Source organism: Tessaracoccus flavescens, from assembly GCF_001998865.1.
Lineage (GTDB): Bacteria > Actinomycetota > Actinomycetes > Propionibacteriales > Propionibacteriaceae > Arachnia > Arachnia flavescens.
Map to the genome: position 1 here is coordinate 2,221,397 of NZ_CP019607.1, position 114,183 is coordinate 2,335,579.

At 67.8% G+C, this 114,183-nt stretch carries 105 protein-coding genes, 1 tRNA gene and 3 pseudogenes (2 of these 109 only partly in view); 64 read left to right on the forward strand and 45 right to left on the reverse strand.

Annotated elements, in window-relative coordinates; all coding sequences use genetic code 11:
• Together BW733_RS10620 and BW733_RS10625 are read right to left on the reverse strand one after the other, a co-directional pair.
• Positions 1 to 1,178, reverse strand: partial view of a helix-turn-helix transcriptional regulator gene (locus tag BW733_RS10620; protein WP_152024662.1) — the 5' portion only. It extends 511 nt beyond the left edge of the window; only the first 1,178 of its 1,689 coding nucleotides appear in the window; it begins with the start codon at positions 1,176 to 1,178; the stop codon falls past the left edge of the window.
• Positions 1,073 to 2,215 (reverse strand): ATP-binding protein, encoded by a 1,143-nt coding sequence (locus tag BW733_RS10625; protein ID WP_077350350.1) that lies wholly within the window; start codon positions 2,213 to 2,215, stop codon positions 1,073 to 1,075. Before BW733_RS10625 ends, BW733_RS10620 begins: the two co-directional genes overlap by 106 nt.
• 245 nt (positions 2,216 to 2,460) lie before the next feature.
• Between BW733_RS10625 and BW733_RS10630 the strand changes: the two genes are divergently transcribed.
• From BW733_RS10630 to BW733_RS10660, 7 genes are all read left to right on the forward strand, one after another.
• A complete protein-coding gene (locus tag BW733_RS10630; RefSeq protein ID WP_077350352.1) occupies positions 2,461 to 3,978 on the forward strand; it encodes a sugar ABC transporter ATP-binding protein in 1,518 nt (505 codons plus the stop codon).
• Positions 3,975 to 5,030, forward strand: coding sequence for an ABC transporter permease (locus BW733_RS10635; RefSeq protein WP_237268162.1), 1,056 nt, complete (start codon positions 3,975 to 3,977; stop codon positions 5,028 to 5,030). The genes BW733_RS10630 and BW733_RS10635 overlap by 4 nt, the downstream gene beginning before the upstream one ends.
• Positions 5,031 to 5,116: 86 nt before the next feature.
• Positions 5,117 to 6,184, forward strand: coding sequence for an ABC transporter substrate-binding protein (locus BW733_RS10640; RefSeq protein WP_077350354.1), 1,068 nt, complete (start codon positions 5,117 to 5,119; stop codon positions 6,182 to 6,184).
• 157 nt (positions 6,185 to 6,341) lie between these two features.
• On the forward strand, positions 6,342 to 8,105 hold the full coding sequence (locus BW733_RS10645) for an L-fucose isomerase (protein WP_077350356.1): 1,764 nt from the start codon (positions 6,342 to 6,344) through the stop codon (positions 8,103 to 8,105).
• Positions 8,106 to 8,152: 47 nt separating this feature from the next.
• Positions 8,153 to 9,565, forward strand: a complete 1,413-nt coding sequence (locus tag BW733_RS10650; RefSeq protein ID WP_237268163.1) for a rhamnulokinase — start codon at positions 8,153 to 8,155, stop codon at positions 9,563 to 9,565.
• Positions 9,562 to 10,551 carry a LacI family DNA-binding transcriptional regulator gene (locus tag BW733_RS10655; RefSeq protein WP_077350358.1) on the forward strand — a complete coding sequence of 330 codons (990 nt, stop codon included), beginning with the start codon at positions 9,562 to 9,564 and terminating at the stop codon, positions 10,549 to 10,551. The genes BW733_RS10650 and BW733_RS10655 overlap by 4 nt, the downstream gene beginning before the upstream one ends.
• Before the next feature lie 11 nt (positions 10,552 to 10,562).
• A complete protein-coding gene (locus BW733_RS10660) occupies positions 10,563 to 11,000 on the forward strand; it encodes an RbsD/FucU family protein (RefSeq protein ID WP_077350360.1) in 438 nt (145 codons plus the stop codon).
• 64 nt (positions 11,001 to 11,064) lie between these two features.
• On the opposite strand, the gene BW733_RS10665 is transcribed toward BW733_RS10660, so the two are convergent.
• The 3 genes from BW733_RS10665 to BW733_RS10675 form a co-directional block, all read right to left on the reverse strand.
• Positions 11,065 to 12,186, reverse strand: coding sequence for a substrate-binding domain-containing protein (locus tag BW733_RS10665; RefSeq protein WP_077350362.1), 1,122 nt, complete (start codon positions 12,184 to 12,186; stop codon positions 11,065 to 11,067).
• Between the two features lie 71 nt (positions 12,187 to 12,257).
• Positions 12,258 to 13,496: a sugar ABC transporter permease gene (locus tag BW733_RS10670; protein WP_077350364.1), complete on the reverse strand. Its 1,239-nt coding sequence runs from the start codon at positions 13,494 to 13,496 to the stop codon at positions 12,258 to 12,260.
• 37 nt (positions 13,497 to 13,533) lie between these two features.
• Positions 13,534 to 15,054 (reverse strand): ATP-binding cassette domain-containing protein, encoded by a 1,521-nt coding sequence (locus tag BW733_RS10675; protein WP_237268164.1) that lies wholly within the window; start codon positions 15,052 to 15,054, stop codon positions 13,534 to 13,536.
• 304 nt (positions 15,055 to 15,358) lie between these two features.
• Here BW733_RS10675 and BW733_RS10680 point away from each other — a divergent pair, with 304 nt between their 5' ends.
• From BW733_RS10680 to BW733_RS18280, 6 genes are all read left to right on the forward strand, one after another.
• Complete coding sequence (locus BW733_RS10680) at positions 15,359 to 16,516, forward strand: ROK family transcriptional regulator (protein WP_077350368.1); 1,158 nt, start codon at positions 15,359 to 15,361, stop codon at positions 16,514 to 16,516.
• 106 nt (positions 16,517 to 16,622) lie between these two features.
• The gene (locus BW733_RS10685) at positions 16,623 to 17,255 is read left to right on the forward strand and encodes an ATP-binding cassette domain-containing protein (RefSeq protein WP_237268165.1); all 633 of its coding nucleotides are present in this window, start codon (positions 16,623 to 16,625) and stop codon (positions 17,253 to 17,255) included.
• A gap of 74 nt (positions 17,256 to 17,329) precedes the next feature.
• Positions 17,330 to 17,710, forward strand: coding sequence for a type 1 periplasmic-binding domain-containing protein (locus BW733_RS19010; RefSeq protein WP_202970177.1), 381 nt, complete (start codon positions 17,330 to 17,332; stop codon positions 17,708 to 17,710).
• Between the two features lie 244 nt (positions 17,711 to 17,954).
• Positions 17,955 to 18,470 (forward strand): SigE family RNA polymerase sigma factor, encoded by a 516-nt coding sequence (locus tag BW733_RS10695; protein WP_077350372.1) that lies wholly within the window; start codon positions 17,955 to 17,957, stop codon positions 18,468 to 18,470.
• Positions 18,467 to 19,507: a hypothetical protein gene (locus BW733_RS10700; RefSeq protein WP_077350374.1), complete on the forward strand. Its 1,041-nt coding sequence runs from the start codon at positions 18,467 to 18,469 to the stop codon at positions 19,505 to 19,507. The genes BW733_RS10695 and BW733_RS10700 overlap by 4 nt, the downstream gene beginning before the upstream one ends.
• Positions 19,508 to 19,569: 62 nt before the next feature.
• Entirely contained in the window at positions 19,570 to 19,740 is a 171-nt protein-coding gene (locus BW733_RS18280; protein WP_161490208.1) for a hypothetical protein, read from the forward strand.
• A gap of 62 nt (positions 19,741 to 19,802) precedes the next feature.
• Here BW733_RS18280 and lplAB read toward each other — a convergent pair whose 3' ends face one another.
• Positions 19,803 to 20,852, reverse strand: coding sequence for a lipoate-protein ligase LplAB (gene lplAB / locus BW733_RS10705; RefSeq protein ID WP_077350376.1), 1,050 nt, complete (start codon positions 20,850 to 20,852; stop codon positions 19,803 to 19,805).
• 156 nt (positions 20,853 to 21,008) lie between these two features.
• On the opposite strand from lplAB, the gene BW733_RS10710 reads away from it, so the two are divergent.
• From BW733_RS10710 to BW733_RS10725, 4 genes are all read left to right on the forward strand, one after another.
• Positions 21,009 to 21,404: a SigE family RNA polymerase sigma factor gene (locus BW733_RS10710; protein ID WP_077350378.1), complete on the forward strand. Its 396-nt coding sequence runs from the start codon at positions 21,009 to 21,011 to the stop codon at positions 21,402 to 21,404.
• Positions 21,405 to 21,465: 61 nt separating this feature from the next.
• Positions 21,466 to 21,942: a SigE family RNA polymerase sigma factor gene (locus BW733_RS10715; RefSeq protein ID WP_077350380.1), complete on the forward strand. Its 477-nt coding sequence runs from the start codon at positions 21,466 to 21,468 to the stop codon at positions 21,940 to 21,942.
• 3 nt (positions 21,943 to 21,945) lie between these two features.
• Positions 21,946 to 23,334 carry a serpin family protein gene (locus BW733_RS10720; RefSeq protein ID WP_077350382.1) on the forward strand — a complete coding sequence of 463 codons (1,389 nt, stop codon included), beginning with the start codon at positions 21,946 to 21,948 and terminating at the stop codon, positions 23,332 to 23,334.
• 7 nt (positions 23,335 to 23,341) lie between these two features.
• The gene (locus tag BW733_RS10725; protein ID WP_077350384.1) at positions 23,342 to 24,547 is read left to right on the forward strand and encodes a serpin family protein; all 1,206 of its coding nucleotides are present in this window, start codon (positions 23,342 to 23,344) and stop codon (positions 24,545 to 24,547) included.
• Between the two features lie 10 nt (positions 24,548 to 24,557).
• Here the strand turns inward: BW733_RS10725 and BW733_RS10730 are convergent, their stop codons facing one another.
• The 4 genes from BW733_RS10730 to BW733_RS10745 form a co-directional block, all read right to left on the reverse strand.
• Complete coding sequence (locus BW733_RS10730) at positions 24,558 to 25,235, reverse strand: fructose-6-phosphate aldolase (RefSeq protein ID WP_077352904.1); 678 nt, start codon at positions 25,233 to 25,235, stop codon at positions 24,558 to 24,560.
• 261 nt (positions 25,236 to 25,496) lie between these two features.
• Complete coding sequence (locus BW733_RS18615; protein WP_202970178.1) at positions 25,497 to 26,384, reverse strand: Ig domain-containing protein; 888 nt, start codon at positions 26,382 to 26,384, stop codon at positions 25,497 to 25,499.
• Positions 26,385 to 26,604: 220 nt separating this feature from the next.
• Positions 26,605 to 27,333, reverse strand: a complete 729-nt coding sequence (locus BW733_RS10740; RefSeq protein ID WP_202970179.1) for a vWA domain-containing protein — start codon at positions 27,331 to 27,333, stop codon at positions 26,605 to 26,607.
• A 38-nt stretch (positions 27,334 to 27,371) separates the two neighbouring features.
• Positions 27,372 to 27,752 (reverse strand): RNA polymerase sigma factor, encoded by a 381-nt coding sequence (locus tag BW733_RS10745; protein ID WP_077350389.1) that lies wholly within the window; start codon positions 27,750 to 27,752, stop codon positions 27,372 to 27,374.
• Between the two features lie 242 nt (positions 27,753 to 27,994).
• Between BW733_RS10745 and BW733_RS10750 the strand changes: the two genes are divergently transcribed.
• From BW733_RS10750 to BW733_RS10785, 8 genes are all read left to right on the forward strand, one after another.
• Entirely contained in the window at positions 27,995 to 28,738 is a 744-nt protein-coding gene (locus BW733_RS10750; RefSeq protein ID WP_077350391.1) for a DeoR/GlpR family DNA-binding transcription regulator, read from the forward strand.
• A 19-nt stretch (positions 28,739 to 28,757) separates the two neighbouring features.
• Positions 28,758 to 30,128: a dihydrolipoamide acetyltransferase family protein gene (locus BW733_RS10755; RefSeq protein ID WP_077350393.1), complete on the forward strand. Its 1,371-nt coding sequence runs from the start codon at positions 28,758 to 28,760 to the stop codon at positions 30,126 to 30,128.
• Positions 30,129 to 30,142: 14 nt separating this feature from the next.
• Complete coding sequence (gene lpdA, locus BW733_RS10760; RefSeq protein ID WP_077350395.1) at positions 30,143 to 31,510, forward strand: dihydrolipoyl dehydrogenase; 1,368 nt, start codon at positions 30,143 to 30,145, stop codon at positions 31,508 to 31,510.
• A gap of 28 nt (positions 31,511 to 31,538) precedes the next feature.
• A complete protein-coding gene (locus BW733_RS10765; protein ID WP_077350396.1) occupies positions 31,539 to 33,998 on the forward strand; it encodes an alpha-ketoacid dehydrogenase subunit alpha/beta in 2,460 nt (819 codons plus the stop codon).
• A 13-nt stretch (positions 33,999 to 34,011) separates the two neighbouring features.
• Positions 34,012 to 35,364 carry a histidinol-phosphatase gene (locus tag BW733_RS10770; RefSeq protein ID WP_077350398.1) on the forward strand — a complete coding sequence of 451 codons (1,353 nt, stop codon included), beginning with the start codon at positions 34,012 to 34,014 and terminating at the stop codon, positions 35,362 to 35,364.
• Positions 35,361 to 36,461 carry an SDR family NAD(P)-dependent oxidoreductase gene (locus tag BW733_RS10775; RefSeq protein ID WP_152024665.1) on the forward strand — a complete coding sequence of 367 codons (1,101 nt, stop codon included), beginning with the start codon at positions 35,361 to 35,363 and terminating at the stop codon, positions 36,459 to 36,461. Before BW733_RS10770 ends, BW733_RS10775 begins: the two co-directional genes overlap by 4 nt.
• Before the next feature lie 173 nt (positions 36,462 to 36,634).
• Positions 36,635 to 37,117, forward strand: coding sequence for a PTS sugar transporter subunit IIA (locus BW733_RS10780; protein ID WP_077350400.1), 483 nt, complete (start codon positions 36,635 to 36,637; stop codon positions 37,115 to 37,117).
• An 83-nt stretch (positions 37,118 to 37,200) separates the two neighbouring features.
• Entirely contained in the window at positions 37,201 to 37,851 is a 651-nt protein-coding gene (locus BW733_RS10785; protein WP_077350402.1) for a hypothetical protein, read from the forward strand.
• 2 nt (positions 37,852 to 37,853) lie between these two features.
• Here the strand turns inward: BW733_RS10785 and BW733_RS10790 are convergent, their stop codons facing one another.
• The gene (locus BW733_RS10790) at positions 37,854 to 38,309 is read right to left on the reverse strand and encodes an NUDIX hydrolase (protein WP_077350404.1); all 456 of its coding nucleotides are present in this window, start codon (positions 38,307 to 38,309) and stop codon (positions 37,854 to 37,856) included.
• A 9-nt stretch (positions 38,310 to 38,318) separates the two neighbouring features.
• Complete coding sequence (locus BW733_RS10795) at positions 38,319 to 39,179, reverse strand: helix-turn-helix transcriptional regulator (protein ID WP_077350406.1); 861 nt, start codon at positions 39,177 to 39,179, stop codon at positions 38,319 to 38,321.
• Between the two features lie 68 nt (positions 39,180 to 39,247).
• Between BW733_RS10795 and BW733_RS10800 the strand changes: the two genes are divergently transcribed.
• The gene (locus BW733_RS10800) at positions 39,248 to 39,823 is read left to right on the forward strand and encodes a TIGR03086 family metal-binding protein (protein ID WP_077350408.1); all 576 of its coding nucleotides are present in this window, start codon (positions 39,248 to 39,250) and stop codon (positions 39,821 to 39,823) included.
• 637 nt (positions 39,824 to 40,460) lie between these two features.
• Here BW733_RS10800 and BW733_RS10805 read toward each other — a convergent pair.
• Positions 40,461 to 41,012 (reverse strand): maleylpyruvate isomerase N-terminal domain-containing protein, encoded by a 552-nt coding sequence (locus BW733_RS10805; RefSeq protein WP_077350410.1) that lies wholly within the window; start codon positions 41,010 to 41,012, stop codon positions 40,461 to 40,463.
• A gap of 138 nt (positions 41,013 to 41,150) precedes the next feature.
• Between BW733_RS10805 and BW733_RS10810 the strand changes: the two genes are divergently transcribed.
• Together BW733_RS10810 and BW733_RS10815 are read left to right on the forward strand one after the other, a co-directional pair.
• Complete coding sequence (locus BW733_RS10810; RefSeq protein WP_077350412.1) at positions 41,151 to 42,497, forward strand: hypothetical protein; 1,347 nt, start codon at positions 41,151 to 41,153, stop codon at positions 42,495 to 42,497.
• A 111-nt stretch (positions 42,498 to 42,608) separates the two neighbouring features.
• Positions 42,609 to 42,836 carry a CsbD family protein gene (locus BW733_RS10815; protein WP_077350414.1) on the forward strand — a complete coding sequence of 76 codons (228 nt, stop codon included), beginning with the start codon at positions 42,609 to 42,611 and terminating at the stop codon, positions 42,834 to 42,836.
• A 114-nt stretch (positions 42,837 to 42,950) separates the two neighbouring features.
• Here BW733_RS10815 and BW733_RS10820 read toward each other — a convergent pair whose 3' ends face one another.
• Positions 42,951 to 43,145: a hypothetical protein gene (locus tag BW733_RS10820; RefSeq protein ID WP_077350416.1), complete on the reverse strand. Its 195-nt coding sequence runs from the start codon at positions 43,143 to 43,145 to the stop codon at positions 42,951 to 42,953.
• Between the two features lie 365 nt (positions 43,146 to 43,510).
• Between BW733_RS10820 and BW733_RS10825 the strand changes: the two genes are divergently transcribed.
• From BW733_RS10825 to BW733_RS10835, 3 genes are all read left to right on the forward strand, one after another.
• A complete protein-coding gene (locus BW733_RS10825; protein ID WP_077350418.1) occupies positions 43,511 to 44,524 on the forward strand; it encodes a tyrosine-type recombinase/integrase in 1,014 nt (337 codons plus the stop codon).
• A 198-nt stretch (positions 44,525 to 44,722) separates the two neighbouring features.
• Positions 44,723 to 46,021 carry an IS256 family transposase gene (locus BW733_RS10830; protein WP_077348779.1) on the forward strand — a complete coding sequence of 433 codons (1,299 nt, stop codon included), beginning with the start codon at positions 44,723 to 44,725 and terminating at the stop codon, positions 46,019 to 46,021.
• Positions 46,022 to 46,158: 137 nt separating this feature from the next.
• The gene (locus BW733_RS10835; protein WP_202970180.1) at positions 46,159 to 47,433 is read left to right on the forward strand and encodes an integrase catalytic domain-containing protein; all 1,275 of its coding nucleotides are present in this window, start codon (positions 46,159 to 46,161) and stop codon (positions 47,431 to 47,433) included.
• Between the two features lie 67 nt (positions 47,434 to 47,500).
• Here the strand turns inward: BW733_RS10835 and BW733_RS10840 are convergent.
• The 6 genes and pseudogenes from BW733_RS10840 to BW733_RS10865 form a co-directional block, all read right to left on the reverse strand.
• Positions 47,501 to 47,992: pseudogene (locus BW733_RS10840) on the reverse strand (transposase); the annotation flags it as partial.
• Between the two features lie 107 nt (positions 47,993 to 48,099).
• A complete protein-coding gene (locus tag BW733_RS10845) occupies positions 48,100 to 49,086 on the reverse strand; it encodes a tyrosine-type recombinase/integrase (protein WP_077350422.1) in 987 nt (328 codons plus the stop codon).
• Positions 49,083 to 50,024 (reverse strand): tyrosine-type recombinase/integrase, encoded by a 942-nt coding sequence (locus BW733_RS10850; protein ID WP_077350424.1) that lies wholly within the window; start codon positions 50,022 to 50,024, stop codon positions 49,083 to 49,085. Before BW733_RS10850 ends, BW733_RS10845 begins: the two co-directional genes overlap by 4 nt.
• On the reverse strand, positions 50,021 to 51,250 hold the full coding sequence (locus tag BW733_RS10855; RefSeq protein ID WP_152024667.1) for a site-specific integrase: 1,230 nt from the start codon (positions 51,248 to 51,250) through the stop codon (positions 50,021 to 50,023). Before BW733_RS10855 ends, BW733_RS10850 begins: the two co-directional genes overlap by 4 nt.
• A gap of 107 nt (positions 51,251 to 51,357) precedes the next feature.
• Positions 51,358 to 52,149: pseudogene (locus BW733_RS10860) on the reverse strand (ISL3 family transposase); the annotation flags it as partial.
• A gap of 58 nt (positions 52,150 to 52,207) precedes the next feature.
• Positions 52,208 to 52,474: a hypothetical protein gene (locus BW733_RS10865; RefSeq protein WP_152024668.1), complete on the reverse strand. Its 267-nt coding sequence runs from the start codon at positions 52,472 to 52,474 to the stop codon at positions 52,208 to 52,210.
• Positions 52,475 to 52,788: 314 nt separating this feature from the next.
• Here BW733_RS10865 and BW733_RS10870 point away from each other — a divergent pair, with 314 nt between their 5' ends.
• A complete protein-coding gene (locus tag BW733_RS10870) occupies positions 52,789 to 53,190 on the forward strand; it encodes a hypothetical protein (protein WP_077350432.1) in 402 nt (133 codons plus the stop codon).
• A 14-nt stretch (positions 53,191 to 53,204) separates the two neighbouring features.
• Here the strand turns inward: BW733_RS10870 and BW733_RS10875 are convergent, their stop codons facing one another.
• Complete coding sequence (locus BW733_RS10875; protein ID WP_152024669.1) at positions 53,205 to 53,486, reverse strand: hypothetical protein; 282 nt, start codon at positions 53,484 to 53,486, stop codon at positions 53,205 to 53,207.
• 271 nt (positions 53,487 to 53,757) lie between these two features.
• Between BW733_RS10875 and BW733_RS10880 the strand changes: the two genes are divergently transcribed.
• The 4 genes from BW733_RS10880 (at position 53,758) to BW733_RS10895 (ending at position 58,050) form a co-directional block, all read left to right on the forward strand.
• Complete coding sequence (locus BW733_RS10880) at positions 53,758 to 55,056, forward strand: ISL3 family transposase (protein WP_077350436.1); 1,299 nt, start codon at positions 53,758 to 53,760, stop codon at positions 55,054 to 55,056.
• A gap of 138 nt (positions 55,057 to 55,194) precedes the next feature.
• Positions 55,195 to 56,133, forward strand: coding sequence for a tyrosine-type recombinase/integrase (locus tag BW733_RS10885; protein WP_077347052.1), 939 nt, complete (start codon positions 55,195 to 55,197; stop codon positions 56,131 to 56,133).
• A complete protein-coding gene (locus tag BW733_RS10890; protein WP_152024508.1) occupies positions 56,130 to 57,065 on the forward strand; it encodes a tyrosine-type recombinase/integrase in 936 nt (311 codons plus the stop codon). The genes BW733_RS10885 and BW733_RS10890 overlap by 4 nt, the downstream gene beginning before the upstream one ends.
• Positions 57,058 to 58,050, forward strand: coding sequence for a tyrosine-type recombinase/integrase (locus BW733_RS10895; RefSeq protein WP_077348568.1), 993 nt, complete (start codon positions 57,058 to 57,060; stop codon positions 58,048 to 58,050). The genes BW733_RS10890 and BW733_RS10895 overlap by 8 nt, the downstream gene beginning before the upstream one ends.
• A gap of 237 nt (positions 58,051 to 58,287) precedes the next feature.
• Here the strand turns inward: BW733_RS10895 and BW733_RS10900 are convergent, their stop codons facing one another.
• Both BW733_RS10900 and BW733_RS10905 read right to left on the reverse strand, forming a co-directional pair.
• The gene (locus BW733_RS10900) at positions 58,288 to 58,479 is read right to left on the reverse strand and encodes a hypothetical protein (protein ID WP_077349454.1); all 192 of its coding nucleotides are present in this window, start codon (positions 58,477 to 58,479) and stop codon (positions 58,288 to 58,290) included.
• A complete protein-coding gene (locus BW733_RS10905; RefSeq protein ID WP_077350438.1) occupies positions 58,476 to 59,723 on the reverse strand; it encodes an IS256 family transposase in 1,248 nt (415 codons plus the stop codon). Before BW733_RS10905 ends, BW733_RS10900 begins: the two co-directional genes overlap by 4 nt.
• A gap of 25 nt (positions 59,724 to 59,748) precedes the next feature.
• Here BW733_RS10905 and BW733_RS10910 point away from each other — a divergent pair, with 25 nt between their 5' ends.
• The 7 genes from BW733_RS10910 to BW733_RS17900 all read left to right on the forward strand — a co-directional run bounded on the left by BW733_RS10910 (position 59,749) and on the right by BW733_RS17900 (position 66,608).
• Entirely contained in the window at positions 59,749 to 60,552 is an 804-nt protein-coding gene (locus BW733_RS10910) for a collagen-binding domain-containing protein (RefSeq protein WP_077350440.1), read from the forward strand.
• A gap of 186 nt (positions 60,553 to 60,738) precedes the next feature.
• On the forward strand, positions 60,739 to 62,232 hold the full coding sequence (locus BW733_RS10915) for a methylmalonyl-CoA carboxytransferase subunit 5S (protein WP_077350442.1): 1,494 nt from the start codon (positions 60,739 to 60,741) through the stop codon (positions 62,230 to 62,232).
• A 13-nt stretch (positions 62,233 to 62,245) separates the two neighbouring features.
• Positions 62,246 to 63,802 (forward strand): acyl-CoA carboxylase subunit beta, encoded by a 1,557-nt coding sequence (locus BW733_RS10920; RefSeq protein ID WP_077350444.1) that lies wholly within the window; start codon positions 62,246 to 62,248, stop codon positions 63,800 to 63,802.
• Between the two features lie 11 nt (positions 63,803 to 63,813).
• A complete protein-coding gene (locus BW733_RS10925; protein WP_152024670.1) occupies positions 63,814 to 64,074 on the forward strand; it encodes a hypothetical protein in 261 nt (86 codons plus the stop codon).
• A 9-nt stretch (positions 64,075 to 64,083) separates the two neighbouring features.
• On the forward strand, positions 64,084 to 64,443 hold the full coding sequence (locus tag BW733_RS10930) for a biotin/lipoyl-containing protein (RefSeq protein ID WP_077350446.1): 360 nt from the start codon (positions 64,084 to 64,086) through the stop codon (positions 64,441 to 64,443).
• Between the two features lie 151 nt (positions 64,444 to 64,594).
• A complete protein-coding gene (locus BW733_RS10935) occupies positions 64,595 to 65,995 on the forward strand; it encodes an AI-2E family transporter (protein WP_161490209.1) in 1,401 nt (466 codons plus the stop codon).
• Positions 65,996 to 66,383: 388 nt separating this feature from the next.
• Positions 66,384 to 66,608 (forward strand): hypothetical protein, encoded by a 225-nt coding sequence (locus BW733_RS17900; protein WP_152024672.1) that lies wholly within the window; start codon positions 66,384 to 66,386, stop codon positions 66,606 to 66,608.
• Positions 66,609 to 66,677: 69 nt separating this feature from the next.
• On the opposite strand, the gene BW733_RS10940 is transcribed toward BW733_RS17900, so the two are convergent.
• The 4 genes from BW733_RS10940 to phoU all read right to left on the reverse strand — a co-directional run bounded on the left by BW733_RS10940 (position 66,678) and on the right by phoU (position 70,119).
• Positions 66,678 to 67,409 (reverse strand): SDR family oxidoreductase, encoded by a 732-nt coding sequence (locus tag BW733_RS10940; RefSeq protein ID WP_077350450.1) that lies wholly within the window; start codon positions 67,407 to 67,409, stop codon positions 66,678 to 66,680.
• 98 nt (positions 67,410 to 67,507) lie between these two features.
• Entirely contained in the window at positions 67,508 to 68,257 is a 750-nt protein-coding gene (locus tag BW733_RS10945; RefSeq protein ID WP_077350452.1) for a phosphoglyceromutase, read from the reverse strand.
• Between the two features lie 68 nt (positions 68,258 to 68,325).
• Positions 68,326 to 69,330 carry a polysaccharide deacetylase family protein gene (locus tag BW733_RS10950; protein ID WP_077350454.1) on the reverse strand — a complete coding sequence of 335 codons (1,005 nt, stop codon included), beginning with the start codon at positions 69,328 to 69,330 and terminating at the stop codon, positions 68,326 to 68,328.
• Positions 69,331 to 69,453: 123 nt separating this feature from the next.
• Positions 69,454 to 70,119, reverse strand: a complete 666-nt coding sequence (gene phoU / locus BW733_RS10955; RefSeq protein WP_077350456.1) for a phosphate signaling complex protein PhoU — start codon at positions 70,117 to 70,119, stop codon at positions 69,454 to 69,456.
• A gap of 195 nt (positions 70,120 to 70,314) precedes the next feature.
• On the opposite strand from phoU, the gene BW733_RS10960 reads away from it, so the two are divergent.
• A complete protein-coding gene (locus tag BW733_RS10960) occupies positions 70,315 to 71,478 on the forward strand; it encodes a sensor histidine kinase (protein WP_077350458.1) in 1,164 nt (387 codons plus the stop codon).
• A gap of 2 nt (positions 71,479 to 71,480) precedes the next feature.
• The gene (locus BW733_RS10965; RefSeq protein WP_077352910.1) at positions 71,481 to 72,161 is read left to right on the forward strand and encodes a response regulator transcription factor; all 681 of its coding nucleotides are present in this window, start codon (positions 71,481 to 71,483) and stop codon (positions 72,159 to 72,161) included.
• A gap of 55 nt (positions 72,162 to 72,216) precedes the next feature.
• Here BW733_RS10965 and BW733_RS10970 read toward each other — a convergent pair whose 3' ends face one another.
• Positions 72,217 to 72,708 (reverse strand): hypothetical protein, encoded by a 492-nt coding sequence (locus BW733_RS10970; RefSeq protein WP_077350460.1) that lies wholly within the window; start codon positions 72,706 to 72,708, stop codon positions 72,217 to 72,219.
• 155 nt (positions 72,709 to 72,863) lie between these two features.
• Here BW733_RS10970 and BW733_RS10975 point away from each other — a divergent pair, with 155 nt between their 5' ends.
• Genes BW733_RS10975 through BW733_RS10990 form a run of 4 tightly spaced genes read left to right on the forward strand, consistent with a single transcriptional unit; the run spans position 72,864 to position 76,189 of the window.
• Entirely contained in the window at positions 72,864 to 73,349 is a 486-nt protein-coding gene (locus tag BW733_RS10975; protein WP_077350462.1) for a CarD family transcriptional regulator, read from the forward strand.
• The gene (ispD, locus tag BW733_RS10980) at positions 73,339 to 74,043 is read left to right on the forward strand and encodes a 2-C-methyl-D-erythritol 4-phosphate cytidylyltransferase (protein ID WP_202970181.1); all 705 of its coding nucleotides are present in this window, start codon (positions 73,339 to 73,341) and stop codon (positions 74,041 to 74,043) included. Before BW733_RS10975 ends, ispD begins: the two co-directional genes overlap by 11 nt.
• On the forward strand, positions 74,043 to 74,516 hold the full coding sequence (ispF, locus tag BW733_RS10985; RefSeq protein WP_077350464.1) for a 2-C-methyl-D-erythritol 2,4-cyclodiphosphate synthase: 474 nt from the start codon (positions 74,043 to 74,045) through the stop codon (positions 74,514 to 74,516). Before ispD ends, ispF begins: the two co-directional genes overlap by 1 nt.
• Positions 74,517 to 74,521: 5 nt before the next feature.
• Complete coding sequence (locus tag BW733_RS10990; protein WP_161490210.1) at positions 74,522 to 76,189, forward strand: DUF2207 family protein; 1,668 nt, start codon at positions 74,522 to 74,524, stop codon at positions 76,187 to 76,189.
• 74 nt (positions 76,190 to 76,263) lie between these two features.
• Here the strand turns inward: BW733_RS10990 and BW733_RS10995 are convergent, their stop codons facing one another.
• Entirely contained in the window at positions 76,264 to 77,652 is a 1,389-nt protein-coding gene (locus tag BW733_RS10995) for a glycine hydroxymethyltransferase (protein ID WP_237268399.1), read from the reverse strand.
• Between the two features lie 152 nt (positions 77,653 to 77,804).
• On the opposite strand from BW733_RS10995, the gene BW733_RS11000 reads away from it, so the two are divergent.
• Positions 77,805 to 78,968 (forward strand): hypothetical protein, encoded by a 1,164-nt coding sequence (locus tag BW733_RS11000; protein WP_152024673.1) that lies wholly within the window; start codon positions 77,805 to 77,807, stop codon positions 78,966 to 78,968.
• A 13-nt stretch (positions 78,969 to 78,981) separates the two neighbouring features.
• Here the strand turns inward: BW733_RS11000 and rlmB are convergent, their stop codons facing one another.
• The 3 genes from rlmB to BW733_RS11015 all read right to left on the reverse strand — a co-directional run bounded on the left by rlmB (position 78,982) and on the right by BW733_RS11015 (position 82,943).
• On the reverse strand, positions 78,982 to 79,935 hold the full coding sequence (gene rlmB / locus BW733_RS11005; RefSeq protein ID WP_077350472.1) for a 23S rRNA (guanosine(2251)-2'-O)-methyltransferase RlmB: 954 nt from the start codon (positions 79,933 to 79,935) through the stop codon (positions 78,982 to 78,984).
• Entirely contained in the window at positions 79,935 to 81,371 is a 1,437-nt protein-coding gene (gene cysS, locus BW733_RS11010) for a cysteine--tRNA ligase (protein ID WP_077350474.1), read from the reverse strand. The genes rlmB and cysS overlap by 1 nt, the downstream gene beginning before the upstream one ends.
• Positions 81,372 to 81,440: 69 nt before the next feature.
• Positions 81,441 to 82,943, reverse strand: coding sequence for a class I SAM-dependent methyltransferase (locus BW733_RS11015; RefSeq protein WP_077350476.1), 1,503 nt, complete (start codon positions 82,941 to 82,943; stop codon positions 81,441 to 81,443).
• Between the two features lie 57 nt (positions 82,944 to 83,000).
• Between BW733_RS11015 and BW733_RS11020 the strand changes: the two genes are divergently transcribed.
• The gene (locus BW733_RS11020; RefSeq protein WP_202970182.1) at positions 83,001 to 83,717 is read left to right on the forward strand and encodes a DsbA family oxidoreductase; all 717 of its coding nucleotides are present in this window, start codon (positions 83,001 to 83,003) and stop codon (positions 83,715 to 83,717) included.
• 12 nt (positions 83,718 to 83,729) lie between these two features.
• Here the strand turns inward: BW733_RS11020 and BW733_RS11025 are convergent.
• From BW733_RS11025 to BW733_RS11055, 7 genes and pseudogenes are all read right to left on the reverse strand, one after another.
• Positions 83,730 to 84,347, reverse strand: a pseudogene (locus BW733_RS11025) (histidine phosphatase family protein); the annotation flags it as partial.
• A gap of 113 nt (positions 84,348 to 84,460) precedes the next feature.
• The gene (locus tag BW733_RS11030; RefSeq protein ID WP_077350480.1) at positions 84,461 to 85,288 is read right to left on the reverse strand and encodes a MerR family transcriptional regulator; all 828 of its coding nucleotides are present in this window, start codon (positions 85,286 to 85,288) and stop codon (positions 84,461 to 84,463) included.
• A 139-nt stretch (positions 85,289 to 85,427) separates the two neighbouring features.
• Positions 85,428 to 86,678: an ISL3 family transposase gene (locus BW733_RS11035; RefSeq protein WP_077350482.1), complete on the reverse strand. Its 1,251-nt coding sequence runs from the start codon at positions 86,676 to 86,678 to the stop codon at positions 85,428 to 85,430.
• 193 nt (positions 86,679 to 86,871) lie between these two features.
• The gene (locus BW733_RS11040) at positions 86,872 to 88,251 is read right to left on the reverse strand and encodes a DUF4032 domain-containing protein (protein ID WP_077350484.1); all 1,380 of its coding nucleotides are present in this window, start codon (positions 88,249 to 88,251) and stop codon (positions 86,872 to 86,874) included.
• Positions 88,252 to 88,260: 9 nt separating this feature from the next.
• A complete protein-coding gene (locus tag BW733_RS11045; RefSeq protein WP_077350486.1) occupies positions 88,261 to 88,671 on the reverse strand; it encodes a hypothetical protein in 411 nt (136 codons plus the stop codon).
• Positions 88,672 to 88,681: 10 nt separating this feature from the next.
• Positions 88,682 to 89,845 carry a cystathionine gamma-synthase gene (metB, locus tag BW733_RS11050; protein WP_077350488.1) on the reverse strand — a complete coding sequence of 388 codons (1,164 nt, stop codon included), beginning with the start codon at positions 89,843 to 89,845 and terminating at the stop codon, positions 88,682 to 88,684.
• Between the two features lie 163 nt (positions 89,846 to 90,008).
• Entirely contained in the window at positions 90,009 to 91,097 is a 1,089-nt protein-coding gene (locus tag BW733_RS11055; RefSeq protein ID WP_077350490.1) for an ABC transporter ATP-binding protein, read from the reverse strand.
• 224 nt (positions 91,098 to 91,321) lie between these two features.
• On the opposite strand from BW733_RS11055, the gene BW733_RS11060 reads away from it, so the two are divergent.
• Together BW733_RS11060 and BW733_RS11065 are read left to right on the forward strand one after the other, a co-directional pair.
• The gene (locus tag BW733_RS11060) at positions 91,322 to 92,143 is read left to right on the forward strand and encodes a DedA family protein (RefSeq protein WP_237268166.1); all 822 of its coding nucleotides are present in this window, start codon (positions 91,322 to 91,324) and stop codon (positions 92,141 to 92,143) included.
• A gap of 70 nt (positions 92,144 to 92,213) precedes the next feature.
• Positions 92,214 to 92,456, forward strand: a complete 243-nt coding sequence (locus BW733_RS11065; protein ID WP_077350492.1) for a VOC family protein — start codon at positions 92,214 to 92,216, stop codon at positions 92,454 to 92,456.
• 51 nt (positions 92,457 to 92,507) lie between these two features.
• Here BW733_RS11065 and BW733_RS11070 read toward each other — a convergent pair whose 3' ends face one another.
• The 3 genes from BW733_RS11070 to manA form a co-directional block, all read right to left on the reverse strand.
• Positions 92,508 to 93,107, reverse strand: coding sequence for a class I SAM-dependent methyltransferase (locus BW733_RS11070; protein ID WP_077350494.1), 600 nt, complete (start codon positions 93,105 to 93,107; stop codon positions 92,508 to 92,510).
• Positions 93,108 to 93,256: 149 nt separating this feature from the next.
• Positions 93,257 to 93,332: transfer RNA gene (locus BW733_RS11075), tRNA-Thr, on the reverse strand.
• A gap of 40 nt (positions 93,333 to 93,372) precedes the next feature.
• Positions 93,373 to 94,551: a mannose-6-phosphate isomerase, class I gene (gene manA, locus BW733_RS11080; RefSeq protein ID WP_077350496.1), complete on the reverse strand. Its 1,179-nt coding sequence runs from the start codon at positions 94,549 to 94,551 to the stop codon at positions 93,373 to 93,375.
• A 135-nt stretch (positions 94,552 to 94,686) separates the two neighbouring features.
• Between manA and BW733_RS11085 the strand changes: the two genes are divergently transcribed.
• Positions 94,687 to 94,962, forward strand: coding sequence for a DUF3263 domain-containing protein (locus BW733_RS11085; RefSeq protein ID WP_077350498.1), 276 nt, complete (start codon positions 94,687 to 94,689; stop codon positions 94,960 to 94,962).
• Positions 94,963 to 94,966: 4 nt separating this feature from the next.
• On the opposite strand, the gene BW733_RS11090 is transcribed toward BW733_RS11085, so the two are convergent.
• Positions 94,967 to 95,305, reverse strand: coding sequence for a hypothetical protein (locus tag BW733_RS11090; RefSeq protein WP_202970183.1), 339 nt, complete (start codon positions 95,303 to 95,305; stop codon positions 94,967 to 94,969).
• 196 nt (positions 95,306 to 95,501) lie between these two features.
• On the opposite strand from BW733_RS11090, the gene BW733_RS11095 reads away from it, so the two are divergent.
• The 8 genes from BW733_RS11095 (at position 95,502) to BW733_RS11140 (ending at position 107,380) form a co-directional block, all read left to right on the forward strand.
• Positions 95,502 to 96,173 carry a hypothetical protein gene (locus BW733_RS11095; protein ID WP_077350500.1) on the forward strand — a complete coding sequence of 224 codons (672 nt, stop codon included), beginning with the start codon at positions 95,502 to 95,504 and terminating at the stop codon, positions 96,171 to 96,173.
• A 10-nt stretch (positions 96,174 to 96,183) separates the two neighbouring features.
• The gene (locus tag BW733_RS18285) at positions 96,184 to 97,911 is read left to right on the forward strand and encodes a hypothetical protein (protein WP_161490211.1); all 1,728 of its coding nucleotides are present in this window, start codon (positions 96,184 to 96,186) and stop codon (positions 97,909 to 97,911) included.
• A 13-nt stretch (positions 97,912 to 97,924) separates the two neighbouring features.
• Entirely contained in the window at positions 97,925 to 98,734 is an 810-nt protein-coding gene (locus BW733_RS11115) for a hypothetical protein (RefSeq protein WP_077350506.1), read from the forward strand.
• Positions 98,735 to 98,973: 239 nt separating this feature from the next.
• A complete protein-coding gene (gene groL, locus BW733_RS11120) occupies positions 98,974 to 100,605 on the forward strand; it encodes a chaperonin GroEL (RefSeq protein WP_077350508.1) in 1,632 nt (543 codons plus the stop codon).
• Between the two features lie 301 nt (positions 100,606 to 100,906).
• Positions 100,907 to 102,313, forward strand: a complete 1,407-nt coding sequence (locus tag BW733_RS11125) for a DUF3375 domain-containing protein (RefSeq protein ID WP_161490212.1) — start codon at positions 100,907 to 100,909, stop codon at positions 102,311 to 102,313.
• A 2-nt stretch (positions 102,314 to 102,315) separates the two neighbouring features.
• Positions 102,316 to 102,942 carry a DUF4194 domain-containing protein gene (locus BW733_RS11130; protein WP_077350512.1) on the forward strand — a complete coding sequence of 209 codons (627 nt, stop codon included), beginning with the start codon at positions 102,316 to 102,318 and terminating at the stop codon, positions 102,940 to 102,942.
• Positions 102,939 to 106,268 (forward strand): ATP-binding protein, encoded by a 3,330-nt coding sequence (locus BW733_RS11135; protein ID WP_077350514.1) that lies wholly within the window; start codon positions 102,939 to 102,941, stop codon positions 106,266 to 106,268. Before BW733_RS11130 ends, BW733_RS11135 begins: the two co-directional genes overlap by 4 nt.
• Before the next feature lie 29 nt (positions 106,269 to 106,297).
• Positions 106,298 to 107,380 carry a DUF3322 domain-containing protein gene (locus BW733_RS11140; RefSeq protein ID WP_237268400.1) on the forward strand — a complete coding sequence of 361 codons (1,083 nt, stop codon included), beginning with the start codon at positions 106,298 to 106,300 and terminating at the stop codon, positions 107,378 to 107,380.
• A 6-nt stretch (positions 107,381 to 107,386) separates the two neighbouring features.
• Here the strand turns inward: BW733_RS11140 and BW733_RS11145 are convergent, their stop codons facing one another.
• Positions 107,387 to 107,974, reverse strand: a complete 588-nt coding sequence (locus BW733_RS11145; RefSeq protein WP_077350517.1) for a hypothetical protein — start codon at positions 107,972 to 107,974, stop codon at positions 107,387 to 107,389.
• A 10-nt stretch (positions 107,975 to 107,984) separates the two neighbouring features.
• Positions 107,985 to 108,305 carry a hypothetical protein gene (locus BW733_RS11150; protein WP_077350519.1) on the reverse strand — a complete coding sequence of 107 codons (321 nt, stop codon included), beginning with the start codon at positions 108,303 to 108,305 and terminating at the stop codon, positions 107,985 to 107,987.
• Between the two features lie 287 nt (positions 108,306 to 108,592).
• Here BW733_RS11150 and BW733_RS11155 point away from each other — a divergent pair, with 287 nt between their 5' ends.
• Complete coding sequence (locus BW733_RS11155; RefSeq protein ID WP_152024677.1) at positions 108,593 to 109,090, forward strand: hypothetical protein; 498 nt, start codon at positions 108,593 to 108,595, stop codon at positions 109,088 to 109,090.
• 119 nt (positions 109,091 to 109,209) lie between these two features.
• A protein-coding gene (gene pulA, locus BW733_RS11160; protein ID WP_077350523.1) for a pullulanase-type alpha-1,6-glucosidase crosses the window boundary here: on the forward strand, positions 109,210 to 114,183 show its 5' portion. Its footprint extends 1,389 nt past the window's final position; only the first 4,974 of its 6,363 coding nucleotides appear in the window; the start codon lies at positions 109,210 to 109,212; its stop codon lies beyond the right edge, outside the window.

Here is a 114,183-nt window from a genome sequence, read left to right on the forward strand (position 1 = left end):
GCGCGCACGTAACGCTTCGCGGTCTCCTCGTACGGCTCGTCGTCGATGGCCGCGAAGGCGGCCTGTGCCGAGCCGAGGTTGCCCGCCGCGAGATGCGCCCGGATCCGCAGCACGGCCGTCAGGAACGATCCGGTGTAGGAGACGTTGCCGGAGTTCCAGACGAGGTCGAGCGAGTTGGCCACGTCGGCCTCGTTGGTGCCGGCCGCGACATCAGTCCACACGCGGGTCAGTTTCTGCGTCGCGTCGGCCACCGACGAGACCCCGACCGTCTCCTGCCAGCTGAGGTACTCGCGCACGATGAGCCGCTCGCCGCGCACAGCGGGGACGAGGGCCGCGATCGCGAAGGCCGGCTGCCACATCGTCGACTGGAGTGAGTCGAGCGTCGAGGCGAGCTGGACATCTGCGACCTGGTGCGCCCTGTCCCAGTCGCAGTCGAGGAAGGCGATCTGGGAGAGCGAGAGTTCCGCCTGGATCCGGACGACCGGCAGGTCGACCACGGAGATGGCGTCCAGCTCCTGCCTGGCCTGGCTGAGCTCGCCGAGCACGAAGTACAGCAGCCCGAGGACGGAGCGGACCATCGGCATCAGCAGCGAGGTGCGCGGGTCGTCAGCGATCCTCTTCTTGATCCCGAGCAGCGAGGCGATTCGCTCCCGCGCGGGGATCTCGTCGTTGAGGCCCGTCACGAGCATCACCTCGAGCAGGAAGGCGTTGGTGGCCAGCTCCGCGGAGAGATCGGGGGAAGCGGTGGCGAGTTCCTCGGACCTGCGGGTCAGGAGCGGGATCAGCCGGGTGAAGCGCGCGCCCAACTCCGGGGTGACGGCGAGCAGGCCCTGGATCGCGACGTGAGCACAGGCCTGGGTCAGGACGATCAGCTCGCGGGGGTCGACGACCGTCTCGGGGTCGATCCGGTTGAGCTGCTCCGCCGCGGCCTCAGGCGTCTTGCCCTCCGAACCCAGCAGGGCCAGTGAGCAGGTGCGGGTGACCGACGGGGCCATGTTGGTGATCTCGTCCGCGACGTCGAGCAGCCGGTTCGGTCTGCCTGCGCGCAGCGCCGCGAGAACCACCTCAACCATCATCGTCGGGTCGAGCCGTGCTGCCTGGGTGGCCCAGCGGAAGGCGAGGGCCAGATCATGGACCCGGTAGGCGTCGACGAGTCTCGCGACGACCTCCTGGAACACGGTCGCGCAGTCGACGGGTCGGCCGCCGCGACCTGATGGGTCAGCGCCTCGAGGCCGGTCAGGGAGTCGGCGAGGGCGGCGTGACTGCTGCGGGTCTCGTCCCAGGCCGCATGCTCGAGGATCTCCCGTGAGGAGAGCCGGTGCCGCAGATGGACGGCGTCGCCCCCTGCGCGCTCGACCAGGCCGGTCGAGAGGAGCGACTCGGTGCCGATCTCGGGAAGGTCCCGGGCGCGTAGTACGTCGGAGAGCTGGTCGGCCCGAAGTTCACCCGCCTGGGCGAGCGCGATCAGCGCCCCACGAAGGGACGGCGTCGCGTCGGCGAGCACGGAGGTGACGTGCTGGCGCAGCAGCCCGCTGCCGCGGGTGCGCTGGATGAGGGTGCCGAGCACACCGCGGATGCCGGTGCTCGGCCCGACGAGGCGCAGTTGGTCGATCAGTGAGACGAGCAGGGCGGGGTTTCCTCCGGTGACCTCCTGGACCCGGGCGAGGGTGTCGCCCTCCACGGGGATCCCCAACTCCTCCTTCAGGAAGGCGGCCAGTTCGGCGTCGCTGAAGGGGCCGACGTTGAACACGCGGCCACGCTCGGGCGAACGCAGCAGCAGGGAGAGCCCGTCGAGGAAGGTCCCGGTCGTCTCGGTGCTGGTCACGATGAGGAAGACGGGCAGCCGACGGAACCGACGCACGATCTGCCAGATGGCGAGCTGGGACGCCTCGTCCATCCACTGCGCATCCTCGATGATCAACGTCGTCGGCGCGGCTGCCTCGATGGCGGACAGCAGGTCCTTCGCCGGGTCATCGCCGAGCTCGACGCCGAGCGTCGCGGCCAGTTCCTCGGCGGCGGCGAGGGGCGTGCGGTGGTCCTCGGGATACACGTCGAGCCGGTGGACGGGGGCCTGGCTCTTCTCTGACGCGACCCGCGCGAGGGTCGACTTTCCGACCCCTTCAGGGCCGACCAGCCAGGCGACTTTCGCGCCATTGCTGACATCGGCGCCCATGGCGACGAGATCTGCCAGCTGGCGCTGCCTACCGATGAGCAATCCGGGCTCTCCTTCCCCTTCCCCCCATCCGGCGTAAACATACACGGCTGAGCGAGCCCGTCGCGGCCTGTGTTCACCCGTGGAACAGTGCGAAGTCACGCCCGGCTCCGCGGTGGGAAGGGGGCGAGCGAGCGTCACGATTCGGTAACGGGGATTTGCTGTTCGGCGCTTCAGTGCTAGCGTTAACATCGTCGTCGTTCATGGACACGGAAGCCCATGGACGGACAAGGTACGAAGGAGTACGAGTGACAAAACTGCTTGAGCTGAGGAACGTGAGCAAGACGTTCCCAGGCGTGAAGGCGCTCCAGGGGGTGAACCTGGACCTCAACGCCGGAGAGGTGCTCGGCCTCTGCGGCGAGAACGGCGCGGGCAAGTCGACGTTGATGAAGGTCCTCACCGGCATCTACACCCCCGACCCCGGGGCGGAGATCTGGTTGCAGGGTCAGCAGGTGGAGGTGCGCGACGTCAACCACGCCCGCGACCTCGGCCTCAGCATCATCCACCAGGAACTCAACATGGTTCCCGACCTGACGGTCGCGCAGAACCTCTACCTTGGCCGCAAGGGCAGCCACCGCGCAGGCCTCGTCAACGACAAGTTCCTGAACAAGGAGGCCGGCGACCTGTTCGACCGCCTCGGCATGCACCTCAATCCGCGGTCCTACATCCGTGACCTCTCGGTCGCCCGCCAGCAGATGGTCGAGATCGCCCGGGCCCTCTCCTACGAATCGCGGATCCTCGTCATGGACGAACCGACCGCGGCACTGACCCTCGCCGAGACCGATGCCCTCTTCGGCATGATCCGCGACTTCATCACCCCCGAGACCGGCCTGATCTACATCTCGCACCGCATGCCGGAGATCGAGGAGATCACAGACCGGGTCTCCGTCCTGCGCGACGGGCGCTACATCGGCACCGTCGTCACCGAGGAGACCGAGATGCGCGAGATCATCTCGATGATGGTCGGCCGCGAGGTCTCGGGCGACGCGCGTCCCCGCACGGTCGTCGAGAGCGACGAGGTGGCGCTGAAGGTGGAGAACCTCAGCACCAAGAAGCTGCTCACCGACATCAACTTCGAGGTCCGCAAGGGGGAGGTGCTCGGCTTCGCAGGCCTGATGGGCGCCGGCCGCACCGAGGTTGCGCGCTGCGTCTTCGGCGCCGACCCGCGCCAGTCGGGCGACATCCACGTGCACGGCCGCAAGATCAACGTGCGCGGTGCGGCAGACGCCGTTCGCGCGGGCATCGGCTACCTCTCCGAGGACCGCAAGCAGTACGGCATCCTGCTCGACCAGGACATCAAGGCAAACACCGTGATGGCCGCGATGCGCGACTTCAACATCGGCGGGTTCATCCTCGACGGCAAGATCAGGACAGTCGGCGCGGAGTTCTCCGAGAAGCTGCGGGTCAAGACGCCGAGCGTCAACCAGTTGCTCGGCAAGCTCTCCGGAGGCAACCAGCAGAAGGTCGTGATCGCCAAATGGCTGGTGCGCAACTGCGACATCCTCATCTTCGACGAACCCACTCGAGGCATCGACGTGGGCGCCAAGGAGGAGATCTACGAGCTGATCGAGGCCCTCTCCCAGCAGGGAAAGGCGATCATCGTCATCTCGTCCGAGCTGCCCGAGGTGCTGCGCGTCTCGCACCGCATCGCCGTCATGGCGCACGGCCACATCACCGGCTTCCTCGACAACGAGGACGCCACCCAGGAAAACATCATGGAGCTCGCCACCGTCGGCAAGGCCCAGTTGAAAGGAACCGCAGCGTGAGCACCAGCACCGCACCCAAGCCTGACCTGCCTGCCTCGCCGGAGACCCCGGCCGCGACGCCCGCCCCCAAGGGCCCGGGCGGTGGCTTCAACTTCGGCAACCTCCTGCGCTCCTCGCTGCAGCAGGTCTTCGTCTTCGCGGCCCTGATCGCGATCTACATCTTCTTCATGATCGCCGCGCCGAACTTCGCCCAGCCGAGCATCGCGCTCGACATCGTGCAGCAGTCGGCCTACATCGGCGTGATGGCGCTCGGCGCCACGTTCGTGATCGCCACCGGCGGCATCGACCTGTCCTCCGGCACCGGCATGACGCTGGTCGCCGTGATGGCGGGCGTGTTCCTCGCGGGCGACTGGATGAACCTGCCGACGGCCATCGGCCTGCCGCTCGTGATCGCCTTCGGCGCCCTGATGGGCCTGGTCAACGGCCTCAACATCTCGGTGCTCGGCCTCCCGCCGTTCATCGCGACCCTCGCCATGATGATGGTCGCCCGCGGCCTCGCCCTGATCATCTCCGGGGCCTCGTCGATCACCATCGCCAACCCCGACTACAAGTTCATCGCCTCCGGCCAGATCATCCCCGGCGTCGCCAACGCCATCCTGATCTTCGCCCTCCTCGCGGTCGTCGCCTGGGTGCTGCTGAACAAGACGCTGCTCGGCCGCTACGCGCTCGCCATCGGCTCCAACGAGGAGGCCACCCGCCTCTCGGGCGTCAACGTGAAGCTCTGGAAGACGCTCGTCTACGTGACGGCAGGCATCTTCGTCGCCTTCGGCGCCATCCTCTACTCCGGCCGCTTCGGCTTCGTCCAGCCCGCTGAGGGCGTCGGCTTCGAGCTCAACGTCATCGCCGCCGTCGTCATCGGCGGCACCTCCCTCGCGGGCGGCCGGGCCAACATCGTCGGCACCGTCGTCGGCGCCCTGATCATGGAGACCCTCAAGAAGGGCCTCCAGATGATGGGCATCGCCCAGGAATGGCAGCTGGTCGTCACCGGCATCGTCGTCCTGATCGCGGTGTTCGTGGACATCGTGCGCCGCAAGCGCGCCACCGCCGTCTAGCCGCAACGGCCAGGCGACAACTGAATAGACCAACACCGTTGTGAGGGGACAAAAGGACGTCCCCTGCGACCGAAAGGAAACCGCCCATGCGCATCCTGCGCTCAACCATCGCAGCGTCCGCCGTGCTCATGCTCGGCCTCACCGCCTGCTCCACCTCCACCTCCGGCACGTCCCCCGCCCCGACGACCGACGCCGCGACGTCGGCCGCGGCCAGCACCCCCGCCGAGTCCCCGGCCGCCTCCGAGTCTGCTCCCGCCGAGGGCTCGGGCGAGGTCCCCAAGGGTGACGGCACCCAGACGATCTACCTCGTCTCCAAGGGCTTCCAGCACCGCTTCTGGCAGGCGGTCAAGGAAGGCGCCGAGCAGGCAGGCAAGGAGTACAACTACAAGATCCAGTTCGTCGGCCCCGACGACGAGACAAAGGTCACCCAGCAGCTCGACCAGCTGAAGACCGCGCTCGACTCCAAGCCCGCCGCGATCGGGTTCGCCGCCCTCGACACCGGCGCGGCCGCCGACGTTCTCTCGCAGATCGAGGCAGCCAACATCCCGATGATCGCCTTCGACTCGGGCGTCGACTCCGACCTGCCGCTCACCACGGTCCAGACCGACAACTACGCGGCAGCCGAGGAGGCGGCCAAGCACATGGCCGAGCTCGTCGGCAACAAGGGCACCGTTGGCCTCGTCTGCCACGACCAGACGTCGCAGACCGGCAAGCAGCGCTGCGAGGGCTTCCAGGACTGGATGAAGGACAACGCACCCGACGTCAAGGTCCTCGACCCGCAGTACGCCGGAGAGGTCGGCCTCGCAGCCAACACCGCCAAGGCCATGATCCAGGCCAACCCCGACATCGTCGGCGTCTACGGCTCCAACGAGGCCGCAGCCACCGGCGCCGTCCAGGGCGCCATCGAGTCCGGCAAGGAAGGCATCACGGTCGTCGGTTTCGACTCCGGCAAGACCCAGCTCGACGCGATCCGCAACGCTCAGATGGCCGGCGCCATCACCCAGGCTCCCGTGAAGATGGGCTACGAGACCGTCGTGTCGGCCATCAAGGCCATCGACGGCCAGGAGCTGCCGAAGGTCACCGACTCCGGCTTCGCCTGGTACGACAAGAACAACATCGACGATCCCGAGATCGCCGCGAACCTGTACGAATGATGCGAGTGGGTGGGCCTTCGGGCCCACCCCTCCTCTTCCATCCCTACGCTCGACAACAGGGACATCCGACGCGGCGGCTGCCCGGCCCGCCGCGCCCGAGACCACTGGCCGGACACCGCAAAACCAACCACGCAAACCCGCAGAGAAGGTGCGATTCGTGACCAACTATCCCAAGATCGGCGTCCGTCCCATCATCGACGGTCGACGTCGGGGTGTTCGTGAGAGCCTCGAAGACCAGACGATGAACATGGCCAAGCGCGTCGCGGCCCTGTACGAGGCTGAGCTTCGCTACCCGGACGGCAGCCCCGTCCAGGTGGTCATCGCCGACACCACCATCGGTGGCGTCGCGGAGGCCCAGGCGACGGCGACGAAGTTCCGCGCCGAGAACGTCGGTCTCACGCTGTCGGTCACCCCCTGCTGGTGCTACGGCACCGAGACCATCGACATGGACCGCAACATGCCGCACGCGATCTGGGGCTTCAACGGCTCCGAGCGTCCTGGCGCCGTCTACCTCGCAGCCGCGCTCGCGGGCCACGCCCAGCTCGGCATCCCCGCGTTCGGCATCTACGGCGAGGACGTCCAGGACGCCGACGACGAGACCATCCCCGACGCCGTCCGGGCCCGACTGCTCGACTACGCCAGCGCCGGCCTCGCCGTCGCCCAGATGCGCGGCCGCTCCTACCTGGCCATGGGCGGCGTGTCCATGGGTATCGCCGGCTCGGTCGTCAAGGACGAGTTCTGGAGCAAGTACCTCGGCATGCGCAACGAGTACATCGACATGTCGGAGTTCGACCGTCGCGTGCGCGAGAACATCTTCGACCCGGAGGAGTACGACAAGGCCTACGCCTGGATCCGGGAGAACTTCAAGCAGGGCGAGGACTTCAACGACGCCGACCAGCAGATGCCCGACCAGTACGAGGGCTGGTGGGAGTACTGCACCAAGATGACGCTGATCGCCCGCGACCTGATGGTGGGCAACCCCCGCCTCGACGAGCTCGGCTTCGGCGAGGAGGCACTCGGTCACGGAGCGATCGCGGCCGGCTTCCAGGGCCAGCGTCAGTGGACCGACGGCATGCCCAACGGCGACGTGATGGAGACCATCCTGAACACGCAGTTCGACTGGAACGGCACGCGTGCGCCCTACATCATGGCGACCGAGAACGACGCGCTCAACGGCGCCTCGATGCTCTTCAACCACCTGCTGACCAACCAGGCCCAGCTCTTCTCCGATGTGCGCACCTACTGGAGCCCCGACGCGGTCGAGCGGGTCACCGGCCACAAGCTGGAGGGCAGGGCCGCCGGAGGCGTCATCGACCTGCGCAACTCGGGCTCGACCACCCTTGACGGCACCTTCGCGGCCGTCAAGGACGGCGAGAACGTGATCAAACACTGGTGGGAGCTGACCGACGAGGACGTCTCGGCGATGCTCGAGGCGACCGAGTTCCACCCCGCGAACGTCGGCTACTTCCGTGGCGGCGGCTTCTCGACCCACTTCCGCTCCGCTGGAGAGGTGCCCGTGACGATGTCGCGGATCAACCTGGTCGACGGACTCGGCCCGGTGCTCCAGATCGCCGAGGGCTACACCGTCGAGCTGCCAGACGAGGTGGCCACGGCGATCGAGGTCCGCACCGACCGCGCATGGCCCACCACCTGGTTCGTGCCGAACCTCACGGGCGAGGGCGCCTTCACCAGCGTCTACGAGGTGATGAACCAGTGGGGCGCCAACCACGGAGCGATCGCCTACGGCCACATCGGCGCCAAGCTGATCACGCTCGCCTCGATGCTGCGCATCCCGGTCAACATGCACAACGTCCCCGCTGAGCAGATCTTCCGCCCGAAGGTCTGGTCGGCGTTCGGCACGCAGGATCTCGAGGGTGCGGACTTCCGCGCCTGCGCGACCTACGGCCCGCTGTACAGCTGACCCGCAACCGGCACCCTCCCGACCAGGAACCATCCCAGGAGCATCCCGTGAACCACGTGACCGCGTTGGCCGTCGACCTCGGCTCGTCCTCCGGACGGATCGTCGCAGGAACGCTGATCGACGGCCGGATCGACGAGGTGGAGGTGCGGCGTTTCCCGCACCAGGCCAGGTTCGTCGACGGCTACCTCACCTGGGACCTGGACTTCATCTGGAGCGAGGTCGTGGCAGGCCTGCGTGAGGCCTTCTCCCGCTTCCCGCACGCGGTGAGCGTCTCGGTCGACACGTGGGGCGTTGACTCCGTCTGCCTCGACGACGACTTCAAGCCGGTCGTGCCCGGACGCGCCTACCGCGACGAGCGCACCATCCGCACCCACACCGCCTTCCGCTCGCGCCTCAGCGACGAGGCCGCCTGGGCCGCCACAGGCATCGCGCCCGCCACGATCAACACCGCGAACCAGCTGTTCGCCTACCTGCATGAGGAGCCGGGCGCCGCGGCCGACACCGCGCACGTGCTCCTGCTTCCTGACTACTTCACCTACCTGCTCTCCGGCCAGGTCGGCTGGTCCCGTTCGCACGCCTCCTCATCCGGGCTGTGTGCGCCCGGGGCCAACGAGTTCAACGACGAGGTCTTCGAGGCGCTCGGCATCCCACGCGACTGGTTCGGTGACGTCTCGCCCGAGCACAGCGTCGTCGGGCCGTGCACCGTCGAGGGCCTCGAACACCTGACGGTGGTGCGTGCAGGCGCCCACGACACGGCCTGCGCCGTCCACGCCCTCCAGCGTGACGTGACCCAGGAGTCGTACTTCCTCAGCTGCGGCTCCTGGTCGGTGCTCGGGGTGCTGCGCGACGAGCCGCTGCTCAGCCGCGCGGCCTATGAGCTGGGGCTGACCAACGAGGCTCGGGGCGATTCGGGTCTGCGGCCCCTGTTCAACATCACCGGCCTGTGGATCCTGCAGGAGTGCCAGCGCCAGTGGCGCGAGGCAGGCCAGAGCCACGACATCGTCGAACTGATCCGCATGGCCGAAGCGGCGCCGTCGCTCGGCGTCACCTTCAACCCCGACGAGCCGCAGTTCGCGCTGCCGGAGGGCATGGTCGACCGGGTCAGGGATGCCGTCGCGGCCGAGGGCGTCGATGCGGCAGCGCTCTCGCAGGGCGATATCGTCCGTCTCGTGCTCGAATCCCTCGCCGCCCGCTACAAGCGCGGCATCGAAGACCTCACGGCGCTCACGGGCGCGCCAGCCACGCAGCTGAACCTCATGGGAGGCGGGTCGCGCAACGCCCTGCTGTGCCAACTCACCGCCGATGCGCTCGGCATCCCGGTGATCGCCGGCCCCAACGAGGCGTCCGCGCTCGGCTCGGTGCTCGCCCAGCTCGAGATCACGGGCCACCTCGACCCGGCAGAGCGCAACGACGTGATCGGCGCCACGGCGCACACCGTCGAGTACAGGCCCGCGTCGTGAAGCCGAACCTGCGCCGCGCGAACCTGCGCGACATCGCGGAGGCCTCCGGGGTCAGCATCCAGACCGTCTCGCGCGTCGTGCGCGGGGTCGACGTCGTCGCCGAGACGACGAAACAACGCGTGATGGAGGCCATCCAGCGGCTGAACTACCAGCCGAACCTCGCGGCACGCTCGCTCTCGGCGCACCGCACCGGCGCCGTCCACGTGATCGACGCGGTCCCGCTCTTCCACGGCCACGCGGCCACCTTCGTCGCGATCTGCCAGCAGTTGGCAGCGCTCGACCTGCACATCTCCACCACGGTCGTGCCCTTCGGCCTGACCGACACCCCCGATCCGCGGCACCTCGTGCCGCTCAGCGCCGACGGCATCATCATCCTCGGCGGCCGTGCCGAGCCACCTTCCTGGGTCGACGAGATCGCTTCGACGGTGCCGACGGTCATCGTCGGGCGCGTGCACGAGCTGCCCGGCACCTCCGTGGGCGTCGCGATGGACCACAAGGAGGGTGCGCGACAGGCCGTGCGCCACCTCATCGAACGCGGGTCCCGCGACATCGTGCACATCGCGGGACCGCTCGACTGGATGGACGCCTACCTGCGTCTCGAGGGATACCGCGAGGTGTGCGCGGAGGCCGGGCTCACCGAGCGCGTGCTCCACGCCAGGTCCTGGGATGCCTCCGCCGCGACCGAACTGATGAGCGCGCTGCCGGACGGCGACTTCGACGGCGTGTTCGCCGCCAACGACCAGCTGGCACTCGGCTGCCTGGGCGCGCTGCAGCGCCGTGGGGTGTCCATCCCTGGCCAGGTCCGCGTCGTCGGCTTCGACGACATGGCCGGAGCCGATGCCCTGTTCCCGGCGCTGACCACCGTCCGACAGGACTTCACCCGGGTCGGCGAGCTCGCCGTCGACGCCTTGAAGCTGATGCTCGCGGGGGAGAAGGCAACGACCGCCGTCGTCGCCCCGAGCCTCATCGTCAGAGAATCCACCTGAAAGGAACAACCGTGCTCTACGGCCCCATGCTCCACCCACAACTGCTCGGCGCCCTCGGCAGGGCTGGTCACGGGGGTAGGGTCCTCATCGGCGACGGGAACTACCCGTCCATGAACGGGGTCAACCCGTCTGCCGAGCGGATCTACCTCAACCTCGCCCCCGGCCTGCTCACGGTGAGCCAAATCCTCGACGTGGTGAAGGAGACGATCCCAGTCGAGGAGGTCTGCATCATGGTCCCGGCCGACGACGCCGTCGGCGTGGAGCGCCCTGAGACCATTCCCGCTCACGACGAGTACCGCGAGACCATGAATGGCGTGCCGTTCACAGAGATCAAGCGGTGGGAGTTCTATGAGGTGGCAAAGCGCCCTGACGTGACCGTGTTCATCCAGTCGGCCGACCAGCGCCTGTACGCCAACGTCATGCTGACGCTCGGCGTGCGCACCACCTGATTCCCATCACGACGCACACAACGGGAGGGGCGCCTCGCTTGGCGCCCCTCCCGTTGTTCGGAGATCAGCTGTTCTCTTCGATCAGCTTCATCCGCTCCGGATCGTTGGCGAAGACCTCCTTGAGGTTCGCCTTGGTCACGACGACGGGATCGAGCTGGTAGATCGGGACATCGACCTTGCCGTTGTTCTCGGTGGCGTCGCCCTCGGGCAGGGCCTCACCCTTCTGGGCTGCCTTGATCAGTTCCACGGTCTTACCGACCAGATCCTCCGTGGGCTTTGCGACGGTGGAGTACTGCTTGCCGGAGGCGATCCAGGCGATTGTCTCGTTCTCGGCGTCCAGGCCTGAGGTCACGGGGATCTCCTGGCCGGCCTGCTCGGCAGAGGTGATGATCGCGCGGGCGATGCCGTCGTTGGGGGCAAGCACGCCGTCGATCTTCTTGTCGGAGTAGAAGCCCGACAGGAGGGAGTCCATGCGGGCCTGGGCCTTGGAGTTGTCCCAATCCTGCGTCGCGGCCTGGGTGAAGTCCAGCTGGCCAGAGACGACCACGAGCGTGCCGTCGTCGATCTTCGGCTGAAGGACCTTCATTGCGCCCTCGAAGAACTTCGGGGCGTTCGGGTCTGCGGGGCTGCCCGCGAACAGCTCGATGTTGTAGGGGCCGGAGCCCTTCTCGGCTGCGAGGCCGTCCAGCAGAGCCTGTCCCTGCAGCTCACCGGTGCGGATGTTGCCGAACTGGATGACGCCGTCGACGGCGTCGGTGTTCTCGATGAGTCGGTCGTAGCCGAGCACGAGCACACCAGAGGACTTGGCCGTCTCGAGGACGGACCCGAGCTGGGTGCCGTCGACGGGGCCGACGACGATCGCCTCGGCACCCTGCTCGATCATGGCCTCGATCTGCTGTTGCTGCTGAGGCACCTTGTTGTCAGCCGCCTGGATGAGGGGCGTGAAGCCGGCCTCCGTGAGCTGGCTGTCGAACAGCGTCTGGGCTTCCTTCCAGTTCTGGGTGCCGAGCCAGGGGAGGGCCACGCCGATGGTCGCATCGGCGGCGAATCCTCCGGCCGCGGTTGAGGAGCTGCCTGAGGAGCTCGGGTCGGTTGACGTGGTGCCCTCACGACCGCCGCCGCAGGCGGTCAGGCTGAGAGCGGCCACGATCATCGATGCCACGAGTGGTGCTGCCTTGAACTTCATCGTGTTTCCTTTCATGCCTACGAGGGGATCGGAGGCTGTTTCCAGATGGGGTCTGGGGTGTGACTGAGGGGTCAGTCGGTCTTGAGGGGGAGCGGTTCGGCCTTGTCCTTGCTGAACCGACGCGTCATGGTGCCGATGATGGAGGGCTTGCCTGCGACCTTGTTGCGTACATCGAAGGCGACGGCGGCCAGCAGGACGAGTCCCTTGATGACCTGGGTCTGGTCGGCGCCGACACCCATCAGCATCAGGCCGCTGTTCAGGACGGCCATCACGAGGCCGCCGATCATGGACCCGGTGACGGTACCGATGCCGCCTGAGACGGCCGCGCCACCGATGAACACGGCCGCGATGGCGTCGAGTTCCCAGGCGGTGCCGTCGGTCGGGCCGGCCGCGGTGGATCGGCCGATGAACAGGATGCCCGCGACCGCGGCAAGGAAGGACATGTTCATCATCACGAAGAAGTAGACCTTTGGGACGCTGACCCCGGAGAGTGCAGCGGCGGCCTTGTTCCCGCCGACGGCGTAGATGTGGCGTCCAAAGCGGGTGCGCTGCGTGAGGATGTGGTAGATGATCACGAGACCGACGAGGATGAGCCCGGGAATCGGGAACGACGTGCCAGGACGGCCGCTGCCGAACAGGTAGGTGGCGTAGCCGATGATGACGGACACGAGGACGATGCGGGCAATGGAGGCCCACAGCGGTGCCTCGTGCTTGCGGGCGAGCAGGGCGCGCCGACGCCGCAGCTCATGTACAACGAACCAAGCGATGGCCACGAGGCCCAGCAGCAGGGTCGAGTTGTTCAGCCCCGTGTCTGGGCCCCACTCGGGCAGGTAGCCGGCGCCGAAGACGGTGAACTCGGAGGGGACCGGGACGGAGATGGACTTCGAGATCCAGATCACGAGGCCACGGAAGATCATCATCCCGGCCAGCGTCGTGATGAACCCTGGGATGCCCATCTTGGAGAGCCAGAATCCGTGCCACGCGCCGACGACGATGCCGACGACGAGGCCGAGCAGTAGGCCCAGCCACCAGGGGAAGCCGAGGTCGCGGATGCTGAGCGCGACGCACATTCCGACGAAGGCCGACACGGAGCCGACCGACAGATCGATGTGGCCCACGACGATCACCATCACCATGCCGATCGCCAGGACGAGCACGTAGGCATTGCCGGAGATCAGGTTCTGGAAGTTGGAGGGGGTGAGCATCCGCCCGCCGGAAATGACGTTGAACACGACGATGAGCGCGATCAGCGCTAGCGCCATGGTGTACTGCTGGAGATTGCCTCCGAACACCTGCTTGAGGTATTTCATGGTTGTTATCCCTTGTGTTTCAGGCTCAGGACAGTGCCTAGTCCGCTGGCACGGTCGAGGTGGTGGTCATGCGGCGCATCAGGGTTTCCTGGTCGGCGTCACGCGAGGCGAGCTCGCCGGTGATCTTCCCTTCGCGGATTGTGTAGATGCGGTCGGTGATGCCGAGCAGTTCGGGCAACTCGGACGAGATCACGATGACAGCCTTGCCCTGGTCGGCGATAGCGTGGATCAGCTTGTAGATCTCGTACTTCGCGCCGACGTCGATGCCACGGGTGGGCTCATCGAGGATCAGCACCTGCGGTTCGGTGTACATCCACTTCGCCAAGACGACCTTCTGCTGGTTGCCCCCCGAGAGTGTGGCCACGCCCACATCGACGCTGGACGTCTTGATCCTCAAGTCGGTGCGATAGCGCTCGGCGACGTGCGCCTCCTTGTCGAGCTGCAGCAGCCCGTGCGAGACGATGTCTTTGAGGTTGGCTGAGACGATGGTCGACTTGATGGAGTCCAGGAGGTTCAGCCCGAGCGTCTTGCGGTCTTCGGTCACGTAGGCAAGGCCGTCGCCGATGGCTTCGGCGACGGAGGTTGGGTTGATCTCTCTGCCGTCGAGCCACATCCGGCCGGAGAGGTAGGTGCCATACGAACGCCCGAAGAGGGAACGCATCAGTTCGGTGCGGCCGGCCCCCATCAGCCCGGCGAAGCCGACCACCTCGCCGCGGCGCACCGTGAAGGAGGCGTCGCAGCTGGCCAGCTTGCCTGGGATGTTCGGGTGTTCGACGTTCCAACCAGAGACCTCGAAGAGCGTCTCACCGATGTGCGGCTCATGCTCTGGGTAACGGTTCTCGATGGAGCGCCCGACCATGGCCTTGATGATGCGGTCCTCGTCGACCTGGCCGGCGGTGACGTCGTAGGTGTCGACCGTCTTGCCGTCACGGATCACCGTCACCGCGTCGGAGACGGCGGCGATCTCGTTGAGCTTGTGGGAGATCATGATGCACGTGATGCCCTTGGCCTTCAGCCCGCGCATGAGCTCGAGCAGGTTCTCCGAGTCGTCCTCGTTGAGGGCCGAGGTCGGCTCGTCGAGGATGAGGAGGCGCACGTTCTTGGACAGAGCCTTTGCGATCTCGACGAGTTGCTGCTGCCCGACGCCGAGGTTCTTCACGGGCGTGTCGGGGTCGATCTCCAGGCCGACTCGGGCGAGCAGTTCCATGGCCTGGATTCGTGCCGTGTTCCAGTCGATGAGCAGGCCCCGCACTACCTCGGAGCCGAGGTAGATGTTCTCCGTCACGGACAGCTCGGGGATCAGCGCCAACTCCTGGTGGATGATGACGATTCCCTGCTCCTCGGAGTCCCGGATGGAGGAGAATTTCATCTCCCTACCCTCGAAGAGGATGTGGCCGTCGTAGGTACCGTGCTGGTAGACCCCCGAGAGCACCTTCATGAGGGTGCTCTTGCCTGCGCCGTTTTCCCCGCAGATCGCGTGGATGTCTCCGCGCCGCACCTGCATGGTGACGTCGTCCAGCGCTCGCACGCCTGGGAACTCCTTGGTGATGCTCACCATTTCGAGTAACACATGACCGTTCGTCATTGCGCTCCAGTCCTCTGTGACCTGCCTGGGATCGACCTCGGCCCCATGGCTTCAACTAGTAAAGGCAAAGTTAGTATCCCACTTTGCTTGGCGTCAACTAGTAAAGCCAAGTGTTATCGAACTGTGACGTTTCTCGAGGTGGCGTTCGGTCTGAACTTTGGCCGTGGAGGTCGTAGCTGCGGCTCAGGGGTGCTCTTGTGTTTCTTTGGTGAAGGGAGTGGTCCCTGGCGCAGGCGCATTCACCCGCTGTATCACGCGCGTGGGGTAGCTTTGGGGCGTGATCGAGGTGCCAGGCGCTAGGGGTTCGCAGTCGTCGCTGCGTGAAGCCAATAGTGCTAGCCTCGTCGAGGCTGTCCGGCACTACGGCCAGGTCACCCAGGTCGAATTGGCTGCGCTGACGGGGCTGTCCCAGGCCACCGTTTCGAATCTCGTCAAGAATCTCCAAGCGGCGGGCATCGTGCAGACGAGCGCGACGGTGCGTTCGGGTCGGCGGGCTCAGGCAGTGTCGCTCGTGCGGTCCTCGGACTTGTCTGTCGGCGTCCACATCGGGCGTCGCCGCATGGAGGTCCTGATCGCGGACGCGTCATGGAGCGTGACGGCTCAGCAACGCTTCCCGCTGCCGGTCGAACACCGCTACGACACCACGCTCGATCGCGTCGCCATGTTGCTCGCTGAGCTCACCGATCAGGTGGGGGCTTCGCTCAATGAGGTTGGAACGGTCGGCCTCGCCATTCCCGGGGGCCCAGGCGGGCTCGACGCCTTGACCGGCTGGGATCAGATTGATCCGGCGGAGGTGCTGGGCAAGCGGCTCGGGCGGGAGGTGGTCCTGGTCCGGGAGGCCGAGGCGGTCGCGGTGGCTGAGGCCAGGTTCGGCGCGTTGCGAGGTGTCGGGTCGGCACTCGTGGTGCGTGCATCCTCGGTGACCGAGGCGGCCCTGGTGATCGATGGCAGACTCGCGCAGAGCGTAGGCGGTTGGGCTGGTGCGATGGGTCACATGGTGGCCGATCCCAATGGCCGAATCTGTCGCTGCGGTGCCCGCGGGTGCCTCAACACCGTTGTGTCTCAGGAGGCGTTGGCCGACCTCGTGCGGGTCTCGCACGGCCCATTGTCGCTTTCGGCGATCGTCCAGCGGGCCAACGACGGCGACCTTGGCTGTCGTCAGGTAGTTGCCCATGCGGCGACCGAGGTGGGCGCGAGGATCGCGGACGCGGCGACGCTGTTGGCGCCTCAACGGGTGTGCCTGTCTGGCCCGTTGACGGCGGGTGGGTTGTTCTTGGAGACGGTAGAGCAGGTGCTGAGAACCCGACCGTTGGTGCCCGTAGATTGTCTGATTCATGGCGAGGTGGCGGACGCAGAGGTCCGCGGCGCACTCGCCGTCGCCGGTGACCAGTCTGGTCCGTGGGTGAGCAGAAGGGATGAGCAGGATGGTCAGTGATCGAGTTCCCCTGCTGCGGGTCCGCGGAATCGGGAAGTACTTTGGAGGGGTTCGGGCTGTCGATGACGTCGACCTGAGCGTCGGTCGGGGTGAGGTCGTCGCGCTTGTGGGCGACAACGCCGCAGGTAAGAGCACCCTCGCCCGCCTCATCGCAGGGGTGCTGCAGCCCGATGTGGGTGCCATCGAGTTTGATGGCGCAGCCGTGTCGATTCCGACGGCTCAGGCCGCTATCGGGTTGGGGGTCGCGACCGTGTTCCAGGAGTTTGCCCTCATCGAGAAGCTCGACGTGACCACCAATATCTTCCTTGGCCGCGAGCTGATCAAGGGAGGGCTTCTCGATCGCGGCCGGATGGACGACCTGGCCAGGCAATACCTCGGGCGCCTCAACACGCGCATCGCCGATCTCTACCAGCCGCTCGGGGAACTGTCGGCAGGGCAACGCCAGTGCGTCGCCATTGCCCGCACCCTCGTGGCGCAGCCGAGGCTCGTGGTGCTGGACGAACCGACCGCCTCGCTGTCGGTGAGCCAGACCGCCGAGGTGCTTGGTTACATCGAAGATCTGAAGGATCGTGGGCTCGGTGTGATCCTGATCAGCCACAACCTGACCGATGTGCGTGCGGTCGCCGACCGGGTCGAGGTACTGAGGCACGGTCGCAATAACGGTTCCTTCCCCGCCGCCACCGCCACCTATGAGGAGATCCTGGCCGCCATCACGGGCGCGACTCACTCGCGCCCGTGACGTGAGCCGGCCTACAAAGAAGGCCGCTTGTTACCTGGGTAAGGGTGAAACGCGGGTACCTTCGGCGCCGATGAGTGCATCCGAACGGCGCGCAGGCCGACTCCCACGACGATGACCCCAACAAGCAGTCGGAGCGGATCGACTCGGCGATCGCCAACGGCGCCGTGGCGATCGTCCTCGACAACGCTGGGGCCGACGTCACTGTCGGGGCCGCGAAGAAGGCCGTCGACGTGGGTATCCCCGTGTTCCTGATTGACCGTGAGATGAACGAGACCGGCATCGCCAGGTCGCAGATCGTCGCGAACAACTCTCGCCTCGAACGCGGACAAGTACACGGTCTTCGCGATCGAAGGCTGACCGCGGGGGAGGGACGGTGCCGTGGACCACGCGGCGCCGTCCCTCCTTTTTGTGGGTGGGCACAGGTGGGATCGTTTCGGTCGTGTCACGTCTTGTAAGTTCTGCTTCATCGAATGAGGAGGTCCCCGTGCGTCCCACCTCCAGCCGCGTGAACACAGGCGCATCCTTCGGCGGCGCATCCTTCGGGAACTCCGGCGACCAACTCCGCCGGCGGCTGGATCAACGTCCTTGTCACCGACCTCGAGGAGGCGGAGGCCCTGCTGGAGCGGTGAGCCCAGGTTTCAGGACGTGCGCGTCAACGCGTGGCGGGGCCAGGGCATTTGGACAGGGTGAGGAGGCGACATGACCCAGAGCCCGACGACCGAGGCCGCACCGGTGCAGACCGGTTTCGACAGCTTCGTGACGAGCCGCGGAGGCCGACTGTGGCGCGCCGCGTGGTATCTCACCGGCGACCGGCACAAGGCGGAGGACCTGGTCCAGACCGCTCTGACCAAGGCGTACGGACGCTACGAGGCGCTCGGTGACGACGAGCAGTTCGAGGCCTACGTGCGCACCACCATGTACCGCACCTACGTGAAGTGGTGGCGGCGCAGGTGGAACGGTGAGCTGCCGAGCCACGACGTGCCGGAGGTCGCCGTCGACCCGACGCTGACCCCGGCCAGGATCGATCTGGCGCGCGCCCTGTCGGAGCTGCCGAAGATGCAGCGCGCCGTGCTGGTGCTTCGCTTCTACGAGGACCGCGCGGTGGCCGAGGTGGCCGGACTGCTCGGCATCTCGGAGGGCTCGGTCAAGACGCACTCCTCCCGTGGCTGCGCGAACCTGCGCCGCTCAACGCATCTGACCGAGGAGGCATCATGAGCGACATCCATGACCTGTTCCACGACAACGACACCGCCGACCCCACCACGAATGGCTGGGCGGAGGAGGTCCGCTCGAGGCATCGCCGCAACCGCGTGCTGACCGGCGTCGCCGCCGGCGTACTCGCGGTCGGCCTCGCGGTCCCGGTGGGCGTGACCCTTGTGAACCGTTCCGGCGGCACGCCCGTCGCCTCGCCGGCCACTCAGCCACCGAGCGTCGCGCCCAGTGACCTCGAAGAGAGCGCCGGCCCCGATCCGTCGGATCCGGTCGACCCGCCGATGGGTGCATCCATCTGCCAGTCGGGGGCCGACGAGATGGCCAAGCGGCTCGCCGAGGCGTCGCCGCAGCCGGTAAGGGAGGGCGCGACCACGGCGTGGCTCTGCGGAGACGGCGTCTACCAGGGCCCTCTCGACCCGCTGACCGAGGGGGTCGACGACGCGGTGAGGGCCTTCCTCAGCCAGCCGGAGGCTCCGCAGGACAGGGCGTGCACCATGGAGTACACGATGACCTACACGGTCGTGTTCGAGTACCCCGACTCCACCATCATCCCGGTCACAGGTGAACTGCACGGCTGCCGCACCACCAGCGACGGGGCGACGCAGCGCGAGGGCGGACAGGAGTTCCTCGACACGGTCAAGGGGCTCTGGACGAAACAGCGCGCGTCGAGCGACTTCATCAACGACACGATGACCGCCTGCGCCGAGGCGAGGCAGCCGATCATTCCGGTCGATCTCACCCAGCTGGTCGCGGCCCAGGTCTGCACCCGCAACGGGGAGGCGTGGGACACCGCCGGTCTCGGCGCCGACGAGGAGTTGGCTCGGCAGATCGTCGACTCCGTCGAGCAGGATGTCACCGAGGTCGGCGACACGTGGGAGTTCCGCACGCCGGAGCGCCGGATCGAGCTGGTCGACCGCTTCGGGGGGATCTTCACCCTCACCGAACTCACCGACGGCCGCTACACGTTCAAAGACGGCAAGGGCAACGACACGGCGTGGGAGCCCAGCCCCGAGCTGGCGAAGGCGATCGGGCTGGACTGATCTCGAGGTCGATGCAACCAGATCGGTGACTCAGAGCGTCGAGAGGGTAGGAGGTTGTGCCGATGACGACCCAGAAGCACCGCGCCACGCGTCGCGTCCTGCGGATCGTGCTCGTCGGCGTGCTCCTGATCGTCGGGCTCTGGGCGCTCACCTGGTGGGGCCTTGGGGGACCGACCAGCACGCGCGACCATTGCGCCGCCGCCTCCGCGAGCCAGGGGATCCCCTTTCCCTGACCCCGCGCGCCCGCGAAAACGACCGTGGCCCCGTCGAGAGACGGGGCCACGGTCGTGTCTGCTCACGGGATGCGCTTCGTCCAGGCCTCCGAGGAGAACTTCGTCTCGACCAGCTTCTCCGCCGCTTCCAGTTCCTGCGGGGTGTAGTCGCGCCGGGCGGTCTCGTACATCGAGGTGAAATGCTCCAGGAACGTGGCGATGATCTCGTCCCGGGGGAGCTGCGTCTGGGAGCGGAGCGGGTCGACGCGCTTGTTGGCCGACTTGGTTCCCTTGTCGGAGAGCTTCTCGCGCCCGATCCGCAGCACCTCGAGCATCTTGTCTGCGTCGATGTCGTAGGCCATGGTCACGTGGTGGACGACTACGCCTCCCGTGACACGGCGCTGAGCCGCGCCCGCGATCTTGCCCTTGTCGGAGGCGATGTCGTTGAGGGGGACGTAGCGGGCGTTGATGCCCACCTTCGCCAGCGCGCCCATCACCCACTGGTCCAGGAACTCGTAGCTGCGCTCGAAGCTGAGGCCCTCCACGAGTGATACGGGGACCACGAGCGAATACGTGATGCAGTTGCCGGGCTCCATGAACATGGCACCGCCGCCGGTGATCCTGCGCACGACGTTGATGCCGTGCTTCTCACGGCCCTCGTCGTCGATCTCGTTGCGGTACGACTGGAACGAGCCGATCACGACGAGCGGTTGGTCCCAGTCCCAGATCCGCAGGCTGGGGTTGACCTCGCCGCGCGCGAGCTCACCCGCGATCACCTCGTCGAGCGCGACGTGCATACGCGGGTCCATCGTCACCGGGCCGATCACATCGAAGGTGTGATCCGACCAGTCGGTGGTATGCCCCAACGCCCGCCGCACCGCGATGCCGACCGACTCCGGGGTGAAGCCGATCATCCGCACCTCGGGGGAGAGGCGGGCGTGGATCGCCTCGGCCAGGTCCGCGACCGACGCCGTCGACGGCTGGCCGACGAGCGCCGCGTTGATCACCTCGAGCGCCTCATCGGGCTCCAGGAAGAAGTCACCCGAGACGAACGCCTCGATGATCGTGCCGTCCCGGGTCTCGACATCGACCGCGACCAGCTTGCCGCCTGGAACCTTGAACTCTCCTCGCATGCCTCAGAGCGTAGCGGCCTCTTGGAAGTGGCCGCCCCACCGCGTGGACCATGCCGGGCGCCCCGGGCTTGATAGGGGAGGAAGGAGGATCATGGAAGCGGCGCTGACGGTGCGCGGCACCTGCCTGAGCGGCCCGTCGCCTGGCAGGATGCCAGCGTGAGCACGGACGCGTTCGAGGCCTACGTCCGCACCACGATCTACCGGACGTTCGTGTCCTGGTGGCGTCGCCGCAGTTGGCGAAACGAGCGGCCGGACGAGTGTGTCGGGGAGAGCGCGCAGATGGAGCTCCCGGGGGGCTTCTGCGACGGCTCGCAGCGGGTCGAGCTGCGCGACGCGCTGGCCACCCAGATCGGTGACGCCGCGCTCCTGCATGCCGATAAGGGCAGCGTGCAGGCCGTCGGGCCGGAGTGGATCGTGCTGGAGACCTCGTCCGGGGCGCGCCTCGTGCTCGGCTCCGTCGAGGACGGCTATGCCTTCAGGCAAGGGGATTCGCTGCTGTTCTGGCAGCCGTCGGCCGACTTCGCGGCAGAGCTGGACGCGCTGCTGAGGTGAAATGTAGCCTCCGTGACAACCTGACCTGCAGGTCGGTGCGTCGTGTGGTCGGAGGTGAGGCATGGCAGACATCGAATCGTTCATCGCGGACCGCGGACGCGACCTGTTGCGCGCCGCGTGGATGCTGACGGGCGATGCCCATCATGCCGAGGACCTTCTCCAGACGGCGCTCGCGAAATCTCTCGGCGCCTATCCCAGGCTCGCCAACGACCACAAGTTCGAGGCGTACCTGCGCACCACGATGTACCGCACCTACATCTCGTGGTGGCGCCGCCGCAGCTGGCGCTCCGAAACCCCGTCCGCATATCTGCCAGAGGTGAAAGAGGCGGAGCAGACGGTGGAGCTCCGGCTCGATGTGATGAAGGCGCTCGCCACCCTTCCGCGCATGCAACGCGCGGTGATGACCATGCGTTACGTCGAGGACCGTCCCGTCGCGGAGGTCGCCGAGGCACTCGGCATCAGCGAGGGCACCGTCAAGAAGTACGCACACCGTGGCTGCGCCGCTCTCCGCGAGTCGGCGCTCCTGCAGGAGGTTTGAGCCATGATCCACGAAGACGACCGGGACGTCGCAGAGGCGCTGCGCGCCGTTGCCCCCGACCCCGCCGTACCCGACGGCCTGCTCGCGGGGGCACGGCGCAAGCGGGCCCGCACCCGCGCCCTCGCGGGAACCGTCGGCGGCCTCGGCGTGGCCGCGCTGGCCGTCGGGATCGCCCTTCCTGCCATCCTGAGGCCCACCATGGTGGCCGACAACGCCGCCCAGGAGCCGGCACCCGCCGCGACGACGGCGTCAGAACTCCAGGACACGTCGTCCCTCGCCGCCCCCGCGACCGACCCGAGCGCCGCGACGAACCCGTCCGCTGAGGCCGCGGCGCTCGCCGCGCAGCGACTCGGGTGGGACGTCGTCCTGCGGGGTGAGGACGCCAACCGGGTGGTCTCGCCCAGCTCGCTGTCGCTCTCGCTCGCCATGCTGGCCGAAGGCGCGCGCGGAGACTCCCTCGCAAGCATCGACGAGACCCTCGGCCTCGCCGGCGAGGAGCGGGCGGCAGCGTTCTCGGCGCTGCGCGGTTCGCTTTCCGGCTACGCCACCGCGCCAGGAGACATCGATCTCGAGGAGCCGCCGGCCCAGCCCGCGATCCATCTCGCGAACCGGCTCGTCACCATCGACACCGATGCCCTTCCAGAGTTCGTCTCCCGGCTGGAGAGCGTCTACGACGTGCCGCTCGTCGCCGCCGACCGCGGCTCCGCGCAGGGCGTGCTGGACGCGTGGGTGAACGAGCACACTGCGGGCCTGATCGAGAAGTCGGGCATCGAGGTGACACCGGATACGAAGGTCGTCATCCAGGACTCGCTGCTGTTCGCGGCCGCCTGGCAGACACCCTTCGAGTTCGACGACCTGCCGCTCGACTTCGACGACGCAGGCACCGTCGAGGCGGTCCAGGGCATCGTCACGGCCCGCTACGCCGAGTCGGAGCGGTGGACCGCCGTCAGGCTGCCCTACGACGCTCGACTCTCCGCCGACGTGATCCTGCCCGCCGAAGGCATGGCGCCGACCGAACTCAGCGCCGACGACCTCGTCGCCGCGGATCGGGCGCTCGACGCGGCCCCCGAGGAGGAGATCGACGTCACTATGCCGGAGCTGGACCTGGCAGCGAAGAGCGACCTGATCGAGGCGCTTCCCACGGTCGACCTCACCGACCTCAGCGGCATCATCCCCGACGGGACGATCGAGCAGTGGGTGCAGCAGTCCGTGCTGCAGGTCTCGGCGAAGGGCACCGTCGGCGCGGCGGTGACCGAGGCCGCGGTGGAACAAGCACTTGCGCAGAGCGACCGCCGCGTCGTCGTCGACCGCGGCTACGTGTTCCGGGTCGCCGACACCGAGACCGACTGGCCGCTGTTCCTCGCCTCCGTCACCGACCCGGCAGCGAACTGAGGCCACGATGATCTCCTTCAGGATCCTCGCCGCACCGCTCCTCGCGGCCACGCTGCTCGTCGGCTGTTCCGCCTCGGCAGGGGAGGAGGTGCGGGGCCGGGAGGCCGTGCTCGCCCTCGCCTACGACTCAACGCCGAAGGTGGAAGCGGCGGCTCAGGCGAGCCAGCGCCTCGCCTGGAAGGCGATCGAGGCGACGGACGGGCCGAACCGGCTGACCTCGCCCAGCTCGTTGGCGATGAGCCTCGCCATGGTCGCCGAGGGCGCACGCGGCGACTCGACCTCGAGCATCGAGGCGGAACTCGGCCTCGCAGGCGAGGAGAGGGGGAGTGCCTTCGGCGCGCTGCGCCAGTCCCTCGCAGGCTATGAGAGCCTCCCGGAGAAGGTCTCAGTCGATGACCCGCCCGAGACGCCCATCGTGCACCTCGCCGGCCAGGTGCTGTCGATCGGGGCGACGCCCGAGGCGGACTTCCTGGACGCCCTCGCCCGCTACTACGACACGCCCGCGACCGTCGCCGACCGCGGACGGGCACAGAAGGCGCTGGACGGCTGGGTACGCAGGAACACTGCGGGCCTGATCGAGCGCTCCGGGATCAGGGTGACCGAGGCCACCTCGGTCGTCGTGCAGGACGCAGTGCTGTTCGCGGCCGCCTGGGGCAACGGGGAGATGGACGAGACCAGCCTCGAGTTCGCCACCCCGGCTGGCACACAGCGGGTCGACGCGATCTCCGCAACCGTCCGGGTCAGCTACGCGGAGGACCCCGAGGGTCGGTGGCGGGCCGTCCGGCTGCCGTACGACGATGCGCTCGCTGCCGACGTCATCATCGCCGATTCGCCGACGATCGCCGACCTGGAGGCCGTGTCGGACAGCCTCGACACCGCGGAGCAGGTGGACGTGGTGGTCACGATGCCGAGCTTCGATCTCAGCGGCAGCACCGACCTGCTCGCCGCGCTCCCGGGGTTGGACCTGAGCGATCTGTCCGGCATCACACCCGGGGGGACGGCGGAGCAGTGGACCCAGCAGGTGCGGCTCCAGGTCGGGGCGCGCGGCACCGTCGGTGCAGCCGTCACGGAGTTCGCGGAGGCGGGGTCGGCCCCCGTCGAGCAGGCGCCGATCGAGTTCACGGTCGATCACCCCTACGTCTTCCGGGTCTCCGACACCAGGACGCACTGGCCCCTGTTCCTCGCCGCGATCGCTGATCCGACCGCCGAGTGAACGGCGGGGATCAGTCCTCGGGAAGGGTCCTCGTGCCGTAGACCGACTCCCAGTCCTCGATGAAGACGTCGACGGCGTGCGTGATGTCGGGCACGGACAGCGCCTGGCGCAGCAGCTTCGGTGACAGCGTGACGGCGTCGGCTCCGGCCTCGAGGGCGTGTGAGACCTGCACGATGTTCTTGAAGCTCGCGGCCATGATCTTGCTCGGCGCGTCGAAGCGCTTGATGAACCCGGCCAGCGCGGTGAGCGTGCCCTTCGTGTCGATGTCGAGGGCCTGCATGCGGTTGTAGTACGGCGCGAGGTAGTCGACGCCGGTGGCGATGGCGAGGAAGCCCTGGGTCTTGGAGTAGATCGCCGTCGCCGTGACGTTGACGCCCTCCTCCTTCAGGTGGCGCATGGCTGCGATGCCAGCCTCGGTGGTGGGGATCTTCGGGTAGACCTGATCGTCGATCTTGTCCAGGAGGCGGTGGGCGTCGTCGATCATCCCCTGCGCGTCCTTCGCGAGGACCTGCACGTGCAGCGTCCGCTCCTTGCCGATGATCTCTCGGAGCCGGCGGAAGTGCGGATAGAAGTCGACCTTTCCCTCCTTCTTCAGGATCGACGGGTTGGTCGTGACGCCGGTCACCGGGTAGATGGGGGTCAACCGCTCGATGTCGTCGAGGTTGGCCGTGTCGAACAGGATGTCCACGGGGGTGAGCCTTTCATTGAGCCACACCATTGCACCACCTGGCGGCCCGTTTGTGTGCACGTCGGGCAGGGGTGAGCGGCGGGGAGGGTGGTAGCCGGGGCCTCGCGTCGTGGCCTCGCCGTCATGGATCACGACGTGTGCAGCCGGCTTCGCTGACCCGCCGAAGAGGTCGGCCCCCGGTGAGCTGATGGAGCAGCTCACCGGGGGCCGAGTTCATGCCCGGCCGGGCGTTGGGGGGACACCCGGCCGAGGGCCAGGGAGTCACTGCCGGAACAGGACCAGGTTGTTGAACACCCACTGGGTGGACTGGGTGAAGGTGTATCCGCCGCCCTGCTTCGGGATGGCGCTGAACACGGTCGCCCGCGTGCAGCTGCGGCAGGCGCCACGACCGGTGGCAGCGGTGTCGCACACCGTCTGCCAGTCGCGTCCGTCGGCCGCCTTCCACGTGCCCGCCTGGCCGAGCGGGTTTCCCTTCCACTGGGCGCGGGTCATGTGCGGGAGATAGGTCAGGTTGTTGAAGGCCCATCCCTGGCGGAGGCTGAACCCGCCGGAGGCATCGCGGGTGACGGTGGTCGCCCAGATGTCCGTGCGGCAGCGCGTCGTCTGCGAGTACTTCTCGCAGGTGGTGTTCCACTGGCGGCCGTTGAACACGGGGTGGCCCGGCACCGTGTAGGGCACCGACGGCGCCCACGTCGGCGTCGTGGGCTGGACCGTCGGCTTCACGGTCGGGGTGGGCTTAGCGGTGGGGGAGGCCGAAGGGGTCGGGGAGGGGGTCGGAGCCGGGGCGGCCTCCACCTTGATGATGAAGGTCTGCTCGGCCGTCCGCTCACCCGGGTCGGTCACCGTGACCAGCACCTCGAAGGTGCCTGCAGCGGTGGGCGCACCGGTGATCTCGCCGGTCTCCTCATCGATCACGAGACCGGCGGGCAGGCCCTCGGCCGCGAACCGGAGCGGTCCGGTGCCCGTCGCCTGCGGGGTGACCTCGAGGCTCAAGCCCACCTTCGCGTCGACCGCGGAGATGGCGGCAAGGGTCGGGGCGGGGTCGTCCGCCTGCGCTGCACGCACCGACAGTTCTGCGATCGAGACGAACTTGTCGACGGTGTCGCCGTAGGTGCTGAGCACCCGGAGCCGGACGAACTTCGCGGTCACGTCGAGCCGAGGGCCGCGTGCTGCCGCAGCAGCTCCGGCTGCTGGGAGGCCAACGCCGATCGCGGCCTGGTCGCCCGTTTCGACTGACGGGATGCGATGAGCACTTTTCCGGGTTCGTTGATCCCGAAAAGGTTTGCGGGGCGCCTTAGCTTAGGCGCATCGAGTCCGGAAAGTGCTCATCGCCACACCCGCGCCGAGCGTCGCCCGGTGAGTGGTCGCCTCAGGCGTCGTGGGTCGTCCCTCTGCCCCTGCGGTTGCCGATCCGGGGGCGACGCTGAGCCGGGCCCTGCTGTTCGCCTGGGCCGACGTCGCGGCGCTGTTCCTCGGTGTAGGCGGCCGCCTGCCGGGCGTCGTCCATCGAGGCGCCCGCCGCGCGGGCCGAACGCATCCGCGAGACGCTCGCCGTGTAGGCGCTCATCGCGGGCGCGGCGCGGGCGACGTCGTAGGTCATCGAGTGCTCGCGACGGATGCCGATGGAGGCGCCCACCTCGATGGCGTCCTGGTTGGCGCCGAGGTAGGAGAAGCTCCAGTCGTAGACGTTCTCCTGCTGCTCGATGAGGGCCTTGATCGCGGCATGGGTCCACTCCCTCGACGAGTTCTCCATACCGTCGGTCATGATGCCGACGATGACGGTGCCGGGCCGTTCGTGCTCGGGGAGGGCCGCGAGCCGGGCGCCAGTGTCGGTGATCAGCCGGGCGATCGAGTCGAGCAGCGCGGTCATCCCGCGCGGCTGCAGGTCGAGCTTCGGCACGTCGGCGATCGGCAGGTTCTCGTAGGTGACCTCGTAGTCGGTGTCGAACTGGGCGAGGGTGACGGTGCACTCGCCGGGCTGTTCGCGCTGCTCCGCGATGAACGCGTCGAAGCCGCCCTCGGTGTCGGTCTTGATGGACTGCATCGAGCCTGAGCGGTCGAGCAGGAAGGCGAGATGCGTGCGGTTCGGGTCGGTCATGGTCGTGCTCCTCTGTCGGTTCGTGCGGATGCTGGGGGTCAGTCGCGAGGGGCGCCCCTTCCCCGCCTGCGTGGGACGAAGCGCATGGGTGCCGCGGCTGGATCCTTCTGGTGCAGTTCGTGCTGCGCGATGGTCACGTCCTGCGCGCCCACCCGGCCCTCATCCGAGGCGTACGGGGCGAGCAGCGCGCTCCTCGCCAGCCGGGGGCTCACGCTGTTGGGTGCGACCCCGGCCGCCTGGGCCACCTCCCGGAACGAGTAGCCGGACACGACCGCCTCCGCGAGGGCCTCGTTGTAGGCCTCGTCGAGTCGCTCACGGGCCGCGGCCAGCGCCGTCACCCGTGCCATGGGTTCGTGTTCGTGCTGGGCTGCCGCGAGCGCCTCGCTCGCGGCGACGGTCAGTTCCTCGGACTTGGACATGTCTCCAGTATTGCTCGGAAACTGCGCATGCGCAATAGTTGCACACAGGCAGTGTCTGCACGTATGTCTCGTGTGCTCGTGACGGTGTTCCGACGCGCTGCATCGGGAGCAGGCGTGCCATCTGGGCATCTGCCCAGGTTTCGGATCAAACCCCACCCCGCTCTGGCGAAGGGGTTTCGAAGGCTGTAATCTTTTCAAACGAAAGCACTTCGCAAAGCAATCGAAAGCAGCTCAGCCCGACAATGTCAGTCGCACGCGAAAACGAGATCATGTCGCGCCTCAGCGATGACGGCGCGCTCACGGTCTCCACGCTCGCCACGGAACTCGGCGTCTCCGAGGTCACGATCCGCGGCGACCTGCGCTCCCTCGAGCAGCAGGGGATGCTGGTGCGCACGCGTGGCGGCGCCCGGCCGACCACGTGGAAGCACATCCTGCAGCGCGAGAAGATCAACGTCGAGGTCAAGCAGCGGATCGCCCAGCAGGCGGCGACCATGGTGCGCGACGAGGACACCGTGATGATGGAGGCCGGCACCACGACGGCCCTGATCGCCCGCTACCTGACCGCGCGCCGCGGCGTGCAGATCGTCACCAACTCGGCGCTCGTGTTCAACACCGCGCGCGCCAACCCCGCCCTCAACGTCATCCTCACCGGTGGCGTCTTCCGCCGCGAGTCCGAGTCGTTCGTCGGCCCGACGGCGGAGCGTTCGATCGCCGACTTCAACACCCGCATCGCCTTCCTCGGCACCGACGGCTTCTCCCCGGAGCGCGGGCTCACCACCCGCTTCGTCGAGGGCGCCCAGGTCGCCTCGCTGATGAGCGAGCGAGCCGAGGAGACCTGGCTCGTGGCCGACTCTTCGAAGTTCGGCCAGGCGGGGTTCGTCAGTTTTCTGCCCATCGACAAGATCACCGGCATCATCACCGACTCCGGCCTGTCGAAAGAGGCAGTCGAGGCACTGCAAGAGCACACCCGCGTGTGCATCGTCTAACCAAGGAAGGTCCACAACGATGGCAACCGTCGTAGTCATGCCGCAGCTCGGCAACTCGGTCGAGTCCTGCCTGATCGTGTCCTGGCAGGTCGCCGTCGGCGACGAGATCGCGGAGAACGCGATCGTGTGCGAGGTCGAGACAGACAAGGCATCCATGGAGGTCCCCTCGAGCGCCGCGGGCACCGTGCTCGCGATCCTCTGGGACGAGGGCGACGACGTCCCCGTCAAGGAGCCGCTGCTCGTGGTCGGCGCAGCGGGTGAGGACCCGCAGCCGGCGCTCGACGCCGCAGGCTGGAAGGGCAAGGACGGCGAGGAAGTCACGCAGACGGAGGCCACGCCCACCCGCGCGGCCGAGGAGCCCACCGTCGAGGCGGCGACGCAGCCGGAGCGCACCGAGGCAACCGGAGCCTCCAGCCCCCGCGCCCGCAACCTCGCCGCCGCCAACTCACTCGACATCTCCGAGGTCGCGCAGGGCTCCGGCCCGGGTGGCCGCGTCATCGAGCGCGACGTGAAGGCCACGCTCGCTGACGCCACCCGCGGCGCCGCGCGGGCAGGTGCCCACGGCGCGGGAGTCGAGGGGACCGGCCTCGGCGGTCGGGTCACCACTGGCGACCTCTCCGCTCCCACCGAGGGTGGGGCCCCGCAGGCCGCGACCCCGGCCTTCGTCACCTCGGGCGAGCGCGAGTTCCCCGGAGCAAGCATCGAGACGCCACTCAAGGGCGTGCGCAAGGTGATCGCCGAGCGAATGATGCACTCGCTCGCAAGCTCCGCCCAGCTCACCTACACCTCGACGGCGAACGCCGCCGGCCTGCTCGCGCTGCGCAAGAAGCTCAAGGGCTCGCCCGAGGAACTCGGCCTGAGCGGCGTCACCATCGGCGACCTCGTAGGGTTCGCGGCCGTCAAGACCGCGGCCAAGCACACCAACCACAACGCGCACCTGAGCGACGGAGTGCTCACCACCTTCGAGCAGGTGCACATGGGCTTCGCCTGCGACACCCCGCGCGGACTGCTCGTCCCGACCGTGCGCAACGCCTCCCAGATGAGCCTGCGCGAGTTCTCGGCCGTCAGCAAGGACCTCGCCCAGCAGGCCATCGCGGGCAACATCAGCCCCGATCTGCTCTCGGGGGCGACGTTCACCGTCTCGAACCTTGGCGGCTTCGGGATCGAGTCGTTCACCCCGCTGCTCAACGTTCCCCAGGTGGCGATCCTCGGTGTCGACGCGATCTTCCCGCGCGCGATGGTCAACGCGGACGGCTCCTTCGGGGTCGAGCAGCGGATCGGCTTCTCGCTCACGGCCGACCACCGGGTGATCGACGGCGCCGACGCGGCCCGCTTCCTGCAGGACCTCGTCAGGTACGTCGAGAACATCGACGTCACCGTCCTGGGCTGAGAGAGGAACTGGACATGAGCCACTACGACGTCATCGTGCTCGGCGGCGGTCCGGGCGGCTACATCGCCGCCGAGCGCCTTGGCCACGCGAAGAAGAACGTGCTGCTGATCGAAGCCGGCTCGCTCGGCGGCACCTGCCTCAACGTCGGGTGCATCCCGACGAAGGCCCTGCTCAACGCGGCCAAGACCTACGAACACGCCATCCACGGCAAACAGCTCGGCGTCAACGCCGTCGACGTGTCCGTCGACTGGGCGCAGATGCAGAAGTGGAAGGCCCAGACGGTCTCCACCCTCGTGGGAGGTGTCGGCGCGGCCGAGAAGAAGGCGGGCGTGACCGTCATCAACGGCTACGGCACCTTCGATGGACCGGGCAAGGTCACTGTCGACGCTACGAGCTACACCGCCGATCACGTGATCCTCGCCACCGGCTCCGTGCCGGTCATGCCGCCCATCCCGGGCACCGCGAACAACCCAGCCGTCGTCGACTCGACGGGCATGCTGTCGGTCGCCGAGATCCCCGGCAAGCTCACCGTCATCGGGGGCGGCGTGATCGGCCTGGAGTTCGCAAGCCTCTTCGCGATGCTCGGCTCCGAGGTCACCGTCATCGAGATGCTGCCCGAGATCGCCCCGTTCATGGACGCCGACATCGCGGCCCAGCTCCGCAAGGCGCTCGACGGCGTTACGTTCCAGCTGAACTCCAAGGTCACCGCGATCGACGGTGGCACCGTCAACTTCACGGCAGCCGACGGATCGGAGCAGTCGGTCGACTCCGACGTCGTGCTGATGGCCGTCGGACGTCGTCCCGCCGTCCAGGGCTGGGGCGCCGAGTCGAGCGGCCTCGAGTTCTCGGGCAAGGGCATCGTCGTCGACGACCGGATGCGCACCAACCTGCCAAACGTCTGGGCTGTCGGTGACGTCACCGGCCGTTCGCTGCTCGCGCACGCCGCCTACCGCATGGGGGAGATCGCGGTGGCCAACATCCTCGACGACCAGGCCTTCCGGCGGGGCGAGCTCATGCGCTGGAACGCCATCCCGTGGGCCGTCTACGCCAACCCGGAGTCGGCAGGCATCGGCCACACCGAGGCGAGCGCAAAGGCCGCCGGCCTCAATGCCAAGTCGGTCACCGTCCCGGGCTACATGTCCGGCCGCTTCGTCGCCGAGAACGGCGTCAAGGCGCCGGGGGCCGCGAAGCTCGTCTACGACGCGGACAGCCTGCAGGTGCTCGGCCTGACCGTCCTCGGCAGCTACGCCTCCGAGATGATCTGGGGCGCCTGCGTCGTCCTCGAGACCGAACTCAGCGTCAACGATCTGCGCCAGATCGTCTTGCCTCACCCCACCGTCAGCGAACTCATCCGAGAGGCCGCCTGGGCCGTCAACGCCTGAGCAGCCAAGCACTAGGAGAATCACAGAAATGCCACGCAATCTCATCGTCGACCCGAGCAACGTCCGCTCCCGTTCGGTCATCACGGCACCCGAGATTCCTGTCAACGCCTACGAGCCGAACTTCGAGCGCGAGCTCGAGACCTACGGCAAGGAGGGGCTCATCGACATCCTGCACGACATGATCGCCGTGCGGCAGTTCGAGACGATGCTCAACTCCATCAAGACCACGGGCGCCTGGAACGGGGTCGAGTACAACCACCGCGGCCCCGCCCACCTGTCGATCGGGCAGGAGTCGGCCGTCGTCGGCCAGGCCTCGCAGTTGGCCCCCGACGACTTCCTGTTCGGCTCGCACCGCAGTCACGGCGAGATCCTCGCCAAGTGCTACTCGGCCTCGCGCAAGCTCGACAACGCGCAGCTCGAGGAGATCATGAAGACCTTCCTCGACGGCGAGACCCTCGGGTTCGCCGAGCAGGTCGGCTACGACAACCTCACCGAGCTCGCCGAGAACTTCATCCTTTACGGCACCGTCGCCGAGACCTTCGCCCGCAAGGCAGGCTTCAACCGCGGCCTCGGCGGCTCGATGCACGCCTTCTTTGCGCCGTTCGGCTCCATGCCCAACAACGCCATCGTCGGCGGCTCCGCTGACATCGCGCTCGGCTCCGCCCTGTTCAAGCGGATCAACCGCCAGGACGGCATCGTCATCGCCAACATCGGCGATGCCTCCATGGGCTGTGGCCCCGTCTGGGAGGCCATGGGCTTTGCCGCGATGGACCAGTTCCGCACCCTCTGGAAGGACGGCGTGCAGGGCAACCCGCCGATCTGGTTCAACTTCTTCAACAACTTCTACGGCATGGGCGGCCAGACCGCAGGCGAGACCATGGGCTACGACATCCTCGCCCGCGTCGGCCTCGGCGTGAACCCTGAGGGCATGCACGCGGAGCGCGTCGACGGACTGAACCCGCTCGCCGTCGCCGACGCCGTCAACCGCAAGCGTGAGATCCTCGCCGCGGGCAAGGGCCCCGTCCTCACCGACACCATCACCTACCGCTTCTCCGGCCACTCGCCCTCCGACGCGTCGTCCTACCGCACCCGCGACGAGGTCGAGCTGTGGGAGCAGCACGACGGCCTGAAGAACTACGCCAGGTACCTGGTCGACAACGGCGTCCTCTCGCAGGGCGAGGTCGACGACATCCAGGCCAAGTTCGACGACCGCCTCACCAAGGTGATCGCGCTGGCGACCAAGGACGAGGAGTCCAGCCCCCGCGTCGGGATCGACTTCATCGAGTCGGTCATCTACTCCAACGGCAACGAGGAGAAGCTCTCCGACGCCGGGGTCGAACTGCTCGAGCCGCTCGAGGAGAACGCCCGCGTCAAGTCGCTCAAGTCGAAGATCCGCACCGCGAAGGACGAGAACGGCAAGCCGGTCTCGAAGGTCAAGGCCTATTCCTACCGGGACGCCCTCTTCGAGGCGATCGCCCACCGCTTCGCCACCGATCCGACGATGGCCGCATGGGGCGAGGAGAACCGCGACTGGGGCGGCGCCTTCGCCGTCTACCGCGGCCTGACCGAGATGCTGCCGTACCACCGCCTGTTCAACTCGCCCATCTCCGAGGCGGCCATCATCGGCGCTGGCGTCGGCTATGCCCTGTCCGGCGGTCGCGCGCTGGTCGAGCTCATGTACTGCGACTTCCTTGGCCGGGCCGGAGACGAGATCTTCAACCAGGCGGCCAAGTGGCAGGCCATGTCCGCCGGCCTGCTGAAGATGCCGCTCGTGATGCGCGTGTCCGTCGGCTCGAAGTACGGCGCCCAGCACTCGCAGGACTGGGCCGCGCTCGTGGCGCACATGCCCGGGCTGAAGGTCTACTACCCGGCCACCCCGTACGACGCGAAGGGCATGATGAACCTCGCCCTGCGCGGCACCGATCCGGTGGTCTTCTTCGAGTCCCAGCTGCTGTACGACGTGGCTGAGCAGTTCGAAGAGGGCGGCGTCCCGGAGGGCTACTACGAGGTGCCGGAAGGCGAGCCCGTGGTGCGCCGCGAGGGCACCGACCTGACGATCGCCGTGATCGGCCCCACGCTCTACCGCGTGATGGAGGCGGCCGACCTGCTCGAGGAGAAGTACGGCGTCTCCACGGAGGTGATCGACCTGCGCTTCGTCGCTCCGCTCAACCTGGATCCGATCGTCGAGTCGGTGAAGAAGACCGGCCGGCTGGTGCTGACCTCCGACGCTGTCGACCGCGGCTCGTTCCTGCACACAGTCGCCTCCCAGGTGCAGACCCTCGCGTTCGACCACCTCGACGCGCCGGTCACGGTGGTGGGGTCGCGCAACGTGATCACCCCCGCCGCCGAGCTCGAGAAGATCTTCTTCCCGCAGCCTGAGTGGCTGATCGACGCGATCCACGAGCGGGTGCTCCCGCTCACGGGCCACGTCCCCTCGTCGAACCAGACCGACGCCGAACTCGCCCGCCGGTCCCGCGAAGGCCTCTGAGAGGAATCCGACCATGCGTGACGCGATCAACGACCCGTCGATCTCGCCCGCGGAACGTCTGGCGGCCCTGCAGGACTACCTGCAGGGCTCGCCCGCCTTTCCGCCGTTCGTGACCGAGTCAAACAACCACGTCCACACCATCTACAGCTTCAGCCCCTACACCCCGGCAGCCGCGGCGCTCAGGGCGCGGGAGGCCGGCCTGATGGTCGTCGGCTCCGTCGACCACGACTCCGCAGCGGGGGCGGGGGAGATGGCCGAGGCGGCCCGGCTGCTCGGCATGGGTGCGGTCACCGGCTTCGAGTGCCGGGTGTACGTGCACACCGCAGACGAGGTCGCCTCCGGCGCCGCGCCCCTGCACGACCGTAAGCTCAACAACCCGGACACCGAGGGCATCGCCTACATGACGGTGCAGGGCATCCCGGCCCACAAGCGCGACCTCGTCGCGGCCTATCTGCTGCCGATCCGGGAGGCGCGGCTGCGCCGAACCGGCGAGATGGTCGAGCGCGCCAACGTGATCCTCACCGGGCTCGGTGCCGAACCGATCGACCTGGAACGCGACATCGTCGAGCGCTCGCAGTTCGCCTTCGGGGGCACCGTCACCGAACGGCACCTGCTCGCCGCCATGGCCGAGAAGCTGATCGGCCGCTTCGGCCGCGGCCAGGGTCTCGTGGACGGGCTCGCCGAGCTCGGGCTGAACCTGTCGGAGAAGGTCAGGGCTCAGTTGGCCGACGTCGAGAACCCGCACCTGGTCTTCGACCTGCTCGGCGTGATGAAGGCCGAGTTCCTCGGCGAGATCTACGTCGTGCCGTCGCGCACCGAGGACGGCGGCGAGTGCCCGTCCATGGCGGAGGTGATCGACTTCGCCAAGGGCATCGGGGCGATCCCGTGCTACGCCTACCTCGGCGACGTCACCGCCTCGCCGACGGGGGACAAGAAGGCCGAGAAGTTCGAGGACGACTTCCTCGAGGAACTCTTCGGCGAGCTGCGTCGCCTCGGCATGCCGGCGATCACCTACATGCCGCCTCGCAACACCGCGGAGCAGATGGCCAGGATCGCGGCGCTCGCCGCCGAGTACGGCCTGCTGGAGGTCTCCGGCGTGGACATCAACACGCCGCGCCAGGTGTTCAACTGTGAGGAGTTGCAGCGCCCCGAACTGTCGCACCTGAACGTCGCGACGTGGGCGATGGTCGCGCACGAACAGCTGGCCGATGTCGATCCGTCGCTCGGGCTGTTCGCCGTCGACGGTCCCCTGATCAGCCTGCCTCTCGTCGACCGGGTGGCCCGCTACGGGGCGCTCGGGCAGGCCCTCGTCGACGGTGAACTGACCCTCGACCAGGCCGTCGTCGCATTGAAGGAGGACACATGAGCATCCTGGAGATCGCGCCGCTCGTTCGCGGTGCCTACCTGGCACGGCACTCGATCCCCGTGTTCGTGACGGCGGCAGAGGGTGGCACCGCCACCGCAAGCGTCGCCGTCGAGGCCCTCGACGAGCTGCCCGCGGCGCTCGCCTCCGCCGATCTGGCGCTGCCAGGGACGCTGGCCGTCACGGTGGGCGAGGAGACGCTCGCCTTCACCGCGGGCACCGTCGGAGACCCCGCCCCGCTTCCGCACGGCAAGGAGGCCGACGCCTCCGCAGCGGCGGCACGGGCACGTGTGGTGGAGGGCAAGGTCGCGGTCGTCACCGGCGGCGCCCAGGGCTTCGGCGCCGAGATCGTCCGGGGACTCGTGTCGTCCGGCGCGTTCGTCTACATCGCCGACCTGAACGGCGAGGGCGCGGCGTCGCTCGCGGCAGAGCTCGGCCCGACGACGGCCGCGATCACCGTCAACGTGGCGGACGAGGACTCCGTCGCGGCGATGGCCGCGACGATCGCGGCCACGACAGGTGGCCTCGACCTCGTCGTGTCCAACGCGGGCATCGTCCGCGCGGGCAGCGTGCTCGAGCAGGAGGCCGCCGACTTCCGGCTGACCACCGAGATCAACTACACGGCGTTCTTCCTGATCACCAAGCACCTCGGTCGGCTCCTCGCGGCGCAGCGTCGCACGGCCCCGGTCTGGGCCACCGACATCATCCAGATCAACTCGAAGTCTGGGCTTGTCGGGTCGAACAAGAACGGCGCCTACGCAGGCTCCAAGTTCGGCGGCATCGGTCTGGTGCAGAGCTTCGCGCTGGAACTGGTCGAGCACGGGATCAAGGTCAACGCCATCTGCCCGGGCAACTTCTACGACGGCCCGCTGTGGTCCGATCCTGATCGGGGCCTGTTCGTGCAGTACCTCCGGTCGGGCAAGGTGCCGGGAGCGACCACCGTCGACGAGGTGCGCGAGTTCTACGAGGCGAAGGTGCCGCTGCGTCGCGGCACCTACGGCTCCGACGTGATGCGCGCGATCTACTACCTCGTCGAGCAGGAATACGAGACCGGCCAGGCGGTCCCCGTGACCGGCGGCCAGGTGATGCTCAGCAGCTAGGTGCCTGCCAGGCATGGCGACGTGGCACGCCGGAACACCGGCGCGCCACCCCTGTCTCGGGGCACCCAGCCCGCCGACGGTTCCTGCTGGTGAGGACAGGCCCCGCGTCCGCCCGCCGGTATCGACTCGACCAACGACCCCACGGGGCGTCGAAGTCTGGTTGGATCGCCAGCATGTGGAATCCCTTCAAGAAGCACAACGCCCCCTCTGCAGTGTTCGCCCCGGTCGAGGGGGAGATCATCGAGCTTTCCTCCGTGCCCGACCCGGTCTTCTCCGGCGGGATGATGGGTCAGGGTTTCGCCGTCCAGCCGACCTCGGGTGAGTTCCGCTCGCCCGTTGAAGGGGAGATCATCATGGTCGCGCGGACGCTGCACGCGTTCGGCGTGCGCACCGACGAGGGCGCCGAGGTGCTCGTCCACATCGGCATCGACACGGTCAACCTGAAGGGCGAGGGCTTCACCGCGCACCGCCGCAAGGGGGATCGGGTCAGGCCCGGAGACGTCGTCGTGTCGCTCGACCTGGCATCGGTCAGCGGGAGGGTGCCCTCGATGGCCACCCCGGTGATCGTCACGAACGGGGACAGGTTCGACGTCTCGGCCCCTGATCTCGGAGGGTCCACGACGGTGAAGGTGGCAGAGCTCTCCCCGAAGGGGTGAGTCGCCGGGCAGAGGGTACCGGGTCGGCCCGGCCACCTGTGTCGGGGACGGTGGAGCGGGTCGCCGCTGGATAGAGTCGTCCCATGACCAGCGTTGTGATCCTGCCGAGCCCGCTCCTTCCGGCGATGGCCTACCGGCCACTCGCCGACGCGCTGCGGTCCGCGGGACACACGGCGGAGGTAGCCGACGTGGGCAAGGCGACCGACGCGCCGACGATCATCGACGGCTGGCGCGCGAAGGCCGCCGGCGCCGACGTCGTCGTGGCGCACAGCAACGCGGGGTTGATGGCGCCGCTCGTCGCCGGAGACCGGGCGCTCGTGTTCGTCGACGCTGCCCTCCCGCCCACGCAGGGATCCTTCCCCCTCGCCAACGCGAGGCATCGGGCGATGCTCGACGAACTCGTCGACAAGAAGGGGCGCCTGCCGCAGTGGACACGGTGGTGGCCGAGGTCGGCCTTCGAGGAGATCGTGCCGGACAAGCTGTTCGGGAAGCTCGACCGCGCCTGCCCCCAGCTGCCGCTCAGCTACTTCGACCAGAGCCTCACCGTCCCGGACGGCTGGGTGGAGGGACGCGACGCCTATCTGGCGTTCGGCGTCGCCTACATCGACGAGTTCCAGGCGGCGGGCGAGTGGGGCTGGCCGCGCAAGGCGATGCAGGGCGCGCACCTGCACCTGATGGTGCGCCCCGGTGACGTCGCCCGCGAGATCATCGCCCTCGCGGACGCGCTCGGCTGAGATCAGCCGCGCCCACGCCTGGCCTCGAGGGCCCGCAGGGCGACGTCGACCAGCCGCACACACGGCCCCGAAGCGTCCACCTCGTCGATGGGAATCCACGCGGCCCGCTCCGTAGAGCCGTCGATCTCGACCGTGCCGAGCGTGCCGCCGATGATCGTGGCCGTGTAGACCACCCGCACGCCCATGTAGGGCCGCTGACCCGGTTCCGGCTGCGGCGCGAAGGTGTCCGACGCCAGGTAGCCGGTCAATGCGACGTGGTAGCCCGTCTCCTCGTACACCTCCCGGACGGCCGCCTCCTCGAGGTCCTCGCCGTACTCGACCCCTCCGCCGGGCAGGGTCCACGCGGCAAGGTCGGGACGGTCCGAGGTTCCCCTCCACCACGACAAGAGAATGCGCCCCGCGTCGTCGATGATCAGGGCATAGGAGGCGACCCGTGTGTGGAAGTCGGAGAGGTCCATCCGACGAGACTAGCCCCGGCGCTGCCCGTCGACCTGGGCTCGGGCGTAGGCGGCGGGCGGGACGCCAAGCGCGGCGGTGAAGTCCCGGGTCAGGTGGGCCTGGTCGCTGTAGCCGAGCTCGGCCGCGACGTCGGCCCAGGCGACGGGCTGTCCGGCCTTGACCAGTTCGGCTGCGTCGATCAGCCGGAACCGTCGGATCACCGCGGTGGGGGAGATCCCGACGAACGAGGAGTACATGCGCTGAAGGGTCCTGACCGTCACCCCCGCCAGAGCGGCAAGGTCGCCCGCCGTGCGTACGGAGCGGTCCCTTTCGGCGGCGCGGGCACTCGACGCGACGGCGCGGGCATCGGCGACCCGCCTCGCGGGGCGTCGCTCCACCGCACGCACGAGCGCCTCGGCGAGCCGCGCGACGGCGTCCCGGTCGGTGAGCGCAGCGACGCGGACGGCCAGGTCATCGTCTATCCCCGCGATCACGTCGGCGGCGGGGACGGCGAGGTCGGTCAGTCCTGCGACGTCGTCGACCCAGGCTCCGAAGCCGCCTATGGTCGTCTTCGCCGCCAGGTTCCATCCGGCACCGGTGAGCACCCTTGTGGACCTGCCGGTCGGCACCCCGTTCACGACGGCGCGCGTCGCGTACGGCGAAGGAGGAGGGTTCTCGCCCGGAGGGGGAGGGTTGCCGAGGCTGACGTTGACGCAGGGATGGGAGAGCACGTGCTGCGAGTGGGACTGCCCTTCCCCAAGGCGCCATCGCGCGCACCAGAACCAGTCCACGAGGCCGGCGAGGGCCGGCGGTGCGGGGAAGCGGTCGAAGTGGACGGTGCGCAGCATCGCCGAAGGGTCGATGATGCCCCTCGTGTCGCGCACAGCCATGGCGCGAGGCTACAGGTTGTCGCAGATCTTCAAGTCCTGACGCGGACGACGGGACTAGCGTCGAGACCATGACCACGACTCAGAACCAGCTCAACTCAGTCCTCACCGACCTTGCCGATCTGCTCGAGCAGATCCCGTCCGGCGCCGCCGGGCCCACCCCGTGCACCGACTACGACCAGGCGACGCTGCGCCAGCACGTGATCGGCTGGTTGACCGCGTTCACAGAGGGGTTCGAGGACCCCGAAGGCAACTGCGGCGACCCCGAGAGCGTCGTGGTCGACGGCAATGGTGCGACGCAGGTCCGCGGCCTCCGCGACCGGCTCGACGCCGCGCTCTCCGACGGCGCTGGCGAGCGTCCGCTGTCGATCGGCGGCGCGGCCATGCCGGGTGCGATGGCGCTCGAGATGATCCTCTGGGAGTACCAGATGCATGGATGGGACCTCGCCCGTTCGGCCGGGCTCGACTGGTCGCCGGAGGTGAACGGTCTCGAGGCCTCCCTCGCGTTCGCCCCAGCCATGCTCACCCCGGACTTCCAGGGCGTTGGCAAGTCGTTCGCCCCGCAGGTGGCCGTACCGGCGGACGCCCCTGCCTTGGACAGGCTGGCCGGGCTCTCGGGCCGCGATCCCCGCTGGAGCCACGCCTGAGCGGAACCCGCAACACACACAGGGGAGGGCCCGAGCAAGTATGAGTTGCTCGGGCCCCCGCAAGGTTGACCGGCGGCGGCAGCGCGCCAATCTGGATGAACGTCCCGGTATTCCTCGCCCTCCCTGCCGGGAGGACTCCATGGGCCGCAGCCCACGGGATGAGGAAGAAGGACCCTTCCATCCGTGACCTCCGAGGGACGACCCCGCAGGTCTGGTGGGAGATTCGGCTCCACCGTCTCGTCTCGACGGTCCCGCGGATCTCTCCGCCGGGGAGGGAGCTTCCTCGTTCCCATCATCGGTGATGAGGAGCAGCGACTCCTACATCGAGGACTGTTCCATCCGTAACGTCCGCTCGCCGCCTGCGAGCCCCTTGCGGGTGAAGGACTTCGGTGTGGTTGTCCTCCGCTCTCCGTTGAAGCGGAGTGCGTATGCATTTTCTACTCCTGGTCGCCGACGGCCGCAAGGAGTTTGTGGAAAGTTCTGCAAAATGCCTTGTCGCAGTGGCGTGTCGGGTTTGACAGGAAGAAAGCTGTCTCTGCGGGCGTGTCGCGAGCGTCGCGCGTGGCGCGTAGCGATACATATCGGGTGTACGTCCGGGCCGAGTATGAGTCGGCCCGGACGCATTGCGTTGTGTGGCTCAGCCGGCGGTCCAGGCGGGGTCACGCCCGATCAGCGCGGCCAGCCGCTCCTCTGGGCTGTGGGACTCGTCGAGGACGACCGGCGTGCCGAACTGGCCGGACTCGGCGAGCATGTCGCGCATGGGCGTCATGCCCTCCACGATGCTGGTCGCGACCTCGGGATTCCAACCGACCGACTGGCCGGACGCCTTCGCCAGATCCCACTGGTGCATGAAGATGTCGGCGAGGTAGAAGTTGTCGAGCACCTGCGCGATCGTCTGATCGCCCGCTGAAGTCTGCACGACCCGGTTCGTGACGGCGTCGTCCTCGAGCAGGGCCTGCACATTGGCGCTGTGCTCCCGCCACACCTGAACGGGGTCGTCCCCGGTGACCTTCGGCAGGTCGATGCCGTACCCGGCCGCCATCTCCGGCAGCCAGGTGGTCAGGTGACCGACGATGTCGCGGGCCTTCCACTCGGCGACGGGTGTCGGCGCGTCCCAATCCTGCACCGCCTCGGCGAGGGCCTGGAAGCGGGAGGCAAGCGCGGCGTGTTTCGTGGCGAGTTCGTTCATGGTCGCGACTCTACGTGTGGCGGGGCGAGCCGGCCACCGGAACCCGGCTGAAAATGCCGTCTCCCAACCCGGCCGAAGTGGCCCTGACGAGGTGTTGAATTCAGGTGCATTCAGCTGCTTCCTACTGAGGGGACCTCCATGAAACTCAAGAGACTGGGAGGCGCGCTGTTCGCCGCCGCCCTGCTGGCCACCGCGGGTGTCGTCACCTCCGCGCCTCTGGCCTCCGCCGACGGGCTCGCCGAAGTGCCCGTCGCGCCCGTCGAGGACGTCGCAAGCGACCTCGCCGCCACCGTCGCCCCGCTCGAGACGACCGCCGGCTGGTCGGGACAGAGCGCAACGCTCTGCAGCAACACCTCCAAGTGCGGCATCTCGATCGGCGCACAGACCCTGCTCAACGGGATGCGTGAGAACACGCCGTTCAACGTCATCGTCGACGGACAGCCGGACAAGAGCGTCCAGATCCGCGTCTTCACGGTCCAGTACGCCAAGGACGGCAAGGCCTGGAACTTCGTGCCCATCTCGAAGGCCGTGTCCGTGACGCCCAGGAAGGGGAGCGCCGGGTCGACCTACGGCACCGCGACCGTGTCCATGACGGTCCCCACCCCTCCGGAGGGCGTGGATGCCGGGCAGATCTACATCCAGACCGCCGACTTCACCAAGGGTGCCTCGATGATCGGCACGCGGGTCGACTCCAGCGGCAGCACACCGCAGAAGAACTGGCAGGTCTACACGTCGCGGGCTCGAGACAAGGGATTCAACCCCACCACGATCAACAGCGACGGCGTGATGTACCGCGCCTTCGACGCCGCGGTCCCTGGCCACAAGTACGCCGTCCAGATGCTGCGCGGCAGCAAGTGGGTCAACATCACCTACCAGGGCAACGCGACCGCAGGAAAGATGGGAACCGGGGTCGTCTCCGGCAGGATCCCTTCCGACGTCACCTCGGGCAAGTACCGCACCCGCCTGTTCAACGTGACGAAGAACATCCCGGTCAGCCCGGACGTGCCGTGGACCTACTTCACCTGGTCGAAGACCCCCGGGCCGAATGATCCCGGGTTCAACGTCTACACCACGCCCGGAACCTGGAACTACAACGGGCGGCTCTGGAAGACGTCCTGCGAGCCCTACTCGGCCACCACGCGCTGCCGCACGGAGATCTGGGCCACGCAGATCACCTACAAGGCAGGCCAGTACTACCGCACCGACGGCTTCGTGTTCAACAACCTGACCTACAAGCCGTCGCCGCGCTCCATCTGGCGCAACAACCCCCTCGGCGGCAACGGCCAGGTCGGCTTCAACAAGCAGTGGACGGGCCAGGACGGCCGCAAGTGGCGCACCGAGTGCGACACCGCCGTCTCCGGGCGCAACGGCTGCCGCTCCTACATCTGGGCCACCGTGGCCGAGGCATACAAGACCCGTTCGGGCGCCACGTCCTACCGCGTGACGAACAAGTGGCTGTTCAACAACATCGTCCAGTTCTCCTGACGGAGCTGACCCACGGCGGGCGGAGGCGGGTTTCACCCGTTTCCGCCCGCCCCTTGAAACGGGGAGTTAGAGTGGGAAACGACCTGACCAACCAACATCGGGAGGCAACATATGGGCTTGGGTGACAAGATTCAGGAAACCGTAGGCAAGGCCAAGGAGGGCCTCGGCGACGCTCTCGACAACGAGAAGCTTCGCCGCGACGGTCAGAAGGACCGCCTCGAAGCCAACGCCAAGGAAGCCGGCGAGCACGTCAACGAGAAGGTTGGCGATGCGACCGGAAGCCTGGCCGACAAGGTTGAGGACGCCACCGACCGCTTCACCCGCGACGACAACAAGTAACGTCCCGGGCCTCCGCGGCCACTAGACAGGCGAGGCCGTCACCCAACAGGGTGGCGGCCTCGTTTCTGCTCGCAGTCCGGCCGAACGACACCGTCGTCGTCGGCCCGCCCCAGATCAGCCGATCCTGCGGGCGTTGACCACCTCTGGCGGGATGCTCCCGTCCCAGTTGCGGGGCGTCCACGCCTTCGCCGACGTCCATTCCGACCCGCAGCCGGTGCAGCGGAACAGTCGGCGGTCATAGACCTCCTCGTCCGTCGCCTCCCAGGCGCACCTGCCCTGACACTCACGGGCTATGAGTTCACGCTCCATCGCAGCTCCTCCATTGGCTGGACACACCTTAACCAGCCCCCTTCGGGCTCGTGCAGTGGGGTCGGCTACGCGCCCAGTCGGCCGCGGCAAGGCGAAATGAGACGAAGCGGACCCCGAATTTCCAAGGGTTTGAAGGCTCTTCACAGAAGTGAGTGGATCAGGGGTCTGAACCCGCCAGCGTCGAGTAGGCATCTGGCGACGGTATGTCGACCTCGGGGTTATGTTGACCGACGTCGTGGGGTGCCTGTTCCAGTGCGGGTTGGGGCCTGATCCGGTCAACATAACGATGAATGCTCGGGTCGGGGTTCGCTTGATCTGACCGGGCGATCGTTGGGATCGCCTGGCTTCGGGTCAGGAGGACCAAGATGGTGATTCATCGTGATCAGTGCCGCGCTGACGCGCGGGACGTGCTGGACGAGTTCGAAGCGTGGCTGCTGCGGGAACGGTCCACGCAAGAGGGCACCGCTGCTGCCTACGCCGACACGTTCCGGCTCCTGCTGACCTACGCCCAGCAGGCCACCGGGATCGCCCCGTCGGCGTTGACCCTGGCCGATCTGGACGCGGACCTGATCGGCGGATTCCTCCAGCATCTGGAAACCGAGCGCGGCAACTCCGCCGCGACCCGCAACGCCCGCCGGGCCGCGCTGCGGTCGTTCTTCAGCTACGCCAGCTACCGGGCACCCGACGCGATCGCAACGATCAGCCAAGTCCTCGCGATCCCCGCGAAACGCACCAAGACCACCCTCGTGTCGTTCCTGACCGCTGCCGAAGCCGAAGCCCTCATCGCAGCCCCGGACACCGGCACCTGGCTCGGGCGCCGTGACCGGCTCCTGCTGCACCTGGGCATCCAAACCGGACTCCGCGTCAGCGAGCTGACCAGCCTGCGCGTCGACAGCATCCAGATCGGCCCGCACAGCCAGCTCGAATGCATCGGCAAGGGCCGCAAGCAACGCGTGATCCCACTCCAGAAGAACACCGTCCAACTCCTCAACGCCTGGTTCGGCGAGCTTCCACCCGTACCGGACGGGCCACTGTTCCCGACCCACGCCGGGACGCCACTGACCAGGGCTGCGGTCGGCAAGCTCATCGCCCGTCATACCGCTGCCGCGGTCGGACGGTGTTCTTCCTTGGCCGAGAAGAACGTCACGCCCCACACGCTGCGGCACACTTGCGCAATGAGCCTGCTGCACGCCGGGATCGACACCGCGAGCATCGCGCTCTGGCTCGGGCACTCGAACATCCAGACCACGCAGATCTACCTCCACGCCGACCTCGAACTCAAACGCCGAACCCTGGAACGCGTCCCCGCCGTCGATGAGCGGCCACCGGCCCGCTACCAAGCCTCGGACGCTCTCATCGCGTTCCTCAAGAACCGCTGAACCCCGCACGGTTATGTTGATCGGCTCAGGCCCCAACCCGCACTGGAACAGGCACCCCACGAGAGGAATGATCAAATCCTGTGGATGGTCCCCGGGGGCTGGGGTGCGAGGGACGCACCTTCTCGGGGATGATCTTTCAGTAACAGAGATTCTGATCATGGGCCGACGTTGGAAGCGTTGGTCCGGGAAGGTGCGTCCATGTCCAATGTAGTTCCCGAGGGCTGGGAGGCCAACCAGGGGCAGCCGACCGAGGCTCGAGAGGGAGACGGGCCGGTGCTTGATGAGATCGTGCGTGATGGTGCCCGGCGGATGCTGGCTGCGGCGTTGCAGGCCGAGGTCGACGCTTACATCGAGCAGTTCCAGGCGGAGGTGGACGAGCAGGGCCGCCGGCTGGTGGTGCGCAACGGCTACCACGCCCAGCGGCTGGTGACCACCGCCGCTGGCGCGGTCGAGGTCCGCCAGCCCAGGGTCAACGATAAGCGCGTCGATGAGGCCACCGGTAAGCGGGCAAGGTTCGCTTCGGCGATCCTGCCCAGGTGGGCGCGCAAATCGGCCCAGGTCGCCGAGGTGCTGCCGCTGTTGTATCTGCACGGCCTGTCGAGCAATGACTTCGCCCCCGCGTTGGAGCAGTTCCTGGGCACCGGCAAGGGCCTCTCGCCGGCGGTGATCACCCGGTTGACCAGGCAGTGGCAAGACGAGGCCCGGGCCTTCAACGAACGGTCCCTGGCGGGGTCGGACTACGTCTACATGTGGGTCGATGGGATCCACCTGAAGGTCCGTCTGGACCAGGACAAGGTCTGCCTGCTCGTCATGATCGGCGTCCGCTCTGATGGCCGCAAGGAGCTGATCGCCCTGGCCGACGGGTTCCGGGAATCCTCGGAGTCGTGGGCGGACCTGCTGCGGGACTGCAAACGCCGCGGCATGACCGCCCCCACCCTGGCCATCGGTGACGGGGCGCTCGGGTTCTGGAAGGCCGTCAGGGACGTGTTCCCGGCCACGAAGGAGCAACGGTGCTGGTGGCACAAGACCGGCAACGTGCTGGCCGCGCTGCCGAAGTCTGCCCAGCCGGGTGCGTTGGCCGCGATCCGGGAGATATGGCAGGCCGAAGACAAGCCCCACGCCAAGGCCGCTGTGAAGGCGTTCGCCGCCGCTTACGGCACCAAGTGGCCCAAGGCGGCTGCCAAGATCGTCGACGACACCGACGTGCTGCTGGCGTTCTTCGACTACCCCGCCGAGCACTGGGTCCATCTACGTACCACGAACCCGATCGAGTCGACATTCGCGACCGTCAGGCTCCGTCAGCGGGTCACGAAAGGCCCAGGCAGCCGGGCCGCTGGGATCGCGATGGCGTTCAAGCTGATGCAATCCGCGCAGAACAGGTGGCGAGCGATCCGGGCACCCCACCTCGTAGCCAAAGTCCGAGCAGGCGCCACCTTCAAAGACGGCAAACTCGTCGAACCAGACCCCTCCGACCAAGCCATCCAGCAGGCTGCCTGAGAAGGCTCATCCACAGGATTTGACAATACCTCACCCCACGACGTCGGTCAACATAACGAGTTGACTCACGCTAGATGCCCGCGTAGGTCGATTCGTTGACTCATCTCAACATGCCCGCGTAGCGGCACGCTACGAGGATGGAGTTGACGATGGCCCAGCGCAAAGCGATCACCACGGCCCAGGCGAAGGCATGGACGAAGGCGACCAAGGCGGAGAAGGCCGCGATTCTGGACGCGGTGGTCCAGGTCACCGGCTGGCATCGCGATCATGCCCGCAAGATGCTGCGCCGCGCCGCGACCGGTCAGATGCCCGGGCCCCGCAAACCCCGAGAGGCGATCAGGCGCTACGACACACACGTCACCGAAGCATTGGTGCGGTGCTGGGCCATGCTCGACGGGATCGCCTCGAAACGTCTCGCAGCCGCCTTGCCACGGTTGCTGGCCGCGCTGGAACGCCTCGACCGACTCGACATGAGCGTCGAGGTCCGTGACCAGCTCCTGGCCATGTCACCGGCCACCATGGACCGGCACCTGCAGCCCTACCGCACCGGACTGATCGCTGCCAAAGGCATCGCCCACACCAAACCCGGCTCGTTGTTGAAGTCCTCGATTCCGCTCAAGACCTGGGCCGAGTGGAACGACACCGAACCCGGGTTCATCGAGATCGACCTGGTCGGCCACGAAGGCGGCGACAACAACGGCACCTTCCACTACAGCCTCAACGCCACCGACATCGCCACCGGCTGGACCGAAACCTGCACCGTGCGCTCCAAAGGCGAACGCATCGTCGCCGCTGGCCTCGACCAACTCATCGGCCGGTTCCCGTTCCTGATCCTGGGAATCCACTCCGACAACGGATCCGAGTTCATCAACCACCACCTCTCCCGCTACTGCAACCTGCGCCAGATCACCTTCACCCGCGGCCGGCCCTCCCACTCCAACGACCAAGCCCACATCGAGCAAAAGAACTGGTCGATCGTGCGCCGCGCCGTCGGCTACTGGCGCTACGACACCGCCCGCGAACTTGACCTCCTCAACCACCTCTGGCCCGCCTGGAACACCCGAAACAACCTGCTGATGCCCAGCCAGAAACTGATCTCGAAAACCCGCACCGGCGCGAAAGTCACCAAACGCCACGACACCGCCACCACACCAGCCGACCGGCTCCTTCGCGACCACCCCGACACGCTCACCCCAGCCGAGCACGCTGCCCTCCACGACCGCCTCGACACCGTCGACCCCATCGAACTCGGCGACCAGATCGCTGTGATCCAAGGCAACCTGCTCGACCTCGCCAAACGCCGCGGAGCCGTCCAGCGACGCGCGAAACGCAACCACGTCTACCTCTCCCGCACCAAAATCACGCGGGCATCTTCAGATGAGGCAACGACTCAAACCAAGCGGGCATCTTGACATGAGGCAACGGGCATAACCCCGAGGTCGACATACCGTCGCTTATGCGGAATTCCGCATAAAGCCGGTAGTTGACGAGGTTGCGGAAGCCGAGCGCGATGCCGCGGAGGTGTTCGAGCCGGCCGTTGATGGCTTCGGTGGGTCCGTTGCTGGAGCCGGGGTGGTCGAACCACGCCAGGATGTCGTCTCGTCGCTTTTCGAGTGTCCTGCCGAGTTGGGCGAGCTCTTCCAGCCCGGCCGGGACAGCGGTCTTGATCCGGTCGATCACCGAGGTGAGCAGCTTCTTCCCGACGTCGGCGTCGGGGTGTCGGTAGGCGTCGATGATGTCTTGGTAGGTCAGCCAGGTGACCTCGAGGGGGACTGCTTCATCGATGGCCCACAGTGCTGACAGGCGGGCCTTCTGCTTGTCGGTGAGTAGCGCCCGGCCGGTGCGCAGGGTACGTCGGGCCTTGTAGAGCGGATCATCGGCTCGGCCGCGGCCCCCGGTGAGTTCACGTTGGATGCGTTGCCGGGTGGCGTTCAGCTTGTCGCCGGCCAACGCGACCACGTGGAAGGGGTTATGCCGAGGTCGGCATAACGCGTTTTATGCCGAGGTCCTGGTTATGACGATGTGAGGGGGACGAGGCGGTTGTGGGGTGGGCTGAGGTGGCGTGGATGTCGGCATAATCAGAGGCCGTCGAGGAAGGCCAGGAGGGTGTCGTCGGTGACGGTGTAGCGTCCGGGGCTGGCGCCGGTGGGTCGAGTTCGTGCGAGGGCATCTTCTTTGGTCTTGATGTTGGCGTGGAGGTAGACCTGGGTGGTCTCGATGCTCTCGTGGCCGAGCCAGAGCGCGATGACGGTGCTGTCGATGCCCGCGGTGAGTAGCCTCATCGCTGCGGTGTGGCGCAGGACGTGCGCGGTGACTGTCTTCCCGGTGAGGGTGGGGCAGGCTGCGGTCGCGGTCGCCGTGTGGAGCGCGAGGCGTGCGGTGACAGCGTCGTGACTCATCCTTGTTCCATCGCGGGTCGGGAACACGAACGCGTCAGGCGCGGTGTGGGAGATCAGGTCGCGCAGGACGCGGACGGTTTGACGGTCCAGTGGTGTGATGCGCTCCTTGCGTCCTTTGCCGTGACAGACGACATGGGCGCCGGTCCCGAGGTGGGTGTCGGCGACGCGGAGTGCGGTGAACTCCGCGACCCGCATGCCGGTGGTGACCGCGACCTGGATCATGGCGTGGTCGCGGCGTCCTGTGCTGGTTGAGGGGTCGGGTGCGTTGAGCAGTGCTGTGACCTCTGGTGGGGTGAGGTAGGTGATTTCGGTGCGCGGGGCTCGTTTGGCGGGGATCGCGAGGACCCGGCCGATGAGGTCGGCGTGCTCGGGGTGCTGGTAGGCGGCGTAGGTGAACAGGGAGTGGACAGCGGCCAGTCTGGCGTTGCGGGTGCTGATCGTGTTCCCGCGATCGGTTTCGAGGTAGGTGAGGAATCCGCTGATCAGGTCGCTGTTGACCTGCGTCAGGTCGAGGGCTGCAGGCGCGGTCCCGGTTGTTGTAGCGGCGTAGCGCAGTAGCAGCCGCCAGGTGTCGCGGTAAGCGGCGATGGTGTGGACGCTGGCGCCGTATTGCCCGGTCAGTCGGGTGGTGAAGAATGCTTGCAGGAGAGGGGCGAGTCCGGTCATGTCAGGGCTCGTTCCTCGTCGGTGGTGTCGAGCCGTGTGGCGGCGGCTTCGAGGAGTTCCGCTGTGCCGGTGAGATACCAGTAGGTGTCGCGGGGTTCCGTGTGACCGAGCCAGGTCGACAGGACCGGCAGTACCACGGCGGGGTCGTCCCCGCGTCGGTATGCGTCAAGCATCGTGGAGACTGCAAACGTGTGACGCAGGTCATGCAACCGGTGCCTGCAAGCCGATGACGCGGTTCCCAACCCGGCTTCGGCGGTGAGCGGCCGGAACGTGGCGTGGACAGTGGAGAGGTGCAGCCGTGTGCCCCGGGTGGAGACAAGCAGTGCATGGTCGCTGTGGGCGCCAGGGAGGTGGCGTCGCTGTTTGAGGTAGCCGGTCAGCGCGTCGGCGACGGTGCTGTGCAGGGGAAGCATCCGGCGCTTGCCGTACTTGCCGGTGACGGTGAGGATCCCGGCATGTGGGTCGAAGCTGCTGGTGTCCAGCCCGATCGCCTCGCCGGTGCGGATCCCTGTGGCGGCCATCAGCCCGATCAGAGTCTGGTAGGTCGCGGCTCGTTCCGGTGGCTGCAGCCTCCCGGTGGCCTCCAGCAGCGCATCGAGCTGCTCGGCGGTGTAGATGTAGGGGGCGACCCTGGAGGGGCGTGCGGGGAGAAGCCTCGCTGGTGGGACTTCGATGCTGGGGTCTTGGCAGTGTGCCCAGCGGGTGAAGCAGCGGACCGCTGACAGCCGCAGCGCCTGGGTGCGAGCGGTCCGAGCAGGGGGCGCGGTCGCGAACCCGACAGCATCGGCGACGCTCACGCGGTCGGCGTCGCGAACCTCCAGGTAGGCGACGAACCGGTTGAGGATGTCCTCGGCGTTGTTGAGCTTGTATCCCAACGCGCGCCTGACCCGCAGATACTGGCCGACCAGATCAGACATAGCGTCCAGCGACGTGTTCATGACAGACTCCCCGAGGCCGGCCAGGGCCGGCTGATCGTCGCCAGCCGGGTCAGATCGGTCTTGGCGTAGATCGCCGTGGTGGCTGGGCTCGCATGTCGCAGCAGATGGGAGACCTCCTCAAGGCTGGCCCCGGCGTTGAGGACCCGACTGGCTGTGGTGTGACGCAATCGGTGCGCGTGGACCGTGCCCAGCCCAGCGCGTTCCGCCGTCCGCGCGACGATGCAACTCAGACTCGCGTAGGCCAGCGGCGTGAAGGGGGCCACGGCTCTGACGAAAACGGTCCGGGCAGGGGTGTCCGGCCGGCCGTCCCGCAGGTAGGAGATGATCGCCTCACCGACGTCGACCGGTATCGGCAGGCGGTCGACGCGGCCGCCCTTCCCGTGGATCGTCACAACCCCAGCGCGCCAGTCCAGATCCGCCAGCAGCAACCCGGACACCTCGCCGCAGCGTAACCCGAGCCGATACAGCAGCGTGATCACCGCGAAGTCCCGTCGCCCAACCCGAGTTGTCCGATCGCAGACACTGAGCAGCGCGGTCACCTGCTCCTGACCCAATGGCTCCGGCAACCCAGACAGTCGACGGTGCGCGACCGGGGGAATCGCGTCCGCGAGCATCACCGCGGTGAGTCTCTCGGCTTGCGCGAACCGGAAGAAGGACCGCAGCGAGCACGCGGTCATCTGCGCCGTCTTCCGCGTCATCGACGGCAACCGGGAAGCGAGGAACCCGGCGACATCGGCCCCTGTCACCGCAGCAACCCTGGCCGAGGGATCCGTGCCGCCCAGGACCTCGGTGACGAAGGGTGTCACCCAACGCGAGTACGCGACCGCGACCGGACCACTCAACCCACGGTCAATGACCAGGTAACGACGGTACCGAGCCAGCAACACCTCAGACCCGGAGGCAGGCACCGGCCCCGCCTCGGGCGGCACCAGGCCCTCACGGCGCAGATACGCCAGCACCGGCCGCAGAGCCCGCCGTGAATAGTGACTGGTGTACTCGACGCGGCGGACAGCCAAGAAACGATCGATCACCGCGTCAGTCACCGCGCTCAACTCAATCTCTTCAGAGGCGAGCCAGCGCGACAGATGCGCCGCGAACCGCACCACAATCACCGCCGACGTCACCGAGTAGCCCAGCCGTGAGAACTCGTGAGCAAGCTCCGCCGCATACGGTGCCAGCGGACCCACGAACCGAACACGGAACGGATTACAAGCAGTAGAACCCATCACTCGTCCTTCCAATCAGGGAAGAACCAGCATCCAGCCAGCCACCGAATTATGCCGAGGTCACCAGCGCCTAGACCCCCTCACATCGTCATAACCAGGACCTCGGCATAAAAGGGGTCCATCACGGCGGTGGCGTCGGGGACGGCTTCGGCGGCGGCGGTCTTGAAGCCGGTGAAGCCGTCCATGGCCACGATGGCGACCCGGGCCCGGAACTGGTCGGTCTGAGCCTCCAGCCAGGTCTTGAACGCCTTCTTCGAGCGACCCTCGACCAGGTCCAGCAGCCGGGCGGGGCCGGTGTCGTCCCGGATCGGGGTGAGGTCGATGATCACGGTCACGTACTTGTCGCCCTTGCGGGTGTGTCGCCAAGCGTGCTCGTCGACGCCGACGACCTCGACGCCGTCGAGCCGTCCCGGGTGGTCGATGAGGAGCTGGGTCCCGACGTCGGTCACGGCCGTGTGGGCGGTGTCCCAGCTGACGTCCAGCACGGCGGCGACACCGCTGATCGGGGTGTGGTCGAGCACGACTTGGCACAGGGCCCACCAGTCCGCGGCCCTGGTCAGCTTCGACCGCGGTCGGGCCACCGTCTTCAGCGAATGCCGCCACACCCGCCCACACCCATCGCAGCGGAACCGGGGCACCCGGACCGACAGCCACGTCGGCCGTCGGCCCACGGGCAGGTGGGTGAACCGGCGTAGCACCTGGTCGTGCACCCGGCCCCCAGCGCCGCAGCGGGGACATCGGTCATCGACGGTGAGGAGCGAGCAGAACAGGATTGCCTTGTCCGGCCAGATCTGCTGGGCGTCGACCCGCAGCCCGAGGGCGTCAACCCGAGCGAAGGTGGTCAGATCCGGGCTGGTGACCGGCGGGCAGGCGGGCGTCGTTGAGGTAGCGTCAGACATGGGCCTTGTTGTTGCTGGATGGGATTCGACACCCACATCCTCGCGGCGACAAGGCTCCTCAACGCTCAGCCCGCGCCGTCACCCACCCACCCTCGATTGGGAAGAGCCACTTACACGCCTTGGTCTTGCGCCGATCGATCACCGCGACCGTCGCGGTGGCCCGTCCCGGGGCCTGTTTCAACCGGGCCACCAACTGCTGGCGGGCATGGTCACGGTTCCAGCCGGTGATCTCGACCACGTGGTCGAGGATCTGTGACTTGCCCTTCTTCGGGGCCGCGGCATAGGCCTTGGCGTACTTCTTCGTGATCTCGACTCGGGCTGCCATCGACAGCTTCTCTCCAACCTCCACACCCCATCGTGGCCGGTCACTGTTTCCCGGGGAAAAGTATGTGAGGTACGGCCCCTTCGTTCGCGGGGACTATGTATGAGTGTCGTCGACAACTTGACAAGCTCCAGTGCGGCGCTAGCATCTTGCCATGAACACAGATGCCCGTCGCATCGGACCCCTCCTATCCCTGCTTCTCGCCCTCGCCATCCTCGTGCCAGCAGCCACACAGCCTGCCGCGGCCGCGCCCCCCCAATAAACTGGGAATCCGGCCAGTCTGGGGGGCTTGCGGCGCCTTCTCCGAGGAGACCAAATTGGTCTTCGACTACGGTTTCCTCAAGCTTCGCTGTGGCTCTGTCACAACAAGGGCAGACGGCTACAATCACATCAAGGACAGGCACAAGACTCAGTTCGCAATGCTGGCCGCGCCAGCAGGACGCACATGGGAGGACTTGGTCCACTTTGCCCTCCTATGGAATCAATATGACCCAGACAAGTTCCTGGTCAACAAGGCCAGAAACAAGGCGTGCAGAAGCCGCCTGCTGTATCTCCGCAACCAACACGGGCGGACCGTCTCAAGCAAGGTGTACAAGGTTATCTACGTTTACACGACAGGCAAGGTCATCACCGTCTTCCCTGACAGCACTCAGTGCACAAACGCCAACGTAGGACTGACCGGCCCCCAACCCCTGAGCCAACCCGGCGAAACCTCATGAATGCTGTGAAACCTTCACTGAGGAGCCTCGCCGAACAGTTCAACGCTCTGGGCCTCCCCACCACAGAAACCCCAACCGGACTTCTCGTTCAACACGGAAAAGAACTGGTTCCCATCCACCTCTCCAAACGCGACCTCAATGTCCTGCATGGGCAGTTCATCGAAGACGGCCATCCCAATGATGAGTTCGCCATTGACGCACTGATTGCCGAGCTCATCGAACTGGTCGCTACGTGTCCCCCCTCGGGCCACATCGCCGTTCAACGGCGTCGAGGTAGATGGGAATTCCAGCGGCATGGCGATTGGAGAACCCCAGAGCACTGGCCAAGCGAAGGTGCCAGCTGGTCGGCGCAAGGAGAGGAAGACCAGTAGCCCGGACGCCTTCATGAACTCATGAACGCACACACGGCGTCCCGCCAAAGCGGCTCTTCACAGAAGGCAGTGGAGCCAAGGGCGGCATCTGAGCGACCCGGCTCGGTGGCGCTCCGGAGGGTCGGGCTGGTAGTGGGGGCCCTCGGGTTGGCAGGATGAAGGTGTCTAAGCCACATCTGAAAACCCAAGGGCCCTTGTGCGAAACGCTACCCCACCCTGCCTCGATACGTTCTGCCGGCTGGACCGTCTCGGGCTGTCCGTGACCGCCCAGCGCGTCGAACCCGACCACACAGTGCTGCGCTGCCGCCCCACCACACCGCCATCGCCGTGTCCGGGCTGCGCCGGGCCGGGCGTCCGGCACGATGCGGTGCTGCGCAGGTTGGCGCATGTGCCGTTCGGGTGGAAGCCCACGATCCTGGAGGTGGTCGTCCCTCGCTACCGGTGCGTACCGTGTCGACGGATCTGGCGTCACAGCATCACGGCGGCGGCGCCGTCGAAGGGGAAGCTGTCGCGTGACGCGATCATGTTGGCGGTCAAGTCGATCGTGGTCGACCGGATGTCGATCGCCCGGGTCGCGGCCAACCTCGGCGTCGCCTGGAACACCGCCTCGGACGCGATCCTGGCCGCCGGCACCGAACTGCTCATCGACACCCCAGACCGGCTTGATGGGGTCACCATTGTCGGCGTCGATGAGCACGCGTGGCGACACACACGACACGGCGACAAGTACGTCACCGTCATCATCGACCTGACCCCGACAAGGACCAGAACCGGTCCCTCACGCCTGCTGGCCGTGGTCGAGGGCCGCTCGAAGCAGGCGTTCAAGACCTGGCTCGAAGCCCAGACCGACTCGTTTCGGAACCGAGTGGAGATCGTCGCGATGGACGGATTCACCGGCTACAAGAGCGCCGCCGTCGAAGCCATCGACACCGTCACCACCGTAATGGATCCGTATCATGTCGTGGCCCTGGTCGGTGACAAGCTCGACCGCTGCAGGCAACGCATCCAGCAAGAGACACTGGGGCATCGGGGCCGCTCCGGTGACCCGCTCTACGGCATCCGACGCGTCGCCCGCACCCGCGCTTCGCTGCTCACAGAGAAGCAGCAGCACCGGCTCGCGAAGGTCCTCGCCGACGAGCGGCATGTCGCGTTCGAGGTCACCTGGAGCATCTACCAGGACGTGATCGACGCCTACCAGGCCCCCGACCCAGCCGAGGGGAAGAAGATCATGACTCGGGTGATCGACGCCATCAAGGCCGGGGTTCCCGCCGGCCTCGACGAGCTCCGCTTGCTCGGGCAGACGATGAAACGGCGCCGCGATGACATCCTCGCGTTCTTCGACCACCCCGGCACCTCGAACGGCCCCACCGAAGCGATCAACGGATTGCTCGAACACCTCCGCGGCACAGCCCGAGGCTTCCGCAGCATCGTCAACTACGTCGCTTATGCGGAATTCCGCATAAGCTATGGTATGTCGACCTCGGGGTTATGTTGACCGACGTCGTGGGGTGCCTGTTCCAGTGCGGGTTGGGGCCTGATCCGGTCAACATAACGATGAATGCTCGGGTCGGGGTTCGCTTGATCTGACCGGGCGATCGTTGGGATCGCCTGGCTTCGGGTCAGGAGGACCAAGATGGTGATTCATCGTGATCAGTGCCGCGCTGACGCGCGGGACGTGCTGGACGAGTTCGAAGCGTGGCTGCTGCGGGAACGGTCCACGCAAGAGGGCACCGCTGCTGCCTACACCGCCCGCGTCGCGGGGTTCGTGGAGTGGCTTCCCGCGCCGGTCGATCAGTCGCTGAAGACGCTGACTGCGGCGATGCTGACGCAGTGGGTGAACCTGGAAGCGGCACGCGGGCTGAAGGCATCGACCCTGAGCAAGCAGCTGGTGATGCTGCGCTCGTTCCTGCAGTTCTGCCACCGGTCAGGGCGGACCGGGCAGGACTTCTCCGGGGTCGTGCCTCACGCGGCGGCATGGCGGCTCTCGTCGATCCCTGACCCGGTCCCGTCCGGGACGATCGAGGCGTTGTTCGGCACTCTCGATCTGCGGTCGGCGAAGGGGATGCGCGACCGGGCGATCCTGATGTTGTTGACCGGTCTGGGCCTGCGGGCCTGCGAGATCGCCGGCCTGCGGCTGGGCGACATCGGTTGGCGCACCGGAACCCTGCGCATCCGTGGGAAGGGCGACAGGGTTGACGAGTTGCCGCTGCCCGAGGATGTCGGGCAGGCGTTGGAGGACTACGTGCTCCACGGCCGCGGAGGCCGGACTGCTGGCGAGGAAGTGTTCTGGACTGTGATCGACCCGGTCCAGCCGCTGACCGCGAACGGTGTCTGCGGGACAGTCCGGCAGATCTGCGTCAAGGCCGGGGTGGAGAAGTTCGGCCCGCACCGGCTGCGGCACACGTTCGCGACCGGGATGCTCGCCTCCGGGGCGACCCTGCAAGAGGTTCAAGGGCTGCTACGCCACGCTCACCTGCGCACGACCGCGATCTACACCAAGGTCGACAAGAACCGGCTGAGCGCACTGGTCACCGAGTGGCCGGCAACGGCATCGGGCAGGTGGTCACGATGAACGGCCTACGCGACCTCCTGGACGACTACCTGGCGACCCGGCGGGCACTCGGGTTCAAGCTGACCGCGCCGGGCAAGGCGCTGGACGGGTTCGTGGGCTGGATGGAAGAGGCTGGCGAGCCCACGATCCGTCGCGACCTGGTGATCGCCTGGGCGGCGCAGTTCTCTCGCGGCACGGTGCTGGAGCGGTTGAACTACGTCCGCCAGTTCGCCGAGCACGTCGCCTGGTTCGACCCCGCGACCGAGGTCCCGATCCTCGACGGGCGCCCCTATGGCGCTCATCGCCCTCGCCCGCTGATCTTCACCAGCGACCAGATCGACACGCTGCTCGCCGCGGCGGGGAGGCTGACCCCGCAGGTCCGGGCCGCGTCCTGGCAAACACTGCTCGGGCTGCTGACGGTGACCGGGATGCGGATCAGCGAGGCCCGGAACCTCAACGACGACGACATCACCACCGACGAGGACGCCGGTGATGGCAGCGGCTGGGCCAAGGTGACCGACACGAAGTTCGGCAAGTCCAGGCTCGTCCCGCTACACAAGTCCACGATGGACGCGATCCGCCGATACCAGCGGCTCCGGGATCGGACGTTCCCTACCCGGGCCACGACAGCGGTGTTCGTCGCCAGGCGGGGCACCCGGATCGCCCGCTCGACCGCGGGGAACACGTTCCGTGAGATCCGCGAGGCAGCCGGGCTGGCCGGCGGTCCGACCGGACCGGCGGCGAGGTTGCACGACTTCCGGCACACGTTCGCCACGACCACTCTGATCGAGCACATCCGTGTTGGTGGTGATGTCGATCAGATGATGCCGGTCCTGTCGGCGTTCCTCGGACACGTCGGCCCGGAAGCGACCTACTGGTATCTGTCGAACACCCCGGAACTGGCAGCGGCCCTCGTCGAGCGCATCCAAGCGAACGGGGCCGGCGATGAGTGACCTCGCGCCGCTGCTGCAACGGTTCTTCACCGACAAGCTCGACCGGCACCTGAACGCCAGCCCGCACACGAAAGCCGCCTACGCCGACACGTTCCGGCTCCTGCTGACCTACGCCCAGCAGGCCACCGGGATCGCCCCGTCGGCGTTGACCCTGGCCGATCTGGACGCGGACCTGATCGGCGGATTCCTCCAGCATCTGGAAACCGAGCGCGGGAACTCCGCCGCGACCCGCAACGCCCGCCGGGCCGCGCTGCGGTCGTTCTTCAGCTACGCCAGCTACCGGGCACCCGACGCGATCGCGACGATCAGCCAAGTCCTCGCGATCCCCGCGAAACGCACCAAGACCACCCTCGTGTCGTTCCTGACCGCTGCCGAGGCCGAAGCCCTCATCGCAGCCCCGGACACCGGCACCTGGTTGGGGCGCCGTGACCGGCTCCTGCTGCACCTGGGCATCCAAACCGGACTCCGCGTCAGCGAGCTGACCAGCCTGCGCGTCGACAGCATCCAGATCGGCCCGCACAGCCAGCTCGAATGCATCGGCAAGGGCCGCAAGCAACGCGTGATCCCACTCCAGAAGAACACCGTCCAACTCCTCAACGCCTGGTTCGGCGAGCTTCCACCCGTACCGGACGGGCCACTGTTCCCGACCCACGCCGGGACACCCCTGACCAGGGCCGCCGTTGGGAAGCTCGTTACCCGCCACGCCGCGACCGCGGCCGAGAGGTGTCCTTCGTTGACAGACAAGAACGTCACGCCGCACACGCTGCGGCACACTTGCGCAATGAGCCTGCTGCACGCCGGGATCGACACCGCGAGCATCGCGCTCTGGCTCGGGCACGCGAACATCCAGACCACGCAGATCTACCTCCACGCCGACCTCGAACTCAAACGACGAACCCTCGAACGCGTCCCCGCGCTCGACGAGCGGCCACCAGCCCGATACAAGGCATCCGACGCTCTCATCGCGTTCCTCAAGAACCGCTGACACTGCGATGGTTATGTTGACCGGCTCAGCCGTTCACGCCCGCCTGGCCACGGCGCTCACCGAGCCGGTCAACATAACCCACAGGCCGACATACCATAGCCAGAAGCCTACTCGACGCTGGCGGGTTCAGACCCCTGATCCACTCACTTCTGTGAAGAGCCGGTAAACCGAACGTTGTCTACTACTCGGGTCAAGTCCCTGGAGGTGGTGTAACGGCTGATCCTTCGTTTGGGGCGGTCAGAAGGGTGGTTGGCCGGGTTCGAGGGTGACGGGCAGGCCGGTGCCTGGGCGCCAGCCGTTGTTGGGATCGAGGAGGTCCTCGGGCCAGGGGGCGGGGACGCCGTGTTCGTCCCACCAGCCGGTTTCGTGGCCGGCGGCGAGGGCGGCCTGGGAGTGGCCGGGTCCGTAGATGTCGGTGAGTCGGGTCATGCTGCGGGCTCCAGTTCGGGCAGGGCCGTGGCGGCGGCCTGCGGGTCGGCGGGGGTCTTGGTGCGGGCTCGGGTGAGGACGTCGAGGGCGAGGTAGCGGCGGCCTTCGGCCCATTCGTCGTGTTGTTCGGCGAGGACGGCGCCGACGAGGCGGAGGATGGCGTCGCGGTCGGGGAAGATGCCGACGACGTCGGTGCGGCGGCGGATCTCCCGGTTGAGGCGTTCGTTGGGGTTGTTGGACCAGATCTGGCGCCAGACCTCCTTGGGGAAGCTGGTGAACGCGAGGACGTCGGTGCGGGCGGCGTCGAGGTGGGCGACGACGGCGGGGAGCTTGCCGGTGAGGGTGTCGAGCATCTTGTCGTACTGGGCGTGGACGGCCTTGGCGTCGGGTTGGTCGTACACGCTGTGCAGCAGGGCCTTGACGGCCCCCCAGGCGCTCTTGGGGCACACGTCCATCAAGTTGGCGGCGTAGTGCGTTCTGCAGCGTTGCCAGGTGGCGCCGGGCAGGTTCGCTGCGATGGCGTCGACCAGGCCGGCGTGGGCGTCCGAGGTGACGAGCATCACCCCTTGTAGACCACGGGCGACCAGGTCAGCGAAGAACGTGTTCCACGCCTGCCGGGTCTCGCTGGTGGCGACCTTGATCCCGAGGACCTCCCGGTGGCCGTCGGCGTTCACGCCGGTGGCGACCAGCACGGCGGCGTTCACCACGCGGCCGTCCTCGCGGACCTTCATCGTCAACGCGTCCGCGGCCACGAACGTGAACGGCCCCGAATCCGCGAGTGGCCGGGTGCGGAACGCGGTCACCTGGGTGTCGAGGTCGGCGGCCATCAGCGACACCTGCGACTTCGACAACGAGGTGATCCCCAACGTCTGGACCAGCTTGTCCATCCGGCGGGTCGACACCCCCAACAGGTAACAGGTCGCGACCACACTGATCAGCGCCGACTCGGCCCGCTTACGGCGCTCGAGCAGCCACTCGGGGAAGTAGGACCCCGAGCGCAGCTTCGGGATCGCGACGTCGACGGTGCCGACCCGGGTGTCCAGCTCGCGGTGCCGGTACCCGTTGCGTTGGGTCACCCGGTCCGCCGACTGCTGGCCCCACTCGGCGCCGCACACGGCGTCGGCCTCCGCGGACAACAAGGCGTTGATCACCGTAGCGAGCAGGTGACGCATCAGATCGGGCGACGCGTCGCCCAACGCTTGGCCCAACAGGCGCGCGGGATCGACAATATGAGGAGCGGTCATCGTGATGGTTCCTTTCGAGAGTGCTGTGACAGGTTCACCCGAAGGATCACGCGGTGGCCGCGCTCACGTCCCCACGACATGCCGGGGGACGATCACACGAACCGCGTTACACCACTATCAGGGACGCAACTACTACTCGGACCTGATCGGAGTCTCGCTGGACGTCGGCGATTATCAGCCGACCGCGGACGCGCCGCTGATCGTCAAGGTGCCCGAGGGAACACAGAAGCTCGGGAGCCTGGACGTCCGCGGATGGGACCCCTCGGGCGGCGCGCAGCAGGCGTTCGCCCGCTACATCCTGCTCGACCTGTCCGAGGCCACCAACGAGGTCCTCATCGACGGGCTCACCATGGGGGCCGTGTGGTCGCCGTCGGCCGACCTCGTCTACAACAGCAACATCACCACCAACGGTCAGTGGCTCTCGCGCGACTTCACGGCCGGGCCGGGCGCGGGAGAGCTTCACCACCACGCGTTCTCCGCTTCGATCCCGTGCCCCATGACCGAGGTCGATCCCGAGCCGTCGACCACTCCTGATCCTTCGGTGACTCCTGATCCGTCGACGACTCCTGATCCGTCGGTGACGCCTGATCCGTCGACGACCCCGACCCCCGCGCCGTCGACGACGCCGGGCGATGGCGCCAGTGCCACGCCCACCGCGTCTGGAGAGCCGACGGCGACGACAACGCCGAGCAGGCCGTCGGTGACGCAGCCAGGGCTGCCCGCGACGGGTGGTGAGGGCGTGGAGTCGACGATCGGTCTGGTCATCGCGGTCGGCGGCATCGCCGTGCTCGCGGTCCTGGCGGTGAGCGTGCTGCGCGGCGACGCATAGACTTCAGCTCTCCCTCTGAGGAAAAGGGCGGGTGGAACGATGATCCGGTTCCACCCGCCCACATTTTCGTCTTCGGAGCAGCCAGGACGCCGTTGGCCGATCTCGACCCATGCTACCGAAACAGGTCAGACCCATTGACTCGGGGGTCCCTCCTCGCGGGGCGAGGCGGCATGATTGGATAGTCCCATGACTGCGCGAAAGATCGGCGTGACGGAGCTCGTCCTCCGCGACGCACATCAGAGTTTGATGGCGACCCGCATGGCCATGGAGGACATGGTCGATGCGTGTGAAGATATCGACAAGGCCGGCTTCTGGTCCGTCGAGTGCTGGGGCGGTGCGACGTTTGACGCCTGCATCCGGTTCCTCAACGAAGACCCCTGGAAGCGACTGCGGACCTTCCGTGAGCTGATGCCCAACTCCCGGCTGCAGATGCTGCTGCGCGGGCAGAACCTGCTCGGATACCGCCACTACGAGGACATGGTCGTCGACAAGTTCGTGGAGAAGTCCGCCGAGAACGGCATGGACGTCTACCGGGTCTTCGACGCCCTCAACGACCCCCGCAACATGGCCCGCGCCATGGCGGCCGTCAAGTCCGTGGGCAAGCACGCCCAGGGCACGATCTGCTACACCGTCTCGCCGGTGCACACCGTCGATGGCTACATCAAGCTCGCCGGCCAGCTGATCGACATGGGCGCCGAGTCGATCGCCCTGAAGGACATGGCCGCGCTGCTCCAGCCGCAGCCCGCCTACGACATCGTCAAGGGCATCAAGGACACCTACGGCGACATCCAGATCAACGTCCACTGCCACTCGACCACCGGCGTCACCCTCGTGTCGCTGATGAAGGCCATCGAGGCCGGGGCCGACGTCGTCGACACCGCGATCTCTTCGATGTCGCTCGGCCCGGGCCACAACCCGACCGAGTCGCTCGTCGCGATGCTCGAGGGGACCGAGTACACCACCGATCTCGACATGGAGCGTCTGCTGCGCATCCGTGACCACTTCGCAGGCGTCCGCCCGAAGTACAAGGAGTTCGAGTCGGCCACCCTCGTCGACACCGACATCTTCTCCTCCCAGATCCCCGGCGGGATGCTCTCCAACATGGAGTCCCAGCTCAAGGCCCAGGGCGCGGGCGACCGCATCCGCGAGGTCATGGAGGAGGTGCCGCGGGTCAAGGCCGACGCCGGATATCCGCCGCTTGTCACCCCCTCCTCGCAGATCGTCGGCACCCAGGCCGTCTTCAACGTCCTGATGGGCCGCTACAAGGTCATGACCGGCGAGTTTGCCGACCTCATGCTCGGCTACTACGGCGAATGCCTCGCTCCCCGTAACGAGGAGGTCGTCGAGCTGGCGAAGGCCCAGACGAAGAAGGAAGCCATCACGGTGCGCCCCGCCGACCTGCTCACCCCGGAGTGGGACGAGCTCGTCACGACGGCATCCAAGCTCGAAGGCTTCGACGGCTCCGAGGAGGATGTGCTGACCAACGCCATGTTCCCGGGTGTCGCGCCCAAGTTCTTCCAGCAGCGGGCCGAGGGCCCCAAGTCCGTGGCCAAGACGCCGGAGCAGGTCGCAGCCGAGAATGCCCAGGCCGCCGGCCCCGCGAAGGGCATCACCGGCCCAGTCAAGTACAACGTCACCATCGCCGGTCGCTCGCACAGCGTCGCGGTCGAACCGGCTTAAGGAGATCTGATCCATGGCTAAGCAGCACACGATGCAGGAGCGTCTCGCACAGCTCGACGAGCGTCGCGCCACCGTCGAGGCCGGCGGCGGCGAGAAGCGCATCGAGAAGCAGCACGCCCAGGGCAAGCTGTCCGCGCGTGAGCGTCTCGCGGCACTTCTCGACGACGGCTCCTTCCAGGAGGACGGCGCCTTCCGTCGCAACCGCACCACCACCTTCGGGATGGACAAGGCCGACATGCCCGCAGACGGTGTCGTCACCGGCTCCGGCTCGGTCCTCGGCCGGCCCGTCCACGTCGCCTCGCAGGACTTCACCGTCATGGGTGGTTCCGCGGGCGAGGCCCACTCGATCAAGGTCACCGAGGCGCTGAAGGCTTCCCTGAAGACCGGTACGCCGTTCGTGTTCATCAACGACTCGGGCGGCGCCCGGGTCCAGGAGGGCATCGACTCGCTCTCCGGCTACGGCAAGGTCTTCTACGCCAACGTGCTCCTCTCCGGTGCCGTGCCGCAGATCTCGATCATCGCCGGCCCCTGCGCCGGCGGTGCGGCCTACTCCCCGGCCCTGACCGACTTCATCATCCAGACCCGCAAGGCCCACATGTTCATCACGGGCCCGAGCGTGATCAAGCAGGTCACCGGTGAAGAGGTGTCCCAGGACGAACTCGGCGGCGCGGACGCGCACATGGGTCGTTCCGGTGTCGTCCACTTCGTGGCCGACGATGATGAGCAGGCCATCCTGATCGCCAAGAAGCTGCTCAGCTTCCTGCCGCAGAACAACAGCGAGGACGCACCGATCGTCGATCCCGACTACGTCGTGGAGCCGAATGAGAAGCTGCGCGAGATCCTCCCGGTCGAGGGCAACAAGGGCTACGACATCCGCGACGTGATCCGCGAGATCGTCGATCACGCCGACTTCCTCGAGGTCCAGGCGGGCTGGGCGCAGAACATCGTCGTCGGCTTCGGCCGCATCGTCGGGCGCACCGTCGGCATCATCGCGAACCAGCCGAGCGTCATGTCGGGCGTGCTCGACATCGACTCCTCCGACAAGGCGAGCAAGTTCGTCCGCTTCTGCAACGCGTTCAACATCCCAGTGGTGAACCTCGTCGACGTGCCTGGCTTCCTGCCGGGTGTGGCGCAGGAGCACAACGGCATCATCCGCCACGGCGCGAAGATGCTCTACGCCTACTCCGCGGCGACGGTTCCGAAGATCACCGTCGTCCTGCGCAAGGCCTACGGTGGCGCCTACCTGGCCATGTGCTCGAAGGACCTGGGGGCAGACAAGGTGTTCGCCTGGCCGACCGCCGAGATTGCCGTCATGGGTGCCGAGGGCGCGGCCAATGTGGTGTTCCGCAAGGAGATCGACGCGGCCGAGGACAAGGACGCCAAGCGCGCCGAGCTGGTCGAGGAGTACCGCGAGACCTTCTCGACGCCGTACATGGCCGCCAGCCGGGGACTCGTCGACGACATCATCGATCCGGCCGACACCCGTCGTCAGATCGCGATGGCGCTCGAGTTGCTCTCCGCGAAGCGCGAGCTGCGTCCCGCCAAGAAGCACGGGCTCGGCCCGGCCTGATCGGACAGACGATGGAAGACAACACGCTGCAGGAGCTCCGCGACGCTGTCGCGGCGCTCACCGAGCAGGTCGCAGACCTGCAGGAGAAGGTCGCCAAGCTGGAAGCCCAGCAGGAGATCCCCGAAGCGGACCTCATCGCCATCGGCGCTGCGGTCGCCGCGTTCTTCGGCCACAAGGCCAAGATCCGGGCGATCCGCTACGGCACGCAGAACCGCTGGGCGGCGGCATCGCGCGCCCGTGTCCATGACCGCTCCGTCCCGCACGTTCGCTAAGGAGAAAAGATGAAGCTGAAGGTGACCGTCAACCAGACGGAGTACGAGATCGACGTCGAGGTCGAAGAGGAACAGCCCCAGGGCCTCGGACCGATCGTGATCGGCGTCAACGGTGGATCGAACCCGATCCCGACCAAGGCATCGATGACCGCCGCCTCCTCCAACGCCGTGCTCGCCCCGCTCGCCGGGTCGGTCGCGCGGATCCTCGTCCAGGAGGGCGACGAGATCCAGGCCGACCAGGTGCTGCTGATCCTCGAGGCCATGAAGATGGAGACCGAGATCAAGGCCCCGGCCGCAGGCACCGTCTCCGCCATTCTCGTCGCCCCCGGCGACGCGGTGCAGGGAGGCCAGGCTCTGATCGAGCTCTGATCCCACGCAGACCAACGGCCCCGGGCAGGTTCCCCGGGGCCGTTCGTCGTTCCCGGTGACACTCCGAGGCGCGATCAGCGACGCACCCGTCCACATCGACCAGCCAATCCAGAGCATCAGTAGCATGGGCGGGTCACCAAGGAGGGTCACATTGAACGACGATCATGAATTCACGACCAAGCCAGACGAGCCGGAGGAGACGCAGGAGGCGCGCCTCACCGACGAGGAACTGGGCGCGCTCCCGACGGCCGATCCGGCAAACCCGGTGGACCGTGCAGACGTCATCGGTGAGGCCGGAAGGTGGTTGGCAGCCTGGTCTGGCCGCCTGCTGCTGATCATCGCAGGGCTCGTCGTGCTCGGGATCGGCCTGAAGTACATCTCGGGCGCCATCATGCCGGTCCTGCTAGGCCTGCTCCTCGCCTCCGTGCTCTACCCGATCACCGCGCGACTGCGGAAGTGGGGCGCGCCGTACGGTGTCGGCGCCATCGCGGCCCTCCTGCTCGGCGTGGGCGTGATCGCAGGCCTGATCGGGCTCATCGCGCCGTCTGTGGCCAACCAGTGGGACGATCTGCGCAACCAGACCCTGGACGGCATCCGCCGGGTCCAGACCTGGATGTCGGGGCCTCCGCTGAACATCAACGACCAGGAGATCCAGGAGTACATCTCCCAGGCCGTCGCGTGGCTGCAAGAGCGCAGCGGCGACATCGCGACGTCCGTGGTCAACATCGGTGGCTCGGTCGGCAGCGCGCTCGTCACCCTCTTCACCACGCTCATCATCACCTTCTTCATGCTCAAGGACGGGCACAAGTTCGTCGGCTGGATGCGCGGCATCGTCGGCCGTCGGGCAGGGTTTCACGTTTCCGAACTGCTGACCCGCATGTGGAACACGCTGTCGGGCTACATCCGCACCCAGGCGATCGTGAGCTTCGTCGACGCCTTCTTCATCGGTCTCGGCGCGTTCCTGCTCGGGGTGCCGCTCGCCTTCCCGATCGCCGTCCTGACGTTCTTGGCCGGCTTCATCCCGATCGTGGGTGCCGTCACCGCCGGCGCGGTCGCCGTCCTCGTGGCGCTCGTCTCGAACGGCGTGACCACCGCGCTGCTCGTGCTCGCGGTCGTGCTGGGCGTCCAGCAGTTGGAGGGCCACATCCTCCAGCCGCTGCTCCAGTCGCGCGTGATGCAGCTCCATCCCGTGATCGTCCTGCTCGCCGTCATCCTCGGCAGCTCGTGGGCCGGCATCATCGGTGCCTTCCTCGCGGTCCCCGTCGCCGCCGTCGGCGCGGTGCTGCTGCGTTACCTCGGCGACCTGACCGACCTACGCACGGGGGAGCGAACGGCAGACGACATCAAATGGGCCACGGACGACGGGCAGACGGTCGCGTCCCAGTCCGAGCGCTCCGCCGCCTTCTTCAGGGCCCTCGTGAGGCGACGCAGGGACGCCGATCCCGTCCACCAGGCAGAGGGCGATGACATCGAGGAGCAGGGCTCCCGCGCATGGGCACGTCGACTGCTGGGACGCAGGCCCGATCGGACGCCACCTGACCACCCGAAGTGAGCGTTTGCATGCAAGTGAACATATGCCGGTGAGTGAAACTCCGGACCCGGCAGGCAACGACACCGAGGTGTCGTTCCGGATCAAGGTCGAGCGGCGCCGAGCCCCACGCCCACGCCGTCGGTGACCCCGACGCCAGGCCGACCCCGACGGGGAAGCCGAGTCCGACGCCGACCCCGAAGCCCGGCTGGCAGCCGAGCATGCCCTACACCGTTCCGGGCACGCACACCTTCAACGGGCGGCCAGTGGAACACCACCTGCCAGGTCTACTCGCAGACCACCCGATGCCGCACCGACATCCGGGCCACCACCGTGGTCAACACGGCATTCGGGTTCCAGGTGAAGCAGGGCTGCTCCTTCAACAACCTGACGTACCTGCCGTACATGTCGCGTGAGCAGTGGGAGGACAAACCCCCTGGGTCACGCGAACAGGTGGACGGCCGCCGATGGCCGCCAGTGGGCCACCGAGTGCCTCACGGCGGCGGCCGGTAGGGGTGCCTGCCGCAGCTACACGCTGACGACGGTGTACTCCGCGAAGCCGAAGGCCGGCGGTGGCTACACCTTCACCCAGTCGCAGCAGTGGGTGTTCAACAACATCGTGCTGTTCAGGCAGTGACGATCTGCTGACCGACGAAACCGGCCCCCGTCTCCTCAAGGAGACGGGGGCCGGTCGGCGTCGTGGGCCTCAGCCGCGGAAGACCTTGTGCTGCGCCGCCTGGGCACGCGGGCGGATCGTCATCCGGTCGATGTTGACGTGACCTGGGCGGGTCGCCATCCAGACGATGGCCTCGGCGACGTCGGTCGCGGTCAGCGGCTCCGCGACCCCGTCGTAGACCTTGTCGGCCTTCTCCTGATCGCCACCGAAACGGGTCAGCGAGAACTCCTCGGTGTGCACCATGCCAGGGCTGATCTCGGTGATCCGGACCGGCTTGTCGTACAGCTCGAGCCGCATCGACTCGACCATCGAGCGCTCGCCGGCCTTGGCGGCGCAGTAGCCTGCCCCGCCCTCGTAGCCGCCGTCTGCCGCGACTGAGGTGACGAAGACGATGACTCCCTCGGCGGCGAGGAGGGCGGGAAGGAGCGCCTTCGTCACCCGGGCGGTGCCGATCAGGTTGGTCTGCAGCATCCTCTGCCAGGCATCGAGGTCGGCCTCGGCGACCGGTTCGAGCCCGATCGCCCCTCCCGCGTTGTTGACCAGCACGTCGAGGCTTCCCCCGGCGGCCTCGGCGAGCAGGTCGACCTGGCGCTGGTCGGTGATGTCGCATTCGAGGGCCTCGCCACCGATCTCCTCCGCGAACGCGGTGATCCGGTCGAGCCGACGGGCGGCGCAGATGACGCGGTACCCCTCCTCCGCCAGTAGCCGCGCGGTCGCCGCGCCGATCCCCGAGCTTGCCCCTGTCACCACCGCAGTCTTCATGCCGCCACCCTAATCCACCCCAGACGGCGACCGCCGTCCGGCCCCGCGCGGAAGGGGCCGACCGGTGATCCGGTCGGCCCCTTCAAACGTCGGGTGGGCTACTTCTTGCCCTGGTTCTTCACAGCCTCGATCGAGGCCTTGGCGGCCTCCGGGTCGAGGTAGCGACCGCCGGGCGTGACGGGCTTGAACTCGTCGTTCAGCTCGTAGTACAGCGGTATGCCCGTCGGGATGTTCAGGCCGGCGATGTCGTCGTCGGAGATGCCGTCGAGGTGCTTGACCAGGGCGCGCAGCGAGTTGCCGTGCGCCGTGACCAGGACGGTCTTGCCGGCGGCGAGGTCGGGGACGATGTGCGCCTCCCAGTAGGGGAGCATCCGGGCGACGACGTCCTTGAGGCACTCGGTCAGCGGGCGCTCATCGGCCGGGATGTCGGCGTAGCGCGCGTCGTGGTACTGCGAGAACTCGTTGTCCTTGTCGATCGGCGGCGGCGGCACGTCGTAGCTGCGGCGCCACTGCATGAACTGCTCTTCGCCGAACTGGTCGCGGATCTCGGTCTTGTTCAGGCCTTGGAGCTTGCCGTAGTGGCGCTCGTTGAGTCGCCAGCTGCGCTTGACCGGGATCCAGTGACGGTCGCAGCCGTCGAGGGCCAGGTTCGCGGTGTGGATCGCGCGACGCAGCAGCGAGGTGTGCAGGACGTCGGGGAGCAGGTCCTCGGACTGCAGCAGCTTGGCCGCGGCCTTTGCCTCCTCGACACCCTTCTCGTTGATGTCGACATCCACCCAGCCGGTGAACAGGTTCTTGGCGTTCCATTCGCTCTCGCCGTGGCGGAGCAGGATCAACTTCGAAGTCATGGGATCAGCTTATCGTCAGACGACGATGGCGCTCGCGTCGGCCCAGGCAAGCGGCGGCCCGCCGGGGGTCAGGAGATGACGCCGAACTTGAAGCCTGCCTCCTTGTAGGCGGCGATGATCGCCGGGACGGACTTGGCCGTGAGCGTCTTGTCAGGCGTGTCGTGGCCGAGGATGACAGCCACGTGGAAGCCCGCGCGGATCGGCTCGGTGGCGTTCTGAACCATCTCGTCGACGCTCGAGGGCCGCGAACTCTTCGGCGCGGAGTCCCGGGTGTCGGCATTCCAGTCCACCCAGTGCACGCCGTGCGAGGCGAGCGCCTCATCCGCACCCGCCATGTTCTTCCACGACATGTGGCCGCCGGGGTAGCGCCAGCCCTCCGTGTTGAACTCGGGGCCGAGGATCGACTGGACGGCCTCGAGCGTCTTGACGTACTCGCTCTCTACGCGCTCGGCGTTGGCCTTCCTGCCCGGGTACAACTTCTTGTAGTCGTGCGACCAGCTGTGCAGGTTGATCGCGTGCCCCTCGGCAAGCTCCTGCTTCAGCAGGTCGGGATTGTCGCCGACGTTGGAGCCGATCACGTAGAAGGTCGCGTGGACACCGGCCTCCTTCAGGGCGTCGAGGATGATCGGCGTCGTGGTCTGGTTCGGCCCGTCGTCGAAGGTCAGGAAGACGATCTTCTCGGTCGGCTTCACCTCTCCCTCCAGCCACTGCTGGACGAGTTGCGCGGGGTAGACGTAGGCCTCGGCCGAGCCGATGTGGTTGCTGCCCTTGACGATCGCGTTCGGATCGCCGGTGTAGGAGGGGCGCGACGAGGGCGTCGCCGTCGGCGTGGCGGAGGCGGACGCGGGGACGCTCGGGGTGGGGCTGGCCGTCGGGCTGGGCGCCGCGGTCGGGGTCGGTGACGCGAGGGCGCTGGGGGAGGCGACGGCGGTCGGGCTCGCGGCGGTCGGCGCGGTCTGTGAGCCCGCCGGCGCGGGTGAGCTCTCGAGTCCTGCCGGCGCGCAGCCGGCTGCTGTGAGAGCGACGGCGCTGAGCGTGGCGACCGCCAGGCGGCGGGCACGGAGTGTGAACATGAATCTGGCCTTCCCAAGTGGGTCGTGGCCGACTCTACGCCCGGAAGGGAGCAGGCCCGAATCGCTCAGACCGTAGTCAGATCAGATGCGACCACGGTCTGACGGATCTGGCTCGAGCGCCGATCAGGCGTTGGGCCAGTCCTCGCCCTCCGGCACCTCGCCGGTGATGATGTAGATGACCCGTCGACCCACCGCGACGGCGTGATCGGCGAAGCGCTCGAAGTAGCGGCCGAGCAGCGCCACGTCGACGGCGCCCTCGATCGAGATGGTGGAATCCTCGGCGAGCATCCGGGTGAACTGGTCGCGGCGCAGCACGTCCATCCGCGAGTCGATCTCGGCGAGGCGCTCGGCGCCCTTGGCGTCGCGCTGGGCGAGCGAGACGCGAGCCTGGTCGATGATCTCGATGGCGATGTCTGCCATCTCGCGGAAGCTGGCCTCGAACTCCTCCGGCACGGCGCGCTCCGGGTATCGGAGACGGGCGATCTTCGCGACGTGGGCCGCGAGGTCACCCATCCGGGCGAGCTCGAACACCACGCGGATCGCGGAGACGATCGTACGCAGCTCACCGGCGACAGGAGCCTGAAGGGCGAGGATGGAGAGGCACTTGTACTCCATCTCCTCGTGCATCCGGTCGAGTTCGGCGTCGTTGGTGATGACGGACTCGGCGCGTCCGAGGTCAGCGGTCAGCAGCGACTCGGAGGCGTCCTTGATCGCCACCTCGACGAGTTCGGCCATGTGGACGAGGCTGTCGAGGATGGAATCGAGTTCCTCGTGGTAGCTGGTGCGCATCGCTGCTCCTTATACACAGGGGTCGCGTCGAGTCTAGCCGGGCTCGACGTCCTCCAAGAGGCTAGGCGACCCAGGTACACACACGTGCATTCCACGTGAACCGTCGGTGAACTCACGGTGAAGGTTCGGGGCCCCGCGCCACAGCGGCCCGTCGGCCCGCCTCACGCCCCGCCCGGCTCGACCTATGATGGCGGCATGAACCCAGCCCTCGCCGGACTGATCGGGGCCGGAGTGGCTCTTGTGGGCTGTCTGTTCTTCTACCTGATCCACCGCGGACGGGAGGGCTGGCGCCAGCTCGAGGCCCAGCGCAACGCGGACAAGGTGTCCCAGGAACTGCGCGACGTGCTCACCCTCATCCCCTCCGGGGTGGTCATGGTGGGGCCCCACGACGAGATCCTCGTGGCGAACGAACAGGCCCTCACGCTGAACCTGGCGCGCGGCAACCGCCTCGGGTTCCCGGAACTCCTCGAGCTCGTCCGCACCGTGCGCGCCAGCGGTGAACCGTACCGCGGCCCCGTCACCCGGGCCATGCTTCCCGGCTCCGATCCGGTCGAGATCCAGGCCCGCCTCGCACCCTTCGACGACGACCGTGTCCTCGTGCTGGCAGACGACGAGTCGTCCCAGCGGAGGGTGGACGCAGTCAGGCGCGACTTCGTGGCCAACATCTCGCACGAGCTCAAGACGCCGATAGGCGCGGTCAGCGTGCTCTCCGAGGCCGTCGAGGCCGCCTACGACGATCCCGAGGCCGTCAAGAAGTTCGCCACCCGGCTCCAGATGGAGACCGCCCGGCTCGCCGAACTGATCAACCAGATCATCGACCTCTCCAGGCTCCAGTCGGAGGACCCGATGCTGGCCAGCGAGGTCGTCGACATCAACGATGTCGTCACCGAGGCGGTCTCGCGTTCGCGCGAACGGGCGAACCAGCGCGAGGTGAGCCTCATCGTGGCACGTACCGGGGAGGCGTTCGTGCTCGGCGACCAGTGGCAGCTCACCGACGCCGTCACCAACCTGGTGCAGAACGCCATCAGCTACTCGGGCGAGCGGGCCCGTGTCACGATCAGCGTCATGTGCGTCGGCACCGACTCCGACCCGCAGGTCGAGATCAAGGTCTCCGACAACGGCATCGGGATCAGGCCGGAGGACCAGGAGCGCGTCTTCGAGCGCTTCTACCGGGTCGACTACGGCCGCTCCCGCGAGTCGGGCGGCACCGGCCTCGGCCTGTCCATCGTGCGCCACATCGCAGGCGCCCACGGCGGCTCCATCCGGCTCTGGTCCCGCCCCGGCCAGGGTTCCACGTTCACGCTCTCACTTCCCACCTACCTCGGCCCGAGGCCCGACGCAGAATCCGACGAGGAATGAAGATGACCCGCATCCTGATCATCGAGGACGAAGAGTCCTACCGCGAGGCGACCAGCTTCATGCTGGCGAAGGAGGGCTTCGAGGTGCTCACCGCAGCCGACGGCACCGAGGGGCTGGCGCTCTTCGACAAACAGGGCGCCGACCTGGTCCTGCTCGACCTGATGATGCCGGGCATCCCCGGGGTGGAGGTCTGCAGGCAGCTGCGCAACCGGGGCAATGTGGCGATCGTGATGGTGACCGCCCGCGACTCCGAGGTGGACAAGGTGGTCGGCCTCGAACTCGGTGCCGACGACTACGTCACCAAGCCGTTCAGCCACCGCGAGCTCGTCGCCCGCATCCGCGCCGTGCTGCGCCGCGGCCAGGACCAGGTCGTCCTCCTCCCCGAGGTCGTCGAGGTCTCCGGGGTGCGCCTCGACGTGGAACGCCACCAGGTCTACGTGGACGGCGAGGAGGTGCGGTTGGCGCTGCGCGAGTTCGAGCTGCTCGAACTGCTGCTGCGCAATGCGGGCCGGGTGATGACCCGCGGCCAGTTGATCGACCGCATCTGGGGGAGCAACTACGTCGGCGACACCAAGACGCTCGACGTCCACATCAAGCGCCTGCGCTCCAAGCTCGAACGCGACCCGTCGAACCCAAAACGACTGATCACCGTGCGCGGCCTCGGCTACAAGTTCGAGGGCTGAGGGAACAGACGACGCCCACCCCGGCCGGGGTGGGCGTCGCGAAGTTGTGGGCGGCTCAGGCCGCGTACTTGTCCCACCACTCCTGGTAGTCGGGGTGGTCGGAAGGCATCACGGGCACGTCGAGATTGACGACCGTTCCGTCGGCGAACGTGACGTCGACGTCTGCGAGCATCCCGGGCGTGAGATCGGGGCTGGAGAACTGGGTGTTCTCGCCGTCGATGTAGATGGTGGCGCCCTTGCGGACCTCCTCGGAGAAGTCCACTGTGACGGGCTTGCCGTAGCTGCCGTCGTAGAGGCCGGGGGCCACCGTGAAGCCTTCGATCGCGATGTCGGCATCGCGGGTGGCGACCGCCCCGAGCAGCATTCCCTTGCCCTCGGCGTCGGCGATGATCAGGAAGTTGCGCAGCTTCACGCCGCCGACGTCTGCCTGCACACCGGCTGCCGGAGGCGCCGAGTACACCCAGTGCCCCTGCGTGCAGGCACTCAGCGCGACTGACATTGCGGCGGTCGCGACGATCGCCGCGATGCGGCGCATGGGCTTGGTCATTGGTCCTCCGTGGGCGCGTAGGGTCACCACATCCTAACCAGATCGGGCCGCCCGGCGCGACGATTGCGCCTGCGGTGAGCCTCTACCCCGGAATGAGGGTCTGGGCCGATTGGGGTCCGCCTGCTAGAATTAGCCCTGGAAAGGGGTCTTCAGGTATGACTTTTTCGATCGGTGAGACGGTTGTTTACCCTAATCATGGGACAGCCGTCATCGAAGACATCGAAAACCGGACCATCAAGGGGGAAGACAAGCTCTTCCTCGTTTTGCGGGTCATTGGCCAAAACGATCTGGTGATCAAGGTGCCGGCCTGCAACCTGGATCTTGTCGGGGTGCGCGACGTTGTCGACGCCGACGGTCTGGAGCGGGTCTTCTCGGTTCTTCGTGCGGAGCACACGGAGGAGCCGGCCAACTGGTCTCGCCGGTTCAAGGCGAACATGGAGAAGCTCCACTCCGGCAATGTGATCAAGGTCTCGGAGGTCGTGCGCGACCTGTGGCGCCGCGATCGTGACAAGGGTCTGTCCGCAGGCGAGAAGCGGATGCTGGCAAAGGCCCGCGCCATTCTCGTCGCAGAGCTCGCGCTCGCGGAGCAGGTTGAAGAGGACAAGGCTGAGATCATGCTGGACGAGGTCCTTGCCTCCTGACCAGCAACCGAACTCTCCAGAACCGGTCGTCGCCGTCGTGGTGGCGGCCGGTTCTGGTTCCCGGCTGGGCGCCGCCCTGCCGAAGGCCCTCGTGGAACTCGAGGGTGTCGCCCTCATCAGGCGCTCGGTAGAGGCGCTGCGCGAGGCGGGGGTGGCTGACATCGTCGTCACCATTCCGGTCGGCTTCCTCCCGCTCTTCGAGGCGGCCCTGCAGGGGCTGTCCGTCACCTTCGTTCCCGGCGGCGCCACGCGCCAGGACTCCGTCCGGGCCGGGCTCGCCGCCCTCACCGCACCCGACGATGCCGTCGTCCTCGTGCACGACGCAGCCCGCGCGCTCGTTCCCGCAGCCGTCGTCCGCGCCGTCGCCGACGCCGTCCTGGCCGGAGCAGATGCCGTGATCCCGGTCGTCCCGGTCATCGACTCGATCCGGAGGGTTGAAGGCGAAGACTCCCACATCGTCGACCGTTCGCCGCTGCGCGCCGTCCAGACCCCGCAGGGCGCCCGGCTCGCCACCCTGCGGACCGCCCACGACCGGATCGCGGAGGAGGGCGTCCAGGTCACCGACGACGCCGCCGTCTGCGAACACCTCGGGATGCACGTGGTCCTCGTCAACGGACACCGAGACTCCCTGAAGATCACCGAACCCGTCGACCTCATCCTCGCCAGCGCCCTGCTGCGGGAAAGGACACCGTGATGCGCGTCGGCATCGGCACAGACGTCCACAAGCTCACCCAAGGCGTCCCGATGTGGCTCGCCGGGCTCAACTTCCCGGACGAGCCCGCGGGGCTCGCCGGTCATTCCGACGGAGACGTCGCGGCCCACGCCGTGTGCGACGCCCTGCTCAGCGCGGCCGGCCTCGGAGACCTCGGGTCGAACTACGGCACGTCCGAACCGGAATGGGCAGGCGCCAGCGGCGTCGCCTTCATCCGGGAGACCGCCCGCCGGGTCCGCGCCGCCGGGTTCCAGGTCGGCAACGCCTCGGTGCAGATCATCGGGAACCGCCCGCACCTCGCCGCCCGCCGCACCGAGGCTGAGGCCCTCCTCTCCGAGGTGCTCGGTGCCCCGCTCAGCATCAGCGCGACAACCACCGACTCCCTCGGCCTCACCGGAAGGGGAGAGGGCGTCGCAGCCATGGCGGTGGCCCTGGTCCAGCAGCCGTTAGGCTGACCCGCGTGAAGAGTCTGCGTCTCAGCTGCCTGCTCGTCCTGGCGACCCTGCTGCTCGTCCTCGGAAGTCCGGCCGCCCGTGCCGACACCTCGGCCGACCGGCTCGATGTCGCGATCACCGTCAACGCGGACGGCTCGATCGACGTCACGGAGGAACTCGAGTTCGGCACCGCGCCGGGGGAGATCCGCCGCGAACTCCCCCTCACCTGGGACATCGACAGTGGCGCCTACTACCGCTACAGCGTCAGCGACGCGTCCGCCACCCTGCCGGGCGGTGAGACCGTCGGCTTCCAGGAGTCCGGAGACGCCCTCACCCTCAACGCCACCCTCGACCAGCCGGGCACGCTGCAGAGCAGCTACCGGGTCGTCGGGGCCACCTCCGCCCAGACCGGGCAGGACGGCGCGTTGTCCGGCATGACCTGGCCTGCGCTGTACGGGCTCTCGGTCGGGGTGAAGCAGGTGCAGGTCACCGTCACCGGGCCGGCACCCCAGATGATGGACTGCGTTGCCGGACCGCTCGCGAGCATCGGCAACTGCGCTGCCATCAGCGGCGGAACCGTCGAGACGCCCAACCCGGTCTTCCAGGACGGCCCGCGCGAGGCGCTCGACGAGGTCGTCGTCACCGTCGGGTACGACCCGGCCGAGGTATCGGCCGACGCCGACCTGCAGCACCGCTGGAGCCTCGACCGCGCCTTCGAGGTGAGCTGGCCCACCGTCGCCTGGGCTCTGGCCGCTGCGCTGATCGGGGCGGCCCTGCTCTACGCGCTGTTCCGGCGCACCGGACGCGACCTGGCAGGCAACGAACCCACCCTCGTGGCCGGGTTCACGCCGATCGGCGACGGTGAGGCGACCTTCGAGGTGCGCGACGCCATCCGTCCCGGTCACGTCGGAACGGTGGCCGACGAGCGCGTCGACCCGCTCGACATCACGGCAACGCTGCTCGATCTCGCGGTGCGCGGTCATCTGCTGATCACCGAACTTCCCCGCGCCCAGCACGGGCTGCTCGACTGGACCCTGCAGCGCCGCGAGGGCCGCGACGAGCTCGCCCGGTTCGAGCAGGAACTGCTCGACGTCGTCACCCCGGCGGGTGAACCCACCCTGGTCTCGCAGCTCCCGGCGAGCCTGTCCGCGGGCATCGGAAGGGTGCAGGACGCGCTGTACGAGGACGTGGTCACCCGAGGCTGGTTCGAGTCGCGGCCCGACTCGACCCGGTCCTCCTGGCGCGTCCGTGGCTGGATCGCGCTCGGGGTGGCAGTCGTCGCTGCCGTGCTGCTTGTCGCGTTCACCAACCTCGGCCTCCTCGCCCTCGTCCTGCTCGCCATCGCGGCAGGTCTCGTGTGGATCGCCGACCGGATGCCGCGCCGCACGGCCGCGGGCTCCGCCCTCCTGCGGGGGCTCCAGGCCCTGTCGGCGGTGCTGGCGACCCAGCCGACCGACCACCTGCCGAAGGGGCGCGAGCTGCCCGAGGCGTCCAGGCTGCTCGGCTACACCGTCGTGCTCGGAAGCAAGGAGCGCTGGATCGAGGCGCTCGTCGCGGCAGACGACGACGTCGAGGCTCCCGACCCCGACGCGCTCGACTGGTACCACGCCCCCGACACCTGGCACCTGCAGGACCTGCCCGCCTCGCTGACCCAGTTCGTGCACACCGTGCAGGGTGAGCTCTTCGGCAGGTGAGCCACCACGAAGCAGAAGTGAAGAGGGCGGGGCGACCGATCGGTCACCCCGCCCTCTTCGCGTGCGTCAGCTGATCAGAGCTCGAGGCCCGGGTACAGCGGGTGCAGGTCGAGCAGACGCTGCGCCTCGGTGAGCGACGCGTCGCGCGCGTCGTCGGTGAGGTCGAACTTCGCCTTGCTCGGTGCACCGGCCGACGTGGTCGTCGGGGTGGTCGACTTCAGCACCGAGACGATCATGTCGGCGACGGCGTCCATGTCGGAGGTGGTGAAGCCGCGGGTGGTCAGCGCCGGGGTTCCGAGGCGGACACCGGTGGTGTACCAGGCGCCGTTGGGATCGTTGGGGACCGCGTTGCGGTTGGTGACGATGCCTGCGTCGAGCAGCGCCGCCTCGGCCTGGCGGCCGGTCAGCCCGAAGTTGCGCACGTCCAGCAGGACAAGGTGATTGTCCGTGCCCCCGGTGACCAGTTGAGCGTCGCGCGACAGCAGGCCCTCTGCGAGTGCCTTGGCGTTGTCGGCCACGTTCTGGGCGTAGGTCTGGAACTCGGCGGTGCGGGCCTCCGCGAGCGCGACGGCCTTTGCTGCCATCACGTGCCCGAGGGGGCCACCGAGCACGAGCGGGCAGCCACGGTCGATGGAGGGCGCGTACTCCTCGGTCGACAGGATCATGCCGCCTCGAGGTCCGCGCAGCGACTTGTGCGTCGTGGTGGTGACCACGTCGGCGAAGGGCACCGGATCCTCGTCACCGGTGAACACCTTGCCTGCGACCAGGCCGGCGAAGTGGGCCATGTCGACCATCAGCACGGCGCCGACCTCGTCGGCGATCTCGCGCATCTTCGCGAAGTTGATCCGGCGCGGGTAGGCCGAGTAGCCGGCCACGAGGATCAGCGGCCTGAACTCGCGCGCCTGGGCGGCAAGCGCGTCGTAGTCCAGCAGCTGGGTCTCAGGGTTGGTCCCGTAGGAGCGCTGGTGGAACATCTTGCCCGAGACGTTCGGGCGGAAGCCGTGGGTGAGGTGACCACCCGCATCGAGCGACATGCCGAGGAGGCGCTGGTCGCCGAAGCGACGGCGAAGGGTCTCCCAGTCGGCCTCGCTCAGCTCCGCGACGCCCTTCGCGCCGAACTCGGCGAGGGCGGGCGACTCGATCTTGTGGGCCAGGATCGCCCAGTAGGCGGTCAGGTTGGCGTCGATGCCGGAGTGGGGCTGCGCGTAGGCGTACTTCGCGCCGAACAGCTCGCGGGCGTGCTCGGCCGCGACCGATTCGACCGTGTCGACGTTCTGGCAGCCGGCGTAGAAGCGGTGGCCGATGGTGCCCTCGGCGTACTTGTCACTGAACCAGGTGCCCATGGTGGCGAGCACGGGGAGGCTTGCGTAGTTCTCGGACGCGATCAGCTTCAGCGAGTTGCGCTGATCGGTGAGCTCCTGGCGGGTGGCCTCCGCGACGCGCGGCTCCACGGCCTCAATCATGCTGAACAGGGTGCGGTAGGCCGCTGAGATCGATTCGAGATCGCTCACAGTTCTCCTCAAGGTAAGTGGGATGTGGCCTACTTTAGCCCCGCGGCCCCCGCCGCGCCCCTCGCCGGCGCGGGGGTGGGCACCCCATGAACTACCCTGACCCCGTGCCACTGACTAGACGATCTGCGCTCGCCCTGCTTGCCGTGGGCGGACTGACCGGCTGCGCCTTCAAGCCCATCTCCTGGGGAGAGCCCACCGGCTCGCCGGTGCCGACGGCGTCGGCCGACGACGCGCTCGAAGTCGCCGAGGACTACTTCAACCAGTCACCCGATTCGGGGGCCAAGATGCTCAACGAGGGCATCACCACCATGCAGCGGATCTCGACTCCGCACTTCGACGCCCGGCTCGACCGCCGCTTCGCCGGGGAGACGCTGAGCGCCCAGACCGTCGCCCAGGTCTTCGAACAGGGCGCCATCCGCGCCCCGCAGGGGTTCGAACTGGTGGCCTTCACCCTCCAGGCCGGGCACCCGTACTACGGAGAGACGGACACGGCACGGGCCGCAGCCGAGATCCTCGTCGCAGAGAGCACCGTCATCCCCCTGACCGCACCGTTCGGTGTGTTCAACGACACCACCCGCCGCTTCGCCCGCGAATGGGTGCTCGTCATCCTGGCCGTTCCCGCCGGCGCGCCGGTGATGCTCCAGATCCGCGATGAGGGCCTCACCGTCGCGGTCGACCTGCGCAGCGGAGCCCCCGTCGTTGACGAGGCCTGGGCCGCAAACACAGGCTTCCGGGAGCGCGTCGGGATCAAGGTCATCGGCGACGACCAGGTGTTCCACCGCACGCTCGCGACCCTGCCGACGGGAGCCCTCCAGAAGCAGACCTCGCGGTTCAGCTTCGGCATCAAGCCGCAGGCGAGCTGGGGCCTCGTCCCATGGAACTCCGAGGACGGCTGGGCGGAGAAGGGCAAGCAGTGGCTGCGGGTCTCGACGGGCGCGCGGGTCGCCTTCGAACCCCCGGGCAACCCGGCGGTGATCATGGACATCGACGTGGTCAACTCGTTCCAGTACGTCGAAGGAACGGCAGCGCCGATCCCCGCCCACCGGCCGAAGACGATCACCACCGAGGCCATCTACAACGGTGAGGCCGTGCTCGATGTCACCTGGCTGGTTCCTGGGATGGAGTCGCGGGCGACCATCACCTGCAACCCCGTCGGGGAGCTGCGGGCCAGGTACTCCGACCACCCGGATGTGAGCGCGGAGTTCACAGGCGCGGCATCACCGATCTCGTTCACCCTCGCCTTCAGCCCCCTCGAAGAGGAGTGGTGAGGGTTCCGGCTGATCAGTCGGCAGACGCCGAGCGCTGCTGCGAGACCTCATAGAGCGCGATCGCTGCGGCGACCGAGGCGTTGAGCGACTCGACGGCGCTGGCGATCGGGATCGAGATCAGCGAGTCGCAGTGCTCGCGCACCAGTCGGGCGAGGCCCTCGTCCTCCGACCCGACGACGATCACGAGCGGCCCGTCGATGCCGGGGGCCCCTGAGACGGGAACCTCGCCCTCGCCTGCGAGGCCGACGATGGTGAAGCCCATCTTCGACGCCTGCTCCAGCGCGCGGTTCAGGTTGGTGGCCATGGCGATCGGCAGCCGCGCCGCCGCCCCGGCCGAGGTCTTCCAGGCTGCGGCCGTCATCGAAGCCGAGCGGCGCGAGGGGATGACGACGCCGGTCGCGCCGAACGCGGCAGCGGAGCGGATGATCGCGCCGAGGTTACGCGGGTCGGTGACCCCGTCGAGCGCCACCACGATGCCGTCGACCTCGAGCGCGTCGGCAAGCACGTCCTCGACGTCTGCGTACTCGTAGGCGGGCAGCTGCAGCGCTACGCCCTGATGGACGAGGCCGCCGGTCACGCGGTCCAGCTCGCCGCGGGTGACCTGCAGCAGCGGCACGCCGTTCTCGGCAGAGAACTTGAGGATGTCCCGGAGCCGGTCGTCGCGCTCGGCGCCCTCTGCGACGTAGGCCTGCTTCACGGGAAGCCCGGCGGTCAGGGCCTCGAAGACGGGGTTGCGCCCGACGACCCAGTCGGCGCCGACCGCGGTGCGGGTCGAGCGGCCCTTCTGCTGGGTTCCGCCGCGGCGCTGTGCGGCCTGCTTCGCCTTGTAGGCCTTGTGGTAGACGCGGTCCTCGGCCTTCGGCGTCGGCCCACGACCCTCCAGCGACTTCCGGATCCGGCCGCCGGAACCGGCCGCCTTCCCCTTACCCTTGCTTGTCGCTCCGCGACGCGATGAGTTACCGGCCATCAGTTCTCGAGGCTCCATTTCGCCCCATCAGGGGTGTCGGTGATCTTCAGGCCGAGACCGGCCAAGGTGTCGCGGATCGCGTCCGCTGCCGCCCAGTCCTTCGCCGCGCGGGCTGCGGAGCGCTGCTCGAGCAGCGCCCCGACGAGCCCGTCGACGACCGGGGTGAGGTCATCGCCCGAGGCGCCGTGCGCCCATTCGGGGGCGCCCGGGTCGAGCCCGAGCACGTCGAGCATCGAGCTGACGGCGAGGAACTGGGAGAGGGTCGCCTTCCGATCGCCGGACGCGAGCGCCTGGTTGCCTGCGCGGATCGCCTCGAACAGGGCGGCTACCGCGGCCGGGGTGCCGAGGTCGTCGTCCATCGCGGCGGCGAAGGCCGCGTAGTGTGGGTTATCCGTGGGTACGGCGGCGGCCCGGCCTGCGTCGGTGAACTCGGCTGCGCGCCGCACGAACGTGTCGATGCGGGTGATCGCCTTCTCTGCCTCGGCGAGCGAGCCGCGGGTCTCCTCGTCGGCGGGGGAGAACTCGATGGTCGAGCGGTAGTGGGGGCTGAGCAGGAAGAACCGGACCGCGCGCGGGTCGTATGCCTTCGTGACCTCGGAGACGAGTGCGGTGTTGCCGAGCGACTTGCTCATCTTCTCGCCCGCCATGGTGACCCAGGCGTTGTGCATCCAGTAGCGGGCGAAGCCGCGACCGGCCGCCGCCGACTGGGCCAGCTCGTTCTCGTGGTGCGGGAACCTGAGGTCGATGCCGCCTCCGTGGATGTCGAAGGTGTCGCCGAGGTACTTGCCAGCCATGGCGGAGCACTCGAGGTGCCAGCCCGGGCGGCCGCGCCCCCAGGGGGAGGGCCAGGACGCCGTCTCCGGCTCGCCCTGCTTGTGTCCCTTCCAGAGGGCGAAGTCACGCGGGTCGCGCTTGCCGCGCGGATCGGCGTCGGCGGCAGGCTCCATCTCGTCGACCTTCATGCCGCTGAGCTCCCCGTAGCGGGGCCAGCTCATCACGTCGAAGTAGACGTCGCCCGAACCGTCGGGGGCGACATAGGCGTGCCCGGCGTCGATCAGCTGCTGCGTGAGCTCGAGCATCTCGGGCACGTGGCCCGTCGCGCGCGGCTCGTAGGTGGGCGGGATGCAGCCCAGCGAGGCGTAGGCGTCGTGGAGTTCCCGCTCGAACCGGTACGCGAGCGCGAACCAGTCCTCACCGTTCTCGGCCGACTTCTGCAGGATCTTGTCGTCGATGTCGGTGACATTGGCGACGACCTTCACCGTGAAGCCCTTGTGCTGCAGCCAGCGGCGCAGGACGTCGAAGACGACCTCCTTGCGGATGTGGCCGAGATGCGGCGAGGCCTGCACGGTGAGCCCGCAGTGGTAGATCGACACCTCGTCCTCGCGCAGGGGGACGAACTCGCGCACGGAGCGCGTGGCGGTGTCATAGAGCCTCACGGGGAGGAAGTTTACCGTGACGGCGCCGCCGCTCCGACCGGCCGGAGAAGACCGGAGCGGGCGGACGCCTCAGTCCTCGGGCTTCTGCGCGACGAGGAGCACGTTGGTCCACGACCATTCGTCCTCGACGAGTTCCCCGTCGTCGCCCTGGACGTACACCGTCGCAGCGCGGGAGAAGCGGTTCTCGATCAGCCACGGGTTCTGGATGGGGCGGGTGTCGCGCGTCATCACGAAGCCGTTTGACTCGAGCAGCGCGACCCACTCGTCGGGGGAGAAGAAGCAGAACGCCTCGTGCGCCTCCGAGTACCAGGAGTCGATGTAGTCCTTCTTGGCGAGGAACTCGTAGAGCTCCCCGCGGGTGAGCTGGACGAGCTCGCGCCCCTCGATCTCGACCGCCTCGTAGGAGATGCCGTCTCCCTCCTCCGCCCGGAAGTCGCGGGCGAACTTCTCGAACCGGGCCCGGGTCGAGAGGTCGGCGAGGTCGCCGTCTGCGACGCCGTCGGTGGCGCTCAGGTCGGCCAGCACCAGGTCCTCGCGGCCGTCGGGGCCGACGACGTCGTAGTTGATCCACACCCCGCCGGGCCGCAGCATCTGGAAGACGCGGCCGCAGAACTCGAGCAGGTCCTCGCGGCCGAGGTAGGACTCGATCTCGTGGGTCAGTGCCATGGAGATGACCGTGTCGAGGGAGTCGTCCTCGAACAGTTGGGTCTGCATGATGTTGCGCTGGTGAAAGAAGACGTTCGCGTCTCCGAACTCGCCGTTCGACTTGCGCTGCTGACAGATCTCGTAGAGCGGCCGGGCGACCTCGACGCCGTAGAAGTCGGACTCGAACAGCTCCGGTCGCTCGCTCAGCAGCTTGATCGTCTGCCCCGTCGCGCAGCCGACGTCAACGATCCGGCCGGGACGCACCGCGGCCTCGAACTCGCTGACCTTGCGCCAGGCGTTGTCCTCGAACGCCGCCCGGTAGGTGGCGTAGTCGCGGGTGACGGTGATGTCGCCGTCATCGCTGTCGATCAGCGGGTCGGAGTAGATCGACTGCACGGCCTCGGCCAGCCCGTAGCGTCGGTAGTACTCGACGGCGGCGGGCGCCATCACCCCTTCGACGCGCGCCTCCCACTCGGGGCCCGCGTCGATGATCGCCTCGACGACCTGCCAGGGCCGCGTCTCCTGCGTGCCGAGTTCGACCGGGTCGATCGCGTACCCGAGCCGCTCGTAGTCGGCGATGACCTCGGGGGTGGAGCACGCGACAAGCGTGTTAGAGGGGGACATCGAGACGGTTGCGCCGGTCTGCGTGCGGATCTCCTCGATCACGTAGTGCGCGAAGTCGGGCTTGGGTCGTCGGTTGGCGATCAGGAAGGTCAGCGATGGAAGGGCCGTCTCCGCGGCGACCGACTCGATCAGGCCAAGCCTGCGCGGACCGGGGACCGGGTTGCGCTGGGTGCCGCCGTGGTCGGCGCTGGTCACGGCCCAGACGACCTCCGCATCCGGATGCCGCTCGACGAGGGAGCGCAGGTGGCGAACCTGGAAGGAGGTGACGAGGTGGTGTCGGCCGGGGAACAGGATGTAGCGCACCGCACGATTCTCGCACTGCCACGGGGTCGGTTTGGTAGTTCATGGTTCAATCAAAGTGTGAGCATTGACATCCAGATCTGGTCCGACGTCGCCTGCCCCTGGTGTTTCATCGGAAAGCGGCGCTTCGAGAAGGCCCTCGCCCAGTTCCCGGAACGCGACCAGGTCAACGTGACCTGGCGCAGCTTCCAGCTCGACCCGACGCTGCCCGAGCACAGCGACCGCGACGAGATCGACTACCTCGTCGAGACGAAGGGGATGCCCCGCGCCGCCGTCGAGCAGATGATCGGCCAGGTGAAGGTGCAGGCCGCCGGAGAGGGGCTCGACTACGACTTCGACTCGCTCATCGTGGCCAACTCGCGCCGGGCGCACCGCGTCCTCCAGGCCGCGAAGAAGGCCGACGCCGTCGACGGGGGCGACCGCGCCGACGCGCTGAAGGAGGCCCTGCTGTCTGCCCACTTCGAGAAGGGCGGCGACATCGGTGATGCCGATCAGCTCGTCGCGCTGGGGATCGCCGCCGGGCTGGACGAGCAGACGGCGCGAGCCGCGCTCGACTCGACCGAGCTAGACGAGGCGATCGAGGCGGACATCCGTGAGGCCGCCGCCATCGGTGTGCGCGGCGTCCCGTTCTTCGTCATCGACAACAAGTACGGCGTCTCCGGTGCGCAGCCCCCTGAGCTGTTCCTGCAGGCGCTCAACACCGCGCTCGCCGAGCAGAAGCCGTCCCTGATCACCCTCGACGGGGCGGGAGAGGCCTGCGGGCCCGACGGCTGCTAGCCACGCCCCGACTCACACTGCGGGGTCGATCAGGTGGTCGATCCGGTTGATCCAGCCGACGGTGACCTCGCCGCTCTCCCGGTCGAGCTCGAGCAGGGTCACTGACGCGGTGTCGAGCCGGTACCAGAATCCGATGTCGTAGGAGCTGGGGTTCTCGCGCTCCAGGGTGGCCTGGATCGCGCCCGGCTGCAGTAGCGCGCTCAGCAGCATCGATCCGAACGCGCCGTGGATCACCAACCCGACGACGTCGTCGTCCATCGTCCACAGCCACTGCGCGACCCGCTGCGCTCGGCGAAGGCTGTCCGCGACCCGTTCCGGCGGGCCGGGCCACCAGCCCTGCTCTGTCGCGGAGTCGGGGAGCACGACCCGGTCGCTGAACCCCTGCAGCACCGACCTCGCCGAGCCTGGATGCGGCTGCAGGTCGGCGTGGTCGCCGAGATACGGCCCGGCGCTCTCGTGCAGGTCGGCCCTTGCCTCGCTGACGTCGAGCGCGTGGGCCCACGGGTGGGCCGTCTGGATGGTTCGGCGCATCAGGGAACAGAAGATGCGCCCGGGGCGAGGACCATTGGCCGCCATCCACGTGCCCAGCGCCGCGGACTGCTGAAGGCCGAGGTCGGTCAGGTCGGGATCGCTGGTGCGCTGCGCAACCCCAGGGTTCGCATGGACGACGTTCTTGGTCGACTGGCCGTGCCCGGACTATCAGGAGTTGCACCCGCTCAGCCTAGTCAGCCGCGAGGGCCGGGTCAGCAGGCCGCCAGCGCAACGATGACCTCCGTGACGTGCTCGCTCCCGGCTCCGGGATCGCTCAGGTAGCGGTTGCGGTTGCGCTGCTCGACCGGTGCGTCGGGGCCGCCTGCCGCGAGGGTCAGGCCTTCGGCGCGGGCGAACTCGGCGATCCGCCCGTGCGCCTCCGTGATCAGCGCGTACGGCCCGACGACCCGTGCCACCACCGCTTCCTGCGCGGGGAGGTGGAACACTTCCAACGGGGCCGACGCGGTGCTTCCCGCGACGACCGGCACCCAGACGGAGATGTCGACCTCCGACTCGCGGTACTCCCCGTCGTGCTCGATCGCCCCTCCGGGGCCGGCGGGCGTGAGGTTCTGCCGTGCCACCTCGGGCATGAACTGCTGCCAGAGCAGCCCCTCGCGGTCGTAGGCGGGGATGGTTCCACGCAGCGACACGACGGTCGAGGCGGGAAGCGTGGCGCGGGAGACGGTGATGGCGTCCATGGTGGAGCCTTTCGAGTTGAGCAGCTGGTGCAGGAGGGCGATCCGTTCCTCGGTCGCGCGCAGTTCGTGCTGGAGCGCCTCGTGCTGGAGGATCAGCGCCCGCCGGTACGAGTCCTCCTCGTCGGTTGCGGTGACTGCGCCGATGGCCGAGACGGAGAACCCGACGTCGCGGAGCCTGCGGATCCGCAGCGCGTCGGCCAGTTGGGCGTCGCTGTAGCGGCGGTAGCCGGTGTCGGGATCGACGGAGGCTGGCTTCAGCAGGCCGTGCTCGTCATAGTGGCGCAGCATCCGGATGCTGATCCGCGAGAGCGCCGAGAACGCTCCGATCGAGTGGTCGGTCATGACACAACTGTGGCCCCTCACACCGTGTCAGGGTCAAGCCCGGCATCAGTGATCGCGATGAGCAATTTTTCTGGTTCGTTCGCCGTTGTGACCCGCCGCCCCGGCGTGTCGCGCAACGAGTCCGGAAAAGTGGCTCTATTCATGGATGTGTGGGTCGTGGGCGGCCTGGGAGGCTGGGTTTGGGGCCTGCGAGGTTCAGCATCGCGAGGGCGATGAGGGGTTCGGGTCCGTGGAAGCCGAACGCGATTCGGGTGATCAGTCGGATCTTGGTGTTGACTGATTCGATCAGTCCGTTGGATAGACCGTGGGTGATCGAGGCGAGGATCTCGTCGCGGTGTTTCATGATCCGGCGTTGTAGGTCGACGAACGCGGGGATGCGTGAGCGGCGGGCCCAACTGATCCAGTGATCGAACGCTGCCGGGGCTTCCTGGGGGGAGAGTTTGAACAAGGTGCGCATGGCTTCTTTCAGCAGGTAGGCCCGAAACAGGGTGGGGTGAGACGTTCGTATCCAGTCGAGTTGGACCTGCTGGTTAGCAGTGAGGTTCTCCGGGTTCTTCCAGATCGAGAACCGGGAATGCTGAAGGCGTTGAGCCTGCCCGACAGAGCGGGGCTGCTGCCCTGTTTCAGGGTCGTGACGGCGGCGTCCGGTCGCTGCGCTCCAGGCCTGTCTGCGGACCGTGTCGAGGGCCTCGGTGACCCATTTCACGACATGGAACGGGTCAGCACACAGCACCGCCCTGGGGCAGCGGTTCCGGATCACTGATTTGATCCAGTTCGCCCCGTCAGCGCTCACGTGGCTGATCATCGCGACCCGGTCCTGGCCAGCAGCGTCTCCGGACGCGGCGAGCTCGTCGAAGAACTGGTTCAGCGTCGCTTTGTCACGTCCAGGAGCGGCCCAGACCAGGCGCCCGGTGTCGTGGTTGACCACCACGGTGAGGTACTTGTGGCCGCGTTTGTAGCTGATCTCATCGACACCGATCCTGGTCAGGTCAGCGAACCGGTCAAACGTTGACGCGGTGTCTTCCCAGACCCTCTCAATGATCGCTCCAACCGAGTGCCAGGCAATCCGCATCAACTCACTGACACCACGTTTCGAGCACTGCGTGACCAGCCAGGCGACCTGCGCGTCGAACTCGCAGGTGTGACCGGCTCCATGACGAGCCCACGGAACCTGCGCGACGACCACCCCGTGGGCTGGACACGACACCCGCGGAGCGTCGGCCTCAAGGAACACCCGAGTAGTTCCCGCGTCCAGGCTGCGCCACCGACGACGTCCCCGGCCCCTGTCGAACCGAGGGCTCCGGCTCCCGCATATCCCGCACCGGTTCATGCACCGCTTGAACGGCCTGACCCGCACCACCAGATCTCCCGATACCTCATCGAAGTCCATCGCTTCGACGACCGTGTTCTCGACACCAACCAGCCGGGCACATACCCTGGAACCAAGCACGCCGCTTCTCGCTTTCAGGTCCTGTTCTTAGACAAACAAGAACCTAGCCAGAAGCGGCGTGTCCCTCACCCCCGACCCACACATCGGTAACAAGAGCCGGAAAAGTGCTCAAGTTCGTGACCCGGGACCGGCGTCAGCCCTTCTTCTTCGCCGCGGCCTTCGCGCGCAGCGCGTTGATGTCGAAGCCCTGCATGACGGGGATGTCCGGGTCGTTGGCCTCGTCCTCCCACGGGTCGTAGGGCTTGTCGTCCTCCTCGCCGTCGGCATAGCCCTTCGACGGGTCGTACTTGTCGAGGAGTTCACCCCCGACGGGTTGCAGGTCGCCGAGTTGCTCGTCGGGAAGTGTGGTCAGGATCTCGTTGATGTAGCCCGTCGCCGCCTCGGGGACGGGGACCTCACGGTTCTCGCGCTGCGACTGGTACCAGCGGTAGTCGAGCATCTCGTGGAAGAACTGCGCCGCGTCGCGCTTGCCTCGAAGGTGCGCCGGGATCCGGCTGACGGCGGGCTCGAACACCTCGACCAGCCACTTGTGCGCCGCCACCGACTCGGGGGCGTTGGGGGCATACTCCGCTCGGAAGGTGTCCATGTCGTTGAGCAGGCGGCGGGCCTGGTGTTCCTCGGCGTCGAGGCCGGTCAACCGCATGAGCCGCCTGGTGTGGTGGCCCGCGTCGACGACCTTCGGGCGCATCCGGATGGTGCGACCGTCGGGGGAGGCGTCGACGTCGATCTCGGCGACGTCGAAGCCGAGCGCGTTGAGCCTGCGGACCCGGCCCTCGAGCCGGTACAACTCCGACCCGTCGAACTCCTCGACGCCGGTCAGCTCGGCCCACAGTTGGTGGTAGCGGTCCTCGATGGTGTTGACCAGCCATTCGGGGTCGAGCGACGGGTCGAGGATGCCGCCGGCCTCGAGGTCGAGGAACTCCCCGTAGAGGTTGGTGCGCGCGATCTGCAGGTCGTGTTCGCGCTGCCCGTCGGTGAGTTGGTCGTGCAGTTCGCCGGTCTCCGCATCGACGAGGTAGGCGGCGAACTCGCCCGCGTCGCGGCGGAAGAGGATGTTCGACAGCGACACGTCTCCCCAGTAGAAGCCCGTCAGGTGCAGCCGGGCGAGGAGGACGACCATCGCGTCGAGGAGCCTGTTGACCGTCTCGTGCTTCACGCCGGGATAGAACAGCGAGCGGTAGGGCAGCGAGAACGGCAGGTGCCTGGTCAGCAGGACGGGATCGAGCGGGTTGCCGTCCGCGTCCACCCGCCCGAGCACCACGCCGACCGGCTCGACCGACGGCACGCCCAGCCGCTTCAGCTCGGTCAGCAGGCGGTACTCCTGCACCGCCACCTCCTCGAGGATCTCCTTCGCGGCGAGGATGTCGTCGCCGACCTGCAGGAAGCGCACGACGTGACGCGAGATGCCTCGCGGCAGCGCGACCAGGTGCTGGGTCGGCCAGTCGGCCAACGGCAGATGCCAGGGAAGCCGGATCAGGTCGGCGTCTGGTTTGGCGGCGAGGAATCTTGGCACCGGGCCAGCCTACTGCCCTACCTCCTGCGACGGAGCGCCGAGCACGGCCAACACCGCGGAGCCGTAGGCGTTCTCGACGTCCGGATCGTGGAAGCGTGCACCGTCGGTGAGCGTGACGACGAACCCGTCCGCATCGCGGTTCAGCCCGGCGAACCGGGCGCCGAGCGCCTCGCGCAGCTGCCCCTCGGACGGGATCCAGACCGTGTGCTCCTGGGCGACGGAGTCGAGGGCCCACTCGGTGGTGCCGTTGAACGCGAAGATCGTCCCCGTCTCGAGATGGCGCGCCTCGATCACCATGTCGGCGAGGTAGAAGGTGTCGTCGAGCATCTCGGTGCGGGTGACCGCGAACCGGTCGCCGGGGCGGGTCCTCCAGGCAAGTCCCGCATCCTTGAGTCGCAGCGCGAGTGACAGGTCGAGCATGTCTGAGAGCCTAGGCGTTTCCGGAGCGTTCGAGGGCCTCGGTGACGACGTGCACCAGGTCCTCGGATGCCTCGACGCCCACGCTCAGCCGCAGCAGGGAATCGCCGATGCCCGCGGCGGCGCGCGCCTCGTCGGTCATCCCGGCGTGGGTCATCGACGCCGGATGACAGATCAGCGACTCCACCCCGCCAAGCGACTCCGCCAGGTGGAAGATCTGCAGCCCGTCGAGGAAGGACTGGGCGGCGGCGCGACCGCCGTGCAGCTCGAGGCCGAGCAGCGAGCCCATGCCCGTCTGCTGCCGGAGTGCGACGTCATGGCCGGGGTGGCCGACGAGCCCGGGGTAGTACAGCTTCGCCACGGCGGGGTGCCCGTCGAGCAGCGCGACGAGCGCCTCCGTGTTCTCGGTGTGCACCCGCATGCGGGCGTCGAGCGTGCGCAGCCCGCGCAGCGTCAGGTAGGCGTCGAAGGCGCTCCCGGTCAGGCCGAGCGCGTTGGCCCAGAGCCGCAGCCGGTCGTGGTGCTCCTGTTCGGCGGCGACTGCCACGCCTCCGACGACATCGGAGTGACCGTTGATGAACTTCGTGGTCGAGTGCACGACGATGTCTGCCCCGTGCTCCAGCGGGCGCTGGTAGAGAGGGGAGAGGAACGTGTTGTCGGCGGCCACCAGCGCGCCGACCGCGTGTGCGGCGTCGGAGACGGCGCGGATGTCGGTGATCCGCAGCAGCGGGTTCGACGGCGTCTCGATCCAGACCAGGTCGGTGTCGGTGGTCAGCGCCGTGCCGAGTGCCTCGGCGTCGTTGAAGTCGACGAAGTCCACGACGAGGCGGCCCTGTTCGGCGAGGAAGCTGAACAGGCGCCAGGTGCCTCCGTAGGCGTCGTGCTGCACGACGACGCGGCCGCCGGCAGGCACGAAGGCCTCTGCGACCAGCGTGATCGCCGCGAGCCCGGTCGCGACGCAGGTGGCGCCCACGCCGCCCTCGAGCGTCGCGATGGCGTCGTTGAGCTGGTCTCGGGTGGGGTTGCCGGAGCGGGAGTAGTCGTAGCCGCGCGGCTGGCCGAGGCCCTCGAAGGTGTAGTTGGTGCTCAGGTAGATGGGCGGAACGACCGCGCCGTGGGTCGGATCCTCCCCGAGCCCCGTCCGCATGCCGCGGGTCCACCGTCCGAGTTCCGCCATCAGCAGCTCCTTGTCTTCGACTCGAGCATAGGGCCAACTCCGTCCCCCGGTCCTCCCCGTTCGCGGCCAGCGATGCCGCGTTCTCCCACGTGGAGGGGGCCTGTGTGCGGACATGGAAAGGGCCCGGAAAGACCCGGGCCCCTTCGCGAAAAACGTCAGGCGATCAGGAGATGCGCTCTTCGGTCTTGGTGCTGAACACGTGCACCTGGTCGGGTGCGGCGGTCAGACGAACGACGCTGCCCTTCTCGGGGGCGGTGCGGGCGCCGACACGTGCGACGAACTGCTGGGCGTTGACGACTTCCTCGTCCGACAGGCCCGCGAGGGTGCCGTAGAGGTAGGAGTCGGCGCCGAGCTCCTCGACGACCGCGACGTCGAGGGCGATGCCCTGATCCGCGATCTGGAAGGCCTCGGGACGGATGCCGACGGTGAGAGTGTCGTCATCGGTCTTTGCCAGGATGTCGCGGGAGACGGGAACGGTGTAGTCACCGATCTGAACGCCGCCCTCGACGCGCTTGCCCGTCATCAGGTTCATGGCCGGGGAGCCGATGAAGCCGGCCACGAAGAGGTTCTTCGGGGCGTCGTACAGGGCCAGCGGGGTGTCGGCCTGCTGGAGGATGCCGTCCTTCATGACCGCGACGCGGTCACCCATCGTCATGGCCTCGGTCTGGTCGTGCGTGACGTAGACCGTGGTGACGCCGAGACGCTGCTGCAGAGCGGCGATCTGGGTGCGGGTGGAGACGCGCAGCTTTGCGTCGAGGTTCGACAGCGGCTCGTCCATGAGGAACACCTGCGGCTGACGGACGATGGCGCGGCCCATGGCGACGCGCTGACGCTGGCCACCCGAGAGGGCCTTCGGCTTGCGGTTGAGGAAGTCCTCGAGGCCGAGCAGCTTCGCGGCCTCCTGGACGCGCTGCTGACGCTCAGCCTTGGGGACGTTCTGCATCTTGAGTGCGAAGCCCATGTTGTCGCCCACGGTCATGTGGGGGTACAGGGCGTAGTTCTGGAAGACCATTGCGATGTCGCGGTCCTTCGGAGGAAGGTCGGTCACGTCGCGGTCGCCGATGAAGATCGAGCCCGAGTTGACCTCTTCCAGCCCGGCGAGCATACGCAGCGAGGTGGACTTGCCACAGCCCGAAGGGCCGACGAGGACCATGAACTCGCCGTCCTCGATCTCGAGGTTCAGCTTGTTGACCGCAGCGCGGTCGGAGCCGGGGTAGACGCGCGAAGCGTCACGGTAGCTAACAGTGGCCATGCCACATTTCCTTTCCACGGGCAGGTACGTGCCCGACGATCCGTAGTGGATAGGAACCTATTCAGTTAGGTGTTCCTAGCAGGGGACTTTACACCGCTGCCGTCCATAGTCCAGAGGGGGTTTGCGTTTGAACGCTCAAGCTCGATCTCGAGCGTCCCGGCGTCGCGTTCACCGTCGTCGAGGACCGTCGGAGGCACTGGGCCCGGTCACGTAGCATTCAGCGCGTGACTGAGGAACGACCAGGCAGCGCCGACGACCGTCCCGCGCCCGAGCCGACGGCCGAAGAGCAGGCCACCGGGGAGCCGACGGGCCCCCGGGAAGCCGTGTCCGGCGAGGAGGAGCCGGAGCGCGAGTGGTGGGAAGACGAGGGCATGCCCTGGAAGAAGAAGCCGGGAAGGGCCGACTACGCCTGCCTCGCCTGGTTCGGCGTGATCGCCGTGTTCAGCCTCATCCTCATCCCGACGCGCGCCTGGCTGCTCGGCGTCGCCCCCGACTGGCTGGCGATGATCACCGGCGGTCGCACCGCTGTCGCCGCGAGCGGGGCGATCGCCTCGACGGGTGAGATGCCGCACTGGCCGATCGTGCTGATCGTCGCCTCCGTCCTGAGCCTCAAGTTCGACTGGATCTACTGGTGGGCGGGCAAGCTGTGGGGTCGCGGCATGATCGAGGTCTGGGCGGGCCAGTCCAAGCGGGCCGCACGCAACTACGACCGCGCAGAGCGCTGGGCCGAGAAGCTGGGCCCGATCGGCTTCCTGATCGCCTACATCCCCATGCCGCTGCCGCTGATGCAGGTCGTCTTCGTCCTCTCGGGAGCCTCGGGGATGAGCCTGAAGCGCTTCCTGATCTACGACTACATCGCCTCCACGCTGTGGCTGATCGGCTACTTCGCCCTCGGGTGGCAGCTCGGCGAGGGCGCCGTCGCAGTCCTCGACTGGTACGCCAAGATCGCAGGCTGGGTCGCCATCGGGCTCATCGTCGTGGTGTTCGTCACCTCCTATCTCGCCCAGGCCAGGAAGGCCCGCGAGAAGGCAGAGAAGCAGGGCTGATGCCGCTCGTCGAGAACGAGGGGTTCCACTGGATCACCCTCACAAGCGAGGCCCAGCCCGGCGTCAACCCGTGCTGTCCCAGCCTGAGCCTGGCCGCTCGGAGGAGGACGCCCGCGCCCTGTCGGAGCTGCTGGCCAAGGGCGGGCTGACGCCCGTGCACATGCGCACCGACGACCTCGGCGGACTGTTCGCGAGGCTCGCCGACGTGGAGGGAGTCAGCGTCGTCCAGGAACCGACCGACCAGTTCTGGGGTGTCCGCGACGGCGCCCTGCACGACCCTGCAGGTAACTTCCCGCGGATCGAACAGGCCTGAAAAAGCAGCGACGGCGCCGGAAAAGTCCGGTGCCGTCGTTTCGCCTCAGGCTTAGCGGAGGATGGCGACCAGGAAGTCCGAGTCGGCCTTGAACGGGTGCAGATTCCAGGTGGAGAGCGCCAGGTCCAGCTCGAGGCCTGCCTCCCCGGCATCGGCGAAGAATTCCGCGAACTCGTAGCCGCGACCGGCGCCGAAGCCGACGATGACGCGACCGTTCGGGGCAAGGTGGGCCGCGAAGCGGCGCAGGACCTCGCCGCGCGTCGAGGGGGCGAGGAATCCCATCACGTTGCCCGCCGACACGATCACGTCGAAGCCCTCGCTGATCCCCTTGGCGGGCAGGTCCAGTTCGGCCAGGTCGCCGACCAGCCACAGCGGGCCCGGATGGTCCTCCTCCGCCGCGGCGATCAGGGCGGGGTCGACGTCGATGCCGACGACACGGTGGCCGAGCTCGAACAGCCTCCCACCGAGCCGGCCGGGGCCGCAGCCCGCGTCGAGGATCCGGGAGTTCCGCTCGACCATGGCGTCGACCGTGCGTGCCTCGCCGTACAGGTCGTGCCCGGCGGCCTCCATCATCTTGAACCGCTCGATGTAGCGACGGGAATGATCGGGATCGGCGGCGATGATGCGCGACCACTTGCTTGGTTCGGTCATGGCCCCATTGTGTCCTTCCCGGATCGGAGCCTCCAACCGGGATCGACGAGCGGGGCCGACCTGGAACTGCCGAAGGCCTTATAGGAAGGGGGCCTGCGCCGCACGTACGGGCTGACCGAGCGGGGAGGCGGTATCGCCCACCCGGAAAATGGAGCCTCCTGAGGGAGTCGAACCCTCGACCACTCGCTTACAAGGCGAGCGCTCTGGCCGCTGAGCTAAGGAGGCGTGCTGGCCCATTGTGCCAACGGTTGGTGGCAGAGGGAAGTCAGGCGCCCGAAGCCGCCACGAACAGCTGCCCTTCGCCGCGCAGGCTCACCGGCTCGTGCGCAGGCACGAACACGGCCTGCCCCGAGAGCAGCTCGACCACATCCCCGTCGCCGTCGAGCTCGAACCGGCCGGAGGTGACGAGCGCGATCCGTCCGCTGTCGGTGCGCGGCAGATCGAGGGACGTGCAGTCGACCGGCGAGACGAGCCACAGCTCAAACTCCGGGAACGAGGTGGGGAACACGTAGACACCGTCGGTTCCCTCGGGAACGAGGATCTGGGGGACGGTGGGCTCGAACGCGACGACCTGCAGCAGTCCGTCGACGTCGATGTGTTTCTTGGTGAGCCCGCCGCGCATGACGTTGTCGGAGTTGGCCATCACCTCGACCCCTGTGCCGCGCAGGTAGGCGTGCAGCACACCTGCGCCCAGCGCCACGGCCTCGCCTGGCTGCAGCGAGAAGCGGTTGAGCAGGAGGGCGGCGATGATGCCCGGATCGCCCGGGAAGTGTTCATCGAGCTCGACGGCGGTGCGCGCGAAGATGCCGAGCGCTCCCGGGGCCTCGAGGTGGTTCACCGCTGCCGCGACGACGACGTCGACCAGGTGCGCCCGCTCGGCCAGGGACAGCACGTCGAGGAAGACCTCCTGGAGGGCGGGGGCGGCGCGTCGGTCGCGCAGCGGGCCGATCACGGAGGCGAGTTGCTGGGCCACGCCGAGCGCCTCGAACAGGCCAGCCGTCTCGTGGGGGTCGCGGAACCCGAGCAGTCCCTCGAACGGGGTCAGCGCCACGATGGCCTCCGGCTTCGGCCAGTCGTCCTTGTAGGAGCGCGTCGGGTCGGAGGTCGGGAGGCCGAGCAGCGACTCGCGGGCGTACCCGGAGACGGCCTGCTCGCGCGAGGGGTGGGCCTGCAGGCTCAGCGGGCTGCCTGCGGAGAGGAGCTTCAGGAGGTAGGGGAGCCGGGTGCCGAACTCGGAGCGGCTGGCCTCGCCGAGGACCTGCGGGTCTGCGTGGATGAGGTCAGAGAGGGTGGCCCCGTCCTCAAGGGTCGACGGGCCGTTCGGATGGGTGCCGAGCCAGTACTCGGCCCACGGCAGACCATCAGGCTCCCGCCGCAGAATGCCCGGAATGTCGGCGACGCTGCCCCAGGTAAAATGCTGAACCTGACCATTGAGTCGGCGCATGGCGTAGTCAGTCCTCTGGTTGTCCTTCGCAGTCACCCTGACTGTAGCGCGCCCCGTCTGCGTAGTGCCCCTCAGGTCGGCGCGACAGGCCGAAGGATAATGACACTGTTGTGATTAGCACCTAGAATGAGCCCCATGTCTGAGGCCACTCCGCTGAGTTCCCCGCTCGAACTCTCCGAGCGCGACGCGGCGATTCTCGACTTCGAGGACAGTTGGTTCACCTCGGCCGTTCCGAAGGAACAGGCCATCATGGAGCACTTCTCGCTCTCCTCGGCCCGCTACTACCAGCAGCTGAACCAGCTCATTGACAGCTCAGAGGCGCTCGCCTACAAGCCTCTGCTCGTCAAGCGACTGCGCCGCATGCGCAGGCAGCGTCAGGCCGCCCGCTCGGCGCGTCGCCTCCAGCGCTGAGCGTTCACTTCCCTCCGGCCCGGGTCAACAGCGTCGCCAGCGGCCGCTTCGGACGCTCGGGATAGCCGCCCCGTCGCAGTCCCGCCTGGCGTTCGAACAGGTTCGCCGACGCGCGGTCGCCGCAGCGCAGCAACGACCAGCCGGCAGCGGCGAAGTAGAGCGGGATGAACGGCAGGCCGAGGCACACGGCCCACTGCCAGGCGTGCTCCTCCTCGTGGCCGACGAGATCGGGCAGGATCGTCTCCACCTCCTCCAGCGTCCGGCCGGGGATGAGCACGACCGAGCCGACCGTCATGGCGCTGGCGTTGAGGAACGGCAGCCGCGCCGACTCGGCCACGATCAACGTCCCGACGCGACGCAGGCGCCCGCGGCCGAGCGCGGCAAGAGCGATCCCGAGGGGCGTCGAGAATTGACCACGTTGGCGAGGTTGCGCATACGGGCACGTTGATCCATGGTGCTGGGCCTTTTTGAGCGTCGGTACCTAGTCGCCCTGACCCTATCTGTTGGAAGAGTTGGCACCACACCAGATGGAGGACTCAATGGACGAAACCGCCCCTCAGGTCATGGAGGCCCAGTTCGACGAACTCATCCGCACGATGCTGCGGATGCAGCCTCGCCACCGCGAGGTCAGCGTGCGCGATCCCGAGGGCCAGGTCGAGGCGACCTGCGGCCCCGACGGTCGACTTGCGAAGGTCACCGTCGAACCGCGTTGGCAGGACAAGATCGAGCCGGGCGACCTGTCGACCGTGCTGCTGACCACGATCGCGGAGGCGCAGTTAGAGGCGTCCGGTCTCAACGACGATGACCGTCCCGAGCCGACCGAGGAGGAGGTGGCGGCCAAGCGCGAGGAGATGATGCGCATGGGCGAGCAGGCCCTCGAGGCGCCGTCCAGCGATGCGACCCTCCAGGCGAAGGTCGACAACCTGCCAAACCTCTTCGACCAGCTCGACCTGGCGCTGGCCCAGCTCAACGACTCCCTGACGAACCTCGAGGTGCCGATCGCCGTCGAGGAGGCTGAGCAGCTGAACCTCAAGCCGGCAGGCGGGGTCGAGGTCCGCTCCGAGAACTCCATGGTCACGGTGACGGTCAACCACGGCTATGTGGTCGACGTCGCCATCCATCAGAGTTGGCTGCCCGGGAAGTCCGGTCACGTGCTCACCGAGTGCTTCGACCAGATCATCGATCAGCTCAACGAACCCCTGAACAGCTGAGGAGAGTTACATGTCCGAGACGACATCTTCATCCGGAGGCTCCTTCGAGTGGCCCGCGCAGGGCGACCACATCGGTGCCATGCGCGGAGCGTCGCAGTCGACGACGCCCCAGACCACGACGAATGCCACCCCCGGTGATGCCACGGCAGACGCCCCGGCGGAGGAGTACGTGATCGGCGAGGCCGTCACAGCGGTGCCCGAGGACGCCATCGAGATCACCGCGGACTCGACGGTCGCCGACGAGGCGGTCGCGGTCGCGCCCGACGGAACCGTGGTCGACACCAGCGGCGACGCAACGCTCATCTCGACCTCCGACGGCGTCGAGGTCAAGATCGGCGTCGACGGCGAGATCACCATCGACGCCGACTTCACCGACAACGACTCCGCCGACATCTCGACGCTCGCTGCGGGCGGTTCCTTCGAGACCGAGTCCGGAACGATCATCACCCGCAACGAGGACGGCTCGATCACCATCGAGCAGCCAAACGGGCAGACCATGACGGTGCACGAGGACGGAACGGTCGACGTCGACCTGCCTTCCGAATACGAAGCCATGGGCGGAGGCGCAGGGGCGGGAGCCGGTGACGGCGGGACCCCGACCGAAGAGCCCCCGGCAGGCGACGAGGAGGCGGGAGCGCCCGAGGAGGCCGGCGGCGATCTCGGTGGCGGCGGCTCCGGCGGCGGGGGAGACCTCGGTGGCGGTGGCGGAGGCGACCTGGGTGGCGGCGGCTCCGGCGGTGGCGGCTCAGACCTCGGCGGCCTCGGCGGCGGCGCCGGATCGGGCGGCATCGGGTCGGGCGGAGGGGTCGACGGCCCCGGCGTCAGCGGACTGCCGACCGGCACCGGAGACACCGACGTCTACGACCCGCAGCAGGTCGGCGGCCCCCAACTGCCCGACAACTTCATCACGGAGGTCCCACGCAGGCCCGACGGCGGCCTCGGATCCGAGGCTCCCCAGAACGTGTCAGGCACCGGCTCCGCAGGCATCGGAAGCACCGGCCCGTCGGTTTCGGGCTCCGTGCCCACCACGCCCGGCCCTTCCGGCAACGACGATGGCCTTGTCTGGAACCCGGTCGACACCGACGGTGACGGGACCCCCGACTACCGCGACACCGATTCCGACAACGACGGCATCCCCGACGCGGTCGAGGCCGTGCCGAGCCCCGGTGTCGGCACAGACGGCCCCACAGGCCCGGACATCGACGGACCCGGCTCGGGGACTCCTACTCAGCCGCCGGGCGGCACCCCGACCGAGCACCCGGGCACGCCGCCGGGCGGCACCCCGACCGAGCCCCCGGGCACGCCGCCGGGCGGCACCCCGACCGAGCCCCCGGGCACGCCGCCGGGCACTCCGCCGGGAACGCCGCCGGGAACGCCGCCGGGAACGCCTCCGGATAACAGGCCGACTGACTGCCCGCCTCCCCCGAGCGAGAACGGCGACGACTACACCGTCGACATCTCCGACCTCCGCGACGACGCCAGGTACGTCGAGAGCCTGGTCCCCTCGGCCACCGAGCTGACGAACTGCTGGGAGGCCGTGTCCTCCCTCGTCCAGCACTGGGGCCTGTGGACGCCGGTCTCCGGCACCTACAGGAAGAGCTGCACGCAGTTCGGCACCCTCTATGAGGGGGCCGCGAAGGAGCTCCAGGCCGTCAGTCAGGCCCTGAACGAGACCGCTGAGCGCTACGAGGAGATGGAAGCCAGCGGCGTCCGTCTCGCCGGCCAGATCAACAAGTAAGGAAGACAAGATCATGATGATGCTGGTAGACGGTGGCGGGGGCGGCGGTGGCGCCTGCTCCTTCACGCTCGACGTGCAGTGGATCCTCGACGCGATCGACAAGGTCAAGAACTTCGTCCGCAAGATCGAGAACGCGATGCGCAACGTGGCCAACAAGGCGGCCCGCTTCGTCGAGAAGCTGAGCGGCATCGCCGGCCTGTTCTGTTGGGTTCCCGGCGTGGGCAAGTTCCTGAAGAAGGCGATCCGCAAGGCGGCCGAGATCATCGACCGGACGATCCAGATCGTCTCGCGCGGCCTGCAGGCCCAGCTGGAGATCCTGAAGCACCTGCTCGCCCCCTGGGAGGTGCGTTCCGCAGGTAAGTCGATCGCGGACGAGCTGGCCCCCAAGTGCGACGAGTTCGCGCTGCGGTACCAGAAGGGCCACTTCAAGGCGGTCGAGACCTGGACCGGGGCGGCTTCCGAGGCCTTCTTCAAGGCGATCGACAAGCAGCAGGAGGCGGCCGAGTCCACCGCTGAGGGCGCGAAGAAGTTCGGCGACGCCGTCCATCAGATGGGCGCTAAGGGCGTCGAGATCACGGTGAACTTCATCACGCAGTACATCACCGCTGCTGTGGGGATCATCCAGGCGGCGCTGACCATGGCGGCCATCCCGGTCGGCACCGCGATCGGGGCGGCGGAGATCATCGCCCTGATCGGCGCGATCCTCACCTACATCATGGTGTGGGTCAACGCGATGCTCGGCATGATCACCTCGATGGTCGATATGGAGAGCGCCGCCTACCAGGCGGTCCCCGGCGGCCAGTGGCCGAAGGCGGTCGTCTGATCCACTGACGATGCGACGGCGTTCCCGTGCGGGGCGCCGTCGTTTCGCGTCCGGAGAACGCCGGATCTTTGCACTCCCTTGGGTCGAGTGCTAATAATGGAGTTAGCACTCTCGTATGCTGAGTGCTACCGAATCGTGGATGAGGCTCAGGCCGTCCGTCGCGGGCATCGGCGGTTCGCAACAGACATTTGAAACCACCGGGGCTGAAGCCCCATCGACGGGAGGACTCCCGAACCACCATGGCAAAGCTTATTGAGTTCAATGAGGACGCTCGCCGCGACCTTGAGCGCGGCATGAACACCCTGGCCGACGCGGTCAAGGTGACGCTCGGCCCCAAGGGTCGCAACGTCGTCCTGGAGAAGAAGTGGGGCGCCCCCACGATCACCAACGATGGCGTGTCCATCGCCAAGGAAATCGAGCTGGAGGATCCGTACGAGCGGATCGGCGCCGAGCTCGTCAAGGAAGTCGCCAAGAAGACCGACGATGTCGCTGGCGACGGCACCACCACCGCCACCGTGCTGGCCCAGGCCATGGTCCGCGAGGGCCTGCGCAACGTGTCGGCCGGCGCCAACCCGATGGGCCTGAAGAAGGGCATCGAGACCGCGGTCGCCGCGATCACCGAGAAGCTCTCCGACATGGCCATCGACGTCGAGACCAAGCAGCAGATCGCCGCCACCGCGTCGATCTCCGCCGCTGACTCCACCGTCGGCGAGATCATCGCCGAGGCGATGGACAAGGTCGGCAAGGAAGGCGTCATCACCGTCGAGGAGTCCAACACCTTCGGGCTCGACCTCGAGCTCACCGAGGGCATGCGCTTCGACAAGGGCTACATCTCCCCGTACTTCGTCACCGACGCGGAGCGCATGGAGGCCACCCTCGACGATCCCTACATCCTGATCGCCAACTCCAAGATCTCCTCGCTGAAGGATCTCCTCCCGGTGCTGGAGAAGGTCATGCAGTCGGGCAAGCCCCTGCTGGTCATCGCCGAGGACGTCGACGGTGAGGCCCTCGCCGGCCTGATCGTCAACAAGATCCGTGGCACCTTCAAGTCCGTCGCCGTCAAGGCTCCGGGCTTCGGTGACCGCCGCAAGGCCATGCTCACCGACATCGCCATCCTCACCGGCGGCCAGGTCATCTCGGAGGAGGTCGGCCTCTCGCTCGACACCGTCTCCCTCGACCTGCTCGGCCGTGCGCGCTCGGTCCTCGTCACCAAGGACGAGACCACGATCATCGAGGGCGCGGGCGACCCCGCCCAGATCGAGGGCCGCGTGTCCCAGATCCGTCGCGAGATCGAGAACTCGGACTCCGAGTACGACCGCGAGAAGCTGCAGGAGCGCCTGGCCAAGCTGGCCGGTGGCGTCGCCGTCATCAAGGTCGGCGCGGCAACCGAGGTCGAGCTCAAGGAGCGCAAGCACCGCATTGAGGACGCCGTCCGCAACGCGAAGGCCGCGGTCGAGGAGGGCATTGTCCCCGGCGGTGGCGTCGCGCTGCTGCAGGCGGCCAAGGCCGTCGATCTCTCCAGCCTCTCCGGTGACGAGGCCGTCGGCGCGCGGAGCGTGCTCGCCGCCTCCTCGGCCCCGCTGAAGCAGATCGCCGCGAACGCCGGCCTCGAGGGCGGCGTCGTGGCTGAGAAGGTCGGCAACCTGCCCGCCGGCGAGGGCCTGAACGCCGCGACCGGCGAGTACGTCAACATGGTCGACTCCGGCATCATCGACCCTGCGAAGGTTACCCGTTCGGCGCTGCAGAACGCCGCGTCGATCGCGGCCCTGTTCCTCACCACCGAGGCCGTCATCGCGGACAAGCCTGAGAAGGCCGCCGCGATGCCTGGTGGCGACGACATGGGCGGCATGGGAGGCATGGGCGGCTTCTGATCCGCACCAGCCAGCGAGCTCACGAGAGGGCGGTCCCGGAGGGGGCCGCCCTCTCCTCGTTCTCAAGGGGAGGCTGATCGGGATGATCGCCCTGGCTCCCGGTTCGGAAGATCCAGAATGTAGTTTGGTAGCGAGGTCGGAGAGGCGGTCAGGATCTCTCCGAGGGTTGGGTTCCATGTCGTGGACAGCGCGCTCCGAGGGGCGCGGACGGTCCCCGGAGCGGGAGCATGTCCCAAGAGAGGCTGGTCCAGTGAGTGTTGTAGGGAGGGCGCTCAGCGCGAGGCAGGCCGTTGAGGGGCCCATGCGACTCCTCCGGGCCGATCTCCTTCCCGTCATCGCCGCGATCCTTGCGAGCCGCTTTGAGACGGCCCGAGTTATCGGTTACGCCGAGTTCGTCGAGCAGGTCTCCGATGACCTGGACGATCTGCGTGACAGCGGCTTCCCCCTTCCCCGCCAGGCCCAGGAGTACGTAGGCGACTGGATCAGTAGCGGCTACCTGATCCGCCGCCCGACCGGGGCGGCCCGCGAAGAGACGGTGGAGCTGTCGCGCTCCGCAGCCGACATCGTCCGCTTCGTCGGCGATGTGCAGCAGTCGCGATCCTCGGTCACGTCTTCTCGGCTCAGCAACGTCACAGGGCTGCTGGACGCGTTGGCTCGCGAGTCCGACCCGGATGCCGCCACGCGCGTCAAGGGCCTGATCGAACAGCGCGACCAGATCGACGCCGAGATCGCGCGAATCGAGGAAGGCGAGTACCGACCCCTCGACGACCTGCTGGCCAGGGAGCGGCTCGACGAGATCCTGCGCCTGGCGGGTGAGGTGCCCGGCGACTTCGCGAAGGTCGCCGACGACCTTGAGACGCTCAACTCCCAACTCCGCGAGCAGATCATCAACCACGACGGCTCCCGCGGTGGAGTCCTCGACCAGATCTTCGCGGAGGTCGACCTGATCGAGAACAGCGAGGCGGGCCGCACGTTCAACGCCTTCCACGAACTGCTGCTCGACCGCCTGCTCGCCGACCGGTTCGACACCGCCGTCGATGCCCTTCTTGAGCGAGGCTTCGCCCACGACCTCGACGGCGGCGCGGCCGTCTTCCTGCGCCGCTACCTGAGCGTGCTTCAACGCGAGAGCCATCAGGTTCGCCTGAACCTCACCGAGTTCTCCAAGAGCCTCCGCCGTTTCGTCGAGACCCAGGAGTACCGCGAGCACAAGCGATTGGCCGAGGCCCTTGGTCACGCCGAGCAGGCTGCCCTCGCGGCGCTCAAGCGCCACGCTCCCACCGCGCCGCTTGGTCGGGACCTGGACCTCACCTCGGCGAGGATCGCTTCGGTCGGGTCGTGGTCGTTGCACAACCCTGCCGACCTGCGCACGGTTGACGACGTCGTCGCGAATGCTACCCTTGAGCTCGATCTGGAAGAGCTTAGGCGACAGGTGCGCCTGACCGAGATCGACTTCCCCGAGTTGCAGTCGCAGATCGTCGAGACTCTCGCCGATCGGGCGGGCGCGACGGTGGGCGACGTGTTGGAGCGACACCCCGCGTCCCAGGGCCTTGCCTCGATCATCGGCCTGCTGATCCTGGCCGAGGAGTTCGCCAGCCGGGCCACGGGGGTTGAGCGCTGGTCGTGGACGTCTTCGCGGGGCTCGTCGAGAACTGTCACGGCCCCCAGGTACGTTTTCCTCCAGGTCCCGAGCCATTGGAGTGAGCCGTGAGCATGGAGAGCGCACCGCGTCGCGCGGATGCAGGCGTCGAGGTGGACGAGTTCGACGATGAGGTGGTCGAACTGCCAGATGATCCTGGCGAGCTCGATCCTGGCACAAGGCGTGTGTTGCTCAAGCTGCTCAACGGACCCTATGTCCGCGCCCAGGACCACGCGAAGCTGTGGGCGGCGCTCGAGCGCAACGAGCCGTTGGTGCGCTCCCGCCTCGCCGATCTCTACCTTGAGCTCGTGCTCGACCGAGACTCGGGTGTGGCCTTCGTTCGCAACCTCGCACTCGAGGACGCCCCGAAGGTGGTGCGGCGTCAGCCCCTCACCCTGCTCGACACGGTGTTGGTTCTCTATCTCCGACGCCTCCTATTGACCAGCCAGGGTAGCCGCGTGTTCGTCGGGCGGGAAGAAATCGAAGACCAGTTGCGCGGGTTCCTGCGAGGCGACACGACGGACAAGAAGCAGCAGGAAGACCGGATCCGTCGTTCGCTCGTGAGAATGACCAGCAACTCAATCCTGCTGAAGGCCGAGGTTGAAGACCGTTGGGAGATCTCGCCTGTCCTGCGGCTCGTCTTCGGAGCCGATGAGGTGGCGGCCGTGACGGCAGACCTCGAGAGGATGGCGTCCGAATGAGCCAGCACCGACTCGCGCACGTTCAGTTGATCAACTGGGGTACCTTCGGGGGTGCCTGGAGCTTCGACGTGCCGTGGAAGGGAATGCTGCTCACCGGTCCGTCGGGAGCGGGTAAGTCGTCGGTGCTCGACGCCATGGCCTCCATCCTCGTCGCGCCCGGGAAGGTGCGGTTCAACGCGGCCGCCCAGGGCACCGATACGCGCGATCACGACCGCAGCCTCGTCACCTACGTGCGCGGCGCCCACAAGCGCGAGGCCGACGAGGAGACGGGCGAGGTGGGGGCTGCTTTCCTCCGCAAAGGCCCCACTTGGAGCGCGGTGGGGCTGACCTTCGTCGATGAGTCGGGCAAGGAAACTACGCTGCTGCGGCTGTTCCATATCAGCGGCAGCTCGGTTCAACGCGACGAGCTGCGCTCCATGTACGCGATCGCGCCCGGCCGAGTCGACCTCCTTGAGTTGAAGTCGTTCGTCGCGAACGGCATCGAGTATCGGCAACTCAAGAGTTCCTTTCCCACGTGGAACACCTACCGCGGTGAAGGGTATTCATCCTTCGCAGAGCGGTTTCGTAAGCAGCTCGGGATCGCCTCCGAGCAGGCGCAGGTGCTGCTGCACAAGACGCAGTCCGCGAAGAACCTGACGAACCTGGACGCCCTGTTCCGCGACTTCATGCTTGACGTGCCCGGCACGTTCGAGCTTGCCAATACCACGGTCGAACAGTTCGACGAACTGCGTTCGGCCCACTCCTCGGTGGTCGACGCCCGACGGCAGGTGGAAGCGCTCCTTCCCCTGCGCGCCATCGATGAACAACTCCGTGAGGTCGAGTCACAGCAGAGGGAAGTGCAAGACCAGGTCGCGCACCTCGAGACCTGGCTGAGGCAGCGCAGGAAGGTTGGTCTCGAGGCCGACCTCGTCCGCGAGCGTCCTCTCCTGGCAAGGCTTGAGGCCGAGGTGGCTGAGGCGAAGGGCCATGCCGACCTGGCCGAGGATGAGCGACGGCGGTGCCAGCAGGCCGTCGACGGTGCAGGCGGCGGTGATGTGACCACGCTCGAGGCTCTCCGGGCAGCAAGGCTCGACGCTCGCGACCTGGCGCTTCAACGGCGCTCCCGGTACGCCGGTGCCGCCGAGCGCGTCGCCGTGCGTCTGCCCGATGGCGTCGCTGAGGTCGTCCGCTTCGAGCGAGAGGTCGATGAGGCAAGGGCCGCCCTCGAGGCCAGGCGTGCCGAGTTCAACGCCGCCCAGGGCGAGGCCCTTCGCGATAAGGGGCGCGGGGCGGACGCTCACCGCCGCGCGGTCGATGAGTTGGAGGCATTGCGTCGTCACCGCTCCAACCTCGATGCGCGGTTGCTCGCGGTGCGCGAGTCACTCGCTCAGGCGCTGGGTGTCTCGCCTACGACCCTTCCGTTTGTCGGGGAGCTGCTTCAGGTGAAGCAGGGAGAGAGCGAATGGACGGGAGCCATCGAACGCGTCCTGGCCAGCTTCGCCCGCACCCTCGTGGTTCCCGCGCAGCACTACCTGGCAGCCGCTGAGTTCGTCGATGCCGAGTTTCTGGGTACCCGGCTCGTCTATGAAAGGGTCGAGCCGGTCCGCGAGGAGGCCCTTGATTTCGTGCACGGCACTCTCCCAGGCAAGCTCGACCTGGCTGACGGCGCCTACACAGGGTGGCTCTCCGAACGCCTTGAGCGCCGCTTCGCCTACGCCTGTGTCGACGATGCCCGCAGCCTCGGCGGCGTTCAGCGTGGCGTCACCCGTAACGGCCAGGTGAAACACTCGTCGTTGCTCCACGAGAAGGATGACCGGTTCCGCGTGTCCGACCGGACGCGGTGGGTGCTCGGCTTCTCGACGGAGGCGAAGGAGGCCGAGCTCGAACGAGTCCTTGCCGTCTCGCAGGCCCACCTCGACGAGATCGAGGCGCGGCTGAGGAAGTTGGATGCCGAGCAGGCCGATCTGGCTGTTGCGGCGAGGGCGCTGCAGGACTTGGCCGAGTTCTCGTGGGATCGAGTCGATCTGTCACCACACGAGGCTGGAATCGACGCCGTCGATCGGCAGCTGGAGCGGCTAAGGGCCACCAACATTGATCTTCGGGCGCTCGAGGCCCAACTCGACAGGGCGAGGCGCGCGAAGCAGCAGGCCGACGACAAGCTGGCAGGACTGCGCGCGTCCCTCCTTCAGCGTGAGGAGCATGTCGCCCAGATCCTCCGAGAGGTTGAGACGCTGACGGCCATTCTGAGTGAGGCACCCGACGTGCCGGACGAGGTGGCGCAGCATCTGGACCTGCTCTCGGATGATCTCATGGCCGAGGCGAACGGCCTCGACGCGGCCATGCGTCAGCACCTGCACGAGCGCCACTCAAAGCTGTCGGCGCTCCTTTCTCGCGTGAGCCAACAGGCCGTGCTGAAAATGACGGCGTACAAGAAGGATTGGGAGGCGGCCGCGGCCGACTGGGACGCGGGCCTGCTGTACCTGCCGGAGTACCTCAGGCGGCTCAGCACTCTCGAGGCCGATCGCCTCCCTGAGTTCGAGGAGCGTTTCTTTGAACTGCTCCATCGCCAGGCGCGTAACAACATCAGCGGCCTTGCCCAAGACATCCGTGGTGCGAGACGCGAGATTCGCAGCCGCGTCGACGACGTCAATCGTTCCCTGCTGATGACCAGGTTCAGTCGCGAGGGGCGCCTTCAGATCAAGGTGCTCGACCGAACCCTTGACGATGTGGACCTGTTCCTGAAAACGCTGAACCGCATCACCGAGTCGTCGATGCTCGATGCGGGCGGTGCATCCGACGATGCTGCCCGGCGCGAGGCCGAGGAGCGGTTCGTCCGGATGGAGCAGTTGCTCGACAGGCTCGGCTCGGCCGATCCGGCCGATAAGGCTTGGCGTGAGCGCTGCCTCGACACCCGCCAGCACGTGCAGTTCCAGGCGCGGGTAATCGACGACGACGGCGCGCAGGTGGACGTCTACACCGGGTCGGGTGGACGCTCGGGCGGTGAGCGGCAGAAGCTCGTCACCTTCTGCCTCGCGGCGGCGTTGCGCTTTCAGCTAGCTCCGGAGGGCAAGGCCGATCCGACGTATGCGCTCGTCGTCATCGATGAGGCCTTCGACAAGGCCGATCACACCTTCACCCAGGCTGGGCTCGAGGTCTTCCGCACGTTCGGCTTCCAGCTTCTGCTCGCCACCCCCATGAAGATGCTGCAGACCATCGACGACTACGTGGGCGGTGTCGTAATGGTCGACAACCGGCCGGGGCGCGGGTCGATCCTGCAGGAGTTGCACTACGACTTGGGTCGTCCAGCAGTGGTGGCAGCGGATGCCGACCAGGAGGTGCTCTTGTGAGGACTGTCGAGCAGTTGCGTGCCCTCGCCGTGCGGGTCTGGCCTCGTCGGTTCCCCGGGTGGCTCGCCGAGTCGCTTGATGGAGAGCCGACGCCCTTGTCGTGGCCCTTGCAGCCTCCGTCCGAGCGGGAGGCGCTCGCCGGGCCAGACCGTGTCGCAGCCTGGGCGACGGCGTGGCAACACTTCTCCGAACGCGACGATGTCACTCTCGAGTGGGTAACCCGTCGGTGGCCGTCGATGGGCCGCCAGCGGCTCCCACAACGCGTTTCGGTCGGTCCCCGGGCCGTTGCGGGGCTGTCGGGACAGCGAGCCGGATGGTCGATCGCTTGCGAGGTCGTGGCCATGCTTGCGCATGGCTGGCCGCAGGCGCCCCTCGTCGACGGCGTCAGCGAGGCAGCGCGTGGGCTCGTCAAGCTGAGGGCTGACGATGTCGGCCGTCTCGCGAGCGTGCTCGGCTGGCTGAGCGCCAACCCCGATTCGGGCCTGTTCGAGCGCGAGCTACCGGTGGAGGGCGTCGACACCAAGTGGTTCGAGCGCCACCGCTCGGTCGTCGAGCCGCTGGCCGACGCGATCATCGGGGGCACGGGTCTGCGTAGACACGGCGTGCGGTTCCGTGTGCGCGACCTCGACCCCTCTTCGCCTGGTGCCGCGGACTTCTCAGTGACGCTCGAAGAACTGAAGCTGCTTTCCATGCGACCCGCGAGAGTGCTGATCTCGGAGAATCTGACCACGGTTGCGACGCTTCCGCCGCTCACGGGCACGATCGCCGTTCACGGCATGGGTTTTGCGGCATCGTCCTTGGCGGACGTCGCCTGGATCCGCTCGGCCGATGTCTTCTATTGGGGTGACCTCGACTCGTACGGCTTCCAGATCCTCGGGCAGACGAGGTCGGTGCTGCCGCAGGTCCGGTCGGTCCTGATGGACTCCGATACGCTTGCCTCCGCTCGCGCCCTGGCCGTTGCCGAGCCGCGGACATTCAAGGGCGAGATCGGGCACCTGACGCTGGCTGAGCGCTCGACGCTCGCCCTCATTCGCGCCGAGGGTCTGCGCCTCGAACAGGAACGCATCCCGCGCGCGGCGGCGCATTCAGCCATCCTGGAGGCGCTGGCCTGACAGCCTTCAGGGGCGGAAGTCGTCGTGGAGGCGGATGCTGCTCAGCTCGACGGAGCCATCGTTGCGCTGCCAGTAATGCAGACGGCGGGCGCTCGGCGTTCCCACCTGCAGGCTCACCCGCCAGCAGGTCTCGCCGCCGCGACGGGTGACCGGGGCGTCGTCGCCTCCGGCGCCGGTGCGCAGCTGGTGGAGCTCCCGCGAGGCGAGCTCGGCGTCGCGCCCGGTGAGGACGTGGACGATCACCTCGATGATCTTGTCGCGCTTGATTCCCTGCACGCGCGCGAGGGTGTCGAAGAAGGCAGGGCCGTACGTCCACGGGCGAAGCGGCCTCGTCTGTTTCTCCGACGGCGTCGTCATGAGGGCCCACGCGGTCCTCACCTCGAAGTCGAGCTGATCCTCGTCGGACTCGAACAGGCGGGCGAAGGCCCCACCGCTGTTGACCCGGCGCTCGGCGTCGCGCAGGCGTGCGCGGCCCTTGGCCAGCCGTTCCTCAAGCGTGGCGATCCGTTCGTCGCGCTCGCGGATCGTGCGGCTGAGCTGGGCGGTCTCACGGCGCAGCTCCTGGACGAGGGACAGTGCGTCCTCGTCCGTCACGTCGGGTTCCTCATGTGAGGACACCTGCTCGGCCCGCGGGGGAGCGGGCGGCGTGGCGAGGGCGGGCAGGACCAGCCAGGGCGGACCCCCGCGCAGCAGCGCCGGCGCAGGCACCACCCTCATCCTCGGGAGCCGCCTCGAGCAGGGAGAGGACCCACTCGCCGTCGTAGCGGTCGGCGAACCAGAGCCGCAGCACCTCTCCCTCGACCATCAGCTGCCGCACGTCGGTGTCATCCCTGACCAGGTTGTCGGCCGAGATGTCCCGGGTGACACCGGGAAACAGCTCGACGGTGCAGCCGTCGCGACGCACCGCGGTGACCCTCGTCAGCACCGTGTCGCCGGGCTGGTAGGCGGGCCAACGCCTCCTCAGGGTCGCGGCGCATCCCCGCCACGTCGATGCGTCGCGAGTCCGGATCGAGGACCCCTTCGATGCGCATGCCCTTGTGGAAGACCCGCTCTGCGATGGGACCCGGCACGACGAGCTCGGGCCAGATCACGCCCACTTGTCCGTCGTCGAGCTGGATGAGCGCCCGGCCTGCCACGATGCCGGAGATCTCGCCCGTGACTGGTCGTGGCAGCTCTGCCGCGCCTGGGAGGGACGCCCCGTGGCGAGCGGCCATGGCCATCGCGTCCGAGGTGAGGGCCCGGGCCACGTCCGGGCCTTCGGCGGGGCCGAAGGCGAAACGCAGCGGGGAGCTGTACGGAGGCCTCGCGGTCGGTGAGCGTCTCGCTGAGCGCGTGGGTCGCCGCCTCCGTCGGCAGCGTCACGATGTCGACCTGCCTGCCGAACTCGCGGTCGAGTACGGCCGGATCGACGTGCGGGGCATGGCTGCCGCGGGCAACGGTCAGGATGACGACCGGCCGGGTGCGCGCGGCCGAGCGGAGGTAGCTGACGAGTTGCACCACGTCGAGCCGGTCGAGGGCACGGGCAGGGGCCTCCAGCGGGTACTCCATGTCACCTCCCTCGGGTTCTCCGCGGCGATGCGGGTACCGCTCATCTTGGCAGCAGCCGCCGACGCAACGACAGATGCCGGGCGACTTTGGCGACACGCCGTGACTTTCGGAGGAAATCTCGCCGACCCCCTTGCGGGATTGATCGTTCAAATGGCACAGTGACGCCTGCTGAACGTTCATATTCGACCGCGGGTTCCAGCCGAGTGACGTGATCGGACAAAAGTGTCCGCCACACGCGTAGTTTGGCTGGCCCGTGCATCACTGACGAAGGAGTCACGCCAATGCGCTCGCCCCGTCTCACCTCGGGCCTCGCGATCACCGCACTGATCGCCTCCAGCGCCGTCGTCACGGCCGCCTTACCCACGCCGCAGGCCGCAGCCGCCACCACGGCGGTCACACTGGCCGGCAGCCTCCAGTCGGAGCTCGGCTGCGCCGAGGACTGGATGGCGGAATGCGACTCGACGGCCCTCACCGACGCCGACGGCGACGGCGTCTGGACTGCCGAGCTCACCGTCCCGAAAGGGGAGTGGGAGTTCAAGGTCGCCATCAACAAGTCCTGGGACGAGGCCTACGGGCTCGGGGATGGCAACTTCCCGCTCGTGCTCGGCTCCGACACCGAACTGGCCTTCAGCTTCGACGATGCCACCAACAAGGTGTCGGTCGCAGCGGCCGACCTTCCGGGCGACTACACCGCCTCGGATGATCCGCTCGTGGCCGAGCCCTTCGCCGACCCGGGGCAGGGCAACAACTTCTACTTCGTGATGACCGACCGTTTCGACAACGGGACGCCGGGCAACGATGCCTGCATCGCGACCGGACACGCACCTGAGGGAGGGGTGCTCCCCGTCGACTGCGCGGGCACCGACAAGCTCGCCACCGGTTTCGACCCGGCGGACAAGGCCTTCTTCAACGGGGGCGACATCCAGGGCCTGCGCGACCGCCTCGACTACATCAAGGGCCTAGGCACCACGGCCATCTGGCTGACCCCCTCGTTCGTCAACCGCCCCGTCCAGGGCACCGGCGCCGCAGCCTCGGCGGGCTACCACGGCTACTGGATCACCGACTTCACGCAGATCGATCCCCACCTCGGCACCAACGCCGAACTCAAGGCCCTCATCAACGAGGCGCACGCCAAGGGGATCAAGGTCTACTTCGACATCATCACCAACCACACCGCCGACATCATCGAGTACAAGGGCCACGAGGGAACGGCCCCGGCCTACGTGACGAAGGCGACCACCCCCTACAGGGACACCGCGGGGGCGGAGTTCGACCCGGCCGACTACGCCGAGGGCACCCAGGCGATGCCCAAGCTCAACCCGGACACCTCCTCGTTCCCCTACGACCCGGAGGTCCCGGAGGGCATGGAGCAGGCCAAGTTCCCGCTCTGGCTCAACGACGTGACGCTCTACCACAACCGCGGCTTCGACCCGGGCTGGCCTGCGGGCGAAGCAGCCACCTACATGGACTTCACCAACCTCGACGACCTCATGACCGAGAACCAGGTCGTGGTCGACGGCATGAGCGAGATCTACGAGGCCTGGACCGACCTCGGCATCGACGGCTTCCGCATCGACACCGCCAAGCACGTCGACTTCACGTTCTGGCAGGAGTTCACGCAGCGGATCGCGCAGCACACCGAGACGTCCAACCCCGACTTCTTCATGTTCGGCGAGGTCTATGACGCAGACGCCAAGCTGCTGTCTCCCTATGTCCGCGACACCGACATGAACTCCGTGCTCGACTTCGCCTACCAGTCCTCGGCGCTCAACTACGCCAAGGGCTTCACCGCGAAGGGGCTGTCGGGCCTGTTCGCCGCCGACGACTACTACACGACGGTCGACTCCTCAGCCGCGTCGCTTCCCACCTTCCTCGGCAACCACGACATGGGCCGCATCGGCCACCTGCTCGGTGGGGCGGACAAGCTGCTCGAGCGCAGCACCCTGGCGCACGAGCTGATGTTCCTGACCCGTGGTCAGCCCGTCGTCTACTACGGCGACGAGCAGGGCTTCATCGGCGACGGCAACGACAAGGACGCCCGCGAGTCGATGTTCGCCTCGAAGGTGCCGAGCTACCTCGACAACACCCTCCTCGACGGCAGCGCCTACGGAACCGGCGGCCACTTCTCCACCGATGTGCCCCTCTACCGGACGATCGCCAAGCTCGGCGCGCTCCGCAAGGCCAACCCCGCGCTCTCGACCGGCGCCCAGATCGAGCTGCACGCCGACAACGGCACCGGCGTCTACGCCTTCGCCCGAGTGGAGCGCGCCGAACAGATCGAGCACCTCGTCGCGGTGAACAACGCGACCACCGCGAAGGAGGTCGAGTTCGCGACGCTGACCCCGGGTGCGACCTACGCGCCGCTCTACGGCGCCACCTCGCCCATCACGGCCGCTGCAGACGGCACGGTCAAGCTCACCGTCCCGGCCCTCGGCGCGGTCGCCTTCAAGGCGGGCGCCAAGGTCGCAGACACCGGCGCCGAGCAGAGCGTCGCCGTCTCCTCCGGGGCGCCGACCGACGGGCTGATTCCCGTCACCGCCGACGTCGTGGACGACCGCTGGGCCGAGACCTCCTTCGCCTACCGCGCGCTCGGTGACGCCGATTACACCCCGCTCGGCACCGCAACCGGCGACCGGCCCCGCGTCTTCGCCGATCTCGCGGCTCTGAAGGACGGCACCGTCGTCGAGGTGCGCGCCGTCACGACGGACGCGGACGGCAGCCGCGCCGCCGGGTCGTCCACCGTCGTGGTCGGCACCGACCTTGGCGTCTCGACGCCCACCGTCCCGGACGTCGACGCATCGGAGGCGGTCACTGTCCCCGGCTCGCACAACGCGGCGATGGGTTGCCCCGGTGACTGGCAGCCTGGCTGCGAGCAGGCGAGGCTCACCCTCGACGAGGCCTCCGGCCTCTACACCGGCACCTTCGACCTGCCCGCCGGCAGCTACAGCTACAAGGTCGCGGTCGGCGGCAGCTGGGACGTCAACTACGGCGCGGGCGGCGTGCCGAACGGCGACGACGTCGCCTACACGGTCGCCGCGGCGGGCCCCGTCACCTTCTACTACGACCCGGTCAGCCACGCCTTCTTCAACACCGCACAGTCTCCGGTCGTGACGCTGCCAGGCAGCTTCCAGGCAGCCGTCGGCTGCGACGGCGACTGGCAGCCCGAGTGCCTGAGGTCGCTCATGTTCGACGCGGACGGCGACGGCACCTACACCTGGTCGACCACCGCCATCCCGGCGGGAAGCTACGAGACGAAGGTCGCGCACGGCCTGTCGTGGGCCGAGAACTACGGCGTCGACGGCGTGCCCGGGGGCTCGAACTACACCTTCCAGGTCGCCGCGGGCAAGCGCGTCACCTTCACCTACACGATCGCGGACCACAAGCTGCAGATCGCCGTCGAGGATCCGCCCCTGGCCGGGACCGGCGAAGACCTCGGCCACTGGATCGACGCGTCGACCATCGCGTGGCCGTCAAACCTGGTCTCCGGGGACGTGACCTGGGAGTTGTGGGCCGACGCCGACGGCGGGCTCGCGCTGCAGGACGGCGTGGTCGTCGGCGGTACAGGCGCCGCCCCCGTCAAGGTCGGTGACCTCTCCGAGGCCGACGCGGGCCTCACCGAGGAGCAGCTGAAGTACCGGGGCCACCTGCGCGGGTTCCTGGCGCTGAAACTCGAAGCCGCCCCGGACGCGGTGGCGTCCGCGCTCAAGGGCGACCTCGTCGTGGTGCAGCGCGATGTCAACGGCGCGGCGCAGGTCTTCACCGGCCTGCAGATCCCCGGCGTGCTCGACGACCTGTACGGAGACGACGCTCGGGGCACGGACCTCGGACTCAGTTTCGCCGGCGGTGTGCCGAGCCTGCGCCTCTGGGCGCCGACCGCCACTTCCGTCGATCTGCTCCTGTTCGCCGACGGCACCGGAGCGGGTGACCCGACGAGGGTCGCGATGCAGCCCCAGGCCGACGGGACCTGGACCGTCACGGGTGCCGCCGACTGGAAGAACCGGGCCTACCAGTTCGACGTCAACGTGTTCGTCCCATCCGTCGATGCGGTGACGCACAACATCGTCACCGATCCCTACTCGGAGGCGCTGACCCTGAACTCGACGCACTCCGTCCTCGCCGACCTGGACGATCCGGCCTTCGCCCCGTCGATCTGGACCGACACCGAGGCTCCGCAGATCGACCAGTTCGTCGATCGCGCGATCTATGAGCTCCACATCCGCGACTACTCGATCTCCGACGAGAGCGTCCCGCAGGACAAGCGGGGCACCTACGAGGCATTCGCGCTGAAGGGCACCGACGGTGACCTGCGGATGCGCGAGCTGGCCGAGGCGGGCATGAACACCGTCCACCTCCTGCCGAGCTTCGACATCGCCACCATCGAGGAGGACCGCACCAAGCAGGTCACACCGACCATCCCCGACGCGGGCCCGGCCTCCGAGGAGCAGCAGGCGGCCGTGACAGCGGTAGCCGACAAGGACGCCTTCAACTGGGGCTACGACCCGTACCACTACTCCACCCCTGAGGGCTCCTACGCCGCCGACGCCAACCAGAGCGGAGGCGCCCGGACCAAGGCCTTCCGCGAGATGGTGGGCGGCCTGCACGACAAGGGCTACCAGGTCGTGCTCGACCAGGTGTTCAACCACACCTCCGCCTCCGGGCAGGCCAAGACGTCGGTGCTCGACAAGGTCGTGCCCGGCTACTACCACCGGCTCAACCTGAAGGGCGCGGTCGAGACCTCGACCTGCTGCCAGAACATCGCGACCGAGCACGCCATGGGCGAGCAGCTGATGGTCGACTCGGTCGTCACCTGGGCCGCCGACTACCACGTCGACGGATTCCGGTTCGACCTGATGGGCCACCACTCGGCGGACAACATGGTCGCCGTCCGCAAGGCGCTCGACGAGCTCACCCTCGACGAGGACGGCGTCGACGGCAGGTCCATGTACATCTACGGCGAAGGCTGGAACTTCGGCGAGGTCGCGGACAACGCCCGGTTCACCCAGGCCACCCAGGGGCAGCTGAACGGCACCCGGATGGGGGCCTTCAACGACCGGCTCCGTGACGCCGTGCACGGCGGCGGCCCCTTCGACGAGAACAAGTCGCAGAACCAGGGCTACGGCACCGGCCTCTACACCGACCCCAACGGGGACTCGACGGCCACCACCCAGCAGCAGCTCGCCGATCTGCGTCACCGGCAGGATCTGATCCGCATCGGCCTGGCGGGCAACCTCAAGGAGTTCTCGTTCGAGACCTCC

Excerpts from the sequence above, each read along its gene's own strand:
- BW733_RS10640 (WP_077350354.1), top strand. The coding sequence starts at position 5,117 with ATGCGCATCCTGCGCTCAACCATCGCAGCGTCCGCCGTGCTCATGCTC.
- BW733_RS10665 (WP_077350362.1), bottom strand. The coding sequence starts at position 12,186 with ATGAAGTTCAAGGCAGCACCACTCGTGGCATCGATGATCGTGGCCGCT.
- BW733_RS10670 (WP_077350364.1), bottom strand. The coding sequence starts at position 13,496 with ATGAAATACCTCAAGCAGGTGTTCGGAGGCAATCTCCAGCAGTACACC.
- BW733_RS10675 (WP_237268164.1), bottom strand. The coding sequence starts at position 15,054 with ATGGTGAGCATCACCAAGGAGTTCCCAGGCGTGCGAGCGCTGGACGAC.
- BW733_RS10695 (WP_077350372.1), top strand. The coding sequence starts at position 17,955 with ATGACCCAGAGCCCGACGACCGAGGCCGCACCGGTGCAGACCGGTTTC.
- BW733_RS10700 (WP_077350374.1), top strand. The coding sequence starts at position 18,467 with ATGAGCGACATCCATGACCTGTTCCACGACAACGACACCGCCGACCCC.
- BW733_RS18280 (WP_161490208.1), top strand. The coding sequence starts at position 19,570 with ATGACGACCCAGAAGCACCGCGCCACGCGTCGCGTCCTGCGGATCGTG.
- lplAB (WP_077350376.1), bottom strand. The coding sequence starts at position 20,852 with ATGCGAGGAGAGTTCAAGGTTCCAGGCGGCAAGCTGGTCGCGGTCGAT.
- BW733_RS10715 (WP_077350380.1), top strand. The coding sequence starts at position 21,466 with ATGGCAGACATCGAATCGTTCATCGCGGACCGCGGACGCGACCTGTTG.
- BW733_RS10720 (WP_077350382.1), top strand. The coding sequence starts at position 21,946 with ATGATCCACGAAGACGACCGGGACGTCGCAGAGGCGCTGCGCGCCGTT.
- BW733_RS10725 (WP_077350384.1), top strand. The coding sequence starts at position 23,342 with ATGATCTCCTTCAGGATCCTCGCCGCACCGCTCCTCGCGGCCACGCTG.
- BW733_RS10740 (WP_202970179.1), bottom strand. The coding sequence starts at position 27,333 with ATGACCGACCCGAACCGCACGCATCTCGCCTTCCTGCTCGACCGCTCA.
- BW733_RS10745 (WP_077350389.1), bottom strand. The coding sequence starts at position 27,752 with ATGTCCAAGTCCGAGGAACTGACCGTCGCCGCGAGCGAGGCGCTCGCG.
- BW733_RS10750 (WP_077350391.1), top strand. The coding sequence starts at position 27,995 with ATGTCAGTCGCACGCGAAAACGAGATCATGTCGCGCCTCAGCGATGAC.
- BW733_RS10755 (WP_077350393.1), top strand. The coding sequence starts at position 28,758 with ATGGCAACCGTCGTAGTCATGCCGCAGCTCGGCAACTCGGTCGAGTCC.
- lpdA (WP_077350395.1), top strand. The coding sequence starts at position 30,143 with ATGAGCCACTACGACGTCATCGTGCTCGGCGGCGGTCCGGGCGGCTAC.
- BW733_RS10765 (WP_077350396.1), top strand. The coding sequence starts at position 31,539 with ATGCCACGCAATCTCATCGTCGACCCGAGCAACGTCCGCTCCCGTTCG.
- BW733_RS10770 (WP_077350398.1), top strand. The coding sequence starts at position 34,012 with ATGCGTGACGCGATCAACGACCCGTCGATCTCGCCCGCGGAACGTCTG.
- BW733_RS10775 (WP_152024665.1), top strand. The coding sequence starts at position 35,361 with ATGAGCATCCTGGAGATCGCGCCGCTCGTTCGCGGTGCCTACCTGGCA.
- BW733_RS10780 (WP_077350400.1), top strand. The coding sequence starts at position 36,635 with ATGTGGAATCCCTTCAAGAAGCACAACGCCCCCTCTGCAGTGTTCGCC.
- BW733_RS10785 (WP_077350402.1), top strand. The coding sequence starts at position 37,201 with ATGACCAGCGTTGTGATCCTGCCGAGCCCGCTCCTTCCGGCGATGGCC.
- BW733_RS10790 (WP_077350404.1), bottom strand. The coding sequence starts at position 38,309 with ATGGACCTCTCCGACTTCCACACACGGGTCGCCTCCTATGCCCTGATC.
- BW733_RS10795 (WP_077350406.1), bottom strand. The coding sequence starts at position 39,179 with ATGGCTGTGCGCGACACGAGGGGCATCATCGACCCTTCGGCGATGCTG.
- BW733_RS10800 (WP_077350408.1), top strand. The coding sequence starts at position 39,248 with ATGACCACGACTCAGAACCAGCTCAACTCAGTCCTCACCGACCTTGCC.
- BW733_RS10805 (WP_077350410.1), bottom strand. The coding sequence starts at position 41,012 with ATGAACGAACTCGCCACGAAACACGCCGCGCTTGCCTCCCGCTTCCAG.
- BW733_RS10810 (WP_077350412.1), top strand. The coding sequence starts at position 41,151 with ATGAAACTCAAGAGACTGGGAGGCGCGCTGTTCGCCGCCGCCCTGCTG.
- BW733_RS10815 (WP_077350414.1), top strand. The coding sequence starts at position 42,609 with ATGGGCTTGGGTGACAAGATTCAGGAAACCGTAGGCAAGGCCAAGGAG.
- BW733_RS10820 (WP_077350416.1), bottom strand. The coding sequence starts at position 43,145 with ATGGAGCGTGAACTCATAGCCCGTGAGTGTCAGGGCAGGTGCGCCTGG.
- BW733_RS10825 (WP_077350418.1), top strand. The coding sequence starts at position 43,511 with ATGGTGATTCATCGTGATCAGTGCCGCGCTGACGCGCGGGACGTGCTG.
- BW733_RS10830 (WP_077348779.1), top strand. The coding sequence starts at position 44,723 with ATGTCCAATGTAGTTCCCGAGGGCTGGGAGGCCAACCAGGGGCAGCCG.
- BW733_RS10835 (WP_202970180.1), top strand. The coding sequence starts at position 46,159 with ATGGAGTTGACGATGGCCCAGCGCAAAGCGATCACCACGGCCCAGGCG.
- BW733_RS10845 (WP_077350422.1), bottom strand. The coding sequence starts at position 49,086 with ATGACCGGACTCGCCCCTCTCCTGCAAGCATTCTTCACCACCCGACTG.
- BW733_RS10850 (WP_077350424.1), bottom strand. The coding sequence starts at position 50,024 with ATGAACACGTCGCTGGACGCTATGTCTGATCTGGTCGGCCAGTATCTG.
- BW733_RS10855 (WP_152024667.1), bottom strand. The coding sequence starts at position 51,250 with ATGGGTTCTACTGCTTGTAATCCGTTCCGTGTTCGGTTCGTGGGTCCG.
- BW733_RS10865 (WP_152024668.1), bottom strand. The coding sequence starts at position 52,474 with ATGGCAGCCCGAGTCGAGATCACGAAGAAGTACGCCAAGGCCTATGCC.
- BW733_RS10875 (WP_152024669.1), bottom strand. The coding sequence starts at position 53,486 with ATGCCGCTGGAATTCCCATCTACCTCGACGCCGTTGAACGGCGATGTG.
- BW733_RS10885 (WP_077347052.1), top strand. The coding sequence starts at position 55,195 with ATGGTGATTCATCGTGATCAGTGCCGCGCTGACGCGCGGGACGTGCTG.
- BW733_RS10890 (WP_152024508.1), top strand. The coding sequence starts at position 56,130 with ATGAACGGCCTACGCGACCTCCTGGACGACTACCTGGCGACCCGGCGG.
- BW733_RS10895 (WP_077348568.1), top strand. The coding sequence starts at position 57,058 with ATGAGTGACCTCGCGCCGCTGCTGCAACGGTTCTTCACCGACAAGCTC.
- BW733_RS10900 (WP_077349454.1), bottom strand. The coding sequence starts at position 58,479 with ATGACCCGACTCACCGACATCTACGGACCCGGCCACTCCCAGGCCGCC.
- BW733_RS10905 (WP_077350438.1), bottom strand. The coding sequence starts at position 59,723 with ATGACCGCTCCTCATATTGTCGATCCCGCGCGCCTGTTGGGCCAAGCG.
- BW733_RS10915 (WP_077350442.1), top strand. The coding sequence starts at position 60,739 with ATGACTGCGCGAAAGATCGGCGTGACGGAGCTCGTCCTCCGCGACGCA.
- BW733_RS10920 (WP_077350444.1), top strand. The coding sequence starts at position 62,246 with ATGGCTAAGCAGCACACGATGCAGGAGCGTCTCGCACAGCTCGACGAG.
- BW733_RS10925 (WP_152024670.1), top strand. The coding sequence starts at position 63,814 with ATGGAAGACAACACGCTGCAGGAGCTCCGCGACGCTGTCGCGGCGCTC.
- BW733_RS10930 (WP_077350446.1), top strand. The coding sequence starts at position 64,084 with ATGAAGCTGAAGGTGACCGTCAACCAGACGGAGTACGAGATCGACGTC.
- BW733_RS10940 (WP_077350450.1), bottom strand. The coding sequence starts at position 67,409 with ATGAAGACTGCGGTGGTGACAGGGGCAAGCTCGGGGATCGGCGCGGCG.
- BW733_RS10945 (WP_077350452.1), bottom strand. The coding sequence starts at position 68,257 with ATGACTTCGAAGTTGATCCTGCTCCGCCACGGCGAGAGCGAATGGAAC.
- BW733_RS10950 (WP_077350454.1), bottom strand. The coding sequence starts at position 69,330 with ATGTTCACACTCCGTGCCCGCCGCCTGGCGGTCGCCACGCTCAGCGCC.
- phoU (WP_077350456.1), bottom strand. The coding sequence starts at position 70,119 with ATGCGCACCAGCTACCACGAGGAACTCGATTCCATCCTCGACAGCCTC.
- BW733_RS10960 (WP_077350458.1), top strand. The coding sequence starts at position 70,315 with ATGAACCCAGCCCTCGCCGGACTGATCGGGGCCGGAGTGGCTCTTGTG.
- BW733_RS10965 (WP_077352910.1), top strand. The coding sequence starts at position 71,481 with ATGACCCGCATCCTGATCATCGAGGACGAAGAGTCCTACCGCGAGGCG.
- BW733_RS10970 (WP_077350460.1), bottom strand. The coding sequence starts at position 72,708 with ATGACCAAGCCCATGCGCCGCATCGCGGCGATCGTCGCGACCGCCGCA.
- BW733_RS10975 (WP_077350462.1), top strand. The coding sequence starts at position 72,864 with ATGACTTTTTCGATCGGTGAGACGGTTGTTTACCCTAATCATGGGACA.
- ispF (WP_077350464.1), top strand. The coding sequence starts at position 74,043 with ATGCGCGTCGGCATCGGCACAGACGTCCACAAGCTCACCCAAGGCGTC.
- BW733_RS10995 (WP_237268399.1), bottom strand. The coding sequence starts at position 77,652 with ATGATTGAGGCCGTGGAGCCGCGCGTCGCGGAGGCCACCCGCCAGGAG.
- rlmB (WP_077350472.1), bottom strand. The coding sequence starts at position 79,935 with ATGGCCGGTAACTCATCGCGTCGCGGAGCGACAAGCAAGGGTAAGGGG.
- BW733_RS11030 (WP_077350480.1), bottom strand. The coding sequence starts at position 85,288 with ATGACCGACCACTCGATCGGAGCGTTCTCGGCGCTCTCGCGGATCAGC.
- BW733_RS11035 (WP_077350482.1), bottom strand. The coding sequence starts at position 86,678 with ATGGACTTCGATGAGGTATCGGGAGATCTGGTGGTGCGGGTCAGGCCG.
- BW733_RS11045 (WP_077350486.1), bottom strand. The coding sequence starts at position 88,671 with ATGCTCGACCTGTCACTCGCGCTGCGACTCAAGGATGCGGGACTTGCC.
- metB (WP_077350488.1), bottom strand. The coding sequence starts at position 89,845 with ATGGCGGAACTCGGACGGTGGACCCGCGGCATGCGGACGGGGCTCGGG.
- BW733_RS11055 (WP_077350490.1), bottom strand. The coding sequence starts at position 91,097 with ATGGCCACTGTTAGCTACCGTGACGCTTCGCGCGTCTACCCCGGCTCC.
- BW733_RS11070 (WP_077350494.1), bottom strand. The coding sequence starts at position 93,107 with ATGACCGAACCAAGCAAGTGGTCGCGCATCATCGCCGCCGATCCCGAT.
- manA (WP_077350496.1), bottom strand. The coding sequence starts at position 94,551 with ATGCGCCGACTCAATGGTCAGGTTCAGCATTTTACCTGGGGCAGCGTC.
- BW733_RS11085 (WP_077350498.1), top strand. The coding sequence starts at position 94,687 with ATGTCTGAGGCCACTCCGCTGAGTTCCCCGCTCGAACTCTCCGAGCGC.
- BW733_RS11095 (WP_077350500.1), top strand. The coding sequence starts at position 95,502 with ATGGACGAAACCGCCCCTCAGGTCATGGAGGCCCAGTTCGACGAACTC.
- BW733_RS18285 (WP_161490211.1), top strand. The coding sequence starts at position 96,184 with ATGTCCGAGACGACATCTTCATCCGGAGGCTCCTTCGAGTGGCCCGCG.
- BW733_RS11115 (WP_077350506.1), top strand. The coding sequence starts at position 97,925 with ATGATGATGCTGGTAGACGGTGGCGGGGGCGGCGGTGGCGCCTGCTCC.
- groL (WP_077350508.1), top strand. The coding sequence starts at position 98,974 with ATGGCAAAGCTTATTGAGTTCAATGAGGACGCTCGCCGCGACCTTGAG.
- BW733_RS11125 (WP_161490212.1), top strand. The coding sequence starts at position 100,907 with ATGCGACTCCTCCGGGCCGATCTCCTTCCCGTCATCGCCGCGATCCTT.
- BW733_RS11130 (WP_077350512.1), top strand. The coding sequence starts at position 102,316 with ATGGAGAGCGCACCGCGTCGCGCGGATGCAGGCGTCGAGGTGGACGAG.
- BW733_RS11135 (WP_077350514.1), top strand. The coding sequence starts at position 102,939 with ATGAGCCAGCACCGACTCGCGCACGTTCAGTTGATCAACTGGGGTACC.
- BW733_RS11155 (WP_152024677.1), top strand. The coding sequence starts at position 108,593 with ATGGCCATCGCGTCCGAGGTGAGGGCCCGGGCCACGTCCGGGCCTTCG.